This window comes from Thermaerobacter sp. PB12/4term, from assembly GCF_003403315.2.
Lineage (GTDB): Bacteria > Bacillota > Sulfobacillia > Thermaerobacterales > Thermaerobacteraceae > Thermaerobacter.
Map to the genome: position 1 here is coordinate 1900374 of NZ_CP048407.1, position 113785 is coordinate 2014158.

Here is a 113785-nt window from a genome sequence, read left to right on the forward strand (position 1 = left end):
CGTGGTATGCGAGGAGCGCCGGCCCGGAGATCCGTCACGTGCACGGGATGGCCATCGATCCCTTCGACCCCTCCAGGATATGGGTCGCCACCCACGACGGCCTGCTGGTTTGGCGCGAGCCCGGCGGCTGGGCAGGCCGGGTCGGCCCCGTGATGGACCTCATGGGCTTTGCCGTCGCGCCGGAGCGGGACGTGCTCTATGCCAGCGGCCACCCGGGCCCAGGCGTGCGCCTGCCCAACCCCGTGGGCCTGATGGCCAGCCGGGACGGTGACGCGTCCTGGGAGCCGGTCTCCCTGTCCGGCGAGGTGGACTTCCACGCGATGGCCGTGAGCCCCGCGGACAGGCGGCGCATCTACGGGTTCTACTACGGCGACGGCCTGTTCTACCGGAGCGACGATGGCGGCCGGACCTGGACGCGTACGCAGGTTCCCGCCCTCGCCGGCCCCCTGGGCCGGGGACCGCTGCAGCTGGTGGCCCACCCCAAGGACCCCGACACGCTCCTCGCCGCAGGGGAAGAGGGGCTGCTGCGCAGCGAGGACGGCGGCCGCACGTGGAAGACCATCCTGGCGGGGGCGGTCAGCGCCGCGGCCTTCGTCCCGCGGGACCCGGAGCAGCTCCTGGCCTACGAGGCAGGAACCGGTCTGGTACGGAGTGCGGACGGGGGGCGCACGTGGCAGCCCCTGGGCCTGCGGGTCGGCGACCGCGACCTGGTCGCTGCCGTCGCCGTCCACCCTGCGGACCCGCAGGTCGTCTACGTGGCCACGTTCGCCGGCACCCTGATGCAATCGCGGGACGGCGGCAGCACGTGGCAGGCGCTGTGGCCGGGCCCCTGAGCCGGCGACACCGCGGGACCCGGGGCGCCGGGGAGGTGGCGCGATGCACGAAGGGGACCATCCCATCCGCATTTTCCGTCTCGGCGACCAGGGACTGAGGCGCGTGCTGGGCGAGCTCGAGGCCACGGTCATGGAGGTGGTGTGGGCCGGCCCGGGAGCGGTCACCATCCGGGAGGTCACCGAGCGGCTCTCGTCCTCCCGGCAGCCCCTCGCCTTCAACACGGTGATGACGGTCATGAACCGGCTCGTGGCCAAGGGGCTGCTCAGGCGCAGCGGGCGCAAGGGATCGTACACGTACCGGCCCGCGATGGACCGCGAGGCCTTCCTGCGCGAGGTGACCCGCCGGGTCGCAGCGGGCCTGGTCCAGGACTTCGGCAGCCTCGCCGTCAGCCAGTTCGTCGACGTCCTCGCCGAGGAGGCTCCGGATGCCCTGGCGGAACTGGAGCGCGAGTTGCGGCGGAGGCAGGTGCACGATGAGGCCCCTTGAGGTCCGGCCGTCCAGCGGCACTGCGAACGGGGTCTTCTGGGGACTGGTGATTGTCTGGGCGTTGGTGAGCTTATCCTTTGCGGTGCTGGTCCTGTTTTCGGGTTTGGCGCCCGCCGTCTGGATCCGGGCGTGTACGATGTGGGTCCGTGCTCTGCCCAATGTTGCTCGCGCGGTCGTCACCCCGCTGGCGCTCCTCGGTCTGGTGAGCGGCGTCCTCGCGGTCAGCACACTGGTGGCGCAAATCGTGCGCACGCGCCGCTTTATCCGGGACCTCAGCCGCCACCACGGCGAAGTGCCGCGGAACCTGGCCATCTTGGCCGAGGCACTGGGCATGCACGGACGGGTTGACGTGGTGGACGATGATCGCCCCTACGCCTTCACCTATGGCTGGCAATACCCCCGCATCGCGGTGTCCCGCGCCCTCTTGGAGACCCTCGAGCCGTCCGAGTTGCAGGCGGTTTTGCTGCACGAACTCTACCACGTCCGGCAGCACGGGCCCGCGCGACTGGCCCTCGTGCGGGCCATGGCCAGGGGGCTGTTTTTCCTCCCCGTCATTACAGACCTGGCGCGGGGCTACGCCGCGCTGGAAGAGTTGGCCGCAGACGAGTTCGCCATGCGCCGCCTGGGTGACCGCTGGGCGCTGGCGTCCGCACTGGTGAAGGTAGGGCGTGGGCAGCGGCCGCCGACCGGCCTGGTTCTGGCACAAGCAGCCGATTCCGTTACGCCGCTCTCGCTACGTGCCCGCCAGATCCTGATGCACCCGCGGCCCGTGCGCGTTCCCTTAGCGCGGTCGGCGCCCGCTGCCCTCTGGAGCCTCGTGGTCGCGGTCCTTCTCGTCAGCAGTGCCGTGGTGCTCGCCGGTCAGAGCGTGGACGCCGCCCGTATGGGGGCTTGCCCGCTGTTGACCTGCTACCTGTAAGAGCATCAACTTCCACGAAGGGATGGTGGACAGCGTCTGCCAACTTCTCAGCCCATGTGCGTCATGCCCCAGGTGCCCGCGGGTGCCGCATGGGGGGCGTGGTGCGTCTGGCGCATGCGCTGGACCGCAAACTGGCACTCGGTGATGCAAAGCTCCAGGTGATGTGCTCCTTCGTGGAGCATGTCACGCGCCTTCGGGATCCGGTGGACTTGGTTGGCCAGATCGTGCAAGCGGTTGATGACCTGCTGGCAATCCTGAATGCACTGCTCCACCGATTGCGGGTGCATGCCTACCCTCCTTCCTGGCGGTGCTCCCGTGCTCGCGGGCAGCCTGCTGTTGGGCTCAGCGCGCAAAGGCGGCGGTGCCGGCCGGGTGATAAAGGTGCATCTTCGCCTGCTCGCAGCCGCTGATGCACTCTTCGACGTGCCGGGCCGCTTCCGTTAACATGTAGCGGGCGCGTTGATCGTGGGTCTGGTTGGCCGCCTCGCGAAGATGGTTCGCGATGTGCTGGCAGTGCTGGATGCACTGCTGGATTTCCGACTCTACGTGGCCGTGCCCTGGGTTGTGATGCATCCCGTGCACCGGCCCGTGGTCGTGCATGTGATGGTTCTGCACGCCCTTTCCGTCCTTCCGTCAGAGTTCCCGCCGGACAGGTTCCCCTATCACGGTTTTCCGTATTCGGGTATGGGCGCCCGGAGTTCGGATTGATGTCATCGTAAGCAGGCGCTCGGCGTACGGGATGAGTGACGCCGTCGGCAACGGGAGCCGCGAGGGAGGCCGCCGCCAGGCGCCGCCACACGCAAGGATATCCATGGATCCGTTGCCGGTGGTCATTTATTGCGGTGATCGGGTATTGCAGTGATCGGGCAGGAGGTGGCACGTTGCTCGGGTCCGTCCTCTTTCAGCGCTCGGCCTGGGCCGGGTTGATCGGCGGCTTCCTCGATCACTGGCTGTCGCTCCACGGGGTGCTGGCGGGGCAGGTCGCCTTGCTGGTACCGTTGACGGTGCGGCCGCCGGTCGAAGACGAGCACTCGGCCATGACCTTCTGCGGCCTGGGTGCCCTCGTTGGCAGCACTTTGGTGGTGGCGACGCCGGTCTTCATGGAGCCGGCACCGGTATGTTGCAACACGCCTTGACCGCGGGCGCAATGATCACCATGGGCGCCTCCATGGGCGGCATGCTCGGCGGTGGCTGGCAGGCCTGGCGCTGGCGGCGCGGTCGGCCGGCCTGACCTGGTTCAGAGGTTCAGCGCAAGGGCAGCCGGACAATAAACGTTGCCCCTTTCCCGGGTTCGCTGTCGGCGCCCACCCGGCCGCCGTGCAGCTCGACGATGCGCTTGACGATGGCGAGCCCGAGCCCCGCGCCCCCGCGGGCTCGCGAGCGCGATTTGTCAACGCGGTAGAGGCGGTCCCAGATGCGCGGTAAGTCTTCCGACGGAATGCCCTCCCCCGTATCGCGCACAGTCACGACCGCTTCGCCGTCCTCCCCCCGCAGAAGAACGGTGACCCGCCCCCCGGGCGGCGTGTGCCGGAGCGCGTTGTCCAGCAGGTTGATCCACACTTGTTCCAGCCGTTCCCCGTCACCGTCCGCCCAAAGATCCTCCGACGCATCCACCCGGAGGTTCACACCCTTTTCCTCAAAGGCCGGCAGCAGGCGCGCTACCACCGCTTTGACGGTTTGGCCCACTTCCACCGGTTGGCGACGGAGGGAGAAGGTCGGCTCCTCCAGCCGCACCAGGGTGAACAGGTCCTGAAGGAGGCGGGTCAACCGGCCTGCCTCCTGGTGAATGGTGGCCGCCATCACCCGGCGCTGGGCTTCGTCCCCGTAACCTTTGACGAGGGCCTCGCTGTAACCCTGGATGTACGTCAGCGGAGTCCGCAGTTCGTGCGATACGTCGGCCAGGAACGCCGACTGCTGGGCGCGGTACGTTTGCAGGCTTTCGGCCATCCGGTTGATGGAAGCGGCCAGGCGAGCGATCTCGTCGTTGCCCCGAATCGCCACGCGCTGCGTGTAGTCCCCTGCGGCAATGGCGGACGTGACGGCCGTCATCTGCCGCAACGGTCGGGTCAATCGTCTCGACAACACGACCGTCACCGCCGTGGCAAGGACCGCCATGATGCCGAGGGCGAACCAGCTGGCGACCGTGAACGCCTCCAGGTCGCGGCGGAAGGGTTCCGTGGGTTCGAAGAGGACCACCGTGGCCACCCACTCACCGTTTCTGAACACGGGCGACCATGCAACGAGGTAGGATTCCTCTCGCCAGTCGCCACTGACGACGACCCCTTCCGGCGTGGCGAGGGCACGGCCGTCTACCTGGAGGTAGCGCATCTGCTCGGGGCCCAGCGGTTCCGAGGACGCCAGGACCGTTCCCCCACGATCCACGACGGCTGCGATCAGGGGGGTCTGTCGCTCCATGGCGACGACGTGGTTCAGGGCCTCCGGCCCCCACCGGCCGCTGAGCGCTTCGGCATGCCCGTGGCCGCGGTGCAATAGATCCGCCGCCGCCTGGGCCACCAGGGAGCGGCTGAGGACCACGTAGAGGACGGCGAGCAGGATCAGGCAGAGCGAGCTGAACAGGGCGAACAACAATAGCCCCAGTTTGGTCGACAGTTGCAGACGACTCATGGGATGGTCCCACCACGTCCGTCGTGGTGCGGGTTCAAACGGTACCCGATGCTGCGCACGGTCTCGATCAGGTGCCGGGAACAGCCGGCTTCGACCAATTTGGCGCGCAACGTCTTGACGTGGGTGTCGACGGTGCGCACATCGCCGTCGTAATCCCAGCCCCATACCCGCTCGATGATCCGCGTGCGGTCCAGCACCTGCCCCGGATGCCGTGCCAACAAGGCCAGGAGATCGAACTCCTTAGGCGTCAGGTTCAACCGGCGTCCATGGCAGTATGCCTCCCGGGCCGGCACGTCGATGAGCAGGGGCCCGGCGATCACCCGGTCGGCCGGTCGCCCCTCGACCCTTGGGGTGCGGCGCAGGACCGCTCGAATGCGGGCCAACAGTTCTTCTTCTGCAAAAGGTTTGACGAGGTAGTCGTCCGCCCCGGCTTCGAGACCGGAGACCCGGTCCCGGACGTCGTCCCGGGCCGTCAGCATGATGACCGGGACATCGCTCTCCCTCCGGAGGATCCGGCACACCGCCCAGCCGTCGATGCCCGGCAGCATGATGTCCAGCAGAACCAGATCCGGTCGCTCGGTTCGGACGCGCTCCAATGCCTCATACCCGTCTTCCGCCTCGGAGACCGCAAACCCGTGCTGCTCGAGGAACAGCCGGAGCAAGGCGCGCATAGGAGCCTCGTCGTCGACCACCAAGATGCGCATGGTCTGCCCTCCCCGCCGCCTGGAGGATGCAGCGGCCCCGTTCCCCGGAACGCACCACCGGCCGCTGATCCCCGACCCGCTCCCCTTCAGCTTGACAACGGCGGCATGGACGGACAACCCGGCCTCGGCCGGCGCGCATCGTTTCCGTCCCAACAACAAACGGAAGACCAGAAGGGAGGCACCCCTTCTGGTCTTCCGCGTCCCGCAACGGCCGGCGTCATTCCGGCCTGGCGTCGGGTTCCGGCTGCACGTTGCTGACGTACCCGTCGTAGAGCACCTGTGTCACCATGCCGCCCGCGGCGTGATGCAGTTCGTGGCAATGGAACACCCAGTTGCCCGGGTTGTCCGCACGGAACGCAATCACGTATTCTTCGCCCGGCTTGACATTCAGCGTGTCCTTGATCACCGGGGCACCCGTCAAGGGCTTTCCGTTCCTGCTCAGAACCTGGAAGAAGTGTCCATGGAGGTGCATCGGGTGCTCATCCGTCGGGGAGCGGTTCACGATGCGTACCTGTACCAGATCGCCCTCCTTGACGCGGATGGGCGGCGTGTCCGGGAACGTCTTGCCGTTGATGGTGTAGATGACCCCGTTCTCGCCCATGCCCGTGCCCAGCTCCATCGTGTACTGGACGTCATATTCCTGGTCCAGGGTGAAGGGCCCCTGCTCATCCTGCCCATAATTCAGCAAATCGACCACCGGGAGCTGCGCCGTCTCGTTGGGCTGGTCCGTCTGCTGCGAGGCGCCCTCGTAGGCGATGGCCACCTTCATCCCCGAAGCGGCCGCAGCGCCCGCGTCGTGGGCCTCGAGGTACCACGTACCCGGATTGTCCGCCGTAAAGGCGATGTCGACACGCTCACCGGGCGCGATCGAGATCAGTTGATCCTTCAGCGGTCGGCCCCCGGCCACGGGCTGACCGTCGCGGGCCACCACGGTGAAGGAATGCCCGTGGAGATGCAGGTCATGCCGGAGGTAGCCCATGTTGATCAGGCGGATCCGAACCCGTTCCCCTTCCTTCACCGTCAGGGGCTGCACCAGGGAACCCGACTTGCCGTTGATGGTGAAGATGTCGTACTGCATCGTGTGCATGAGCATCGACATATCCTGCGGGCTACCCATCCCGTCGTTCTTCGTGTCCCCGGACATGCCCGGCATGTCGCCCATGCCCTGCATTCCCTGCATTCCCTGCATTCCTTGCATGCCCTGCATGCCCTGCGATCCCGTTCCCTGGCTCGATGGGCCCGACATGCCCCCCATGCTCCCGTGATCCATCCCGGTCCCGGCCGGTTCTGCGTCGCTTTCTCCCGCCTTGGTCCACTCGTCGAGAATCAGCGTGAAATCACGATCGTACGCGGATTCGGGTTCCTCCACCACCAGCGCACCGTACAGTCCCATGTCGACCTGTTCGGCGCTCTCCTGGTGGGAATGGTACATGTACGTCCCCGCAACGGTCGCCTTGAACTCGTATACGAACTCCTCGCCCGGCTTGACCAGGTTTTGCGTCACACCCGGTACGCCGTCCATTTCATTGGGGGCCCTGCTTGACCCGGATTTCCGGCCCCGGGACGCTGCCGTTGTAGGCCCAGACTTCCTTCTCGACGCCCGGGGCGACTTCCAGCCTCGCCGGCTTGGCCACCAGGCGGATCTCACCGTTTGCATCGGGGCGCAAGATCGCCGGCGCCGTCGCCATCTCGCTGCCGGCGGTGTCGACCGGTGCCGCGCCGTCGCCGCCGCCCGCGGCGGGGCCGGGCGGTCCGACGCTCGAGCAGCCGGCCAGCAAGGCCAGCCCCGCGGCAAGCAACGCCGCGGTCCATCTCCTCCGCAACACGCGCATCGCTCGCTCCTCCTCGATGAGAGTGGAACTCTGAACCCGCCTCGACGGGTTCGACCACCCCGCTTGGCCGCACCCCGCTCGGCCGCGCGGGCCGCCACGGCACGCCTCGATGCGGCCCGCGCCGACGATTTTAGGCCCGTCGGGTGAAAAGCGTGTGAAGAACGATTGGGAGCGTGCGCCCCACGGCGGCAGGGCGCCCGGCCTCTCCGCGGCGCGGCGCTGAACGCCACCTGGCCGTCCGCCGTGTCGGGCAGCTTGCTTGTTGAGGAGGGTCACGGTTCCTTGACGACGGGATGCTGCGGTTCCCCGCACCCCGCTCTCCCCCGGGCCCGTGCGATGGCTACGGCGGCCCCATAGGCCAGCAGGCCGGTGATAGCGGCCATGACCTGGAAACGGCTGATGCCGCCAGGCAGGACCGCTGCTGGGCGGAAGAAATCCGCTCCGACAGCCGCCACGCTGGCCAGAACGACGCCAGCCAAAGCGCTATGGCCCGGGAATGAAGCCAGTGGACGCAAGCGGGCGAGGATCCCTGCCGCCAGCACGAGACCCGCCGCCAGGGGAAATGCGCGCGCGTCGCGCAGCCCCAGCGCGACGACGCCCAGGCCCAGAAGCAACGGCGTCGCGACCACGTCAAGAACAGCCGGGATCTCGCGCCACCGCCGCGCCAAGGGACCGGCCAACAGCAAGGCTCCGATCAAGGCCCCGATCGCGGCGGTGGAACCGCCGGGCCAGGCGATCAGCAGGCGGGGGTTGTGGATGTAACTGGACGGCGAGCCCAGGATGTCGGCTGCCTTGGCGCCCAGCAAGAGACCGATCGCCACCCGTGTGAACAGCCGGTCGACGAGGGCCGGATCGGCAACCGGGGAAGGGGCCTGCGGGGAATGCGGCACCGTGGCCGGGGACGGTGCGGGCGCCGCCGGTCCCGCCGAGCCGGCGCGCGCGTCCGCTCGCTCGGCGAGCTTGACCGCGAGGACGTACGCCACCACCGTACCGGCCACCGTGGCCAGGGGCCCGGTCGGGAAAGCCAGCGGGCCGAGGCCGATCACGTCAGGTAGAACCGGCAGCGACAAGCACCGTCCCTCCCTTGTCGACCATGCAGCGCGGGGCACCCGCCGGGGTTCACCCTCCCTGGCGCGCCCGTTCTACGTAGCTTTCCATGACCGGCAGGCTCATCGGTCCAATGTACTTTGCCCAGACGATGCCATCCGGCCCGATGAAGTAGCTGGTAGGCAGGTAGACCACCCTGTAGATGCGGGCCACACGGCTGCCCGCATCGTAAGGAACGCGCCAGGTGAAGCCGTTCCGCTCCATGAAGGCCTTGACCTCGGCGGGCGTGGCCGGATCGCTGGTGTTCACACCCAGCACCACCAGGTCCGGGACGCCCTTGTCGACCAGCCGCTGGATCTCCGGCATCTCCTCGCGGCAGGGCGGGCACCAGGTGGCCCAGAAGTTCAGGAAGACCACCTTGCCGCGGTAATCCGAAAGCCGCACCGTGCGACCCGTGACGTCCTGCAGTTCGAAGTCGGGTGCGGGCATGCCAACGGCGATCACCGACGGGGGCGGTTCCTGCGCCGTCCCGCCCTGCCCGGCGGGCGGCGGCGTCCCTTCTGGCGCCGGTGCCGAGCGCAAGTCCCCCGGCGGAGGCGCCGCAGGTGCCTCCGGCCGCAGGCTTCCGCCGGCAAGCAACATGGCCACGAGCAGCAGGACAGCTCCCCCTAGAATCCGGTTCATCGAGACCCTCCCAGTACCGGCGTGGCCGCGGCCCGAGGGGGCGCAGCGGCGGATTTACTATGAACGCCCACCTCCCGGAACGCGAAACAGACGCAACGCACCGTCCCCGGATGTCACCATGCATGCACCCTTCCTCGTGTCCTACGCCGGGCGCCGCGCCACACCGAAAGCCTGCGGTCTGACGGGACCGCCGACCGGCAGGTCGAACCGTTCCAGTTCCTCCAGGACGAAGCCCGCGGCCTGGATTACCTCCGTCGTCCGCCGGTTGGGGTGGCATCCGGCGGCAACGAGGCGCCATACCGGCGTCAGCCGATCCTGCCAGCGGGCCGCCCGTTCATCCTGGGCCCGAACGTGTTCGAGGAACCGGAAGGTCCCGCCCGGCCGGAGCACCCGGAAGACCTCGCGCAAGGCCTGCTCCAGGTCGCTGACGCTGCAGAATACATGGGTGGCCACCGCGGTATCGAAGGATTGATCCGCAAAGGGCATGTTCTCCGCGGGTGCGGCGACCAGTTCCATGGGGATGCCGAGGTGCCCGGCCCGCGCCGCCGCCCGCCGGCGCATGTGGGGGTCGGGCTCAAGCCCGATCAGGCGCGTGATCCGCTCCATCCGGTAAAACGGCAGGTTGAGGCCCGTGCCGACACCGATCTCCAGCACGCGGCCGGTCGCCCCACCCGCCACGCGCCGGCGCCAGGGATCGATCACGGGCGCCGCCGGGCGCTGGAACAGGTCGTACACGGCCGCGAAGAATGGGTGGCCTGCCAAGGTGCCTCCTCCCGTCGTCGTGGTCGTACCGGGTTCGGGAGTTCCCGGCCGCGATGCCGAAGGCCCGACCGCAACCCGCAACCGTACCGGCGGCCCGGCGTCGGGGTAGGGTTCGCGCTCCGGCCCGACCCCTCCTATCTTCCTCCGGACACCGTTCATTTCATTGTACCCTCCGGTGCGACGGTCCCTGGGGACGCCGGGTTGCCGCTTCGGAGCCCCCCGGGAGACCGTTGGACGGAGACCACGGGATGTGATCGAAAGCCCCTGCCGCGCATACGGCATGAGTGACGGCCCGGAGCGGAAGGCCGCCCGCAGAACGACCGCCCTTCTCCGCGCCTGACAGTGGCCGGTGCAGCCGCTCACGGACAGCCGCACCTCGGCATCACGGGGAGGTGGCGCGGTGCTCGGTGACGCCCTGTTCCAGCGTTCGGCCTGGGCCGGGTTGATCGGGAGCTTCCTCGACCACGGCTTGTCGCTGCACGGGTTGCTGTCGACCCTGCTCACCTTGGTCGCACCGCTGACGGTGCGGCCCGCGGCGGAGGAGGAGCATGCGGCCATGACCCTGGCCGGGCTTGGCGCTCTCGCCGGCAGCGCCCTGGCGGCGGCATCGACGACGTTCATGGACCTCTGGTCCGGAATGCCGGCGCACGGGCTCTCCGCGGCCCTGATGATCACCATGGGCGCCTCCATGGGCGGCATGCTGGGTGGCGGCTGGCACCTCTGGCGGTGGCGACGTCACCGCTGATCCCAGGCTCCGGGCAAGAGGTCTCAAGCGGCCGGCAACCGCCCGGCAAACCCGGGTTCCACCCAGACAAGCCATGCCCGCCCGCTTTCCAGCCAGGACTGCACCCGCCGCCGCGGCCGCCAGCACGTCCTGGTTGAGAATTTCCTGCGCCGGGTAACGCGCCAGGTGGCCGAAGCCCGGGCCATGAAGCCGGGGATCCTGCGCCTGGTGGACCGGGTGTTCCTGGTCTACGTACCCGGTGATCTTCGCGCCTTCCGTCCCGCTAGGGTACAGAGGACTTCCTGAGGCCGGGTAGAAGGACGGTCGCCTAACTCCCAAAGTAACGCCGGTAGAGCTCAAGAACCTCTTCAGGCGTCAAATCGGGGAGCTCCCGCGACTGGCTCCTCGGTTGACGCCACCGCCGGTGCTGCTCGCGGCGGTAGGCCGGGTCGAGCAGGGTGTACATGACCGGCACCACCACCAGGGTGAGCAGTGTCGAGGTGAAGAGCCCGCCCACCACCGTAACGCCCAGCGGCGCCATCAGCTTCACCCCGCTGCCGCCGATGCCGAGGGCGATGGGCAGCATCCCGACTGCCGCCGCGATGGCAGTCATCAAGACCGGTCGCACCCTCACGGCGGCACCGGTGAGCACGGCCTCCCCTACGGGCATCCCCTGCTCGCGTAGTTGCTTGATGTAGTCGATCATGATGATGCCGTTGCGCACCACGATGCCCACCAGCAGGATCGCGCCGAGGAACGCCGTGATCCCGAAGTGGTGGCCGCTCACCCACAGGCCCGCCAGCACGCCGGCCGCGGCCAGGGGGAGGGAGAAGAGGATCACGAAGGGGTGCAGGTAGGACTCGAATTCCGCCGCCATGATCAGGATCACCATGGCCACGGCCAGAACCAAGGCGAGGCTCAGACCGGAAAAGCTGTCGTTCATCAGGTCCACGACCCCGCCGTACGAGACTTCCACGTCATCGGGAAGGTCCAAGTCGGCGATGGCGGCCCGGACGTCGGCGGCAACGCTGCCGAGATCGCGGCCTTCATAGAAACCGGTGACGGTCGCCGACGGGCGCTGGTCGAAGCGCACGATGCTGACGGGACCGTTGCCCCGCTTGATGGTGGCCACGTCGCCCAGCCGCACCGGTGAGCCGTCGGACGCCCGCGCGACCGGGATCGCCTCCAGCTTTTCGACGGTGTCGCGGTCCTCCTCGCGCAGCTGCAGCCAGATGTCGTAAGACTGGTCGCCCGCCTCCAGGCGCCCGACCGTGACCCCCTTGACGGCCGGTTCCAGCAAGATGCCGATCTGGGCCGGGGTCAGCCCGTAGACCATGGCCCGGTCCCGGTCCACGGTGAGCTGCAGCTCCGGCTGGCTGAGGGAGAGGTTGTCTTCCACGCCCGTGATGCCGTCCACGCCAGCCACGGCGTCCCGGATGCGCGGCACCCAGCGCTCGAGCTCTTCACGATGGGCGGCGCTGACGTTGACCTGGATGCCGGTGCCCTGGGCGCCGACGGTGTGCACGATGGTCGAGAGGACACTGACGGTGACGTCGGCTGGGGCGGCCGCCCTCTCGATCGGTTCCCGCAACTCCTGGATGACTTCCTCGGTGTCCCGGTCGCCGTCATGGGTGACGATGAAGGTCGCCGTCCGCGGGCCGCCGTTCACCTCACCCAAGATGGCGAGCCCCTGGTTGCCACCTACCTGAACGGTATACCCTTCGATGTGTTTGTCCTCGCGCAAAACCTCTTCCACAGCGCGCGCGGCCTGACTCGTCTCCTCCAGCGAACTTCCCGCCGGCATACGCAGCTGGATCTGGAACTGTCCCTCGTCGGTGGTGGGGATGAACTCGGTGCCGATGTGCGGCACCAGGAACAAGGAACCACCGAGGATGGCGGCGGCGACCAGCAGGGCGACCCAGCGGTAGCCCAGCACAGCCGACATGAAGCTGTAATAACGCCGGGCCAGCCAGCTGTCCGGCATGACGTCGCCGGACGTAACCGGCCCCCTGCGCGGACTCGCTTCCTGCGGATCCTCCTCGCCTTCGCGCTGGCGCCGGCCGTGCCGGCCGGGCTTGAGCAGGCGCGCGGCCAGCATGGGCACCACGGTCAATGACACCGCCAGCGACACCAGCACCGCGGCGCTGACCGTGGCCGCCAGCTCGCGAAAGATCTCGCCGGCCACGCCCGGCACGAAGATGATCGGCAGGAACACGGCCACAATGGTCGCCGTGGCGGCCAGGACAGGGACGGCCACCTCCATGGTGCCGTCCAGGGCGGCTTGCGCCGGCGTCTTCCCCCGTTCCAGGTGCCGGTGGACCGCCTCGATGACCACGATGGCATCGTCGATGATCAGGCCCACGGCCAGGGAGAGACCGCCCAGGGTCAGGATGTTCAGGCTGAGCCCGGAAACATACAACACGACGAACGTGGCCAGGATCGAAACGGGGATGGAGATGGCGCTGATCAGCGATGTGCGCAACTGCCGGAGGAACAGCAGGATCACCAGCACGGCCAGCACGCCGCCGATGACCAAGTCCCGGCCCAGGTCTTCGATGGAACCGCGCACGATCTCGGCGGCATCGATGACCTCGCGGAAGGTCAGGTCCAGGTCGTCCTCAATGGACGCGATCTCCGCCTCCACCCGATCGGCGACCTCGACGGTGTTGGCGTCGGCCTGCTTGAAGATCAGCAGACTCAGGGTGCGGCGGCCATCGGACCGGACGATGGACGTCGCCTCGGCCGGGGCGATGCGCACATCGGCCACCTCGGACAGGCGGACGGGGCGCGGCCGGGACGGCTCGCCTCCGGTTGCGACGGGAGCTTGCCCCACGACGAGATTCTTCAGGCGATCGACAGCATCAAGCCGCCCCGTCAGGCGAAAGCTGACCCGGCCGCCGTTTTCCGGTACCTCTCCGAGAGGATAGTTGAGGTTCGCGGCGGTGATGGCCTGGCGGACCTGCAACGCGCTGATTCCGTAACGAGCCAGATCTCCCTGCCGCAGGTGAACCTGCACCTGGTCCGCGGCGGCGCCCACCAGTTCCACGTCCGCCACGCCGTCCAGGGCGCGCAGGCGCGGCAGGACCTCCTGTTCCACCCGTTTCGTAATCTCGTTGAGATCGGCCTCGGATTCGACCGCATACTGAAGAATCGGCATCGAGGCCGGGTCGAACTTGCTGATGACCGGCCGTTCCGCCCCTTCGGGGAGCTCCACCTGGTCGATGTGGGTGCGCAGTTCCTCGATGTCGCGGTTGACGTTGGAACCCCACGCGAATTGCACGACCAGGATCGAAACGTTTTCCTGGGAAAACGCCTGGAGGTTCTCGACGCCCGGGGTGACGGCCGCCGCTTCCTCGAGGGGCTCGGAAACCAAGTCCGCCACCTCGGCGGCGGAGGCCCCCGGCAAGGGCGTGATCACGGTGACCAGGGGCGGGTTGATGTCCGGCAGCAGTTCGTTGGGCAGCCGGGTCACGGAGATGGTACCCAGGAGCGCCACGATCAGGACGAGGACCGTCACGAAAACCGGGCGCTTGATGGACTCCTGAACCAAGCGGTACAACAGGGTTCCCTCCCAAACGGTGCCGGGGGGCGTCGCCGCCCATGGGCCAACGGGCATCCTGTCACCCAAAAGACCAATTTAACGCAAAACACCAAATGACAGGTTAGCATAGCCAGCGCCGTGTGGCAACCGGCAGAACATGTGAAGGGTGCAGTTAGCAGAGGGGCCAGCGGTCCGCGTTTCAAGGAGCGCCGCCCGATCTGCGGAGATGCCGGACGACTCCCCAGACCCCGGCCACCAAGGAGAATGCCACCAGGGCGGCGGCACCCGGCACCAGCCACTCACCGGCGCCGGGAACTGTCCTCACCAGCCCCGCCGCCACGTACGTCCAGATCAGAGCCCATAACCAGTCGTTGAGGAACAACAAGCCCAACCAGGCCGGCCGGCCAATGCCCGCCGTCGCCAGGAGCCAGAACACCTGGGTATAGCCGAGGCCGACCCACCGCAGCGCCAGCAATGGCAGCAACGGTCGATCCTGGGCCAGCAACAGCCGCAAGCGGTGCACGGCCACACCCACGTGGGGAATCTTCGTACTCAACGCCGACAGCACCGGCTGACCAAGGTGGGCGAAGAACAGATAGCTCGCGCCGTGACCCATCACCGTGGCGGCTCCGGCCATGGCACCTGCCACCCACCAGGGGACTCCTTTCTGCTCCGCCACGTCCGCCAGCAGGCCGAAGAGGCCTAATGAAGACCCAGGGACGCCGGCGGCTAGAAGAGCGAATCCCATGGCGAGGGCAGACCAGGTCCACAGGCACGTATCGGTTCCCGAGTCAGGCGGCGCCACAGCGGTTCACCTCCTGGCCACCGGGGGAAAGGCCAACGACCCGGCCGTACAACGCGACGATCTGGGCAAGGACCCGGCCCGCCTCGTGCTCCGTGGCGACGGCGCGGGCACCCTCTCCCAATCGACGGCGCAGCTCGGGATCCCGTGCCAGGCGTAACACGGCGCCTGCCAGGGCTTCCGCCTCAACGGCCGGGACCGTGATCCCGCTCTCGCCGTCGCGGACGAGTTCGGGCAGGGCGCCGGCCCGGACGGCCACCACGGGGAGTCCCGTCGCCATGGCTTCCAGCACCACCAGCCCCTGCGTCTCCGCAGGGGACGGAAAGAGGAACAAGTCCGCCCGGTGGTACTCCCCGGGCATGGCATCCCACGGCACGTGCCCGAGGAGGCGCACGCGACCGACGGCGATGTGGGGGGCCAGGACCCGCCGCAGAACACCGGCCAGCGGGCCGTCGCCAGCAATGCGAGCCCGTAGCCGCGGTTCCTCGGGCAGGACCGCGGCCAGCGCCTCCGCGAGGACTTCCACGCCCTTCTCCGGGCTGAGGCGGCCCGCGAAAAGGACGGTGACGGGGCGGTCCTGCCCGCCGGATCCCGTGGCTCCACCGGCCGGCGGGGACACCCCGGCTTCCTCTCGAACTGAGCGGTCGAGCGGAACAAAGCGGTCGAGATCGACGCCGTTCGAGATCACCACGACGGGCTGCCTCACACCCATCGCCTGCAGTTCCCTGGCCGCGAACCGGCTGGGGGCGATCACGGCATCGCAACGGTTGTACATGGCGCGGATGAGAAAGCTCGCGGCGGCGGACACGGCCTTGCCACCGGGAAGGAGCACCGCCGCCGACCGCACATTCGCATGGTAAGTCGCCACCACCGGGATCCCGGGGGATCGCGCCGCCCATAGACCGAGCCAGCTCACGGGAAAGACGGTGTGGAGATGTACGATGTCCGGCCGCCAAGCCGCCAATTCGTGCCGGATCTCCCGGTAGTCCCAAGCCAGATGCGAATCCGGCGGTATGCCGGGCACGGGCCGCAGGGAGATGGAGCGTACGGGGCGGACATCCCCCGGATGGAGGGGACCACCCGTTTGGGGCAACGTGAACACCCGCACCGTGTGGCCCGCCGCCACGAGCCGATCGTGGAGCGTGATGACGGCCCGGGTGAGTCCACCCGTATTTTCCCGAAACGAGTCGGTGAAGAATGCCACCTTCATCCCGCCACCCTCCTTCCGCCGCGGGTCACGACGCGAACGCCTTTCCCGGCGATGACACCGAACCGGAGGCGGGAGCCGGACCGGTGAGCCAGGGCAGGGCCTTCCTCGCAGCGGCTCGCCCGGCGGCAATGATCTCCGCGGCCCGGTCGAACTGGTGCCCGTGGAATCGGCGGACGTCCGGGCAGATCACCACATCGGCCGGGATCTCGTCGGTATGCCGCTGCAGGCGGGCTTCCGTGATGTCGAAGGCGGTGAGCACCGTCCGTACCAGCCCCCACCCCCGGTCACGCGACCGGTCCTGGCGGGTTCGTGCCGCCGGCAACCGCACCAGTAAACGATCGGCCCCTGCCGCGCCCAGACGGCGCCAGTGGGCGCGCACGCCGTTGACGGACCACCGCGCGCGGTTGACGGCCCGGGTCCAGACATCGTAGGGACTGGAGACGTCCACGGCCACGACGCGAGGTGGCCGGAGTTCTCGCAGGACGTTCACCGGCACCAGTTCCACAAGGCCGCCATCCACCAGGGCTCTACCGTCCACAACGGCGGGCGCGAACAACCCGGGGATCGAGATGCTGGCCCGTACTGCCTCGGCAATGGGCCCCCTGCGGATGACGACCGGGGCGCCCGTCTCCAGGTCTGTCGCCAGCACCGCGAAGGACACCGACAGTTCCTCGAAATGGATCCCGCGGGTCAGGCAACGGAGTTCGTCGAGGAGGGCATCACCGCGGAGTACGCCGCCGGCAAAGACCGTATCCGCATAGCGGACGAGGTGGGCACGACTGAGATTTCGAACGCGCTCTTCCAGCAAGTCCAGGGTGCCGCACACGTAAGCCGCGCCCACGATGGACCCGAAGCTGCACCCCGCCACGTGGGTTACAACCACTCCTGCCTCCTGTAATTCCCGCAGGACACCGATGTGCGCCAGACCGCGGGCTGCTCCACCACCCAGAGCTAGGCCCACTTCCGTCCTTCCGTGCATGGAATCAACACCCCGCTCTCACGGCGCCGACCGCCCCACCTTCGGGCGCCAGCCCCCCGTCACTCCGTTCGTGCCCCCACCTCGCGGCGGGGACAGGGTGCGGCTACGGCGCAAGGAACACGAAAGACCATAAAGACCAAAAAAGTTCATGTAAAATTAGGATAGGAAGTGGCCGGTGTACGGGCCCGTGACACGCAACGGCCGGGTCAACTTGGCTCGCGCAAGGCGCTCTCGAGGAGCTGGCCCAACATCTCTTGCTCGCGCGGCTCAAGGTCCTGAAAGTACTTAAGGAAGCGGCCCACAAGATCCACCAATTCAAGGCTCAGGTTCTGGCTCAGCGTTTGGATTACGGTGCCCGTCACAACCCCAATGAAGATGGATAACCGTTTCTCGGCGTCCGGGGCGGCGGCGGTCACCAGCCGTGTCACCAACCGCCGTGTCCGCTCTCCCAATTGCCGGGCGTAAACGATGAATAGGCCGAGGAGATGCGCGCAGAACCCGACCCTCGACTCCAGCCGAGGCAGCTTCTGAAGCAGCGCCTCCACGGCCTCACCCGGCCGCATTTCCTTCAGTCGTGTAATCAGTTCCCCAACCTGAGCCCGTACCAAGTCCCACTCGTCGGGTTCGGTTGGGCGGCGTACGGTGGCCGCCAGCAACCTTTCCGCTTCGGGTGTGGGGCTGAAGACGATAAGCGAACGCCCGCCCTCACCGCGTTGCAAGGCATAGTCTCGCCGCAGGTAGCCCATCTGTTCCAGGGTTTTCAACATGTCGTATGCCGTCCATTTGCTGACCCCGAGGGCGCGGGCGACGCTCTCATAATGAACGGGCAGGTTCGTTCGCCGGTACAGGTCGACCAGTTTTTCGAGGAACTGCTTGCGACGGCCAGTCAAACCGACCTTACCCACCGCAAACCACCCCAAAAAACCAAAATTCTCGGGCCCAATATACCGAATGCGGCCTGGCCATGTCAAATGACCGCCGTCACCCAGGCAAAATGTACCCGAAGGAGGCCCGGGTCACTCATGGAGCAATCTTACCGAAGGGACGGGCTGTGCCAATATCGCTCCCCAGCCGCCGCGAGTATATCGCCACCATGCGAGAACGGTATGGGCGGCCCGAACCCGTGGGGAACGCTCCCAGATCCTCGACGAGGTCCAGCAAGCCTGCGGGTATCACCGCAAGTACACGATTCGGCTCCTCCGCCAGGCCACGCCCCCGGCCCCGGCCCAGCGCGTCGCAAGCGGGCCCTGCGCTACCTGGAGGCCTTGCCGGTGATCGCGCGGGCCCAGACCACGGGCGCGGGACCAGGCCCTACGGCGGTAACAGGAAGCGGGGTGGCCGCCACTGCCGCGCCGTCGCCCAACGTGGCGACCCCGCCCCCACACCTCAACCACGGCCGCCCGGTTGCGCGCCGCGGGCGAAGGCATAGGACGCCTGCAGGATGGTCCACACGACCTCCAGCTCATCGTCGTCCCGGGGACCGTAGACCATCATCGCCGTGGGCGGCAGCCAGCCCCGGCGGGCGACCGGATGCAACTCGCCCCAACCCTTGGCGACCACCACGCGGGCCGTGGCTTCGGGCAGCATGAGATGCAGGCTCCCGTCGTAGGGCGGGTGCAGGTGGGCGAACTCCCGGCCGATCATGAACGCCTCCGGCGGCCCCGCCGCCAGCTCCTCATCGAGGATGAAGGCCCGGGCTCCCGGAACGGAGATCCCGCTAGGCCCCACGCGCACCCCGGGCAGAGCCCGGGCCCGCTCAAACAATGCCTCCTGCAGCCGGGGGGGAGCGTTCTGGTCCAGCTGCTGGTGGGGGTTCGCCGGGGTCGTCCGGGGCCTTGGACCCCGGCGTTCGGGCAAAGAATCAGTCGCCGGCATGGATACCACCATTACCAGGCCCCCTTGTCCATGCCTACTCCACCTCGATGCAGGTGACCAGAGAGGGCAAGCCCGCGATCCGGCTACAGCCCTCTCCGGTGGCCGCGGGTTCGGCCCCTACAGGCCGATCCAGCGGCAGGGCGAGGCCCTGCCGGCAGGTTACTGCCCCGGCCCGGTCGGTTCTTCCGTGCCGCCCGGCTGCCCGGGGTGCAGGTCCAGCGCCCGCCAGATGGCCGACCAGAGATAGTCCTCCGGCACCGCGCCCTCGAATGAGACACGGTCGTTGATCACCGTCTTGGGCACGGCGAATACCTGGTACTGCTGGGCCAGCTGCGGGTAGGAGGTGGCCTCCACGGCCTCGGCGGTCACCAGCGGGCTCTGCATGGCCAGGTTGATCGCGGAGCGCACGGCCCGCGGGCAATGCGGTCAGGTGGGGGTGAAGAAGACCCGCAGGTGAACGGGCCGGCCCGCCTCGCCAAGCAGGGCCAGAGCTTCGGCCTGGTGACCGGCCTGGCTCCCCTCCCCGCCGGCAGCGGGTGCGTCGCCCCCGGCGCCTTCACCGCCGGCGGGGACTGGCGCCGAGGCCTCGATCAGCGCTTCGACCAGCGTCGCGAACTCGTAGCCGAGGGGCGGTCCGACGAACCGCACCCGGCCGCCGGCCCGGCCGTGGAGCACCACCGTGGGCGGCCGCTCGACACCCAGTTCCCTCGCCCGCTGGCTCTCCCGGTCGATGTCCCTGACCTGGAGGCGGACCGAAGGATGAAGCTGGGCCAGCTCCTTCATCAGCTCGACCGTTTCCTCGCAGCCGGGACACTCGCGGCCGGGAACGAACAGCCGCATGTCACGGGTGAATACCTCCACGTCGACGGGGCCAGCCAGGTCCTGGAGCCGTTCCTGCAGCACCTTCCGGTCTTGCTCGCGAATCAGCGCCATACCATCGCCTCCACTGCGGGGGCCAGCCCGAGCCCCGTCCCCGTCGGCGACGGGGTTCGTAGCCGGGTGTTTGCTTCCCCGGCACGGCCCACCTTTCCGCCAAGGGCACCGGCGCTTGCGGGCGCCGTCGTGGCCGCGGCCGCCCGCACCTTCTTGTGACGGCCGCGCGTGACTTCCAGCCCCAGCATAGCCTGGGCGCGGAGGCGGCTCAAGCCACGACTGGCACCGGGGCCGGCCACGCCCTGGCCAGCGGCCGGGACGGTACGCCGGATACGGGTCCGGACCTGACGGGTTTCCTGTGCGCAGGACAGGGGGGCATGCGGGCGCCCCCCTGGTGCACCGTCCCCCGTCACTTCGTAGCTGCCGCAGCGCCGCTCGTCATGGCGGTGTGGTGGGCCTGGCAGAGGCGGATCATCTCGTCAGACGACATGTTCATCATGGTCTGGTGCATCGCGTCCATGCCGGCCCCGGCCGTGGGTCCCCGGGACGAACCGGCCCTCGCGGCCGCCATGGCCGGATGGTGAACGGCGCGCATGCCCGCCGGCACTGCAGCCCCGTTGGGCCCCCGCGGTCCGGCATTGCCGGACGCGGCCAAGGCGGCGGAGTACACGCCCAGCACGAGAACCAGCCCCAACAGCAGCGTCCAACCTCTCCTCACCACGCGCTTCATCCCCTGCACCTCCTGTCACTGGCGCCGGCCGTTCCGCGGCGGGCCAGCCGTTCCGGAGCAGCCTGGCCTTCCCGGCGCGGAAGGCCGGGACGGGTTGGCAGGGCCCTGCTGTGCCGGCCCCGGCCCACCGTCACCGTAACACGCCCCTGTGGAAGTCGCGTGCCGGCGGCGGGGAGAATCGGTGGAGGGGTGAAGGGCTCTCTTCATGCTTTCTGCACAGATTCTGCACCCGGGTCGCACACGCGGGCGGTACACTGACCCTGGGAGGCGGGCCGGATCGCGGCGGGGGTATCTGGCGTGCCCGGCCGGTTCGCTGGGCAGGCGGGTCACGCCGGAACCCTGGCGAGCCGCAACGGCGAAGGATCCCCGGCGACCTGGAACGGAAGGTCGGATCGACCGGTGCGTCCGAAGCCGCTGTTCCTCAGCCTGTGGGCCTTCGGCGCGGGCTTGAGCCTGTTGACCGCCCTGGTCCTCGGCTTCGTCTTCATCCCCCTGGCCGCCCAGGCCGGTCCGGCCGGTCGCGGCGGGGAGGCGGTGCTGCGGACCGTCATGGTGGTCATGGTCCTGGCTTCGGCCGGTGCCCTGTCCGTGGCCACCGGCCTCGCCTGGTTGATCTCCCGCCGTCTGGCCCGGCCCCTGGAACGGCTGGGCCAGACCGCCCGAACTATTGCCCGGCAGCCCCTGGGCTACGTGGTCCAGCTTCCGCCGGCCCCATACCGGGAGGCCGCGGATCTGGCCCGGGCCCTGGAGACCCTGTCGGCCGAACTGGCCCGGGAACAGGCCCAGAAGGACGCCTTCCTGGCAGCGGTGGCCCACGAGTTGCGCACGCCGCTGACCTACCTCCAGGGTTACGCCCGGTCGTTGCTTGACGGCATGGTGGCCGACCCGGAGGCCGTGCGCGACCACCTGACGGTCATCGACCGGGAGGCCCGGCGGTTGGGGCGGATGGTCGGGGATCTGCTGGATCGGGAAGCCCTGGCCTCGGGGCGCGTCTCCCTGCGTACCGGGCCGGTCGACCTGGCCGTCCTGGCGGGCGAGGCCGTTGAGGATGCGGCCCCGGCCGCCCGGGAAAAGGGCGTGGGCCTCGAGCTGGAGGTGCACCCGCCCGTCCCCGCCGTGCAGGCGGACGCCGACCGGCTGCGCCAGGTGCTGTGGAACCTGCTCGACAACGCGCTGGCCCACACCCCACCGGGCGGCCGGATCTGGGTGGAGGTCTGCCGCGCCGGGCAAACGGTCGAGGTGACGGTCCACGACACGGGCACCGGTTTCGACCCCGCGGAGAGCGAGAACATCTGGCGCCCGTTCTACCGCGTGGACAGGGCTTCCGGAGGCCCCCGGCCCCCGGGGCGGCGGGGTTACGGCCTCGGGCTGGCCACGGTGCGGCAGGTCATTGAAGCCCATGGCGGTACGGTCCATGCCGACGGCCGGCCCGGGCAGGGTGCCTCGGTGGGCTTTCGCCTGCCGGTGATGCTGCCGGCCGGCGGTCCCGCCACGACGGCGCCGGCCGCCCGGCCAGCGAGGGCGATCCCCGGTGCTGCGGGCGATGGCGGTGATGGGGTCCTCCCAGCGGACGAACCCGGCCGCCGGGCGGCGTCCGGTCTCGGGCCGCCCGCCGCCGTGCAGCAGCCGTCCCCTCGGCCGCTGCCACGGGCCGGGGACCGTGCCTGGGCCAGCGGCGAGTCCCTGGTCGCCGTGCTCCTGGTGGTCGTGGGCGTTCTGGCGCTGGCGACGGCCTCGCTCCTGCCCCGGCTGGTATCCCCGGCGGGTGCCAGAGGCTTTGCGGACCTGTTGATCATCGCCCTGACGGGAGCCGTCAGCACCGTTTTGCTGGCAGGCATCATCGCCCTTTTATACAGGGCCTGGATGGGAGGCCGGTCGACATGATGATGCATCCGGGGTGGAGCAACGGTTGGGGCCTGTGGGGGATGTGGCTGGCCATGGTGGCCTTCTGGCTCGTGCCGCTGTTGCTGGTGGCCGGCATCTTCTGGCTCTTCCTGGGGCGGGACCGCCATCGTGGGGACCGGGGGTCCGAGCCAGCGGTTTTCGACGAGAACCGCCGGGCCCTTGCCGTCCTCAAGGAGCGGTACGCCCGGGGCGAGATCAGCCGCGAGGAGTTCGAGCGGATCAAGGACGACATCATGAAATCGTAGGGGGCACCGGTCGCTCAGGTTGCGCAGGTCCATCGCCCTTCGGCTGGCGCCTTCGCGATACGCCCGCGCCGCCGTCCCGGCGGGTGGCGGCCACCGGGACCGTCCCCGCCGGGGTACCGGCGTGGGCGTCCTGGGGAGGTCACCCGGGAGATGGAGACGGGAGAGTACGGCCACAATTCCGGTGATGCACCGTCACCGGACCGCCATCCCGGCCCGCACGCCCCGGCCGTCCTGGTGGTGGACGACGAGGCGGAAATCCGGCGCCTGCTCCGGCTGTACCTGGAACGGGCCGGGTTCGTCGTGATGGAAGCCGGCGATGGTACGTCCGCCCTGGCGGCTTTCGATGCGGCCGGGCGACAAGGCCGCCCCGTAGCGGCGGTGGTGCTCGACCTGATGCTTCCCGGCATGGACGGGTGGGAGGTCTGCGAACGGCTCCGGGAACGCAGCCCGGTGCCCATCCTCATGCTTACCGCCCGCGGTGACATCCACGAGCGGCTGCACGGCTTTCAACTGGGGGCCGACGACTATGTGGTCAAACCTTTCGACCCGCGGGAGATCGTGGCCCGCGTCCGGGCCCTCCTCCGCCGCGGGATGCCCGCTGCCGGGGCGACCCGGCCTCCGGGGGCCGAACCGGCCCTTGAACTCGGCCGGCTGGTCATCGACCCAGGCGCCCGCACGGTGACGGTCGACGGGCAACCCGTCCCGCTGACCCGCACCGAGTTCGACCTTCTCTACATCCTGGCCCGCCACCGCGGCCAGACGCTGGGCCGCCAGCAGATCCTGGACCGCCTGCGGGGCGGCGACTATTTCGGCGACGAGCGGGTCGTCGACAGCCACGTTCGCAACCTGAGGGAAAAGCTCGAGGCTTTCGGGCTGCGCCACCTCATCGCCACCGTCTGGGGCGTGGGGTACCGTTTTGATGGTTAGGGCGGCTGCAGCGACCGGGCCTTCAGGATCCTACCCCGAGCCGAGCCGCTGTCGCAGCCCATGCCGTTGCAGCTTGCCGCTGGCGGTGCGCGGCAGGGGTTCGGAGGTGAAGAAGACCCTGCGGGGCACCTTGTACCGCGCCAGCCGCTCGGCACAGAAGCGCAGGAGGGCCTCTTCCGTCACCGGAGACGGGTGCGGGGCCGGGTCAGGGGCCGGGGACCCGTACCGGCTCGGTTGCGCTGCCAGCACGGGGGCTGAGGCGCGGCTCCGCTCCGGGTCCCGGGCAGGGGCCGGCGTGCGACCCGCTTCCGGGACCGCGTGCCTCCCGGAGCCAAGGCCCGCATCCGGTGCGGTGTCTAGGTGGGGGTCACGCAGCCGCACCACCGCCACCGGCACCTGCCCCCACTCCGGATCCGGCACCCCGACCACCCCGGCCTCCTCCACCGCCGGGTGGGCCAGCAGCACCGCCTCCACCTCCGCCGGGTAGATGTTCTCACCGCCGGAGATGATCAGGTCGTCCCGGCGATCGGCCACGTAGAGGTAGCCCTCCTCATCCAGGTAGCCCAGGTCGCCGGTGTGGAACCAGCCGTCTCGCCAGGCGCGGGCGGTGGCGTCGGGCCGGTGGTGGTACCCCGGGCTGACCGTGGGACCCTGCACCGCGATCTCCCCCACCTGGCCGGGCGGCAGGTCGCGGCCGCGTTCGTCCACGATGCGCAGCCGGTTGAAGAACAGCGGCTTGCCGGCCGAGCCCAGCTTGCGCAGGGCGTCGACGGGGGCCAGGGTCGCAAACTGGGAGGCCGTCTCCGTCATGCCGTAGGTCTGCACCACCGGGATGCCGCGGGCGGCGCAGGCCTCCAGCAGCGGCCGCGGGGCCGGCCCGCCCCCCAGGAGCACGCAGCGCAGGTGCTCGGGGTAGGGCCGGGGGCCGCGTTCGTCCAGCATGCGCTGGAGCATGGTGGCCACCACCGAGATCACCGTCACCCGGTGCCGCTCGATGGACGCGTTGACCGCCGCCGGGTCGAACCGCCGGTGCAGCACCATGGGGATCCCGTAGATCACCGACCGGAAGACGATGGACAGCCCGCTGACGTGGAAGAGGGGCACGCAGCAGAGCCAGCGGTCGTCCCGGTGAAGGCCCAGGTTGAGGGCCGACTGGACGGCGCTCCAGAAGTGGTTGCCGTAGGTCAGGACGGCGCCCTTGGGCCGGCCCGTGGTCCCCGAGGTGTAGATGATGCAGTGGGGCGCCGCCAGGTCGATGGCGGCTGAAAGGCCCGAGGTCGTGACAGTGGAATCCGCGGCGGCGGAGACCGAGGCGGCGACCCCGGTGGAAGCCATGGCGGCGGGACCGGCGGAAGCCGCCGCAGCGGGCCCGACACCGGCCAGATCGGCCAGGGAGAGAAGGCAAGGCCGCCCCTTCGAGCGGGACGGTGCCCGGGTGGCTTGCGCCGGCTCGGAAGAAGGGTGGGCCGCCACTGCCGCTGCGGTCTCCCCGAACCCCTGGCCGTAGATCAGCCAGTCGGCGCCGCTGTCGGCCACCTGCCAGGCCAGTTCGGCCGGCGTCAGGCGCACGTTGAGGGGAACCAGTACAGCGCCCGCCCGAATCAGGGCGTGGATCAGCACCACGTACCCGGGCTCGTTGGCCGCCAGCGCCGCGACGGTCTGGCCCGGCTGGACACCGGCTGCCCGGAGCCGCTCGGCCAGTGCCGTCGCCGCGGCGTCCAGCGCCGCGAAGGTCCAGCAGCGTTCGTCACGGCTCGCGGCCGGATCGCCGGCCACCAGCAAGGCCAGCCCGCCGGGTTGCAGTTCCGCCTGCCGGTGAAGCCAGTCGGGCATCGGCACGGTCCATCCCCAGGTAGCCGGCCCCCCGGCCGTCCCGGGTCGACCCGGCCCACCGTGCTCCGGCCGTCCCGCCTGATCGGGAAGGGGGGATTGGGGCGTGGTCACGTTTCGACCTCCACCTGGCCTCGTCGGCGTCGTCGCAGGGCAGACGTCACGGCCGCCCTGCGCACCATCACCATCATAGGACTCGTCGCCGAACCAAGACAGGCCTTTTCCCGGTCGCCACCGAAATGGCATCCAGGGACACCAGGCCGTTTGCAAGGAGGGAACCCCATGGCCCACACCATCCATTCCCGTCACGTCCACTACGGCTGGGACAACGGCCTCGAGCCGGTGCTGGAAGTCGAACCCGGCGAGACGGTTGAGTTCGAGGTGGTCGATGCCTCGGGCGGCCAGCTGAACCCCGGTTCGACCGCCGCGGACGTGGCACGGCTTGACTTCGAGCGGGTCAATCCCGTCACCGGACCGGTGTTCATCAAGGGGGCGAAGCCGGGGGACGTGCTGGAGGTCGAGATCCTAGAGTTCGGTCCCGCCCGCTGGGGCTGGACGGCCATCATCCCCGGGTTTGGCCTTCTGGCCGACGAGTTCCCGGAACCCTACCTCAAGATCTGGGACCTGTCGGGGACCGGTGACCGCGCCTGGTTCAACGAGCGCATCGCCGTACCCCTCAACCCCTTCCCGGGCACCATCGGCGTCGCTCTGCCCGAGCCCGGGCGGCACAGCATCGTCCCGCCGCGGAAGAACGGCGGCAATCTGGACATCCGCCACCTGACCACCGGCACCCGGCTGCTCCTGCCGGTGTGGGTCGAGGGGGCGCTCTTCTCCATCGGCGACACCCACGCTGCGCAGGGCGACGGGGAGGTGTGCGGCACGGCCATCGAGGCGGCCATGCAGGTGGCCTGCCGCTTCCGCGTCCGCCGCGACCTGCGCCTGGACGAACCGGCCTTCATCGTGCCGGGCCCGCTGGCGTCGGGCCAGGACCCGCGGGGCTACTTCGTCACCACCGGGATCAGCGACCACCTGATGGAGGCCACCCGCAAGGCCGTGCGGGCGATGATCCGCTATCTGGGGGAGACCTACCACCTGGAGCCTGCGGAGGCCTACGCCCTGGCCAGCGTGGCCGTGGACCTCAAGATCAGCGAGGTCGTCGACGCGCCCAACTGGGTGATCTCGGCGTTCCTCCCCCAGTCCCTGTTCGTCCGGTGAGGAAGGTGCAGGCGGCGGGATATCGACCGCGACGTGCGGCCGGCAGCAAGGGGCGGTGCGGGCGGGACTCGCGCCGCCCCTATACGTTGGCCGATAAGGGGCGCTCGGTCCATGGTCACGACAACTTCGTCTGACCGTCTCGTCTCCTGACCCACCGCTCCACCCATCGTGCCAGTTCCCGCTCATCCATGTCACCAACCGCTACCCGTTCCATGACCTCAACCGCCTCCGCTGGTGGCGGATCGAAGACGAGACCTTCGGACGCAAGCCAGAGGCCGAGTGCCAAGAAAGCCGTCCGCTTGTTTCCATCCACAAACGGGTGGTCGCGCACAAGGGCATGCGCACACGCCGCTGCCTGTGCAACAGGCGTCAGGTAAGCAGGTTGTCCACCGACAGTCTGGAGCGCCCTCGCAACAGCCGCCTCAACGCGACCTACGTCAAGAACCCCTGGCGCGCCACCGCCGAACTCGAGGGCCAGGTCGTGTAGGTAGAGGATCTGAGCGGGGGTGAGACTCATCGCCGGGCGAGCTCTTCGAGGATGACCCGATGCCGTTCGGCGAATCGCCGGGCCTCCTCGACAAACGACGGGTCAACGCCTGTCGCGGAGTCCAAGGGCCGGATGACCACCCGCCGCAGGACACGATCCACCTCGACCTCGACCGGAGCACCCTCCTTCAGCCCCAGCTCATGAAGCTCCCGGGCGGGCAGGGTAACACCAAGGCTCTGGCCGATTCGTAAGATTCGCCGGATCCCCATGGCCATCCCCCCACACAGATCCTGATGAAATCCATTCTAACCTTTCCAACCTCCCGCGCGGCACCGCTGGCTCGTGGCGCGCACGCGGCCGAACACCCTCGGCGGTGCGTGCGGTGCGTGCGGGACGCGCACCGCCTTGTGCTATCATCGTGCCGGTCGAAGACCGCGGCGCGGTCGCAGGGACCCGGAAGGAGCCCAATCCACCGCGGAGGTCGCATGGACGCGGGCGATCGCCATCGAGGTCCCAGGGGGCAGTCCAAGGGGGGCCGGCGGTGACGGGGCGGGCGACCATCCTCATCGTGGATGACGAGCCGGATCTGACCCGGCTTCTGGCCGAGCACCTGACGCGGGAGGGCTTCGCGACCCGGGCGGCGCCGGATGCGGAGACCGCCCTCCGGCTGCTGGACGAGGAGCCGTGCGACCTGGTCATCCTGGACATCATGCTGCCGGGGGTGGACGGGATCGACCTGTTGCGCCGGATCCGCGACCCCCGGCGGGGATGGCCCGACCTGCCGGTGATCATGCTCTCCGCCCGTGGCAGCGTGGTGGACAAGACGGTGGGCCTCTCCTTGGGCGCCGACGACTACGTCGCCAAGCCCTTCAGCCTGCTGGAGCTGACCGCCCGCGTGCACGCGGTGCTGCGCCGGTCCCGGACCCGAGCCACGCAGCCGGCTACGGTGGACCCGGCGCCGCTGGCGACCGCTGGCGCGCCGGGCCCCTCGGCCCCGCCGCCGTCACCCGGCCGGGAGGCGGCGCCCCCCGCGGCCGCGTTCGTCCGGGAACCGCAGGGGACCGGCGGCGAGGTGGTCCGGTGCGGGCCCCTCACCATGGACCTGGCGGCAGCCCGGGTCTGGGTGGACGGGAAGCAGGTCCACCTCACCGCCAGGGAGTACCAGCTGCTGGCATGGTGGATCCGCCACCCCGAGCGGGTCTTCACCAAGCAGCAGATCTACGAAGCCGTTTGGGGCGAGCCCTACGTGACCGACGACAACACGGTCGCCGTCCACATCCACCGGCTGCGGGCGAAGATCGAGCGCAACCCGGAGCGGCCGGAGATCATCCAGACCGTCCGCGGGCTGGGATACCGGCTGGTCTGCGGGCCATGAGCAGCCATGGATTCGGGCTGGCGGCGGGGCCGTGGCCGGTGGCGGCCCTCCTGGCGCTGGCCGTGGCGCTGCTGGCGCTGGCCGCCTGCTGGGGCCTGCGCCGGGAGCTCGGGCGCCTGGCCCGGGCGGTGGACGAGGCCCGGAGCGGCGACGTCCTGACCCGCTTCCACTCCCGGGCCCCCGGGCTGAAGGCGCTCGCGGCCGCGTTCAACCAGATCCTGCGCCGCCTGCACGACCTGGAGGCCGAGCGCAGGCGCGACGAGCAGCGCCGCCGTCAACTCCTGGCGGCCCTCTCCCATGACCTGCGCACGCCGCTGACGGCGGTGCTGGGCTACCTGGAGGCCGTCGCCGGCGGCCACCTCGATCCCGTAACCGAACAGCAATACCTCGCCACGGCTTGCCGGAAGGGCCGGGAGCTGTGGGAGACCCTGGACCGGATCTTCGAGTGGGCGCGCCTCGACCTGGAGGTCGCGGACCTGCCCTCCCCCCGCATCAACCTGGCGGAGCGGCTGCGCCAGGTCCTGATCGAGTTCTACCCTGCGTTCCACCAGCAGGGCGTCGCACTGCGGCCGGAGCTCCCCGAAGAGGCCTGGGTGCGGTGTCACCCCGACCTGGTGGACCGCGTCACCCGGAACCTGGTCGACAACGCGCTCCGCCACGCGCGCGGGATCACGTGCCTGGCGGTGACCCTGCGTCCCGCGGGTCGCACCTGGGAGCTGGTGGTGGCGGACGACGGCGAGCCCGTCGCCGCCGACGTGCTGGCGAACCTGTTCGTCCCCTTCCACCGGCGCCCGGGATCGCCCGGAGCAGGGCTGGGTCTGGCGATCAGCCGCCAGCTGGCCCGTGCCTGGGGCGGGGACCTGCGCGCCTGCCCGCGGCGGCCGCGGGGACTCGCGTTCATCGTCTCCTGGCCGCGATCCGAGCCCGTGGCGGCGTCCCGGGCTGCGCAGGCGGCGGCCACCCCGGTGGGAGGTCGCCCCGGCGAGGGCGAAACGCGCCGGTAGCGGCCGGCCACGGGCCACGGGCTCCGTGCCGGCCCCCACGTCAGGGTGCCGGGGTGTCAGAGCGCCAGGGCGTCCGTGCCGCGGCTGGCTCCGCCCCGACCCGTTGCATCTCCCCTGCTTCCCGCAAGCCACTGGTTGACCGCTTTGTAATCCAGCCTTAATCCAGCCGACGGGTCCCGTTCAACCTCGTCCGGTATGCTGCGGCCGGGAGGTGACACGATGGACAGCACGACGCCCGCCGTGCAGTTGCGCGGGGTGGGCAAGCGGTACGGCCACCGCTGGGCGGTGCGCGACCTGGACATGGCGGTGCGCAGCGGCGAGGTCTATGCCCTGCTCGGCCGCAACGGCGCCGGCAAGACCACGACGCTGCGGATGATCCTGGGCTTGGCGCGGCGATCGACCGGGGAGATCGAGCTGTTCGGGCGCCGCCTCGAAGAATGGAGTGCCGAAGTCTACCGGCGCGTCGGCGCGACGGTGGAGACCCCGGGCTTCTACGGCAACCTGACGGCGCGGGAGAACCTCCTGCACAACCTGATGATCCTCGGCGTCCCGGAACCCCGCCGCATCGACGAGGTCCTCGAACTGGTGGGACTGCGCCAGGCCGCCGACCGGCGGGTGCGGGAGTTCTCCCTGGGCATGCGCCAGCGGCTGGGCATCGCCCGCGCCCTGCTGCACGAACCCCGGCTCCTCATCCTGGATGAACCGACCAACGGGCTCGACCCCGCCGGCATCCGCGAGGTACGCGAGCTGATCCGGGAGCTGGCCGCGGAGAGGCGGATGGCGGTGCTCCTTTCCAGCCACATCCTGGCCGAGGTGGAACAGGTCGCCGACCGGGTCGGCATCCTCCATAAGGGCCGGCTGGTGGAGGAGGTCAGCATGGGCGAGCTGCGGGACCGCGGTCGCACGTATCTGGTGATCGAGACCCGCGAGCCCGAGGCAGCCGTGCGCCTGCTGGAGGAACGCCTCGCGGTGCGCCGCTACACGGTGCTGCCCGGCGGCACGCTGCGGGTCTACGAGCACGTGGACCGGCCGGAGGAGGTCGTCCGCGCACTGGTCGAACAGGGCCTGCAGGTTGCCCACGTGTCGGTGCAGCGGGAGAGCCTGGAGGACCACTTCCTGCGCGCCACCGCGGAGACGACGACGCACCCGCCAGCCGGCTCGAACTGACCACGGGGTCGGCGGCAAGCCAGGGTGGCAACCCGTTGCGCCGTCGATCGCCCCTTGACTGGGAACCGTGACGAGAGCACGTGGAACAGGTGCGCGAAGGCCAGCGGGCCGGCGGCCGCGACGTCCGGGACGACGGCCGGGCACGCGTCTCGGCCGCGCGCACCCGCAACACGCCGCGAGGAGCGCAGAACGGGAGGCGAGGCATATGGCGATCCTGCACGCTGAACTACTGAAGTGGAAGCGGTCGTGGGTCCTCTGGGCCGCCCTGCTGGCGGCGGCGGCCGCGCCGGCCTTGAACGGCCTGATTTTCTGGTCGACCAAGCGCCTGCGGGCCGCCGCCGGCCAGGTCATCGACATCCCCTGGGACGGGTTCTTCGCCCAGGCGGCCTCGTTCGCTCACCTCCTTGTCTACCCCTTGCTGTTCGGCTTCGTGGTGACCTACGCCGTCGCCCGCGAGTTCCAGGAGGGCGCGGCGACCAATCTCTTCGCCCTGCCCGCCAGCCGCACCGCCCTCCTGCTGGCGAAGCTGGGCGCCGCGGCGCTCATCCTAGCGGTGCCCGTGGTGGCGGCGGTGCCGATGGCGGTGGTGGCAGGAACGCCCGTGATCGGCCGCCCGCCGTCGTGGGCCGAGGTGGCCGACGGCCTCCAGGTCCACCTGATCGCAGGGCTCGCCCAATTCCTCCTGACGCCTCTCATCCTCTGGCTGGCGACCCTGACCCGCGGTTACGTGGTGCCAGTGGCGGCGGCGGGTTCCTTCGTCGTCGCCAACGTGGTCTTCAGCATGGCGCCCGGCGATCGATTCCTGTGGTGGCCTACGGCTCTGCCCGCCTGGACGGCGCAGGCCACGTGGCTACCGGACCTCTTCGTTCACCTCCCCGCTTGGTGGGTCGAGCTGCCGCCCCTGTTCGTCGTATTCGTGGCCCTGGCCGCAGTGACGGTGGCCCGCCGGGACGTGATGTGACCACGGGGCCGACGGTCGCCTCGGCTCGGGTGCTGCGCGCCGCCTCGGGTTGCCACGGACGCGGCGGCCGGTCCGGGACATCCTACGGAAAGGAGCGGAAGGAAGGCGCCGCGCCGCAAGCCCGCCGGTCCGGAGAACGCGGCCGGGTAGCGGCGCGGCGCCGGGGAGGAGGCGACGGCCATGCCGACCCTCTGGCCTTGGGTGATCACCTGGGGACTGATCCTGGCCAGCGGGCTCGCCCTGTGGGCCTTCGTGCGCCGGGCCCACTACCAGCGGAACCGGCGCGACAAGATCTAACCGCCCACCATCCACCGGGTCGATGCGGTTCCGCACTCCACTTTGGCCCGCGCCACGACGATCCCGAAGGGACCCAGGGCGTCCACGGTGGCGCGGTACGGCGCCAGACCGGGCACGTCGTCGCAGGCCGGAGCGGGATCCGACAGCGGCTGCACGTCGCGCACCGCAACGCGCCAGATGAGCGGACGAGCCAGCGGGGCGTCAAAGGCCGCGGGCGCCATCTGCAGGGCATGTTCGGCGAAGCGGGCCTGGTCGGGTGCCAGGACCGGGGGAACTTGCGGCACGGAGAGCGGCATCCACACAGCTCCCAGAAGGAGCAGGACGGTGACTGCGGCGGCGGCCGTCGCGAGCCGCCGGTTCTTCCACCAGTCCACGGGGTTCACGCTCCTCTCCTTGGCGCCTCGAGGACTTGACCACGGTATTCGTTGGCGATCGTGGAGCCCAGGCCGGTGCGGGCGCCGAGGTCCGCGTGGGCGTGGACGGGTTTCCGTTCTCGTCCCTGTTGCGGTCCTGGATCGTCGACGCCGGGTGCCCTGGCGGCCGGCCCTTGTGGACCGGGCCGGTTTGTCGTCCTCGGTGCTACCCCATCGCGCGGGTCGTTCGCGCTCATGGGCGTCCTGTGCGACGATGGGCCCGCCCCATCGGGAGGAACACGCCCGGATCCAGCCGCCACGATGTTCAACCGGCGGGGAAGAACACGCCCGGATTCAGCACCCCCGCCGGGTCGAGGTGCGCCTTGAGGGCCCGCAACGCGGCCACGTGACCCGGACCGTGCTCCCGTGCGAAGAACGGCGCGAAGTCGCGGCCGGTACCGTGGTGATGGCTCAGGGTGGCACCGGCCCCCTGAAGCCGGCAAGGACAGGCAGGCCGCCGCTCGGGCCCCCTTAGCCGCAGGCCGGGGGCGGGGCCGCGGGCTGTGACTCGGGCCCGGGACGGGGGCCGCCGACCAGGAGCCGGGGCGCCCTCGCCCATCCGTCCGCGGTTCCTTTCGTCCTCGGCCTGCCCGGCCCCTGGCGGGAACGGCACGGCGGCCGCAGGTTCCTGACGGGAACCTGCGGCCGCCGGCCGGATGCGTCCTGGTCCTACTTGGATGCTCATGGTTCCGTCCCCGCGCGGGTCGACGGCAACCCGGGAGGACCAGTTGACCACGGATCGGAGACCGCGGGCCGGGGATCACGGACCGGCGACCGCGGGCCGGGGACCGCGGACCGCCGCCCCGGACGCCGGACACCGAACCGCGAACCCTTATCGCGACACCGGATCGCACCCCCACCCCGGCGCATCCCGCAACCGGTATGCGAGTGGCCGCTCAGGCGCCGACCTGGACCCCCGCCTCCTCGCCGGTGCCTGCACCCGCGCCCGTGGCCCCGCGCCCCCGGTACACGTCGACGTCCAGGCGTCCCGCCATGCGGCTGGTCAGGATCCCCGCCGTCATGGCGCCGCTGACGTTGAGAGCCGTGCGGCCCATGTCGATCAAGGGCTCCACCGAGATCAGCAGGCCCGCCAGCCCCACGGGCAGGTTCAGCATGGACAGCACCAGCAGCGACGCAAACGTGGCGCCGCCGCCCACGCCCGCCACGCCGAAGGAGCTGATGGCCACCACGCCGACCACGCTGAGCAGGAACCCGGGCGTCCAGGGGTCGATCCCCACCAGGGGCGCCGCCATCACCGCCAGCATGGCCGGATACACGCCGGCGCAGCCGTTTTGGCCGATGGAGAGCCCCAGGGACCCGGCCAGGTTGGCGATGCCCTGGGGCACGCCCAGTTCCTCCACCTGGGTGCGGACGTTGAGCGGCAGGGTCGCCGCGCTCGACCGGGACGAGAAGGCGAAGGTGAGCACGGGCAACGCCTTGCGCACGTAGGCCGCCGGGCTCAGGCCGGCCGCTCCCAGGAAGAGGAGGTGCAGCAGGAACATGGCCGCCAGCGCCGCGTAGGAGGCGACGACGAACTTGCCCAGCTGCCAGATGGCCGTGTAGTCGCTGGTGGCGGCCACCCGGGTCATGATGGCCAGGATGCCGTAGGGCGTGAGCCGGATCACCTGCCGCACCATGCCCATGACCACGCCCTCCAGCGCCCGGACGATCCCGGCGAAGGTCTCGGCCGCCTGGGGGTCCCGGTGCCGCAGGCCCAGGTACGCCGAGCCGACGAAGGCCGCAAAGATCACCACGGCGATGGTCGAAGCGCGCCGCTGCCCGGTGAAGTCAAGGAAGGGGTTGGCGGGCAGCAGCTCCAGCAGCCGCTCGGGCGCCGACATCTGCTGCAGCTCGCCGAAGGTCTGCTCCAGCTGCTGGATGCGCTGGGCCTCCGCCTGGCCCTGGTGGAACTGGCTGGCGTCAAGGCCAAACAGGCCGACGGATCCGATGCCCAGGACGGCCGCGATGGCCGTGGTGGCCACCAGGATCGCGACCACGGTCAGGGCCAGCCGGCCGGTGTTGTCGGCCAGTTCCATGCGGGTGAAGGCGGAGACGATGGCGACGAACACCAGCGGGATGGTCACCATCTGGAGCAGCTTGACGTAGCCCGTCCCCACCAGGTTGAACCACTCCACCGAGGCAGGGATCACCCCGGGCTGCGCCTGGTAGGCGGTGTGAAGAACGAGTCCGTAGGCCACGCCGAGCCCAAGGCCGGCGAACACCCGGCTGGAAAAGCTGAGGCCGCGGCCCTTCAGCCCGTAGAGCACCGCGATCAGGACGAACAGGCCGGCGACGTTCAGCGCCACGGGAAGCCATGCCATTGCGGCATCCTCCTCACCTACCCGGTTTCCCCTGCTGCGGCCGCCGCGGCGGTCCCGAAGCATCCCTCCTAATCCGCTCGGCATACTCATTAAATCCCAGGGCGCTCCCGGGCGCAAGGGACACCGGTCACGGTAACCCGGCCTGCACCGAACCCACCGCAGCCGTGCCTACTTGAAGCAACACAACGGCCCCGCGGCAACAGCGGGGCCTCCGGTCGACATCGGTGGGCGGACCGAACCTATGCGCGGAACCGCGGTGTGCCCATCAGGGAAACCGCGGGAACTTGCTCCAGTCGGGCTTGCGCTTCTCCAGAAAGGCCCGCTGGCCTTCCTTGGCCTCGTCGGTGAGGTAGTAGATCAAGGTGGCGTCGCCCGCCAGCTGCTGCAGGCCCGCCAGGCCGTCGGTGTCGGCGTTGAAGGCCGCCTTGAGCATGCGGATGGCGATGGGGCTCTTGTCTAGGATCTCCCGGGCCCACTTGACGCCCTCCGCCTCCAGCTGGTCGGCGGGCACGACGGCGTTGACCAGCCCCATCTCCAGGGCTTCCTGGGCGGTGTACTGGCGGCAGAGGTACCAGATCTCGCGAGCCTTCTTGTGCCCCACGATGCGTGCCAGCAGGCCGGCGCCGTAGCCGCCGTCGAAGCTGCCGACCCGAGGCCCCGCCTGGCCGAAGCGGGCGTTGTCCGCGGCGATGGTCAGGTCGCAAACCACGTGCAGCACGTGGCCGCCGCCGATGGCGTAACCGGCCACCAGGGCGATGACCGGCTTGGGCAGCGTGCGGATCTGGCGCTGCAGGTCCAGCACGTTGAGCCGCGCCATGCCCCCTTCGTCCACGTAGCCGCCGTGGCCCCGCACCTTCTGGTCGCCACCGCTGCAGAAGTTGCCTCCCGCCCCCGTCAGCAGGACCACGCCGATGCGCGGGTCGTTCCGGGCGTCGGTGAAGGCGTCCTGCATCTCCATGACCGTTTCGGGCCGGAAGGCATTGAGCACGTGCGGCCGGTTGATGGTGATCTTGGCGATGCCCTCGCCGTCGGCCTTCTCGTAGATGATGTCCTCGTAATCCTTGACCTTGATCCAGCGCGGAAGCTGGACGTCCGTCGCCATCCCCTTCCCTCCCCGGTGATCTTGCCCAGTGGGGCTGCCTGTCCATCGTACCACGCCATCGTACCACGCCCGGCGCCCGGCGGGCCCGGGACGGACGCGGGCGGGCCGCGCCGCGCCGCCGGCTGGGCGACGCCGGTGCCACGCGGCTGTTCAGGGCCCGTGAGGGCTTTCGTTGCGCGCAGGACCTGCCTGGCTTAAAACCGGTGCTCCCGCCAGAAGGCTCTCACCTCCCGGACGAACGCGGCCGGTTCTTCCAGGTGGACGGTGTGCCCTGCCCCCGGGACGATCACCGCCCGCCCGCGCGGAATCCGCCCGGCCATGGTGCGGGCCAGGGCGGCGTACTTGGCATCGGCCGCACCCGCCAGGCACAGCACCGGCATGGGGAGATCCGCCAGGCGGTCCCAGAGGGGCGTCTGAACCCCGGCCCCCATGCCTCGCAGGCTGCCGGCCAGCCCCCGCGGTCGCTGGGCCAGGCGGGTGGCCCGGACCGACGCCCGGGCGGCGGGGTCGAGGTCCTTAAGCCCGGCAAAGAGGGGAAGCTCTTCCCAGGCCCGGGTGAAGGCCCCGACCCCCTCCTCCTCGATCCGGCGGGCCAGGGCCTCGTCGGACCGGCGGCGGGCCTCCCGCTCGCCGGGGCCGGCCAGCCCGGGCGACGACGACTCCAGCACCACCGAAGCCACCCGCTCCGGCGCCGCGGCCGCCAGGCTCAGGGCCACCCGCCCGCCCATGGAGTAGCCCACCAGGTGCACTCGCCCGATGCCCAGCCGGTCCAGCAGGGCCACCAGGTCGGCGACCTGCTCCTCCATGTGGTAGCGGTCCGGGCCGGCCGGCGCCGCCGACCGGCCGTGGCCCAGAAGGTCGACGGCCAGCAGTGGCCCCGCGGCGGCCAGCTGGGACCAGACCCCCGCCCAGGTGGCGGTGCTGCCGGTGAAACCGTGGAGCAGCAGCGCCGGTTCCGGGAGCATGGAGGTGTCGCCGCCCAGCAGAAGCGGCGCCGGTTCCAGATGCCTTGAGGCGCCGCCGGACCGTGGCGCCAGCTCCGAGAGCCTGGGGGCGCCGCCGGCCCGTAGTGCCGCTTCAGGAAGTCCCGACGGGCCCCCGGCTGAGCCGGGAGCCCCGACTGGCCCGCCCCCCGCGGCCAGCCCGGCCACGGCCGGCGTCGCGGGCCCGCCGGAGCCGGAGGGCGAGGGCCGCCGGGGATCACCGGGGCGCGAGGGCGCGGCGTCCCCATCCAGTGGCAGGGTCGCCGTCTCTCTCCCCGGCTCCCGGGTCGCGGGCTCCCCGCCCGGCCGGGAGGCCGCGGCCGCGAGCGCACCGCTCTGGTGGAGCGGCCAGCCCTCGGCTTCGACGTAATAGCGGGCCCCGCGGACCCGGACGAACCCGGCCCGGGCACCCCCGGCCGGAGGCGCAGCCCCAGGCTCCTGACCGGTCCTGCCGGCCCCAGGACCCCGAGCCTGCCCGCCGGCCCCATGTTCCCCAGCCCTCCCGCCGGCGCCGGGCTCACCAGCCTTCCCGCCGGCGCTGTGCTCGCCAGCCTTCCCGCCGTCCGACTCCCCCGCCTGCCCGGTGCCCGGCCCCGCGGCCTGTCCGGTGCTCGACTCCGCGGCCTGCGCTGCCAGCAAGTCCGGCGGCCGGGGTACCGGGGCCTCCTGGTCCGGACGCCCCCTGCCCTCCGCTGCCGGGCGGGCTGAAATCGCCGCAGCCCCATGGCCGTCGGGCTCCAGGGCCCGGGCGGTGGCCGCCTCCGCCGGCTCACCTGCCAGCCCGGCCTCTGCCAGCGCGGCCGCCACCGCCTGCCAGATCTGCCGGTGGTGGTCCACATTGCGCTGCCGGTTCGTCCGGATCTCGACGATGGACGGGCCAGGGGTGTTGCCGTCCGCAGGGCCGGTGCGCTCCCCGGGGGCGCCCGCAGCGCCCGGGAGGCCGGTTCCACCGCCGCCCGGCGCCCGGCCGAGCGCCTCCTGCACGGCCGCCCGGAAGGCGTCCCAGGTGTCCACCCGGCGGTAGGGGATCCCGTACAGGGCCGCGGCGTGGCGAAAGTCCAGCCCGTGGGGCGTGCCCCAGAGGGGCTCAAACTCCGCCGGATCCAGCCGGCTCTGGGCCAGGAAGGAGAAGATCCCCCCGCCGTCGTTGTTCACCACCACCGTGACCAGGGGCAGGCCGTAGCGGGCGGCCGCCCAGAGACCGTTAAGGTCGTGATAAAAGGAAAGGTCGCCGATCAGCAGCACCACGGGCCCCTCGCCGGCCGCCGCCACCCCTGCGGCGGTGGAGACCACCCCGTCGATGCCGGCGGCTCCGCGGTTGGCCAGGATGCGGACGGGGCGCGGGCCCGCCGGGAAAAAGGTGTCCACGTCCCGGATGGGCATGCTGTTGCCGGCAAAGAGCAGGCTGCCCGCAGGCAGGAGCCGGGCCAGCTCCGCCACCACCCGGGGCTCGGCCGGTTCGTCCCACCGGGCCAGCTGGCGGGCCATGGCCTGGCGGGCGATGTGGTTGAGGCGCTGCCAGAGGCCCAGCCAGGAACCGGCGCCCGGAGGCCTTGACGCATCGCCGGGCGCCGGGACGGGATCCACCGGACCGCCGGCGCCTACCGAACCGGCCGGGACGCTCCCGCTGGAGAAACCGGTGGAGGAACCGGCCGTCCCTTGGCCGGGCAGTGCGCCTTCATCCTGGTGCGCCGGTGGGCCGCCCGCCCGGGATGCCACCCCCGTCCCGGCGGTTTGCCGGGTCTCCGACCCCGGGGCACCTTCGCGTTGCGTATCGGCCACGGCGCCGGGCCCGCCCTGCCCGCCGCCGGGCTGTGCCTCGCCAGCCGGGGCCGGTTCGTCCCCGCAATAGGCCGCCGCCAGCTGCGCCAGCTGCCAGCAGGCCTGCACGGGGTCCGCCCGCACCACCAGCGCCGCCCCGTGGCTGGGGTCGGGCCAGCCGCCCTCGTCGATCACCACCTGCACGGCCCGGGGGTGCCGCTCCAGGAACTGGGCCAGGGGCTTGGACACCGGCATGCCGCCCAGGCGCAGGACCACGTCGGGGGCCAGGGCCGACGCCAGGGCGGGGACCCGCAGGAACGCATCGTAGGCATCGATGATGGGGCCCGGGATGGGGCCCTGCATCCCGCCCTGGGCGGAACCCTGAACGGAACCCGCCACGGGCCCCTCGGCGGGGTCCTGGGCGACGCCCTCCCCGGTCGCCTGCGCCTCCCGGGCCAGCCCGGGGGCCGTCCCGGCGGCCTCGTTCCCGGCCGCGCCTCCGGCCACCCCGCCGCCCGGGCCGGCGGCCGCCGCGGCATCCGGCCCCGCAGCCACCGCCTCACCCTGCTGGGCCGCGGGTGCCGCCCCACCCTGCTGACCCCAAGCCGCAGGTCCACCCTGCCGCGTCCCGGCCGCCGGCCCGGCCTGCCGAGCCGCCTGCTGCGCCCCGTACGCCTCCGCGGACGCATGGGGGCCGCACCGCACCCCGGACAGGGGATCGGCCAGCACCGGCAAGCCAAGGCGCCGGGCCAGCCGGGTCACCGCCACGGCCAGGGGCGGTCCCTCCGCCGAGAAGGCCGGTGCGCCGCCGGGACCGCCCGCCGCCGGCCCCACACCGGGGGCCACCGCCAGTACGGGAGAAAGGGGCCCGCAGACGATGAGCCCCCGCCGCGCACCGGCCAGCAAGCCGAAGAGCTCGTGGGCCTGGGCCTCCGTCAGGGCAGCGGCCCCGAGCCTTGGCTCGACGGGCTGCCGCCGGGCAGGCCGCGGCTGAGCGGACGTCAGCGGGGCCTGCCACGGCCCTCCGGACACCGGCTGGGCAGGGCCACCAGCCAGCCGCCCCTCGCCGGCGAGGTGCGCCTCGACGGCCTCCCGATCCGGCGGGCCCTGTCCAACCGGCTCCCCCCCGGCGAGCCCGCGTTCAACGGCCGCCAGGCCTTGCACCATGCCAACGGCATCAGCGGCTGCGGCCGCCCCCACCGCAGCGGGATGGGACGAGGCGCCGGCTCCGGCCGGCCGGGATGCTGCCGGCGCCTCCGGCACCAGGGGCTCCCGGAAGGGCACGTTCAGGTGGACGGGCCCGGCCGGGGCCGCCAGGGCCTCGGTCACCGCCCGCACCGCCGCCCGGGTCACGTAGGCCCGGGCAGCGGGGTCGTCTTCCGGCAGGGGCAGGTCGGCAAACCACTTGGCGTGCCGGCCGTAGAGGTGGATCTGGTCCACGGTCTGGGAGGCGCCGAACTCCCGCAGCTCGTGGGGCCGGTCGGCGGAAAGGACCACCAGCGGAACCCGGCCGTAGCGCGCTTCGATCACCGCCGGGTAGAAGTTGGCCGGCGCCGTCCCCGACGTGGCCACCACCGCCGCCGGGCGGCCCGTAGCGCGCCCGAGCCCCAGGGCGAAAAAGGCCGCCGAGCGCTCGTCCAGCTGCACCCAGAGCCGCACCCCAGGGTGCCGGGCCGCCGCCAGGGCCAGAGGCGTGGACCGCGACCCCGGGCAGACCACCACGTGCTCGACCCCCGCGCTCACCAGGCCGTCCATCAGGGCCAGAGCCCAGGCCAGGTTGGTCCGGCCCAGGTCCGGTCCCGGCGGCGCCGCAGGTCCGGCCACCACAGCAGGTGCGATGGTCCCAGGGAGGCCGGAAGGCCCGGCGGATCCACCAGGACCGGCAGGCGCGTCAGCCCCCGCAAGGCCCGCAGGCCCGGCAGCTCCAGCGGGACCCGCAGGGCCGGCGGACCCGTTGCCGGCGTCTTCCGTCACGGAGGAAGCGCCGGCCACCGCACCCCCCGCTGCGGGCCCGCCGGCGGCGCCGGCCCTTCCCGCGCCGGGCTCCTCCCGCTTCCCTTGGGGGCCTGCTCCGACCGGCTCAGCCACCGTGGTCCACCTCCGTGGCGCCGGGTTCCACCCCCAGGGCGGCTGCCAGCGGCTGCAGCTTCAGGGCCGTCTCCTGCCACTCGCGCCCCGGATCCGACCCCGCCACCACGCCGCAGCCGGCAAAGAGCCACGCCTCGGTCCCCCGCACCACCCCCGAACGGATGGCCACCGCCATCTCCCCCTCGCCCCGGTGGTCGAACCAGCCCAGGGGAGCCGCGTACCAGCCCCGGGTTCGGCCCTCCCAGCGGCGGATGAACTCCAGGGCCCGCTCCCGCGGCCAGCCGCCCAAAGCCGGCGTGGGATGGAGCCGCGCCACCAGCTCCGGCACCGTGGCGCCGTCGACCACCCCGGTGATGGGCGTGTACAGGTGCTGCACGTTCTGCAGCTGGAGCAGGCGGGGCTCCGCCGGGACGTCCAGCACCCGGCAGACCGGCCCCAGGGTGTCGCGCAGCATCCGCACCACCAACGCGTGTTCTTCCCTTTCCTTGGGGCTGGCCAGCAGTTCCCGGGCCAGGGCGGCGTCGGCTTCGGGGGTCGCCCCCCGGGCGGTCGAACCGGCCACCGCGGCCGTCTCCACGCGCCGGTCCCGGAGCCGCACCAGCCGCTCGGGCGTGGCCCCCAGGAAGACGGTGCGGTCCCGGGCCACGGCGAAGACGAAGCATTCGGGGTAACCGGCCTGCAGCCGGCGCAGGGCCGCCCCGGGATCGAAGGCCGCCCCGGCGCGCAGGTGCAGCCGGCGCGCCAGGACCACCTTGGCCAGCTCGCCCCGGCCGATGGCATCCAGCGCCGCACGTACCATGGCCTCCCAGGCCTCCCGGCCGGGCACGGCCCGGGCCCCGATGAGGGACGGGGCTCCGCCGGCACCGGACGGCCGGGCGGACGAACCGGGCCCGCCCCGCCCGCCAGCCTCACAGCGCGGGCCCGGCGCACCGGGTTCGGCACCGAGCCCTCCGGCCCCGGCCGGCCGGGAACCGGCCGGGCCGCCTGCTGCAGCCGCCGCCTTGCCCGGCCCGCCGGCTCCCGGGGCACCGGCAGGCTCGCGGGGGTCCGTCCCGCGGCTTCCCGGGCGTCGCCCGGCCGTTGAAGCCACGGCCAGCAGCGAGAGCCAGCGGCGGCCGCGCTCTCCCGCGGCGGTGGTGGCCGCCGCGGGCACGTGCAGCCGGATGCCCCCCGGGAAGATCCAGCCGGCCCCTTCGCCGGCACCGTCCGCGGCCGAGGTCCCGGCCGCCGTCCCCGCCTCCGTCCCCACCCCGGGCACCACCACCCGGTTGAAGGTGAGCCAGGTCTCGCCGCCTGTCCGGGTGACCAGCAGCTCCGGCAGAACGAAGCGGGCCGCAGGGAAGCCGGCCCACAGCAAATCCGCCGGCTCCTGGGGGTCGAAGGCAAAGCCCCCCACCACCACCGGTCCCGTGCCCCACACGCCGTGGGGCGCATCGATGAGCGCTCCCTCACACAGGGCCTGCCAGGCGGAAGCCAGCGCCGGGGCGATGGCGGCCAGGGGCCCGGCGGGACCGGCGCCGGCCGCTTCAGACTCGGCAGCCACGCCCGGACCGGCTTCCAGGACGGCTGCCGCCCCCAGGGCGACCATGGCCATGGTGCCGCCGGGAGCGGACCAGAGAGCCCGCTCCCGGGTCAGGATGGCGGCGCCCTCAAACAGGGCGATGGGGTCCAGGTCCTCGGCGGCGACGGTAAAGCTCACCACGGAAGGTCGCCGCCCGCGCCGGGCCTGGTCCCGCGCGCGGGCATGGAGCCGGTCCAGATCGCGACTTACGGGTCCCGTGAGGGACGCAAGGTGGGGCACTTCCCTGGCCAAGGATGTCATCCCTCTATCCTGAGGATCGTTCGTTCGTTGAACCCGGCGGATTGTTGGTTCCTTGAATCGGCAACGGCTGGCGTCCCCGGTGAACTCTGGGTGAACGTTCATTCACCGGCGACCCAAAGCAGGGATGTTCGTGAGCCAGGCCCAAATCCCTTCCTCACCACCGCCCGCCTCGGCTGGGCCGCCCAAGCCGGCGGGTCCCGCAAGACCGACGGCCCGCGGGATGTGCTCGGCGCACCGCTGGCGGCAGATCCGCCCAGGCCGGCGGGTCCCGCAAAACCCCGGTCCTGTCAGGACCAAAGGGCCGATCGCAGCCACCACCAGCCGTATCCCGCCACCAGCGAGACCCCCGCCGCCTTGTATAGCCCCAGGGCCAGCCGTCCCAGGCGGTAAAGGTCCTGGTGCCGGTAAGGCCGGGCCAGGAAGAGCGGGGCCTGCCGCAGGCAGCGGGCCGCGGGCACCAGCGTGGCCAGCACCAGGGCGGGCAGCCGCCCGGCCGCCACCCCCGCCACCACCAGCACCGCCGTGGCCGCCACCCACCCGAAGTACAGGCGCAGGGCGCGCGTCTCTCCCAGCCGCGCCGCCACGGTCATCTTGCCGGTGGCCCGGTCTTCTTCGATGTCGTGGATCGACTCGGCATAGAGGATCAGGGCCACCAGGGACACCAGGGGCAAGGAGGCCACCAGCGCCTCCAGGGAAAGGGTGCGGGCCTGGACGTAGTACGAACCCAGCACCAGCACCGCGCCCATGTTGAGTCCCACCATGACCTCGCCGAACCCGCGGTAGCCGTAGCGGATGGGCGGAGCCGTGTAGAAGAGCCCGCTGGCAATGCCCAGCAGGCCGAAGGCCAGGGCGGGCCAGCCCGTGCGTGCCGCCAGGTAGCCGCCCACCAGAGCGCCGAAGCCGAAGGTGGCCCAAGCTCCCCGGCGCAGGCTGTCCGGGCTGAGCCATCCCGCCTGGATCACGCCGCTGCCGCCGGTGAAGGGTGCATCGCCCTCGTACATGATGTAGTCGAAGTAGTCGTTGGCCATGTCGGTGCCGGCGTGGATGGCCAGGCTGCCCAGCATGGTGAGCAGCGCCAGCCAGGGGTCGAAGTGGCCCTCCCCGCCGGCCACCAGGATCCCCACCAGCACGGGGATGATGGTGACCGGCTTGAGGTGGGGGCGGCTGGCCTGGAACCAGGCCCGGGCCAGCAGGCGCCAGGAGCGGGCGGTGGGTGCCTCGGCCCCTGCGGCCGCCGCGGCCGTCCCTGCCCCACCGGACCGGAGCCGTCCCGCGCCGCCGTCCCGCCCGATCTTCGGAGGCCTTGCCCCCGGGCTGCCGGCGCGCAGGCCGGTAGCCGGCTCGCCCCCGTCCGACCGCTCGCTACCGGCAGCCGCAGGGGTCGCCGCAGCCTCCGCACGCCCCCCTGAACCCGCGGCCGGCGCCGGCGCGCTCGCGGCCGCCGCCCGTGCCATGGCCGGGCCGTGTTCGTCCGCCTGGTGCACCGGATATCTCCCCCATCGCGCGCCCCGTTGACCGGGTCACGCACCCGTCCGGGTGGCCAGTGTACCGTTCCAGGTGCCCTGTTGCACGTCTCTTATTGTAACGAAGGAAACGGGTTCCGGCCTGTTGCCGGGATGGCGGAACCCGGCTATACTGTCCCTAATCTCCATTGACAACGCATGCGGCCGGCCGAGCCGGCCGACCCCTCTCTTATCCAGAGCGGTCGAGGGACGGGCCCGATGACGCCGCGGCAACCGGCGACCTTGGTCGTGCGGTGCCAACTCCCGCGGCTCCCTCCGGGAGCCGAGAGATGAGAGAAGGGGGACGGGGACCCTGCTGTGATCACCAAGCCCCTTCCTCCTTCGGAAGGGGCTTCTTCTTTGGCCGCTAGGGCCTCAGGGACCGGAGGCGCCCCAGGGACCCAGGGGGTCCCGGAGCCCGGCGGGCCAGGGGGCCGGTGGGGCCAGGAAGGGCCCGTTCCCCCACATCGTGCAGCGCCGAGCGCCGTGCGGAAGCCTCAGGCACCCTGTGCCGGGGCGCTGTCACCGGCGCCGGGAACTGGAGGTGACGACCAGGGTGACCCAGCCCTTCCGGCCGGCCGCCGGACCGCGACCTGCCCACCCGGCCACGGCCAACCCACAGCCAGACGACCCGGGCCCGCCCCGGGCGGCCTTCCCTGCCGCGGGACACCCGCCAGGGGGCTCCGGCCCCGCTGGCCGTGCCGGTCCCCCTCCGGCACGACCGGTTTCAGGGGGTGGGGGCGGAGGAACCTTCGTGCCCTTCGCCCCGGATCCGGCTCCCCGAACCCTGGCGGCGGTGAGCCCTGGGCCCGTCCTGCCCGCCCTGGCCGATGGCGACCCTTCCTGGACCCTGGCCGCCCGCCCGGTCCAGCCCTCCCCCGCGGGCAACAGCCCGTCCGGCGGAGGACCCGCACCTTCCCAACCTGGCACGGGGCCGCACGGGTGGCCCCGTGCCGCGGCCCGGGAGGAGGAAGAACCGGCTCCGGGCACCGCCCTCCTGCCCCTCACCGAACCCGCCGCGGTGGAAGGCGTCCACCTGGCGGCCATCCGGGCCGGGGCCCGCCTGGTCCGCACCGCCACCCGCTGGGCCAGCCCCTGGTGGCTTCCGTCCACGTCCCCGGAGCGGATCGAGGAGGTCAATCTCTGGGCCGCCAAGCTGGCGCGGTCCGCCCGGGAGCTGGCCGGACGGCCCTGCCTGGTGGCGGGGTTTTTGGGACCGCTGCCCGCCACCGCCGCTGCCGGCGGCAGCGCCCCGCCGGAGGCCGTCCTTGAAGGCTACCGCCGCCAGGTAGCCGGGCTGCTCGCAGGGGGCGTCGACCTGTTCTGGGTTGAAGCCCGCCACCCCCAGGAGGCCGGCCTTGCCCTGAAGGCCGTGCGGGAGGCGGCCCGGTTGCCGGTGGGTGTCCTGCTGGTGGGGGAGGGGGAGCCGCCGGTTGCCCTCCCCTCCCCCTGGCTGGAGGCGTTCCACGCGGCCGGCTGGCCCGACGCCCTCGGTGTGGCCGCGGGCGGCGGGCCGGCTTGGGCGGCCCGCTGGCTGGCGGCGGTGCGGCGGGCCGGGTGGAGCGGTCCCCTGTGGGTCACCCTGGGGCAGCTGGAGAACAAGCCCGGACCGGCCGCCCGTGGGCTGGCCGCCCACAAGCCGGCCACCCAGGACACCGGCGGGTGGGATGCGTGGGATGCCCTGCGCCTTCTGGGGGCCGGCTGGGTAGGTGGAACCGGCCCCTGGCAGCCCGCGGACCTGGAGGCTCTGGCCGCCCGCATCCAAGCGGTCCACCTGGAGCCGGAGGGCCCGGCCCCGGCCCTGCCGGTCCTAGGCCCTCTGAACCGGACGGGTTCGGGCAGCGGCCCCGGCGAGCCGGACGCCGGCGAGCTGAACGCCGGCGGTCCGGCCGCCTCCCGGCCCGCCGCTGCCCTTTGGACCAGGAGCCGGCCTGCCGGTGCAGGCTCCCTCCCAGGCGACACCGCCAGCGGCAAGGGCGGGGCCGCCGGGCACTGCAGTCCCGACCCGCTGCGGGAGAAGCTGGGGCGCCGGTTCGTCATCAGCGTCGAGCTGGACCCGCCGCGGGGTCCGGTGGCCAACAAGTTCCTGGCCGATGCCCGCACCGTGGCGGCGGCCGGAGCCGATGCCGTCAACGTGGGCGACAGCCCCATGGCCCGGCCGCGCATGGCGGCTTGGGCCGGTGCCTTGCTGGCCCGCAGCGCCGGCATCGATGCCATCATGCACTGCACCACCCGGGACCGGAACCTGATGGCCCTGCAGGCCGACCTGCTGGCCGCCCATGCCCTGGGCGTCCGCAACGTCCTGGCCCTGACGGGCGACCATCCCCGCCTGGGTTCCAGCGGCGCCTCCCCGGTGTACGACGTGGACTCCATCGGCCTGCTGGAGGTGCTGGCGGCCCTGCGGCGGGGCGAGGATCCCCGGGGCAACGCCCTGGGGGCGCCGGCCGACTTCACCGTGGCCTGCGCCCTGAGCCCGTCGGCGGACGACCTGGACCGGGAGCTGGAGCGCTTTCGCCGCAAGCTGGCGGTGGGTGTGGTGGACTTCGTCATGACCCAGCCCCTCTACGAGCTGGAGCCGCTAGAGCGGGTCCTGGATCGCCTGGGCGGGTGCCCGGTGCCCATCGTCATGGGCGTGATGCCCCTGCACAGCGGCCGCCACGCCCACTACCTGCACCACCAGGTGCCCGGCATCTCCATCCCCGCCCGGATCCGCGAGGCCCTGGACCGGGCCGGCGAGCGGGGCCTGGAGGTGGGCCTCCAGCTGGCCGAAGAAGTGGTGGAGGCCGCCCGGCCCTACATTGCCGGGGTCTACGTGGTGGTCTCCTACGGGAAGGCGGAGCCGGTGGCCGAGTTCGTCCGCCGCTTGCGGGCCCGGCTGGACGGCCCCCTGCCCGCGGCTGCAGCCCGGAGCCCGGAGGAGGTGCGCCACCATGCCGGTTGAACCGGTTCCCGCCCCAAAACAGGGCGGGGCGGTCCCGCCCACCGGGGGGGCCCGCCCCGCCGCCTCGCTGCACCCGGCCACCCGGGTGGTTCACGCCGGGGTGCGCCGCGACCCCCGCACCGGGTCCGTGGCCGTGCCGATCTACCAGACGGCCACCTACGAGCACCCGGGACCCGGCCAGACCACCGGCTGGGATTACAGCCGGCTGCACAACCCCACCCGGGAAGCCTTCGAAGAGGCGGTCAACGGGCTGGAAGACGGCTTCGCCGCCCTGGCCTTCGCCTCGGGCATGGCCGCCGTCACGGCGGTGCTGCACCTCTTCCGGCCCGGCGACCACCTGGTGGTGACCGAGGACCTGTACGGCCATACCTGGCGGGTACTGGACGAGCTGTTCCGCCACCTGGGCATCGGCTACAGCCTGGCCGACACCACCGACGCCGCGGCCGTGGCGGAGGCCCTGACGCCGGCGACCCGGGCCGTGCTGGTGGAGAGCCCGACCAACCCCCTCATGCGGGTGGCCGACCTGGACGGGCTGGCCGCCCTGTGCCGGCGCCAGCGCCTGTGGCTCCTGGTGGACTCGACCCTGTTCACGCCCCTCTTCCAGCGGCCCCTTACCCGGGGCGCCGACGTGGTGATCCACAGCGCCAGCAAGTACCTGGCCGGCCACAACGACCTGGTGGCGGGCGTGGCCGTGGCGGGGACCCCGGCCCTGGCGGACGAACTAGCCTCCCTGCGCACCATCACCGGAGGTATCCTGGGCCCCCACGACGCCTGGCTGGCGGTGCGGGGCCTCAAGACCCTGGCGCTGCGGATGGCCCAGGCACAACAGAACGCCCTGACCCTGGCCCACTGGCTGGAGGCCCACCCGGCGGTGGCGGCGGTGTACTATCCGGGGCTGCCGTCAAGCCCCTTCTTCCGGCGCTGCCGGCAGCAGGCGGAGGGCTTCGGGGCGATGCTCAGCTTCCGCTTGCGGGATACCGGCCGGGCCGGCGACGTGCTGCGGCGGCTCCAGCTCATTCTCTTCGCGGAAAGCTTCGGCGGCGTGGAGAGCCTGATCACCCACCCCGCCAGCACCACCCACAGGGAGATGCCTGCCGCCCTGCGGGAGCGGCTGGGTATCGACGCGGGACTGCTGCGGCTTTCGGTGGGCATCGAGGCGGCGGACGACCTGGCCGCCGACCTGGAGCAGGCGCTGCAGGGGCCGTCGGCCCTGTCCCTGGCGGAGGCCCGGGCCCGGGCCGAAGCCATCCTGGCCGGCCGGGCGCGGCAGGAGGCGTGAGACCGGAGCCCCCCGGTGCTCCCGGGTGGCCGGAGGCCTGTGCCGGCGGCTCGCCCGCATGGCGGCCCGGCCCCTGGGCTCGAGGCCCCGGGCCTCGAGCCCAGGGGCCTCGAGCCTCGCCTCGGCCTCACCCTCAGCCCAAGGACGATCCTTACGGCGTAACGCCGGTCAGTTCGGCATACACCACCAGCCGCTGCCGGGACGAACCCGGCGGGTGGCAGGTGGTGAGGATGAGCCCCGGTCGGGGCCCCTCCAGCACCGCCCGCCAGTCGTTGCGGTGGGTGGCGAAGACGCGGCGGGCAGTGTACCGGTACCAGCGGCCCTGATACCACAGGGCGAGGGCATCGCCGGGCTGCAGCCGGTCGATGTGACGGAACCAGGCGCCATAGGTGGTCCGGTGGGCGGCGATGGCCACCCGGGCCTGGGGCCCGGGCAGCTCGGCCTCCTGGTAGATGCCGGGTCCCCGCGCCAGGACGACCCGGCTCGTACCGTAAAGGACCACGGCGTCCACGCCGGCCCGGGGGATCACCAGCCGCGCGACGGGCTGCCCCGCCTCCCGGGAGGCCGCTTCTCGGCCGCCCGCCGCGCCCCCGCGGGCGCCCCCGGCGCCCCGCCCGGCTGCTGCCTGGAGCCGCTCCCCGCCGCGGAGCTCCCCGGGTTCAGGGACGGTCGCCGTCGCGGCCAGGCCGGGGTCTTCCCACCACCAGGCCAGCCACCCTTCAGGGACTCCCGCCTCGGTCAGGAGCTCCCGCAACCAGCCGAGAAGCCTTTCGAGCCCGCCCAACCAGCGGCCGAGGAGCTCGAGGAGCCGGTCCGCGGCAGGGGACGCCCAGATCCGGCCGGCAGGCCCCACGCCCGGCGGCGCGGGCTCCCCCGGGTCCCCGCCCGGCCCATCCGGACCCGGCCGGGCCAGCTGCGCCTGCAGGTGGGCCTGCCAGCCGGCGCCGTACACCCACTGCAAGGCGGGCGCCGTGGCCAGGGCGACCCCCACCAGGACGAGGACCCAGCCAACCAGGGTTCCCCACCACCGGCGCGTGAACCGCACTGCCACGGCGCCTGCGCCTCCCATCAGGCTGGGATCCGTCCGCTGTGTCAGCAGGATGGGGCGGGCTCACCGGCCTTTGGCGGTGCGGGCGCGCCGGCCGCCGTGCCGGCGGGGGATGGGCCGGCGGCACCCGCATCCGTCACCGTCCCGAAGGCTGCCCGCACTCCCCGGGCTCCACCTTTCAGCGCCCACCGCCGGACCGCCAGGCCGGCACCGGCCGCCAAGGAGCCGGCGAGCAGAAAGGCCAGGCCGTTGCCGCCGGTGAACGGCAGGCTGCCCCAGCCCGCCCGCTCGTCACCGGTACCGCCGCTGCCGCCGGGGTCGCTGCCGGTGGACCCACCACCTGACCCGCCCGTGCCCGGTTCCGTACCAGGGCCGGGAGTGCCACCGCCCGGGCCGCCGGGCGGCGATCCCCCGTCACCGTCCTCACCGGGCTGATCGCCGGGCGGGTTTTGGGGGCCGGTACTGGCGCGCTCCAGGCAGACCTTCACCGTGGCCGTGCCGTCGGGCCCCAGGGTGATGGGGCCGGAAGTGGTCACGGCATATCCCCCGGCGCTGGCGGTAATGGTCAACCGGCCGCTGGAGGTGCGTCCGATGTCCAGGCTGAAGTTCCCGCCCAGGTCGGTCCGGGCGATGCCCAGGGCGGCGCCCCGTTCCTCACCCACCGACACGGTCGCTCCGGGGATGGGAAGACCACTCAGGGCGTCGCACACCAGGCCGGTGATGGTGCCCGTGGGCAGGTCGACCCGCACCGGCCCATCCCCTTCCTCGCCGGCGGGGCCGCCGCCGGATCCGCCGCTGCCGCCCTGGTCCCCATTGCCGCCGCCCGAACCTGATAGGAGCCCGCCCGTCGGGTCCGGGCTGATGCGCAGGCCGCCGTCCAGGCTGACCTCCACGTTCTGGTCGCCGATCTGCAGGTTCAAGGAGGGCCCGCTACCCGTATTGCCGTCCTGGTTCCCGCCTCCCCCCGTGGACAGGAGGTCGCCGGCCGTGTCCAAGATGGCGCCGGTCAGGGTGCCGGCGGCGCCTTCCACGGTTCCGGCCACCCCCTCCACCAGGGAGCCGAGCTGGTCTCCCGCGAGGACCCCGGCCACCCCACCGGCCGTCTGGCCCACCTGGTCCACCGTGCCCTCGACGGCCTCACCGCCTGCCCCTCCGGTCAGGGCGCCCGCCAGCTGACCGGCGGCCTCGCCGGCGGTGGCGGCGATGGTGCCGGCGGTTCCTGCGGCGGTACCGGTCACAACGCCGAGGCTACCGGACAGCATGCCCGTCGTTGCCGTCACCAGCCTGGCGGCTGCCGCTGACGCGTCCCGCGACGTGCCCCCGCCGGTGGCCAGTACCCCCTGGGTCGCCTCCTGCACCTTCTCCGAGCCGGGCAGGCGCGGGCCGCCTGCCTCGGCCGCCGGCCCCCCTCCCAACAGGACGCCGCCCCCGGTGGCCACCACCAGGGCGAGGCTGGTGACCCAGGCCACCGGGCGCCGCCAGCGGGAGGCCTGTTCCGCTTGCCGCATGCTCCCCCTCCCCCATACCGACTGAATGGACGTTTAGTATTAAGGGAATTCGTTGGGATTGGCCTTTTTATGGTATGGAGGCGTTTTAAACAGCAATGGTTGGATTCGCGGCGGGATCGAGGCGCGGTAGCGGTACGAAACGAATCATCATTCGACATGACCACCCATGGTGCTTTTGCGGTACTTGCCAAAAGCGCACGGGACGGCCTCCCCTCCCCGGGGAAGCCGTCCCCATGCCCCTGCCGGCCCTTTGCCGATTGTCGAATCCCGTCGCAATCCTTCGCTGCGGGCTGCAGGTGCCGGCCTACCGGCCGCCGGCCGCAGGAGCCGGTGCCCACTCCTCCCGCAGTTCCCGGGCCGCCTGGACCATGTGCCGCAGGGCCGGTTCGACCTCCTCGTAACGCCGGGTCTTGAGGCCGCAGTCCGGGTTCACCCAGAGCTGGGCCGGGTCGAGCACCGCGGCCGCCTTGCGCAGCAGCGCCTTGATCTCGTCCACCGGCGGCACCCGGGGCGAGTGGATGTCGTACACCCCCGGGCCGATGTCGCTGGGGTAGCGGTGCTGTACGAAGGCGTCCAGCAGCTCCATGCCCGAGCGCGAGGCCTCGATCAGGATCACGTCGGCGTCCAGGGCGGCGATGGCGTCCAGGATGTCGTTGAACTCCGAGTAGCACATGTGGGTGTGGATCTGGGTCTCCTCTCGCACCCCGCCGGTGACCAGGCGGAAGCACTCGGTGGCCCAGGCCAGGTAGGCGGGCCGGTCCGCCTGCCGCAGGGGCATGGCCTCCCGGAAGGCCGGCTCGTCGATCTGGATGACCCGGATGCCCGCCGCCTCCAGGTCCTGGACCTCGTCGCGGATGGCCAGGGCGATCTGCCGGCAGGTCACCTCCCGGGGCTGGTCGTCCCGGACGAAGGACCACTGCAGGATGGTGACGGGCCCGGTCAGCATGCCCTTGACCGGCCGTTCCGTCAGGGACTGGGCGTAGGTGATCCACCGGACGGTCATGGGGCCGGGCCGGGCCACGTCGCCGTAGAGGATGGGCGGCTTGACGCAGCGGCTGCCGTAGCTTTGCACCCAGCCGTGGCGGGTGAAGGCGAAGCCCTCCAGCTGCTCGGCGAAGTACTCCACCATGTCGTTGCGCTCGGCCTCGCCGTGGACCAGCACGTCCAGGCCCAGCTCCTCCTGCAGCCGGATCACCCGGCGGATCTCGGCGCGGATGCCCTCTTCGTAGGTGGCGGTGTCGATCTCCCCGCGCCGCCAGCGCGCCCGCAGCCGGCGCACCTCCGGCGTCTGGGGGAAGGAGCCGATGGTGGTGGTGGGCAGGAGCGGAAGACCCAGCCGTTCCCGCTGCAACGGCCGCCGCTGGGGCGCCCGGGAGGGCCTGCGGGTCTCGTCCGGGTTGAGCCGCGCCAGCCGCTCCTGCACCTCCGGCCGGGTGCGCCGGGGCGAGCGGCGCCGGGCCTCCACCGCCGCCCGGCTGGCCGCCAGGGCACCGGCCACGGCCTGCCGGCCCTGGTTCAAGGCGCGGGTCAGGACCGCCACTTCCTCCAACTTCTGCTTCGCGAAGGCAAGCCAGCCCTTGATCTCCGGGTCCAGGTCCGTCTCCAGGTTCAGGTCGATGGGCACGTGCAGCAGCGAGCAGGAGGGGGCGACGAAGAGCCGCCCGGCCCCCAGGGCGTCCCGGGCCCGCTCCAGAAGGGCCAGGGCCGCCTCCAGGTCCGCCCGCCAGACGTTGCGGCCGTCCACCACCCCCAGGGAGAGGTGCAGGGTGGGCGGAACCCCGGCGGCCAGCACCTGCTCCAGCTGGCCGGGGTCCCGCACCAGATCCAGGTGCAGGGCCTGCACCGGCAGGCTCAAGGCCAGCTCCAGGTTGTCCCGCAACCCCTCGAAGTAGGTGGCCAGGAAGAGCCGGAGCCCCGGGGCCGCCTGGGCTAAGGTGGCGTAGGCGCGGCGGAAGGCGGCCCGGGCCGGTTCGTCCAGGTCCAGGGCCAGGAACGGCTCATCCAGCTGAACCCAGGTGGCGCCGGCGGCCGCCAGCTCCCGCAGCACCTGCCCGTACACGGGCAGCAGGCCGTCCAGCAAGGCAAGGCGCGGGCCGGCGGCCCCTTCCCCGCCGGAGGAACCGGCCGTCCGGCTGCCCAGGCCTTCGGCCTCGCTGCGGCTCGCCTCCGGGGACCGGCCGGCGGCGCCGGCCTCCGCCGGGCTGCGGAGCTTGGCCAGCAGCAGGAAGCTGACCGGGCCCAGCAGCACGGGGCGGGGCTCGAAACCCAGGGTGCGGGCCTCGCGGAACTCCTCCACCACCTTGCGGGACGCCAGGTGGAAGGCCTGTCCCGGTTCCAGCTCGGGCACGATGTAATGGTAGTTGGTGTCGAACCACTTGGTCATCTCCAGGGCGGGGACGCCCCGGCCGGGGGTGCCCCGGGCCATGGCGAAGTAGACGTCCAGGGGGACCTCCGCGGCAGCCGCGGTGCCCGGACCCGCCTCCGCCCCCAGGCCCGCCGCCGGGGTGGACCGGCCCGCGCCGGCGGCATCGCCACAAGGAGCCAGGGGGGTGGAGGCGCCGGCTCCCGGTGAAGGGGCCCACCCGTAACGGGCGGGCACGGCCCCCACCATGCAGGCGGTGTCCAGCACGTGGTCGTAGAGGGAGAAATCCCCCACGGGCACCACGTCGATGCCCGCCGCCCGCTGCAGCTCCCAGTGCCGCCGCCGCAGGGCCGCCGCCGTCGCCAGCAGGGAGTCCGCGGAAATCTTGCCGTCCCAGTAAGCCTCCAGGGCCTGTTTCAACTCCCGGCCGGCGCCGATGCGGGGGAAGCCCAGGTTGGTTGCCACGGCCATGGGTCCTCGCCTCCTTCGTGGGATGGGGCTGAAAATGAAAAACCCCTCCGGGAAAGGAGAGGTTCCTCGCCTTTCCCTATCTCCCGGGAACGCCTCCCGCGGGAATTGGCACCGTGCCGCCTGGGTGGAGCCGGCGGCCGGTTGCCGTGGCGTCATCGGGCCCGTCCCTCGGCCACTCTCGATAGGGCTTTGTCCGGTCATTCCCTTGTAAGCGACCGCGGGGTTGCAGGCGGTGCGGCCTGCAAGGCCCCCCGGGTTTCCGCATCGCCGCAGCCAAGGAAGGGGCCCATGGCCTCGCGGCCTGAGGCGCGGCACCGCGGTCCGCGGCCCTCCGGGTCTCGTTCGGCTGGCGTGAGCCCGGTGGGCTTGCAGGGCACGTTGCCCAGGTACGGCCTGGCGCCCCGGCGCCGCAGCGGGCCGGAACCCTCGCGCGGGATGCGGGCATTGGGGACTGCTATTCGGGGCCGGCGACGAAAGTCCTGCTGCCCCAACATCCAGGGTGGGGTGAAACCGCGCCATCCCCGGCGGTCGCCCGCTGCGGGCCCTGCCGGCCGCCGGCGCGCCGCTGCGGCCCGGGCTCTGCCGGCCCGAGGTGGCCCGCATCCTGCCGGCGGCAGCCTATAAGCTTATAATTGAAGGGAAAACGGCGCAAGGAGGCAGCCCAGCCATGGACCGCCTGCAGCCCGGCGGCGCCGCGACGGGGGGCGGGGCGGCACCGGCCCCCGCCGGCGCCGTGACCCCTGAGGCAGCCGCCCAGGATCCTGAAGCCGCCCTGGTGGTGGTGGACGTCCAGAACGACTTCTGTCCCGGCGGTGCCCTGGCCGTGCCCCAGGGCGACCAGGTGGTGCCCGTCCTCAACCGGTGGATCGCGGCCTTCCACGCGGCCGGCCGGCCCGTCGTCTTCACCCAGGACTGGCATCCCGCCGGCCATGTGAGCTTCCGCGAGAAGGGCGGGCCCTGGCCGGTCCACTGCGTGCAGGGCAGCCCGGGCGCCGCCTTCCACCCGGAACTGGAGGTCCGGGGCACCGTCTTCCGCAAGGGGTTCGACCCCGACCGGGAGGCCTACAGCGGCTTCGACGGCGCCCTGGCCGCCGGTGAGGCGGGGGTCCGCCCCGAGGTCACCCTGGCCGGCTGGCTGCGGCAGCAGGGGGTCCGGCACCTGTACGTGGGCGGCCTGGCCACCGACTACTGCGTGCGGGCCACGGTGCTGGACGGCCTGCGGGAGGGTTTTCGGGTCACGGTGCTGGTTCCGGCCGTGCGGGCCGTCGATGTGACCCCGGGGGACGGGGAGCGCGCCCTGGCGGAGATGGAGGCCCGCGGGGCCGTGCTGGCCGCCGGGGAGGCCCGGTGACCGTGCTCTTCCGGGACGAACGCGGCCGCGGCGGGCCACCGGCGCCGGCGGCCGCCTCCACCCGACACGCCCGCCCGGCGCCGGCTTCCGCCGGCGGCAAGCCCTCCGCTCTGGCGCCGGCAGCCCCCGCCGCCCGGCCCGGCCCCGGTCCGGACAGGCCGGCACCGGCCGGTCCCACCGTGCTGGTGGTGGACGACGAAGAGTCCCTGCTGGAACTGGTGGCGTACAACCTACAGCGCAACGGCATGGCACCGGTGCTGGCCCGGGACGGTGCCGAGGCCCTGCGCCGCCTGGAGGAGCGCCGGCCCCAGGTGATCATCCTGGACGTCATGCTGCCCGATACCGACGGCTTCACCCTCTGCCGCCACCTGCGGGAGCGGGGCATTCAGACGCCCATCCTCATGCTCACCGCCCGGGACAGCGAGATCGACAAGGTGCTGGGGCTGGAGCTGGGCGCCGACGACTACGTGACCAAGCCCTTCAGCCCCCGGGAGCTGGTGGCGCGGATCAAGGCGCTGCTGCGCCGCACCGAGGGCCGGCGCCAGCAGATCGGCCCCATCGTGATCGACTACGCCGGCCATGAGGTCTACCGGGACGGCCAGCGGGTGGCCCTGACCCCCACGGAGTTCAAGCTGCTGGCCACCCTGGCCGCCGAGCCGGGCCGGGCCTTCACCCGGCAGGAGCTGCTGGACAGGGTCTGGGGCGAAGAGGCCTTCGGCGACCCGCGCACCGTGGACGTCCACGTGCGCCACCTGCGGGAGAAGCTGGAGCGCAACCCCAGCCAGCCGGAGTGGATCCTCACCGTGCGGGGACACGGCTACAAGCTGAACTCCCCGGTGGCCGGGCTGTGAGCCGGGGGGCCGGCCCCGGTCCGGTTCAGCGCTGGCGGGAGGCCTGGCTCCGCCGGCGCATGCCCCGGCCGGGCCAGGAAGCGCCGGACTTCACCCTGCCCCTCGCCGGAACCGGCGATGAATCCTTGCGGCTGCGCGATCTCAGGGGCCGCCCGCTGGTCCTGCTCTTCTTCCCCTTTGCCTTCAGTCCGGGCTGCTGCAACGAGATCGAGGACTTCACCGCCCGCTGCCCGGACTTCGCCTCCCGGGGCGCCCAGGTGGTGGGCATCAGCACCGACAGTCCCTACGCCCTCCGGGCGTGGGCCGATCGCTACCAGGTGCCCTTCCCCCTGGCCAGCGATTACAACCGGCGGGTGATCCGGCGCTACGGTGTGGCCATCAGCCGCTGGGGCCTGGGCGATTTTGCCGACCGGGCCGTGTTCGTCCTGGATGAACGCGGCGTCGTGCGCTGGGTCTGGCGGGCGCCGGACCTGGGCTACCTGCCCGATCCGGACCAGGTGCTGGCCCACCTGCCGGACCCGCCCGGTGGCCGGCCGGGCCCGGCCGGTACCGGCAGGGGCCGGTGCTGAGCAGCGGCCGGGAGGGGAGAGTAACTGCTGGGAATCCATGAAGCCGAGGGGGACGCCGGGGTGATGGGCCCGGCACAGCAGCGGGGCCGCTGCGGCGGCCCCGCTGCCGGCTCGTTATCGCCACCGTGCAACGACCCGTCCCACGGGCCGGACCGTCAGAAGCTTTCGCGCCAGGCGTGCATGGCCTGCACCTGGCTGAGGTACGCGGCCACCTCGCCGTCCCGCCGCTCCTCGTCCCAGCCCAGGATCTCGCCCATGGCCGCCGCCGCGTCGGCCGCCACCCCGCGCCCGTTGTCGGTGCTCCAGAGGGCCTCGGGCACCCGGCGCCAGAGGGCGTCGGCCAGGGTCTGGGCCATCTCCTCCGCGGCAGCGTACCGGGCCGCCGCCCGGACCCGGGCCGCCCGCGGCCCCGCCTGCAGGTCTTCGGGGCGCAGGTAGCCCAGGACCCGGACGATCTCATCCCCGTAGTGGCGGGCCAGCCACTGCAGTTCTTCCACGGGCAAGCCCGTCTGGGCCGCCTTCTGCCGCAATTCGGCCTCCGCCGGCACGGCTGCGCCGCCGGGCAGGGGCTCCTCGTCCACCGGTGCCCCTTGGGTCTCGGGAAACACCTGATCGACGATGTTGCGGGCCATGGCCTTGTAGGCCGTCAGCTTCCCGCCGGCCACCGTCACCAGGCCCGAAGGGCTGGTGTAGAGCTTGTAGTCCCGGGAGATGGCGCTGGGATCCCGCGTATCCCCCGGGTCGATGAGCGGCCGCAGGCCCGCCCAGGCGCTGATCACGTCGTCCGGTCCCAGGCGGGTGGCGGGGAAGGTGCGGTTGAGGGCGTCCAGCACGTAGCGGACGTCAGCGGCCTCGGGCCGGGGACGGGCCGGATCGTCCTGGTATACGGTGTCGGTGGTACCGGCATAGGCGAAGGCTCCCCGGGGCACGGCGAACATGATGCGCCCGTCCGGGCCGCGCATGGTCACCGCGTGGCGGATGGGCAACCGGTCGCGGGTGAAGGCGATGTGGATGCCCTTGGTCAGCCGCAGGAGGCGCGGTGAGCCGGGGTCGTCCAGCTGGCGCACCCGGTCGGCCCAGGGACCCGTGGCGTTGAGGATCCGGCGGGCCCGGATGACGAACTCGTCGCCGCCGGCGCCCGCCTGGCCGGCCGCACCACCGGCATCCGCCTGACCGGCCGCCTGCACCGCCGGGCCAGCGGCCGCCGTCCCCTGCCCCGGCGTGGCCCCCTGGCCCGCCGCGGGCGCAACCTCCGCGCCGGCCGCCTCCGGCGTGCCGGCCGCCGCCGTCCCTGCCCCGGGCCCGCCACCCGCCAGCAGGTCCCGGACCCGCACGCCCACCACCTGCCCGCCCGCGTCCTTGACGAACCCGGTCACCTCGGCGTAGTTGACCACCACCGCCCCTGCGGCCACGGCCTGGCGCGCCACCGTCGCCGTCAGGCGCGCGTCGTCAGTGACGGCGTCGACGTACATGCCGGCCCCCACCAGCCCTTCCTGGCGCAGCAGGGGCTCCTCCTGCTGCACGCGGGCCGGGCTGAGGATCCGGTGCCGCAGGGTGCCCAGGCTCCGGCCGGCGTACCGGTCATAAAGCCAGAGGCCGATGCGCAGTTGCCACAGCGGGTCGGGGTCACCCCGGTACACGGGAAAGACGAACCACTCCGGCCGCACCAGGTGGGGTGCCAGGCGCAGGAGGCGCATGCGCTCCACCACCGCCTCGTGGACCAGGCGGAAGTCCCGCTCCTTGAGATAGCGCAGCCCGCCGTGGATCAGCTTGGTCGAGCGGCTGCTGGTCCCGGCGGCGAAGTCCCGCGCCTCCACCACCGCGACCCGCAGCCCCCGGTGCGCTGCCTCCCGGGCCACGCCGCTACCCGTGATGCCGCCCCCGATGATGAGCAGGTCGAAGGTCTCCCGCTGCAGTTGGGCCAGCGCCTGCTGGCGATTCACTGCCACCGCCTCCTACGTGCAGAATGCCCGCGGCTGCTGCCTGCCGGCGGGGGGTCCCGGCGCCAAGGTTTGCTCGACCCGGCGGGCATGTTGAGGCCGGCGGGTCTCCGGCCGGCGCGTCGCCCGCACGGGTCCGTCGTCCGGACGAGTCGCCGGGCAAGGCGTGCCGGGCAGCCTGCGCCGGGAAAGGCGGGGCGGCCGTGTGACCGGCCGCCCCGCCGCCCCCTCACTGGGCCGGTTCTTCCCAGGCCCTGGCCCGCTCCACCGCCCGCTTCCAGCCGGCGTAGAGCTTCTCCCGCACGTCCTCCGGCATGGCCGGCTCGAACCGCCGGTCACGCTGCCAGAACTGCTCGATCTCCTCGCGATTCCGCCAGAAGCCCACCGCCAGGCCGGCCAGGTAGGCGGCGCCCAGGGCCGTGGTCTCGTTGACCACCGGCCGGTCCACCGGCACCCCCAGCAGATCGGCCTGGAACTGCATGAGGAAGTTGTTGACCACGGCGCCCCCGTCGACCCGCAGGGCGCTGAGGGCCAGGCCCGAGTCGGCCTCCATGGCGCCCAGCACGTCGCGGGTCTGGTAGGCGATGGACTCCAGGGCGGCCCGGGCCAGATGGGCGCGGCCGGTGCCGCGGGTGATGCCGACGATGGTGCCGCGGGCGTAGGGATCCCAGTAGGGCGCGCCCAGCCCGGCGAAGGCCGGCACCAGGTAGACGCCGCCCGTGTCGTCCACCGACCGGGCCAGGGGCTCGGTGTCGGCCGCCTTCTCGATGATCTTGAGCTCGTCCCGCAGCCACTGGACCACGGCGCCGGCGATGAAGATCGAGCCCTCCAGGGCGTACTCCACCTTGCCGTCCACGCCCCAGGCCACGGTGGTGATCAGGCCGTGCTCCGAGCGGGCGGGCCGGTCGCCGGTGTTCATCAGCACGAAGGCGCCGGTGCCGTAGGTGTTCTTGGCCATGCCGGGCCGGAAGCAGGCCTGGCCGAAGAGGGCGGCCTGCTGGTCACCGGCGATCCCGGCGATGGGGATGGCACCGCCGAGCAAGGCCGGGTCCGTCTCGCCGTAGACCTGGCTGGACGGCCGGGCCTCGGGCAGCATGGCCCGCGGGATGTTGAGCTCCTGCAGCAGCTCGTCGTCCCAGTCCAGGGTGTGGATGTTGAAGATCAGGGTCCGGGAGGCGTTGGAGTAGTCGGTGACGTGGACCCGGCCGCCCGTCAGCTTCCAGACCAGCCAGGTGTCCACGGTGCCGAAGATCACCTCGCCGCGCTCGGCCCGCTCCCGCACCCCCGGCACGTTGTCCAGGATCCACGCGATCTTGGTTCCGGAGAAATAGGGGTCGACCACCAGGCCGGTCTTCTCCCGAAACAGGGCCTCCCGCCCGCGGCGCTTGAGGTCGGTGCACAGGTCGGCGGTCCGCCGGTCCTGCCACACGATGGCGTTGTAGACGGGGTCGCCGGTCGCCTTGTCCCACACGATGGTGGTCTCCCGCTGGTTCGTCACGCCGATGGCCGCGATGTCATCCGGGGAGGCGCCGGCCTCCTTCAGCACCGCCTTGGCCACGGCGAGCTGCGAGTCCCAGATGTCCAGGGGGTCGTGCTCGACCCAGCCCGGCCTGGGGTAGATCTGCCGGAACTCCTGGTTGCGCACCGCCACCACGCTGCCCTGGCGGTCGAACAGGATGGCTCGCGAACTGGTCGTGCCCTGGTCCAGGGCGAGGACGTAACGCGCCATGTCCCAATCCCTCCTGGGCTTCTCCGCCCCGCGGGGGCCGATCCCCCGGCCACCCGGTGTTGGGTAGTTCAGCAACGCCTCCTCAAGAGCCGCCGGTCGCCGGAGGAACCGGCTCCTCAGCCACCTTGCGCATGCCCCGGGCTTCCTCGGCCCGCTCCCGGACGGTCGCCGCACCCTCGCCCACCGAGGCCGCCACCGCGGCGATCACCGCGCCCTCCACCAGGGGGGCGTCGGCCAGCACCACGCGCCGGCGCTTCTCCTCGGGCAGCAGGTCGAGGGCGGTGGTGGTGTTGAGGTAGGCGCTGCCCAGGTCGAACAGCACCACCGCCTCCTGGGCCCGTTCCAAGGCCGCCTCGACGGCGGCCAGGATGGCGGTGGCGTCGGTCCCCAGGCTGCCGTCGTCGAGCCCTGCGGCGGTGACGATGGGGACGCCGGGCCCGGCCATCTGGGCCGCTAGTTCCCGGACCCCTTCTGCCAGGGTGCGGCTGTGGGACACCAGCACCAGGGCGGTGCCGGCGGCCGGCGCCGTCACGACGCCGGGCCCCCCGCCAGGGTCTCGGCCGCCGCCTCCATCATCAGGGTGGCGCTCAGAGAGCCGGGATCCCGGTGCCCCCGAGAACGCTCGCCCAGATAACTGGCACGCCCCTTGGTCGCCACCAGGGGAATGGTGGCGTCGGAGCCTTCCCGGGCGGCCCGGGCGGCTTCCGCCAGGGCCTCACCCAGGGCGGCCCCCCGCCCCAGGGCGGCCTCCAGGGCCTCGACGGCCGGCGCCAGGGCGTCGACCATCGTCTTCTCGCCCCGGGTCGCCTTGCCCCGCTCCTGGATCCCCGCCAGGGCGGCCTTGAAGAGGGCGGCCACGTCCCCAGGCTCCAGGGCCGCCTTGCCCGCCACCGCGCCGGCGGCCCGCAAGAAGGCCGTTCCGTACAGCGGGCCCGAGGCCCCGCCGACCTTGGAGATCAGGGCCATGGCGACGGCCTTGAGCAGATCGGCGGGGGCCGCTCCCTCGGCGGGCAGCCGCTCCAGCGCAGCCTGCAGGCCACGGTCCATGTTGGTGCCGTGGTCGGCGTCGCCGATGGCCGCGTCCAGGGCGGTCAGCTCGTCCTTGTGGGCGGCCACCTTCTCGGCGAACCGGCGGATGAAGGCCCGGATCCGCTCCCCGTCCACGGTCGCTGCCGCGTCCCCTGCCATCACCGTCACCTCACACGCCCCACCGCAGGGCCGGCGTGTGCACAGGCGCATCCCACAGGCGCAGAAGCTCGTCGTCGGCCCGCAGCAGGGTGATGGAACAGCCCTGCATCTCCAGGCTCGTGATGTAGTTCCCCACCAGGTTGCGGGCGATGGCGACGCCCCGCTGCTGCAGGATCTGGGCCAGCTTCCGGTACACGATGTAGAGCTCCATCAGCGGCGTACCGCCCATGCCGTTGACCATGGCGATGACCTGCTCGCCCTGCTTGAGGCCCAGGTCCTCGATCACGGGACCCGCCAGCATCTCCGTGATCTCGTCGGCCGGCCGCAGCTTCATCCGCTCCCGGCCGGGCTCGCCGTGGATGCCGATGCCGATCTCCATCTCGTCCTCGCCCAGCTCGAAGGTGGGCGAGCCCTTGGCCGGCACCGTGCAGGAGGTCAGGGCCATGCCCATGGAGCGCACGTTGTCGCTGACCTGGCGGGCGATGCGCTCCACCTCCTCCAGGGAGGCCCCTGCCTCCGCCGCGGCCCCGGCGATCTTCTCGACGAACACGGTCCCGCCGACGCCGCGCCGGCCAGCGGTATACAGGGAGTTCTCTACCGCCACGTCGTCCGCCACCAGCACGGACCGCACGGCGATGCCCTCGGCCTGCAGGAGTTCCGCGGCCAGCTCGAAGTTCATCACGTCGCCGGTGTAGTTCTTGACGATGAACAGGACCCCGGCGCCGCCGTGGACGGCCTTGGCGGCCTCGACCATCTGGTCGGGGACGGGGCTGGTGAACACCTCGCCGGGGCAGGCCGCATCCAGCATGCCGCGGCCGACGAAGCCCCCGTGCAGAGGCTCGTGGCCGGAACCGCCGCCGGAGACCAGGGACACCTTGCCCTGCACCGGGGCGTCCGCCCGGGCCACGAACCGCGGTTCGGCGTTGACCCGCACCAGGTGGGGATGGGCAAGGCCCAGGCCCTCCGTCGCCTCGTCCACGACCGCTTCGACCCGGTTGATCAGCTTCTTCACGGGGCGGTCCTCCTTCCCCCGGGCACCACGGGCGCCCGGATGTGGGGCCGCCCGCCCGCGGGACGGGCGGCCGCCGGTCTCACTGCGAGGGGCCGGTTCTTCCGGACCGATCAGCCGAACAGGCCCTGGAAGAGCACGGCACCCAAGACGCCGCCGATGATCGGCCCGACCACGGGGATCCAGGCATAGCCCCAGTCGGAGCTGCCCTTGCCGGGGATGGGCAGGACGGCGTGGGCGATGCGGGGCCCCAGGTCACGGGCCGGGTTGATGGCGTAGCCCGTGGGTCCACCCAGCGACAGGCCGATGGACCAGACCAGGAAGCCGACCAGAAGAGGGCTCAGGCCGCCTGCCAGGTTGTTGGCCGGATGGCCGATGCCCAGCACGCCCAGCACCAGCGCCGCCGTGCCGATGATCTCGGTCACCAGGTTGGCGGCGGGGTTGCGCACCGCCGGCCCCGTGGAGAAGACCGCCAGCTTGAGCTCGGGGTCGTCGGTGATACCCCAGTGGGGAAGGTAGGTCACGTAGACCAGCACGGCGCCGAGGAAGGCGCCGATCATCTGGGCGATGATGTAGGACGGCACCTGGGCCCAGTCGAACTGGCCGATGGCCGCCAGGCCGATGGTCACCGCCGGGTTGATGTGGGCGCCGCTGACGTGCCCCACCACGTAGACCGCCACGGTCACCGCCAGGGCCCAGCCGGTGGTGATGACGATCCAGCCGGAGTTCTGGCCCTTGGACCGGTTCAGCAGCACGTTGGCCACGACACCGTCGCCCAGGAGGATCAGGATCGCGGTGCCGAGGACCTCACCGAGAAAAGGACTCACGGATCAACCCCCCTGAATGTTGTGGGCGGTCGCTCCCCTTCTTATCCCTGCTCCGTGCTCCCGTCGCTCCGTGCTCCCGTCCGGATGAGAGACCGCCCCCGGGACGAAAGCCCGCCTCGGGGCGTCCCCTGCCGGGGCCTCCGCCCGCCGGTGCGGGTCCTGCTGGCCCCGCACCGCCACGGGCGCCGGCTCCGCCGTGGAAGCCGGCTCCCCCGCGGACGCCCGGTCCGTCCGGACGGGCGGCGCGGCCCGGCCTCCTGCCGCCGCCGCGCCTCCACCATCCCCCCTTCCATGCCCCCGCGGCCCCCAGGGTCCCCTCCACCGGGAGAGGGACACCGGTCGCCGCCCCGACCGCTTGCCCGCCCCCGGTTTGCATGCCGAAGCCTGCGGGGCCCCGGCCTGCCAAACACGACCCAGGCCTTTCAAAACAGGAAAGCCCTGCGCGAAGCGTGGTTCGCCTCGCGCAGGGCCTTTCTCCCAGGTCTCCGGCCCGTGCTTGCAGGTGCCGCGCCTTAAGGCAGCGGATTTTGCATGATGATTGCCGTTCTGCAAGAAGGGCTTCGCGGAAGGGCGCCGTTCTCCTGCCGGTCCCCTGGGGATCACGAAGAGAATTCCGAAAGGCGGGGCCCCGGCCGTCGGAGCACACCGGCGCCTTGGGCGGGAGGCGGTGCCGGGGGACCGCCTCCGGCCGGCAAAGGGCAGTGCCATGGCCCCGGTCCGGCACGCCGGGGGTGCCTGCGGACCGCCGGCAGAGGATGGGGGGTGCGGTGGAGGCCCGCTGGGGGCTAACCGGACTCCACCCCGTCCCACAACGAAGGACTACTGGTGGAGACGGCCGTGGCACCGGCCGCCAGCACCTTCTTGATGTCCGGGAGGACTCGGACCAGTCCCCCCGCCACCAGGGGCCCCCCGTGCACGGTGCGGATCTCGGCGAAAACCCAGGCAGGCAGCGAAGCCGGCAGCACTTCCACGGCCCCGGGCTGGGTGCGCCGGATCACCTGGACCGCGGTGGCCACGGCCGCGCTGTCCAGGGCGAAGATGCGCAGGATGGTCTCCAGGCCCGCCTCCAGGCTGTAGCGGGCCACGGTGCTGCGGGTGGTGATGATCCCGTCGGGCCGGGCGTAGCGGGCCAGGAACTCGACCCCGCTGCGATCGCCCGCCAGCCCCTCCACCAGGTCGTAGTGGACGAACACAGCCTTGCCCGCAGCCCGGCAGCGCTCGATCACCCGCGGCAGGGTGAGCAAGCTGGCGCTGAGCAGGAACAAGGCTCCCGCCGGCGAGCCCAGGGCCGCGTCCAGGTCTTCTTCCCGCCGCACCGCCGGGATGATCGGGTACCGGTTCAGCGCCTGCCGCGACGACACCCGCGGCGCCCCATCCATCTCCGTGTCCCCCATGTCACTCCTCCTCGCCGCCGTCTCCCACGCCCGGAGCGAGACCGGGACGACCGGGCGGAAGCAACGCTTGCCGGATACGCCGGAGCAGCTCGTCGCGCACCCGGCGAAAGGCGGCCAGCCGTTGTTCTCCCGTCCCCTCGACGGCCGCCGGATCGGGCAGGGACCAGTGCAGCCGCCGCACGTGGGGTGGGGTCACCGGGCAGCGCTCGGCCGCATCGTCGCACAGGGTGACGATGAGGTCCATCTGGTCGAGCAGTGCGGGATCGATAGGCTTGGAGGACTGAGCGCGGATGTCGATGCCGATCTCTTCCATGGCGCGAACGGCCAGCGGGTGTACCCCCTTCGGATCCAGGCCTGCGCTGTACACCTCCCAGGTCCCTCCGAGCAAGGATCTGGCCAGTCCTTCCGCCATCTGGCTCCGCGCCGAATTGCCGGTGCACAGGAACATCAAGCGCTTCGCCACACGTCGAGCCCCCTTGTCGCGTTGGCGCCGCACCGGAAGTCCGGCTCAGTCATTGAGCTCCTGGCGGACGCCGGTCACCAGGTAGATCACCCACTCGGCCAGGTTGGTCGCGTGGTCGCCGATGCGCTCCAGGTGGGAGCCCACCATCAGCAGCTGGGTGGCCTGGTCCACCGTGCCCGGCTTTTCGCGCATGATCATCAAGAGCTCGCGGAAGATCTGGTTGAACAGGTGGTCCAGCTCATCGTCCCGGGCCACCATGGCCCGGGCCAGTTCCACGTCGCCTTCGACGAAGGCCTTCAGGCCATCCCGCACCATCTTCTCCGCGACCTCCGCCATGCGCGGAATGTCCACCAGCGGCTTGATCAGAGGCTCATCGCCCAGGCGCAACGTCACTTTGGCGATGTCGTGGGCGTGATCGGCCATGCGTTCCAGGTCGGTGATCACCTTTAGGGTCATGCCGATCTGCCGCAGGTCGCCTGCCATGGGCTGTTGCAGGGCGATCAGGTTCAGGCAGCGCCGTTCGATGTCCAGCTCCATGCGGTCGACCTCGTCCTCCAGCGCCAGGACCCTGTGGGCCTTCTCCGCATTCCGCTCCTTGAGGGATTCCACCGCCAGCCGGATCGCTTCCTCCACCTGGGTCCCCATGCGCAGCAAGTCCCGGCGCAGGGCATCCAGCTCGGCATGGTAAGAGACGCGCGCCATGATCCCATTCCTCCTCTCCGCGGCGGCCCCATGGCACCGGCCTCACGGCGCCCCACGGCCGCCCGGGTGCTCACCGGGCGCCCTGCGCAAGGATACGTCACTCACCCTGGCCCCGGAACGCCCGGGCCGCCTGCACCGCCACGCTCTCTCCGCCCGCCGGCCTCGCGGCAATGGCGGCGCCGGGAGCCCGACGTCAGCCAAAGCGACCCGTGATGTAATCCTCCGTTCGCTTGTCGCGGGGCCGGGTGAAGATCGCCGACGTCGGCCCGTACTCGATCAGCTCGCCGTTTAGGAAGAAGGCCGTCCGATCCGCGACGCGGGCCGCCTGCTGCATGTTGTGCGTAACGATGACGATGGTGTACCGCTGCTTGAGTTCCGTGACCAGGTCCTCAATCCGGGCTGTGGCCGCCGGATCCAGCGCGGAGGTGGGTTCGTCCAGGAGGAGCACGTCCGGGTCGACGGCCAGGGCCCGGGCGATGCACAGCCGCTGCTGCTGGCCGCCCGAGAGGGCGGTGGCCGGTGCGTTGAGACGGTCCTTCACCTCGTCCCACAACGCCGCCGCCCTGAGCGCCTGCTCGACCCGTTCCGCTATCTGCGGCTTCGGAAGACGCCCACCCAGACGCAACCCCGAGGCCACGTTGTCGAAGATGGACATGGTGGGGAACGGCGTCGGCCGCTGGAACACCATGCCGATTCGGCGCCGCACCATCACCGGGTCCACGCCCGGTGCGTAGATGTCGGCCCCGTCCACGTAGACGCTCCCTTCGACCCGCGCGCCCGGTACCACCTCGTGCATGCGGTTGAGGCACCGGATCAGGGTCGACTTACCGCAACCCGACGGACCGATGATGGCGGTGATGGCCTTTGCACCGACCTCGAGGCTCACCCCGTGCAGGACCTTGCGATCCCCGTACCAGGCCGACAAACCATGTACGGACAACTTGATCGAACTCTCCATGACACCCTTCCGTTCCCTGGTATTTACTTCGCCGGCGGACGCGGGCGTACTCGCAGCGTCCCTCTCCGCCACACGCAGCACTTCCATGGCTTAGTTCGTCCCTCCTCCCTGCCGCCGCGCCACCAGCGTCCGCGCCACGATGTTCAGGACCAGGACCAGTACGATCAGAATGAACGCGGCACCCCACGCCTTTTGTTGTGCGTTCTCAAAGGGGGTCAAGGCGAAGGTAAACACCTGGACCGAGAGGGTGGCAATGGGCTGGTCGAGACGCCAGGACCAGAAATTGTTGTTGAGCGCCGTAAAAAGCAACGGTGCCGTCTCGCCTGCGATGCGGGCCACGGCAAGCATCACGCCGGTCAGTACGCCACCCGCTGCCGCCGGGAGAACGATTCGCAACGTCACCTTCCAGGGTGAAATGCCGAGGGCCAGTCCCGCCTCGCGCACAGCCCCAGGGACGAGGCGCAGCATCTCCTCGGTGGTGCGCGTCACCAGCGGCAGCATGATCACGGCCAGGGCCATGCTCCCCGCCAGGGCCGAGAACGTGCCCGTCCGTACCACAACGAGCCCGTAGATGAACAGGCCGACCACGATGGACGGCACCCCGCTCAGAACCTCCGTCAAAAACCGGAGCATGGTGCCGAGGCGCCCGTCGCCGAACTCGGACAGGTAGATACCCGCTAGGATCCCCACCGGCACCGCCACCAAGGACGCGACCAGGACGACGATCAACGTGCCCACGATGCCGTTGCCCACGCCACCACCCTGGTCGGTCACCGCGCCCGGCAGCGAGGTGAGGAACTCCCAGCTGATCGCTGCCATCCCTTCGCGAACGACATACGCCATCACGATGACCAGGGGAACCAAGACAATGCCCGTGGCCAGGACCGGCAGCCACCGCAAGACCCTGTCGGCGACGACCCTCCGCCGCAGAACCGGATCCGGAGCAAACGGGTTGACGTTCTCCGCCCGTTGCATCATCGTGCACCCTCCACCACCTGCAGGCGTCGGAGCAACAAGCGCGCCAGGATATTGACCAACAAGCTGATCACCAGCAGCAACACACCGATTTCCATCAGCGCCGCCCGGTGAAGCTCGGTGGTGGCCTCGGCGAACTCGTTGGCGATGACGCTGGCCATGGTCGCCGCCGGCGCCAGCAGCGAGGTCGAGATCTCGGGAGCGTTCCCGATGACCATCGTCACCGCCATCGTCTCTCCCAGGGCGCGCCCCAGGGCCAGGATGACGGCGCCGGCGATGCCGGACCGGGCAAAGGGCAGTACCACGCGAAAGATCGTCTCCATGGGCGTGGCACCCAGCGCCAGGAAGGCCTCTCGCTGGCTGCGGGGCACGGCGCCGATGACGTCCCGGGAGATGGCGCTGATGGTGGGAACGATCATGATGGCCAGAACCAGTGCACCGGCCATCATGCTGATCCCGTACGGAGCTCCCTCAAACAGCGGGAGGAAGCCAAGGTGCTCGCCCAGCCACGGCTGGATCCTCTCCTGCAGCCACGGCACCATGACGTACAAGCCCCAAAGGCCGTAGACCACGCTGGGCACCGCGGCCAGCAATTCCACCAGAAAGGACAGCAACGCCCGCCAGCGCGGGGGCGCCAGTTCCGCCAGGTAGATGCCCGTCAAGATGCCCAATGGCGTCGCCAGGAGCAGCGCCAGCAGCGATGAGACCACCGTTCCGTAGATGAAGGGCAGAGCACCAAACTCGCCGGCCACCGGGTCCCACGCCCGCGAGCGGAGGAACCCCCAGCCAAAGGCCGCGCGTGCATCCTGGGAGTTCCGGTACAGCTCCACCGCCAGCCCCAACAGCACGAGACCCACGGCCGCGGCCGCAAGAAGCGTGATCAGCTGGAAACCGCTTAGCTCGAACCCACGTCTCCACCACGGTCCTGTTCGTTGCCGCACGACGGCGACACCTCTCATTCCAGGCGTTGTCAAACTGCGCCTGGCAGGCAACCCAAACGGGCGCGCGCCCGCGGAACGACCGGAACGCACGCCCGAACGGGAGGGGGGGTAACCCAAAACCTCTCTGGATCGATTCCTTACTGCAGAATGGGCTGGCCGTTGCAGGTGATGGTCTTCACCGCGTCCAGCGCCATCTGCTTGACGTTGTCCGGCAACGGCGCGTAGAGGAGGTCGGCCGCGTAGGATTCGCCCTCCGCCAGCGCCCACTGCAGGAACTCCACCAGCGCCTTGCCCTTCGTGCAATCCGTCTGATCCTTGTAGACCAGCAGCCAGGTGAAGCCGGAGATGGGATAGGCGTTCTCGCCGGGCTGGTCCACGATGAAGATCCGGAAGTCCTCGGGCATGTTCGCCGCAGCCCCGGCGGCCGCCGCCGTGACCGTGTCGATGGAGGGCTCGACGAAGTTGCCCGCCTTGTTCTTCACCAGGGCGTAGGGCATGTTGTTCTCGATGGCGTAGGCCAGTTCGACGTAACCGATGGAGTTCTTCAGCTTCTGCACCTGGGTAGCGACGCCCTCGTTGCCCTTGGCGCCGATGCCGGTGGGCCAGTCGACGGAAGTGCCGGCCCCCACCTGGCTCTTCCACTCCGAGCTCACGGCACTCAAGTACTCGGTGAAGATGTTCGTCGTACCGCTACCGTCGGAGCGGCGGACCACGACGATATCCGCGTCCGGCAGGTTGACGCCGGGGTTGACGCTGGCGATGGCCGGATCGTTCCACTTCTTGATCTTGCCCAGGTAGATCCCGGCGATCGCCTCCGGAGTGAGCTTCAGGCCGCTTTCCACGCCCGGCAGGTTGTAGGTCAGCACCACCGCGCCCATGACCGTGGGGATGTGCATCAACTCACCCTGGACCTTGGCCAGCTCCTCGTCGCTCATCGGGCCGTCCGAGGCGCCGAAGTCCACGGTCTTGGCCGTGATCTGCTGCTTGCCGCCGCCGCTACCGATGGACTGATAGTTGATCTGGACGTCGGGACGGAGCTTGTGATACTCGTCGAACCACTTGGAATAGAGCGGATACGGGAAGGTCGCGCCAGCCCCGTTCAGGACGACGGTCTGGGCAGAAGATCCGGAAGAAGAGCCCCCCTGGTCCGTACCTGGGGCCTGCCCGCCCTGATCCTGTCCTTGCCCGCCCGACGAGCCGCCGCCGCAGGCTGTCAAGACCAGTGCGCTGGCAAGCAAAACCGCCAGCCAGATCCGGCGCGTGAAACGTTTCGCCACGCCTGTCCCTCCCTGGGGATGAAGATTCGTTGCGCTTATCACGTTACCGGACCCTCCGCGGGGACAGGTTGGTGAACGGGGAACCTTTTGTGAAGCTTCTGTTAAGGTCTTCGCAGCCGGCCGTCAACGTCCACCCTCGCAGCCGCCGGGGAATTCCCCTACCCCCTTCGCGCCCGCCGCGACGTCGTCGGCAGCCAGCGGGATGCGGAAACGGATGACGGTGCCAGCACCCAGCTGGCTTTCGGCCCCGACCGCCCCGCCGTGAGCCTCGATGATGTGCTTGACGATGGCCAGGCCGAGACCGGTCCCACCGGCCGCCCGGCTGCGACCGGGGTCGACGCGGTAAAAGCGCTCGAAGATCCGCGGCAGGACATCGGGAGGAATGCCGCGCCCAGTGTCCCGCACCTCACCGACCGCCATGGCCTGGTGGCCCTGCCCCTCTCGACCGACCGCCACCGTCACCGTCCCGCCCGCCGGGGTGTACTGGCGCGCATTCTCCAGCAGGTTCGTCCACACCTGATCCAGCCGGTGCCGATCGGCCCAGACCGGCACAGGCTCGGGCGACAACTGCACCTCCAGACGCAAGCCGGTTGCCTCCAGCCGCGGCCGGAACCGCTCCGCCGCCTGCGCCGCGCTATCCCGCAGGTCGAACCGCTCCCGCTGTAACCCCGGTTCCGGCGACTCCAGGCGCGCCAGGTCCAGCAGGTCCTGGACCAGGCGAGCCATGCGCTCCGCCTCACGGTGGATAACCTGCGCAAAACGTTCGGCCGTGGCCGGATCTTCTCGGATGACTCCCTCAAGCAAGGTTTCCGCAAACCCTTGGATGGCCGCCACGGGTGTGCGCAGTTCATGGGAAACGTTGGCTACGAAATCGCGCCGGATCTGCTCCAGCCGCCGGATCTCGCTGATGTCGTGCAGGACCACGACCAGGCCACCGCCCTTCCCTCCCGCAGCCATGGCGCCGCGCCCGGCAAACTTGGAGCCGGCTTCGCCAGGGACATCCACACCACCCGGCACCGTCGCCCCCCCGGCATCGGTACCTAGAGGCACCACCGTGACCCGCACGTGTCGCGGCGCTGCACCGGGATCGGGTGGGATGGTCACGTCGTGCTCCACAACCTGCCCTCCGACAAGGCCTTCCTCAATCACGCGCGCCAGGCCGTAGTGGCGGGTCACGCTGATATAGTCGCGTCCCAGTGCCTGCTCAGGAATATCCAGCAACCGGCGGGCGGCCGGATTCGCCAGGCGCAACCGGCCATCACCGTCAATGAACAGCACCCCGCTGGTCATGGCACCTACCACGGTGGCAAGCCGCGCCTGCTCCGTCCGCAGCTCGCGCAAGGTCACCTGCAGCCGGGCGGCCATCTCGTTGAAGGCGCGGGCCAGGGTGACCAGCTCGTCGGGCCCGTCGACGTGCACCCGGCGCTCGAACTCGCCCGCGGCCAGCTGGCGCGCCCCCGCCACAAGTTCCCGCACCGGCCGGGTCACCCGCTCCGCCATGGCCCAGCCAAGGCCGGCACCGGTCAGGGCGGCCACCAGCAGGCCCAGGATCAGCGTCGGCAAAAAGTCCCGGGAAAAGAGCTGCGGCAGCTCCCCCAGCAACAGGGCCGTCACGGTCCCCACCACGGCCACACCCAGCGGGAAGTAAACCGCCAGTCGCCAGGCCAAGTACCGCCGCAGCCCCCCCGCCATGATGCCGCCTCCTCGCTCGTTCCGCGCCGCCGCCCGCCCCGGTGGCCCGCGGCGCCAGGTCTGCCCGGACCCCGGCCGGCGTAGATCTGGGATGAACCGGTCACGGGCTCACCACGGTCCGCCCGGGCCGGACGACCAGGGGGGAGTTCCGTGCCGGAAGCCGCCGCACGGGTCGCGCGCCCGCCCTACCGGCCACCCACACCGGACGAACCCGGTCCCCGGGAGCGGGGTACTGGCCGCCCGCCCGTCCCCCGGGGATGCCCTGCCGGTCGCCGTCCGAGCGCACCCGTTGGGGACACCGCCGCCGGGTCCAGGGGGAGCCGCCGGGGGCACCGGTTCCGGTTGCGGTTGCGGTCCCGACCCGGGTGGCGCATCCCCGGGGTGTGGGCGCCCCGGCACCTGGCCCCCGCGCTGGGCATCCTGTTGGTCGCCCTGCTGGCGGCCGGCTGCGGTGCGCGCCCCTGGGGTCCCCGGACCATCACCCTCACCCTCACTCCGGAGTTCACCATGGAACCCCGGGAGGTGGTGGTGCGCCCGGGGGAGACGGTGCGGCTCGTGGTGGTCAACGCCGACACCCGCCTGCCCCACCAGGTGCGCTCCGCCGCCAAGCTGGGGCCCGACCTGGAGCTTGAGCCGGGCCAGCGCCAGGTCCTGGAGTGGAAGGCACCCGCCGAGCCCGGCGCCTTCCCCATCTGGTGCGGCATGCCGGGCCACCGGAAAAACGGCATGGTGGCCCGGGTGGTGATCCGCGGGGAGCGCTAAGCACCGCGCGCCTCGGCCCCATTGCCCGCACCCGGCGCCTTCGCCGCGCCTCGCCACCCCCTGGCCGCCCTGCGTGCCCGTCCTCGCCTGCACGGCCCCTCCGCCGCCTCCGCCCGGCCCTCCGGCGCCGCCTCCGCCCCACCGGTGCTGTTGGGGCAGCAGCGAGGCCGGCGCCGGCGGGCCCGCCCGCCGCCTTGCCGGTCGTCAGCGCTGCCGGTTCTTCCGGTAGGCGACGATCTCCACGTCCTCGAGGACGACTAGGCCTTCCTGCACCGCCTCGTCCAGGAAGGCCAGAAGGGGCTGGAGGCGCTCCACATGGTCGATGATCTCGACGATGACCGGCAGGTCCGCCGACAGTTCCAGTACCCGGGCCGCGTGGACACGGCTGTTGGCACCGAACCCCTCGATGCCGCGGTACACGGTGGCCCCGGCCAGCCCCAGCTCCCGCGCCTTGAGCACGATGGTGTGGTAGAGGGGTTGCCCCTGCCAGCGGTCCGTCTCCCCGATGTAGACCGTCAAGCGCCGGGCCGGCGCCTGGATGCGCAAGGCCGCTTCCCCCTCTTCCGGCGATGTCCGCCACCGCTCCATCACGACCGCACCCCCAGAGCCTGGCTGGCACCCCAGCCCAACCAGGCGGCCGCCATCCCCAGGACCAGGCTCACCCCCAGGTAGGCGGCGGCTGCCCCGGGGCGCCCATCCCGCAGCAGGGTCAGCGCTTCCCAGGTCATGGTGGAAAAGGTGGTGTACGCGCCGACAAACCCGCTGGTCAACGCCAGGCGTACGGCCGGCGATGTCACGGTATTCAGCAGCAGTGGGTGCAGGAACGCCAAGATGAAGGCGCCCGTCAGGTTGATCACCAGCGTTCCCCAGGGGAACCCTCCAGGCGTCCGTTCGGCGATCCACTGGGTCAGCCCGTACCGCGCCAGCGCGCCGGCCGCTCCCCCCAGCGCGACTCCAAGCCAGACCAGGACCGATCACTCCATTTCCAATTGCCGTCCCTCCCCAGTATAATCGAGGAGAAGATCCGGTCGGGGGCCGCGTCAGGCCCCCAATCCCAAAACCAAGATCCCTGAAGGGGAGTAGCCGCCGCGGGACGAACCGGCCGGTGCCGCCCATCCGGGCGGCACCGGGGTGATCGCCGGGGTCTCGCGGTCCCGCGGGCCGTCAATACGGGGCGACCATGCGCCGCCCGGCCCGCGGTGCGCAGGTCCAGCGGGCAAGACCTTCGGGCGCTTGCGACCGTTCGATCGCAGCTGCCCGAAGGTTTTTTATTTAACGTCAGGGGTTCGGCAATGCTGTAGCCGACCTCGAGACCAACAGGAGGGACGGACGTTGGCCCTGGTCCTGTTCAATCTGCTGGTCGTCGCCCTGATCCTCTTCGACCTGGGTCTCGGCCGGCGCCAGGCCACCTTGACGGCTCGCCAGGCCGTCTTCCGGACGCTCTTTTACGTGGCCATCGCCGTCGGCTTCGGCATCTGGCTGGGGCAGGCCCGGGGCGGCACCACCATGGCGGAGTACTTCGCCGGCTACCTGGTGGAGTACGCGCTGAGCATGGACAACATCTTCGTCTTCATCGCGCTGTTCTCGTTCTTCTCCGTGCCGGAGGAGCTGCGCCCCCGGGTGCTGCTGTGGGGCGTGCTGGGTGCCCTCATCATGCGCGGGCTGATGATCTGGGGCGGTGCCGCCCTGCTGGAACGCTTCAACTGGTTGCTTTACGTCTTCGGGGTCATCCTGATCGCCACGGGCATCCGCTTCTTGCGGCACAAGGACGACGAGGCCGGCGACGTGGAACGCAACCCCGTGCTGCGGCTGGTGCGCAAGCTCTTGCCCGTCACGGAGGAGTACCACGGGGGCCGGTTCTTCGTCCGGAGGAACGGTCGGCTGTGGGCGACGCCGCTGTTCGTCGTCCTGGTGCTGATCGAGACCACGGACCTGATGTTCGCACTGGATTCCATCCCGGCCATCTTCGGCATCACCCGGGATCCCTTCGTGGTCTACACCGCCAACGTCTTCGCCATCATCGGGCTGCGGTCGCTGTTCTTTGTCTTCAGCGCCATCCTGCCCCTGATTCGCTACCTGAAGTACGGCCTGGCCGTCACCCTGGTGTTCATCGGGGTGAAGATGTTGCTGATCGACGTGATCCACCTGGCCCCCGCCACCTCGCTGGGCATCTTGGCTCTCATTCTGGGGGCGTCCGTCGTGGCCTCGGTCCTGTTCCCCCCGCGGGAGCCGGCGGAAGCTGCGGGCAACCCTCGCCACAAGTCCTGACAACCGGGGAGGCCGGCGACGGGCGCGGAGCGCTGGACCGGTCGCGCCGCCGGCACCGGCGCGCTCCGCACGCCGCTTGCCGGCCCCCGCGGCCCCGTACGCCGCCACCCGCCCATGGTATGATCAGGATGGCACAAGCCATCCTGGTGGAGGTGGCACCCCGTGGCAGAACAGGCCTATCGCATCGAGCGGGACTCCATGGGCGAGATGCGGGTCCCCGCCGATGCCCTCTACGGCGCCCAGACCCAGCGGGCCGTGGAGAACTTCCCCATCAGCGGCATCCGCTTTCCACGCCCCTTCATCCGCGCCCTGGGATTGATCAAGCGCGCTGCCGCCCAGACCAACGCCGAGCTGGGGCTCCTCGACTCCCGCCTGGCGGAGGCCATCGTCCAGGCGGCCGGCGAGGTCATCGAGGGCAAGCTGGACGGCCACTTCGTCCTGGACATCTTCCAGACCGGCTCGGGCACCTCGACCAACATGAACGCCAACGAGGTCATCGCCAACCGGGCCATCCAGATCCTGGGCGGCGAGCTGGGGACGCGCAGCGTTCATCCCAACGACCACGTCAACATGGGCCAGTCCAGCAACGACGTGATCCCCACCGCCATCCACATCGCCGCCCTGGAACAGATCGAACGCAAGCTGATCCCCGCTCTGGAAGCCTTGCGGGACGCCCTGGCCGAAAAGGCCCGTGCCTTCGATGACGTCATCAAGATCGGGCGCACCCACCTTCAGGACGCCACGCCCATTCGCCTGGGCCAGGAGTTCTCGGGCTACGCCAGCATGGTCGACCACGGCATCCGCCGCCTGCGGTCGCTGCGGGAGCACCTGGCCGAACTGGCCCTGGGCGGCACGGCGGTGGGGACGGGCATCAACACCCACCCCGAGTTCCCGCGGCGCACCATCGCCCGGATCGCCGAGGCGACGGGCCTGCCCTTCCGCGAGGCGGAGAACCACTTCGAGGCCCAGGGCTCAAGGGATGCGGTGGTGGAAGCCAGCGGCCAGCTGCGCACCGTGGCCACCAGCCTGATGAAGATCGCCAACGACATCCGCTGGCTGGGCTCCGGTCCCCGCTGCGGCATCGGCGAGATCCTGATCCCGCCGACCCAGCCGGGTTCGTCCATCATGCCGGGCAAGGTCAACCCCGTCATGTCCGAGATGCTGATGATGGTCTGCGCGCAGGTGATCGGCAACGACGCGGCCATCGCCGTCAGCAACACCCACGGCAACTTCGAGCTCAACGTGATGATGCCGGTGATGGCCCACAACCTGCTCCAGTCCATCGAGTTGCTGGCCAACGGGGCGGCCACCTTCACCGAGCGCTGCGTGCGCGGCATCGAGGCGAACCGGGAGCGCTGCGAGGCGCTGATCGAGGGGTCCCTGGCCATGGTCACCTCCCTGGTGCCCCGGCTGGGCTACGACACCGCCGCCGACATCGCCAAGGAGGCCTACGCCAGCGGCCGCACGGTGCGGCAGCTGATTTTGGAGAAGGGCCTGCTCTCGGAAGAGGAGACGGCCCGCCTGCTGGACCCGCGGCGGATGACGGAACCGGGCCGGGCCGAGTGAGGGGCCCGGCCCGGCGCAGGGCGGAGGCGGTCGCTGCAGGCCCGCGCCATCTGGTGCCTCCGCCGCGAGCCGGCTCAGCAGCGGGCAGCGGCCAGGGGGTGCGGGTCGTGCAAGCTCCTGCCCGAATTCGACGTTGCGGCTGTTGCCCGCTCCGACCCCGATCCCTAATGGCCCATGCGTGGAACACAAACATTTGTTTTGGAAGTAGTTGACAGACCCCTGCGTTGGATTTATTCTTTGTTGTGTGGCCTGCCTAATAGGGCAAGGCCCGGCTCGCAGGAAGGGTGTCGGGAGAGGGGGCGCGCCATGACCGTAGGCGAAACGGCCGCCAGCCAGGACCCTTCGGCGCCGCCGGAGCGCATCGACGCCCTCTCCCTCTGGCTCGTGATGCAGCGTTTGGACGACTTCAAGCGGGACCAGGAGCGGCTTTATGGCCAGGTGGACCTCCTCCACCGGGGGCTCACCGATGTGCGCCGAGAGATCGGTGACGTGCGCCACGAGATGACGGCTATACGCCAGGAGGTCGCCGGCCTGCGGCAGGACATGCACCAGGAAATCGCCGCCGTACGGAGGGAGCTCGGCCAGAAGACGGCCACGGTACGACAGGAGCTGCGGGAGGAGTTCGCTGGCCTGCGGCAGGAGGTGCATCGGGAGATCACCACCGTACGGCAGGAGTTGCGGGACGCGATCGCTGGCCTACGGCAGGATTTGCGAGATGAGATCGCTGGCTTACGGCAGGAGATGCGCAACGAAATGGCCACCGTACGCCACGACGCCGGCGGTCTCCAGCTTGCCATGGCGGAGTTACGGCGCGACCTCGACCAGCGGATCAGCCGGCTGACCGGGTGGCTCGTAGGCGGCCTGGTCACCCTTCTGGGCACGGTGGTGGGTTTACGGTTCCTGGGCTGAACCTGTCCCGGGTCCAACGCGAGTACCGGCCCCGGGGTTCAAGGCTGGTGCGTCGCGGGGAAAACCCTAGCGCGCCGGGCCGAGTTCTTCCTGAAAATCGTAGACGAGCTTGCTGATCCGGGCGATGTCTTCGAACCCCTGGTCGATGTTGTCCACGCCTTTTGAAAGGATGGCCAGGACGAACGGCCGGCGGCCGAAGACGATGCCCACATCGTCGGCCACGCCCTCGATGTCCCCTTCCTTGTGGGCGACAAACACATCCGGAGGCAACTCACCCGGCAGGCCAACATGGAAGATGGCGTGACCCATGTCGTCCAGCATGCGGCCGCCCAGCAAGGGGTGTTGGCGGGCAAAGTCCAGCACGGCCTCCACGTAGATCCCCATGTCCCGGGCGGTACTGACGCGGCGGCCGCCGGGGAAGATCACCTCGCCCCCCAGCCGGCGCATGAACTCGCCCACGTTGTCCTTGCCGAAGTGGCGGAACAGCATGTTCGTCGTCACGTTGTCGCTGATGGTGATGGACAGGTTGGTGAGGACGCGCAGGGAGTAACTCTTGCCCGGGAAGCCGTCCCGCTGCAGGATGCCGGCGCCGCCCGTCAGGTCCCGATCGGGCTCATAGACGATCCGGTCGTCCATGCGGGCGCGTCCGGCGGCCACCTGGTGATTCACATAGAGGACCAGCGGGACCTTGATGGTGCTGGCGGCGTGGATCGGCTCCCGCTCGTTGATCCCCCAGGTCGCGCCCGTTTGCAGGTCTTTGAAATAAATGCCGAAGGTCTGGGGCCGTGTCTCGATGAACTCCCGAACCCTGGCCACCAGGGGGCCGTAGTCGGGCTGCCGCGCCCCGGGTCGCAGCTCGGCGCGATCCAGAAGCTCGTCCAGCCGGGCCAGGGTGTCTCCGGAATCGGGATCGACCACGGGGATGCTGGAGGCACTCAGACCGGGCGCCCTGCCGGGCTTGGCTGCCCGGCCGCCGTCGGGAGCCTGGGCCAGGTTCATCCGGCATCCAGCCAGAAGCACGCTAAGGCTCACAAGGCCCGTTAGGGCCACCACAAGGCGCGCCCGAGGGCGAGACCGGCCGTTCCTTTGCTCCCCGCCCTGCCTTCCGGACCCCTCTTGCCGCCGGTTTTCAGGCCGGCCCGGCCCGGCTGCATGCCCGCGGCCCGTGTCCCCGCGGCGCCTTGCCCCGCCATCCATGTCGCTACGCCCCTCCTGCCTTGCCCGGCCCATGCCTGGCGGCCGATGGTCCCCTGGGCTGTCCGGGTTCACCACCGGCCCTGGTCTCCTGGGCTACCCCTCTTTCCCGGGGCCTCTCCGGGTCTCTCCCCGGTCCCCCGGCTCCCTGGCTGCGGCCCGCCGCCGCCCGGGGCAATAATTGGTCCCCCGTCCTGTCACCCACTGAATATGGCCAGCCACACCGGCTGTCCCCGCTGCTGGGAGCGGGCTGTCCCTGCAGCTGGGAGCGCTTGGAGGCGGGCCGCCGCCTCTCCCCAGTGCCGAACCTGCCCATCCCCTCGTCAGTAGGTGCCGATGTCTTCGATGAGGGTGGTCATCAGGGCCAGGGCGGTGATGGCTTCGCTCTTGTCCTGCAGCTCGATGGCTGCACGCAACGTCGCCAGCTGGGCCTCGAAGTCCCGGATGGCCGTGGCATCGCTGTTCACCGCCACGGGCACCCTCACCCTTTTCCATTCGGATTCCAGGCGCGCGGCCAGGGCGGCGGCCCGCTGCCAGTCCTCCGCCTGGACGGCCTCCCGCGTCGCCTTGATGCCCTGGCCGATGGAGCCGCCGGGGGTCAGGGGCTTGCGGAAGTACGTCGGCGCCACGCCCAGGGCGATCCCCATGATCACCAGGAGGGTGACGATGATGTAGCGCCGTGCCTTCATGGACCCGGCTACTCCTTACCGCCGCCGGCCGCCCCACCGCCGGCGGCGCCTCGGCCTGCCGCCACCGGTTCGGCCTTGCCCCGCCGCCGCCGGGGGCTCCCCTGGGCCCCCGCGAGCGGCTCGCCGGGTGCAACCTCGGCCGGAGGCTCGGGCCGCTCCCGGGCCGGGGGCCGGTGGTCGTTGTGCCCGTCGGCGCCGAACAGCTCGCCTCCGGGAGACTGGCGTGCGTATTCCGGTTCCTCCGCCGCAACCTTGCGAATGCGGCGTTCCAGTCCCTGTTCCATCACCCGCGCCTGCGCCGCCGCCCGGCGCAGGCGCTCCCGCTCTTCTTCGGACTGCGCGCTGGCGGCCAGAGAATCCAGCCCTGCCCGCACCCGCTTCAGGGTCGCCGCCGCCCGCAACAGCTTGGCGTAGGTCGTCATGCCACAGGCCCTCCTTGCAACGGCCGGTCGCGGCTTCCTGCGGAATCCATCCCATGGCGAAGGCCCGTCGCTTGCGAGTATCCCCCGCCGGCGGGGTGCGTATTTCGCGGCGGCGCCGCAGACACTGGGAGCGGACAGGCGTGACCGGCCGGCGGGCGGGCGTCACCGCCCGTTCGACCTGGCCTGATCAGTGCCGCTGCCGGGCCTTGCCGGCGGAGGGACCGCCGGTTGCGCGGTTTTGCGTCGACGTGATCCGGACGGTGGCTTGGGGGGACGTGCGGGTGCCGGAAACACTACTGGTGCTGATCCGGTCGATCATCGCGTTCGTCTGGCTCTTCTTTCTGACCCGGTTCGTGGGCCGCAAGCAGGTGTCCCAGTTGACCTTCACCGAGTACGTGGTGGGGATCACCATCGGGTCCATCGCCGCCCAGGCCTCCACCGATCCCCAGAACCGGTTCCTCGACGGTATCGTGGGAGTGGCCGTGTGGGCGCTGGCTGCGCTCGCACTGACCTACCTGCAGCAAAACAGCAACGCGGGGCGCAAGTTCATCGAAGGGGAGCCCGTGGTGGTGGTCGCCCGGGGCCAGGTGCAGGAGAAGGGCTTGCGGATGGCCCGGCTCTCGGTGGCGGAGCTCATGGAGCTGCTGCGCCAGAAGAACATCTTCGACCTGCGCCAGGTGGACTGGGCCCTCATGGAAACCGACGGGCAGCTCACGGTTCTCAAGAAGCCCGAGTATGAGCCGCTGACGGCAAAGACCGCGGGCATGCTGACCCCGTCCCGCCCTGAATTCCCGTATGTGGTCATTGCGGACGGGCAGGTTCTTCCCAACTCGCTGCGTGCGGCGGGCAAGGACGAGGCCTGGCTGCGCCAGGAGCTGTTGCGCAACGGAGTCGACGACCCGAGCCAGGTGATGGTGGGCCAGATCATCGGCAACCAGCTGTACGTGGACCTCAAGCAAGACACCCAGACCATCACCCAGCCCCCGCTCCGGGCAACCCTGGGCGCCGACCTGGAATCCCTCCAGGCGGACTTCGCCAGCTGGGCCCTGGAAACGGAGGACCCCGAGGCTCGTCAAATGTACGAGGAGTACGCCCGGAAGACGGGGGAGATCCTGAAGGATCTGGACGCCCTGGTGAGATAGCCCAGCGGTTTAGGGTTTGAATTAATCAATTCGCCCCCCGAAAGAAGCAGGGATACGAAACGAGGTGTCGAAAAACCCATAGCGACGAGGGGACATACAGCATGCCCCGCCCCTCGTCAACCGGCCAGGTTCCTCACCGCTGGCCCCAAAGCTTCCGGCCCTGCCGGGCGGTCGCCTGCCCCGCCCGCCCGGAGCCGGGCCGGAGGGTACCCATGCCCCCAGCAGAGGCGATGCGCCACCCGCGCAGCGCCTCTGCTTTTTGCTGTAGCGTTGCGGCCATGGCCACCCGCACGGCCATCGCCCCCCTCCCCCCACGCCCGGCAGCCACCGGCCCGTTGGCGTGCCCGTTCCAATGCGGGGGGCCGTTATGCGGGGGCCGGTCCCCCGGCACCGCCCGCCATGGGCTCCAGCGGGATCCCCGCCCGCTCCAGGAATTCCACCGCCCGCGGGTCGGGGTACCAGTCCCGGTAGACCACCCGCACCACCCCTGCGCCGATCAGCAGCTTGGCGCAGTGGAGACAAGGGGTGGCCGTGGTGTAGAGAGTGCTGCCCTTCACGGTGACCCCGTGCAGGGCCGCCTGGAGGATGGCATTGGCTTCGGCGTGGATGGTGCGGACGCAGTGCCCGTCTTGCATCAGGCAACCGGCCTCGGTACAGTGGGGGAACCCCGGTGGTGCCCCGTTGTAGCCGGTGGCCAGGATACGCCGGTCCCGCACCAGCACCGCCCCCACGTGGCGGCGCGGGCAGGTGGACCGCCTCGCCACCACCTCCGCCAGTTCCATGAAATAGGCATCCCAGGGGGGCCGCTGGTCGGCTTGATCCTCCTGGCGCGACCCGGCCGGAGGAGCCGGCTCCTGGTGCGGGTCGGGCCGGACGGCTTGATCCGGCCGGGCTGGTGGGTCCTGCGCGCTCTGCTGCTCGGCCATCGGTGCCTTCCTCCCCGCCTGATTGCCTGACTGCCTGACGACCTGTTGACCAGATTCCCTGGCGGCTTGCACGGCTTGGTGGATGGGCCAGCCGTTGCCGCCGCCTGCGGCGATGTTACAATAACACCAGTTTGAGTCGAGGTGACCGCGATGCCCGCCGCAGGCCGCAAGTTCTTCACCCCCGAAGAGGCCACCGCCCTGCTGCCCGTCATCCGGCAGCGGCTCCTGCGCCTGCGCCGCCTCTACCAGAAGGCGCGCCAGTCGTACCGGGAGATGGAGCAGATCAAGGCCGTCGGCTACAAGCCCGACGGCACCCTGATCATGTCCTACGACTACAAGCTGGCGCGGCAGGCGCTGCGGGCGGCCGTGGAAGAGGCCAACCAGCTGCTGGCGGAGATCCACAGCCTGGGCTGCCTGGTCAAGGACGTCGACCTGGGGCTGGTGGACTTTCCGGCGCGCCTGAACGGAGAGCCCGTGCTCCTCTGCTGGCGGCTGGGAGAGCCCCGGGTTGCCTACTACCACGGCGAGCATGAGGGCTTTCGCGGCCGCAAGCCGATCCCACCCGCACGGGACGGTGGCTCCGTTTCCTGCGGCCCCGCCGGCTGGGACGCGGCGTCGGAGGGCATCGGCCCGGGGGGATCCAGCGCGGGGTCCTCACCGCCGCGCTGGCGCCGCGCCGCCGGTCACAACGGATCCACGGGTCCCGGCACCGGTCCGGACGAACCGGCTGGCCCGGACCGGGAGGCCTGACCACCACCCGTCTCGCCATCAATCCAGGCCCCGACCGGCGGACCGTAACCGGAGGAAGGGGTTGGCCACGCGCTCGGTCCCGATCCGGGTTTCAGGCCCATGGCCCGGCAGCACCCGGGTGGCGTCGGGCAACACCATCAGTTCCCGGTGAATGCTCTGGAGCAACGTCTCCAGATCCCCGCCCGGCAGGTCGGTGCGGCCGATCCCGCCGGCGAAGAGGGTGTCGCCAGCCAGCACCAGCCCCTCGGCGGCACCGCGGCCCACGTACACCACGTGCCCGGGGCTGTGCCCGGGAGTAAAGCGCACCTCGAATTCCATGGACCCGAACGCCAGGCGCTCGCCGCCCTCCAGCAGGTGATCCGCCGGCGGCGCCACCACCGGCTCCAGCCAGACCGACAGGTTCAGCTGGGGATCCCCCAGCCAGCCCGCCTCGTTCCGGTGGATCCACACCGGCGCCCCCGTGGCTTCCTTGATCGCCTGGAGGCCGCCGATGTGGTCGAAGTGGGCGTGGGTGAGCATCACGGCCGCCACCCGGTGTCCCCGGACCGCTTCCAGCATGGGATCGGGGTCATGGGGAGCGTCGACCAGCACCGCCACCCCGCTGGCACCGTCCAGCAGCACGTACCCGTTGGCCTGGACGGGGCCCAGGGGAAAGGCCAGCACACGCAAGGCAGGTTCCATCACCCGGCCCCCTTCCCGGCGGCGGAGGCTGCCGCCGCGCCGTCCGCATCCTGGCGGGCCGGCCGGTATCCCCAGTCCTCGAGCCAGCCCGGGCCTCCGGCCCACTCCAGGCGACGCCCCAGGACCCGGGCCAGTTCCTCCGCGGCCACCTGCGCCACCGCCTCCAGCGCCGGCGCCCGGCCCAGCAAGCGGGCCATGGAGGTGACGCCCCGGTCGGTGATGCCGCAGGGGATGATGCCGCCGAAATAGGCCAGGTCGGGGTCCACGTTGAGGGCGAACCCGTGCCAGGTGATGCCCCGGCTCACGCGGATGCCGATGGCGGCGATCTTCTCGTGGCCGGCCCACACGCCCACCAGCCCGTCCTCCCGGTGGGCAACGATGCCGAAGCGGGCCAGGGTCGCCACCAGGGCTTCCTCCAGGCCGTGGACGTACCGCTTGAGGCCCCCGGGCAGGTTCTTCAGGTCGATGATGCCGTAACCCACCAGCTGCCCCGGGCCGTGGTAGGTCACCTTGCCCCCGCGGTCGATGTGGAACACCTCCACCCCCCGCTGCCGGCGCAGGGTGGGGCTGAGCAGGATCTCCTCCTCGCGACCGCTGCGGCCCACGGTGTACACCGGCGGGTGCTGGAGCAGGAGGAACAGGTCCGGCAGCCGCCCCTCCCCCCGGGCCCGGGCCAGTCGCTCCTGCAGCCGCCAGGCAGGCTCGTAGGGGGTGAGGCCGGGCAGCCAGGTGACCCGGAGGACGGGCGCGCCGTCCGGCAGAGCCTGGCCGGCAGCAGGGGCCGTTGGGACGGCCCGATGGAGCTCCGCCACAGCGCCCATTCCGGTGGCCGTGGCGGTTCCCACGATGCCATCGGCCCCTCCCCTGGTGTGGGGGCCGGTTGTGGAATTTGCACCCATGGCGGCATCCGCCCCCATGCTTGCATGGACCCCTCGGCCGGGATCGACCTCTCGCGCCGGACGCATCCCCATGGCGGAGCCATCCTGACCGGCCAGGAACCGGCTCGCCTGACCGGCCGGTGCCCCGCGCCCCGTGCTCCATGGTGCGCCCCCGTGCTCCATCATGCTCCCGCTGCGCCCCCCGCTGCCCGGGCGGCCTCCAGGCCATGAGGCGTTTCCAGGGGTGCCGCCTGGGCCGGAGCACCGCGGTTGGTCGCCAGGGACCCGACCTGGGCCGGTGCGGCTTCGTCCCCCGCTCCCTCCCGCCGGCGAGCCCGGTCGGCCTGCTCGTGGGCGTGGTACGAGCTCCGCACCAGGGGGCCGGATTCCACGTGGGAAAAGCCCATGGCCAGGCCGATCCGCTTGAGCTCCGCGAACTCGTCCGGATGGTAGTACTTCTCCACCGGGAGGTGGATGGGCTCCCGGGTCGGGCGCAGGTACTGGCCGATGGTGACGATGTCCACCTGGTGGGCCCGCAGGTCCCGCAGGGTCTCCAGGATCTCGTCCCACGTCTCGCCCAATCCCAGCATCAGGCCCGACTTGGTCTTGATGTGGGGTGCCCGCCGCTTGGCTTCGGCCAGAAGGGCCAGGGACCGGTCGTATCTGGCCCGCGAGCGCACCCGGTCGGAGAGGCGGCGCACCGTCTCCACGTTGTGGTTCAGGATGTCGGGTTCCGCGTCCAGGACCACCTGCAGGGCGTCCCAGTCGCCGTTGAAGTCGGGGATCAGCACCTCGACCGCCGTGTCCGGACAGCGGCGCCGTATGGCCCGGATGGTCTCGGCGAAGACGGCCGCACCCCCGTCGCGGAGGTCGTCCCGCGCCACCGACGTGACCACCACGTGTTGCAGGCCCAGGCGCTGGACGGCATCCGCCACCCGCTCCGGCTCCGCCCAATCCAGTTCGGTGGGCCGGCCCGTGGTGACGGCGCAGAACCGGCAGGCCCGGGTGCAGATGTTACCCAGGATCATGAAGGTGGCGGTCAGGTTCTCGAAGCACTCGTAGATGTTCGGGCAGCGGGCCTCTTCGCAGACGGTGTGCAGGCTCATGCCGCGCAGCAGCCGCTTGAGCCGGTTGTAATTGGGCCCCTGGGCCAGGCGCACCTTGAGCCAGTCGGGATGGCGGCGCCCGGCGTGACCGCCGGCCAGGGCATGGCCGTCCGCTGCCGGGAGGTCACGGAACCCTCGGGTAGGGGCATCGGAGCCGGATCCACCGGCCGCCGGCGGCGGTCCGGCCTCAGCGGGGGAGCGGCGGGGTAGCGCCGTTGCGGCGGCATCGGGCCCGGGAAGAGCCGGACCGGTTTCCTGGCCGGCACCTGCCTGGCCAGGGCGAGCCGCCGGGGAAGCGGGTACGGAGGCCCGGCCGGCGCCGGCCCCGGGCTCCTGTCGCCCCGCCGGCGCTTCCGTTTCGGGCGAGGTTCCAATGCGGTGAAGGGCTTCCATGGGGCGTGATCCCACCTTCATTGGGGTGGCAGCCGCAGGGCCGGCTGGCCCGGCGCGGCTGCCAAATGGGCCTTCGCCTTCGGGCGCCGGGTTCCTCCCGGGCGGGTTCCCGCGGGCAGGTTCCTGCGGGCGGGGGACTTTCGGCAGGGGCCTTCCGGCGGGGGCCTTGCGGCGAGGGCCTTGCGGCGCGTTGTGCCCACCAGCTCCCACCGCGGGCTCCCCCGGCTCGGGGAGCCGCGACGGCAGCACAGCACCGGCCGTCAACGCGACAAGGGGGCCGGGATGGAACCCGGCCCCCTGGACGGCCGTACCGGCGGCGGTCACGTCAACCCCGGAAAGCGCCGCCCGCCTGCTCGTTGGCCGTGGCCGACTGCCATTTGGCGGAGTAGTTCTCCGCCGGGTTGTAGCTCTGGGCCGTGGCGCCATACTGGGCATGGCCGCCCGGGCCGGCCTGGCCGTACTGGCCGGCCTGGTTCTGGAACTGCCCGTACTGTCCAGCCTGGCTCTGGAACTGCCCGTACGCGCCGGCCTGGCCCTGGAACTGGGCGGACGAACCCGCCTGGTTCTGGAACTGGCCATACTGGCCGCCGGCCTGGCCGTACTGGCCTACCTGGCTCTGGAACTGGCCCGCCGTGCTCTGGGTGTACTGGCCGCCGTACTGACCGTACGGGGCTCCCGCCTGGGCACCCGCCTGGCCATACTGGCCGTACTGGCCGAATTGCCCGGCTTGGTTCTGGAACTGGCCATACTGGCCGCCGGCTTGCCCGTACGGCTGGCCGTACTGGCCAGCCCCCGCGGCGCCATAGCCGGCGCCCCCGGCCTGGTTGCTCATGTTACCCGCACCGGCCTGGGACTGCCAGCGGCTGCTGTAGTTTTCCGCGGGGTCGTAGCTCTGGGCCGTGGCGCCGTACTGGGCATGGGCGCTCTGGCCGTACTGGCCGAATTGCCCGCCGGCCTGGCCGGCCTGGTTCTGGAACTGGCCGTACTGGCCGCCGGCTTGCCCGTACGGCTGGCCGTACTGGCCAGCCCCCGCGGCGCCATAGCCGGCGCCCCCGGCCTGGTTGCTCATGCTCCCCGCACCGGCCTGGGACTGCCAGCGGCTGCTGTAGTTTTCCGCGGGGTCATAGCTCTGGGCCGTGGCGCCGTACTGGGCATGGGCGCTCTGGCCGTACTGCCCGAACTGCCCGGCCTGGTTCTGGAACTGGCCGAACTGGCCGCCGGCTTGCCCGTACGGCTGGCCGTACTGGCCGGCCTGGCTCTGGAACTGCCCCGAAGCCTGGTTGCCCAGGCCCTGCCCGCCCGCCGGCGACTGCCACTGGGAAGTGTACTGCTCCTGCGGGTTGTACGATTGCGGCGTTGCGCCGTAACGCGCGTGGCTCGGGCCACCAAAGGCGCTGGGTTCGTCCACGATGATCCCCCCTGACGGCTAGCTGTTTCCAGCGGTTAGATTGCGGAACCCCCCGGCTGCTATACCTTCCAGTTGCCACCAGCTCCGGAGCCGCCGGGGGCCATCCGCCCGGCAGCCCGGCCGGTCCCGTCCGGCCGGTCAAGCCGGCCACTCTACCGGTCACGTCCAGTCAAGGCCGGGGGCTCCGCGGGTCAAGGCCGGCCGGTCCCCCGGTCACAGCCCGCCGGCTCGCCGTCACGGGCAAGCCACGGGCCACGAGGCAGCCAGATGGCGTACCGGAGAAGAGGTGGAGCCCCGCTCCTGCGATCGGGACGTGCAGGGAGGAGTCCCGCCGGCCGCCCCGCGTGGGACGGCTGCCCACGGGCGGCCATACAATGCCCTAGCCACTGGTTCCAGGGGTCCAGGTCCGGGCGGCGACCCCGGCCAGCGGCGGGCCCTCGAGCCCGGATCCGCCGCGGCTGCCGTGGTTCCCCCCGAGGGCCCAAGCCCCCGGCGCCGGGGCAGCCCGCAACCGGACCCGCGGGCTCCGCACGGAACCGGCGCGCCGCGCCCGCACCATGCGCCCGCGCCATCGGGAGGGAATGCCTGTGGTCGAGGTTCGGCCCATCCCCCTCAAGGGCGGAACGGCCGTCGGCGTGAAGGTGGAACTGCCCAAAACCCGGCTGGTGGCCATCGCGACACCCGCGGGGTACATCATGTGCGGCGCCCTGGACGTGCGCCTGCTGGACGACCTTCTCGGCGCCCGCCGCATCGTGGCGGGCCGCGCTCTCGGCGTCCGCGACTTCGGCGATCTCCTGGAGCGCCCGCTGGAGTCGGTCACCAGCGCGGCGCGGGAGTTGGGTATTCACCCGGGGATGACGGGGCGCGACGCCCTGGAACGCCTCCTGGCGGTGGAACCGGCCCCCGCCGCGGCGGCGGCCGGCGGCGACAGCCCGGGCCCGGCGGCCGGGTGAAGGGCTGGTGGGAACAGGCCGCGCGCTAGGGGCCGGGGGAAGGAGGCGCCGGAGAGCTGGCCGGAGGCCGGAAGCCCGGGTCAACGGCCAGCGAAAAGCCCGGGAGAGGCGGGCGGGGCGGACGGTCAAGTCCGCCTGTCCGGCGCCCGCAGAGGCCGCCGGCCCGCCGCCGCTAAGGAGGGCAGGGCGCCGAGAAGGCCAGGGGGCCGGTTCCTCCGCGGGAACCGGCCCCCTTTTCCTGGGCTGTGACGCCGGGGCCCTGCCAGCCCAGGGCCTGCCAGGTGCAGGCGCCCCCCGGGCCCGTGCCCAGCGCCCTGCGCGCATCGTGGACCGCAGCCTGCCTGGCGCTGCAGCCCGCCGGGGTCCCCCTACGGGCGCCGCGGCTCCCCGGCCGCCTGGCCCGCCCAGCCCTCGTTCACCGGTGTGGCGAAGACGGGGTCGTCCAGCACGCGGGCGATGCGCGGGTAGGCCACCAGCGCCAGCACCCCGGTGGCCAGGCCCTTGATCAGGTTGAAGGGTGTGATGGCGGTGACCACCGTGGCCCCCACCTGCTCGGCGGGCACCCCCCACAGCGGTAGGAAGACGAAGTAGTTGGCCACGGCCATCACGGCGCTGGTGCTGGCGGTCCCCACCAGCATAGCCAGGGCCAGGGCCCAGCGGCTGCCGATCTTCCGGTATAGCCACGCGGCCGGCACCACATAGGCCAGGCTGGCCAGCAGGTTGGCGGCGATCCCGACCCATCCTGCCGTGGACTTGCCCGAGAAGAGGAACAGCAGGTCCTTGACCAGCGCCACCGTGGCGCCGGCCGCGGGGCCGTAGGCGAAGCCGCCCATCAGCACCGGTAAATCGCCGGGATCGTACTTGAGGTACGCCGGAATGAAGGGGAGGAGAGGCGTCAGCTGGATCTCCCACAGCATGAGCAGGAACGCCATGGACGCCAGGAGCGCCAGGCGCACCATGCGACGAACCACCGGCATGCACCCCCTGCGCAGAGCGTGCGGGCGGGCATCAAAAAAGCCCGTCCCGCCCAGCCCTTCGGGGGAACGGACGCAGGTGGACCCGTAGGCTTGCGCGTGGGTCAACGATTTCCCGGTCGAGCGCGTGATCCCGCGCGGCCGCAGGCGTCCCGCACGGGCGACGGCGCCGCGGCCGCGAGCGCACGTCGCGGTCGAACACGGCACCCCCTGCCGGCATCCCCTGGCGCCCCGCCGTCGACCGGGCGCCGCACGCCCCGCGGTCGAACGCCGAACGCCCGCGTGCGGCACGCTCACGGCACCCCGCCGCGGCCACCGCGGCCCACCCCGTCACCGGCAGGGCACAACCGCCAGGTGCGCGCGGCACGGCCGCCCGGCGAGCACGGTAAGGCCGCGCCCGCCTCTTCCGGGAAATCCCGCGTCCCTTCCTTCTCCCATCCGGACTATCACCGTCGGCTCCGGCTTCTCACCGGAATCGGCCGCGCCCTTCACCGCACCGGCACCGGGGAGGCCTGCCTGCCTCGGCCCGGGCATGGGTGCTCCGGGCGCGGTTCGCGGGCTGGTGCGGTCGCGCCAGGACTGGCGCGCCGCCATCACCGCCGGTCGGGACTTCCACCCTGCCCCGAAGGAAGGTCATGGATTGTGGAGGTGAGGACCGTCCGGACGAAAACCCACCTCTAAGATGACTATAACAGATCCGGCAAGACCTGAGATCCGCCAACCCGGGAAATACGGCGGCACCTGGAACGGCCGCAGGTGTCGCCCGCCATGCCCTCGACCTGCCCGCGCTGTTACAAGGCTCCGGTCTGCGGCCCCGCCGTTCCGGGCAGGTTATTGCTGCTGAACCGGGTGAACCGGAACGGACGAACCGGTGGGGTGATCGGGATGGGCTGGGCATTGACGCTGGTGGTGGCCGGGCTGGCGCTCCTGCTGGTAGCGCGGCTGGGGATCTTCGCCCTTACCCTGGGGCTGGGCCTGCTGCCCTTCCTCCTGATCGCCGGCGGCGTCATCTGGGCCGTGTCCACCGTAATGGCCCGCCGGCGGAACGGCACCGGCGGGCCGGCTGACATGGGCTGATGGACATGGGCTGATGCGCCGTCGCGCCCTCGAGGATCGCCTCCCGCGGAGGGATCGCCCCGGCATGCCGGAGGAATCGCTCCCGGCATACCGGGCCGTCGAGGCATCGCCTCCCCGTTACCGTTTCCCCAGCACGTGGATGGCGTGGCCCAGCCCCGCCTCCGCCGCCTCCATCACCGCCTCGCTCAGGGTCGGGTGGGCGTGGACGGTGAGGGCCAGATCCTCCAGGGTGGCGCCCATCTCGATGGCCAGGCCCAGTTCGGCCACCAGGTCGGACGCCTCCGGCCCCACGATGCCCGCCCCCAGGACCACCTTGCTCTCCCGATCGGCCACCAGTTTGACGAACCCGTCCCGCTCGCCCAGGGTCAGGGCCCGGCCGTTGGCCGCGTAGGGGAACCGCCCGACCACCGGGTCGTAGCCCTGCTGGCGCGCCTGTTCCTCCGTCAGCCCCACCGTGGCGATCTCCGGGTCGGTGAAGACGGGCGCCGGCACCGCCACGTAATCGGCCGCCGCGGGCAACCCGGCGATGACCTCCGCCGCCACGATCCCCTCCCGGCTGGCCTTGTGGGCCAGCATGGGACCGGGCACGATGTCGCCGATGGCGAAGATGTTCCGCTGGCTGGTGCGCAGCTGGGCATCGACCTTCACCCGGCCCCGCTCGTCCAGCTCCACGCCCGCCAGCTCCAGTCCCAGGCCATCAGTGTTGGGCCGCCGGCCCACGCTGACCAGGACCGCGTCGGCCACCACGGCCTGTTCTTCCGATCCGGACGAACCCGCCGATCCCGGCGCCCCGGTTCCCGCCGCACCTCGCCCGCCGGGGCGGGCCGGCCCGGCATCGCCGGACACTGCCCCAGCCTTCCCGGCCGCTCCCGCACCGGCCGCTTCCCGCACCGCACCCGCAGCAGCCCCCGCGGCTGCTGCGGGGCTCTCCCCGCGGGGCTCGGGCCTGAACACCACCCGGACCCCCCCGCCGCCGGGCTCCTCCTCCCACCCCAGGACGCGGACGCCGGTGTGGACCTTGACCCCTAGCTGGCGGAGGCGCCGGGCCACCACCTGCACCAGCTCCGGATCGGTGCCGGGGAGCAGCTGGTCAGCCAGCTCCAGCACCGTTACCTCCGACCCTAGCTTGGCAAAGGCGGTGCCCAGCTCGAGGCCGATGTACCCGCCCCCGATCACCACCAGCCGCAGGGGCAGGTGGTCCAGCGCCAGGGCGTCGGAGGAATCCAGGATGCGGACTCCGTCGAAGGCGAAGCCCGGCAGCTCGACGGGCCGCGAGCCCGTGGCCAGGATGCAGTGCTTGAACCGGTAGACCTCGTTGCCCCCGCCGGGGTTCTCCACCAGCACCTGGTTGGGCCCGGTGAAGGTGGCCCGCCCCTTCACCACCGTCACGCCGTTGCCCCTGAGGAGCTGCTCCACGCCGCCCGTCAGCCGCTGGACGACCGACTGCTTCCAGCCCTGCAGCCGGGCAAAGTCCAGCCGCGCCCCCTCGACCACGATGCCCCGCTCCGCCTCCCGGGCCAGCCGGTGATAAGCCTTGGCGGCGTCGATCAGGGCCTTGGAGGGGATGCAGCCCACGTTCAGGCACACCCCGCCCAGGCGGTCTTTCTCCACCAGGGTGACGTCCTTGCCCAGCTGGGCGGCCCGGATGGCAGCCACGTAGCCGCCCGGGCCGCCCCCGATGACCAGGACCTCGGTCTCCGTTGCCACCTCGCCGACGACCATCCCATCCACTCCCGTTCCGCCGAACCTGCGGCCCACGCCCCGCCCACGCTCCGCCGCCCAGCGGGCTCGCCCCATCCTCGTGAACAGGTTCCCGCATAAGGGCGCCTGCGGGATGCGGGCGGGTGCCGTCAGGCCCGCCTCGCCGTCAGGCCATCTCCAGGAACAGCAGGCTCGGCTGCTCCAGGTACTCCTTGATCCGGTTGACGAACCGCACCGCATCGGCCCCGTCGGCCACCCGGTGGTCGAAGCTCAGGGCGAAGTTCGTGATGGTCCGCACCACGATTTCCCCATCCCGCACCACCGGCGTCTCGCGGAACTTGTGCACGCCCAGGATCGCCACCTCGGGGTGGTTGATGATGGGCGTGGACCACACGCCGCCGCCCAGGGCGCCCACGTTGGTGATGGTGAAGGTCGAACCCCGCACGTCGTCCAGGGCGATCCGCCGCGCACGGGCCGCTTCGGTCAAGGCCGCGATCTCCCGGGCCAGCTGGAAGATGCTCTTGCGGTCCACGTCCCGCACCACGGGGACGATGAGGCCCTCATCGGTGGCCGTGGCCACACCGATGTGGTAGTAACCCTTGAGCACGATCTCCTGGCGCTCGTCGTCCAGGCTGGCGTTGAAGACGGGGAACTGCTGCAGGGCCGCCACCACGGCCTTGGCGATGAAGGGCATGTAGGTGAGCTTGATCCCCCGCTGCTCCGCCAGGGGCAGGGCCTTGCGCCGCAGCTCCACCAGTTCGGTGACGTCGACCTCCTCCACGTGGGTCACGTGAGGGGCGGTGTACTTGGACTGGACCATCTTCTCGGCGATGCGCTTGCGCAGGCCCCGCAAGGGTACGCGCTGCTCGCCCCCCGCTGCAACGGCCCACCTGGCGGCCGAACCGGGCGCTGCCGCCGGGGCGGCCGCACCCGCCGTCGCCGCGGCCGCCACCCCCGGCACCCCGGCCGGGATGCCGGCGGCGACACCAGGGGGCGCGGCGGCCAGTCCTGTGGCTGGCACTGCACCTGCTGCCGCAGCCGGTGCTGCGACAGGCGCTGTACCCGCTGCCGCACCCGGGGCCACGGCCGGCGCTGCACCCGGGGCTGCGGGCGGTGCCGCCGCCGTCGCTCCGCCCGCCGTTGTACCAGCCCCAGCCGCAGTAACCGCCGGCGTCCCGGCCGCCCGGGCCGCGGCAAAGGCCCGCACGTCCTCGGCCGTCACCCGGCCCGCCGGGCCCGTCCCGGGGACCAGGCGGATGTCGACCCCCAGCTCGCGGGCCAGGCGGCGGGTTGCCGGGGTGGCCAGGACCCGCCGCGCCTCCGCTGCCGGCCCACCGCCCGGGGCCGCGGCCGCTGGCACCGCGGCCGCAGCCCCGGGCACCGCGGCCAGGCCGGGTGGGGCCGGCGGCGTGACCCCAGGCGAAGCGGCCGGCGCTCCTCCCGGTGCCGCGGCCGGGCCCGGGGCCGTCGTCGCCGGGGGCACCTGGTGCGGTACCACCGGGGACGCCGCCTGGGCCGCAGGGGCCGCGGCAGCAGCCGGCGCCGCCCCGGCCGGTTCGTCCGCCCGGGCTTCCGTGTCGATCACCACGATGACGCTGCCGACCTGGACCACGTCCCCCTCGTTGCCGCGCAGCTCCAGCACCACGCCGGCCACCGGGGACGGGATCTCCACCGTGGCCTTGTCGGTCTGTACCTCCACCAGGGGCTGGTCTTCACGCACCCGGTCCCCCGGCTTGACCAGCCAGCGGACGATCTCCCCTTGGTGGATGCCCTCGCCCACGTCGGGCAACCGGAATTCGTACGCCATCCGCCGCACCTCGCTTTTCCGGGGCCGCCCGTCGCCGTTCCCGGGTCAGGATCTCAGCACCCGCTCCACGGCCCGGATCAGGAGCTCTGCACCCGCTCCACGGCTCGGGTCAGAAGTCCGGGTCAGAAGTTCAGCACCCGCTCCACGCCCCGGATCACCCGTTCCTTGTTGGGCAGGTAGTAGTCTTCCAGGTGGAAGAGGGGCATCGGGGTGTCGAAGCCCGCCACCCGGTACACCGGCGCCTCCAGGTACAGGAGGGCCCGCTCGTTGATCAGGGCCACGATCTCTGCCCCGAAGCCGGCCGTCTTGGGCGCCTCGTGGACCACCAGGGCCCGGCCCGTCTTCTGCACCGCCGCCACGATGGCGTCCACGTCCACGGGGCTCAGGGTCCGCAGGTCGACGATCTCGCACTCAATGCCGCGGCCGGCCAGTTCCTCCGCCGCTTCCTCCACGATCCGCACCATGGCGCCCCAGGTGAAGATGGCGACGTCCCGCCCCTCGCGCACGGTGCGGGCGCGGCCGATGGGCACCGTGTAGGCCTCTTCCGGCACCTCCTGGCGGAAGGCACGGTAGATCCGCTTGGGCTCGAAGAAGATCACCGGGTCGGGGTCGCGGATGGCCGCGATCAAGAGACCCTTGGTGTCGTAGGGGGTGCTCGGGATCACCACCTTGAGCCCCGGCTGGTGGATGTACCAGGCCTCGGGGCTGTCGGAGTGGTGCTCCGGCGCCCGGATGCCGCCGCCCCAGGGCGCGCGGATCACCAGCGGGCAGGTGAACCGCCCGCGGGAGCGGGCGCGGATGCGGGCGGCGTGGTTGACGATCTGGTCAAAGGCCGGAGCCATGAACCCTTCGAACTGGATCTCCGCCACGGGCCGCAGGCCGTAGATGGCCATGCCGATGGCCGTGCCCACGATGCCCGACTCGGCCAGGGGCGTGTCGATCACCCGGTTCTCGCCGAACCGCTGGTAGAGGCCCTCGGTGGCGCGGAAGACGCCGCCGTTGACGCCCACGTCTTCGCCCAGGACCACCACCCGGTCGTCCAGCTCCATCTCGGTGCGCAGGGCGTCGGCCACCGCCTGGACGATGGTCAGCTTGGCCATCACCGCCCACCCCCTTGCTGGCCGTCCCGGCCTGGTGCGGCACCCGGGGCCCCGCCCGCTGCGGTAGCGCCCTGGCCACCGGCCGGGCCATCGGCCGTGCCGCTCCCGCCGGCCGCCGCTCCGCCCGGACCGCCCGCACCCTGACCGGCCGTGCCGCCCTCAGCGAAGCTGCCGCCCGCAGCCCCGGCCTCCCCCAGTTCCGCCAGCAGCTCCCGCCGCTGTTCTTCCAGGTGCCAGGGCAGCTGGGCGTACACGTAATCGAAGATGGCGGCCGGTGAAGCCTTCGGCATGGCCTCCACCGCCTGCACGGCCGCGGCCACCCGCTGCCGGGCTTCCTCGGTCAGGGCCTGATCCTGGGCCTCGTCCAGAAGGCCCCGGGCCATGAGGAAGCGCCGCATGCGGTTCAGGGGATCCCGGCGCCGGCGCCACTCCTCCACCTCTTCCCGCCCGCGGTAGCGGGTGGGGTCGTCGGCGGTGGTGTGGGGTCCGTAGCGGTAGGTCAGCGCCTCGATCAGGGTCGGCCCCTCGCCGGCCCGGGCCCGGTCCAGGGCCTCCTTCGTCACCTTGTACACGGCCAGCACGTCGTTGCCGTCGACCCGGACCCCGGGGAAGCCGTAGGCCACCGCCTTCTGGGCGATGGTCTCCGACGCCGTCTGCCGGTGCAGGGGCACGCTGATGGCGAACTGGTTGTTCTGGCAGAAGAAGACCACCGGCGCCTTGAAGACCCCGGCGAAGTTGCAGCCCTCGTGGAAGTCGCCCTCGGAGGTGGCGCCGTCGCCGAAGTAGACGATGAACGCGCGGCGGTCGCCGCGGATCTTTGCGGCCCAGGCGGCGCCGACGGCGTGGGGGATCTGGGTGGCGATGGGCACCGCCACGGTGAAGACGTTCACCTCCGGCGGAATCTGGTTACCCTCTTCCCGGCCCATCCAGTAGAGCAGCACCTTCTCCATGGGCAGGCCGTGGATCATGGTCACCGCGTGCTCGCGGTAGGATGGGAAGACCCAGTCTTCGGGCTGCAGGGCAAAGGCGCTGCCCACCTGGGCGGCCTCCTGCCCCGCAAGCGGGGCGTACGTCCCCATGCGCCCCTGGCGCTGCAGGTTGAGGCACCGTTCGTCGAAGACCCGGGCCAGGACCATCCACCGGTAGAACTCCACTAGCTTCTCATCGGTGAGATCCGGGGCCGGCTCCCCGACCAGGTTGCCGTCGGGGTCCAGCACCCGGACCAGCTCCAGGGTCTCCTCCCGGAGGTGGTGTAAGCTGCCCACGCCGCTCCCCCCTACTCTGCCTTCCCGGACTCACCGGCTCTTCCTGCGACTTGCAGAGGCTTACAAACGGTCGTTAGATCCGGTCCACCTGAATCAGTTCGTTTACCGGCAAGGGTTCCCTTCCGACGGGAGTTGAGGCCGGCAAAACGGCAATCCGAGCTTGACGAGAACGGCGTGGTTCGAAACACTGAAAGTTAGCGAAGCGAACCGTTAAACCGTATGGCGGGCTCCGGACCATGACTTGCCCCGTCCGGTGCCCGGTCAACGGGCAAGGATGCGCCACCGGGAGGGTGCTCCATGATGCCGCCTGTCACGCCCCAGGAGTGTGCCCGCCTAGTCACCGAAATGGTGCCGCGGGTCATGCGCCTGATCCGGGCGGAGATGCGCCGGCACCAGCCCGGCCGCCTGTCCGTCCCCCAATTCCGCACGTTGGTCTTCCTGGACCGCCACCCGGGGGCGTCCCTTTCCGCCGTGGCGGAGCATCTGGGGGTCTCCCGGCCGACCGCCTCGGCCCTGGTGGGCCGGCTGGTCCAGCGGGGCCTTGTCACCCGGGAAGTGGACCCGGCGGAACGCCGGCGGGTGGTGCTCCGCCTGACCCCGGCGGGCCGGGAGAACCTGGAGGTGGCGCGGCGCCGCACCCAGGCATCCCTCGCCAGCCACCTGGCGGGGTTCAGCCCCGGCGAACTGGCGGTGCTGGCCGAGGGCTTGCGGCTACTGGAACGGCTCTCCGGGGAGGTCGACCAGCCTTGACAGCCCACCACCCTCGTGAGGCCGAAGCCGCCGCCGCGGCCGCCGGGACCGCGGCGGGCGTCCCTGCCGGCGGGCCCCCTGCCGTGGAAACCCGCGGCTTGACCCGCGCCTTCGGCGAGTTCGTCGCCGTGGACCGGGTCGACCTCACCATCCCCGCCGGCTCCATCTTCGGCCTGCTGGGCCCCAACGGCGCCGGCAAGAGCACCACCATCAAGATGCTGACGACCCTGCTTCCCCCCACCGCCGGGACCGCCCGGGTGGCCGGGTTCGACGTGGTCCACCAGGCCGCCGCCGTGCGCCGGCGGGTGGGCTACGTGCCCCAGTTCCTCTCCGCCGACGGCGCCCTGACGGGGTACGAGAACCTGCTGATCTTCGCCAAGCTGTTCGGCATCCCGGCCCGGGAGCGGCAGCGGCGGATCATGGAACTCCTGGAGCTGGTGGGGCTGGAGGGTGCCGCCCACACCCCGGTGCGGCAGTACTCGGGCGGGATGATCCGGCGCCTGGAGATCGTCCAGTCCCTGCTCCACCGGCCGGCGGTGCTCTTCCTGGACGAGCCCACGGTGGGCCTTGACCCCACCGCCCGCCGCGGCGTCTGGGAGCAGGTGCGCCTCCTGCGGGACCGCTTCGGCACCACCGTGGTGCTGACCACCCACTATATGGAAGAGGCCGACGAGCTCTGCGACCTGGTGGCCATCCTCCACCGGGGCCGGGTCGCCGCCGTGGGATCGCCGGCCGAGCTCAAGGTCCAGGTGGGCACCGGCGCCACCCTGGAAGACGTGTTCGTCCAGTTCACCGGCAGCTCGCTGGACACGGGAGGGACCTACCGCGATGTCGCCCGCACCCGCCGCACCGCCCGGCGCCTCTCCTGACGCCCGGGGTGCCCTGGTCCCAAGTCCCGGGGATCCCGGGGGCACCGCCCGCCCCGGCGGCGCTCTCACCACCCCGGGTGGAACCGGCTCCGCCGCCGCCCTGGAGCCCGGGCCGCCGGCCGCGGCGGCCGCGTTCGTCCGGCAAACCCTGGCCATCGTGGAAGCCGAGGTGCGCAAGCTGCGCCACGACCCGGTGGAGCTCATGACCCGGGCCGTCCAGCCGGCCCTGTGGGTGCTGGTCTTCGGGCAGGTGATGGGGCGGCTGCGGGGGATCCCCACCGGCGGCCTGCCGTACCTGGATTTCATGGCCCCGGGCATCCTGGCCCAGAGCACCCTGTTCGTCGCCATCTTCTACGGGATCTCGCTGATCTGGGAGCGGGACCTGGGCATCCTGCACAAGTACATGGCCAGCCCGGCGCCCCGCACGGCCCTGGTGCTGGGCAAGGCCCTGTCGGCGGGGGTCCGGGGCCTGAGCCAGGCGGTGGTGATCTACCTCCTGGCCGCGGCCGCGGGAGTGGCGGTGCGGTACGATCCGGCCGCCCTGGCCGGCGTGCTGGCGGCGGTGGTGCTGGGGGCGGCGGTGTTCTCGACCTTCTCGCTGATCGTGGCCTGCCTGGTGCGGACGCGGGAGCGGTTCATGGGCATCGGGCAGGTGCTCACCATGCCCCTGTTCTTCGCCAGCAACGCCATCTACCCGCTGAGCCTGATGCCGGCCTGGCTGCACGGGGTGGCGCGGGTGAACCCGCTGACCTACCAGGTCGACGCCCTGCGGGCGCTGATGATCCGGGGCGGCGCGGCCCAGTTCGGCCTGGGGTGGGACCTGGGCGCCCTGGCGGTGAACCTGGTGGTCCTGGTGGCCGTGGCCTCCCGCCTCTACCCGCGGGCGGTGACCTGACGGCCGTGAACATGACCTGGTGATGGCCGTGAACATGACCTGGGGACCGTGAACATCCGGGACGGTGAATCGGGAACGTGGCAAGGGCGGAACGAAGCCGGCCGGAGGCCGCCCGCGGCCTTTTGCTGGCCGCCGTGGCCTTCGGCGCCCTTTTGAATCCCCTCAACTCGTCGATGATCGCCGTGGCGCTGCCCGCCATCGCCCGGGACTTCCGGGTGCCCATCGGGCGGCTCACCTGGGTCGTCGCCGCCTTCTACCTGGCCAGCGCGGTGGGCCAGCCGGTCCTGGGCAAGGTGGCCGACCGGCTGGGCCGGCGGCGGGTCTTCTTCACCGGGCTCGTCCTGGTGGCCGCCGCGTCGGCCCTGGCGCCCCACGCCCCGACCCTGGGGGCCCTGGTGGCCGCCCGGGTGCTGCAGGCGCTGGGGAGTTCGGCCCTCTACCCGGCCGGCATGGCTGCGGTCCGCGACGCCTTCACCGGACGAACGGGCCAGGCCCTGGGCATCCTGGCGGTGTTCGCCTCTACCTCGGCGGCCCTGGGCCCGTCCCTGGGCGGCTTCCTGGTCAAGACCGGCGGCTGGCAGGCGCTGTTCTACGTCAACTTCCTGCCCGTGGCCCTCAGCCTGGCGCTGGCGGGCCGGGCCTTTCCGCCCGGCGGAGCAGCCGGCGGCGATCCCGGCGGCACCGGCCCGGGCGGGGTCGCCGGTAGGAAACCCGGCAACGGGGACCCGGGCGGCGTCGCGGGTGGCGGGCCCGGCGCTGCAGGCGCCGGCGAAGCGGCCGGCGGCGGGCCCGGCGCCGCGGGCCTGGGCGGGGTCACCGCCGCCGGAGCCGGGCATGCCAGGCGGCCGCGTTCGTCCGCCGCCCGGGGGGCCCGGGCGGCGGAAGGGGCCGGTGGGCTCGACCTGCCGGGCATGATGCTCTTCGGTGGAACCGTCGTGGCCGGGCTGGTGGCGCTGCTCTCCCTGTCCGAGCCCCGCCCAGCCTGGTGGGCGGTGCCCGTGGCCGTGGCCCTGGGCCTAGCCCTGGCGCGCCGGGAGGGGCGCGTCAAGGCGGCGGGCGGAGAGCCCTTTCTGGACCTGGAGGTGCTGCGCCGCGACCGGGCCCGTAGCGCCGTCTACGGCGCGTGGATCCTCTCCAACCTCGCCTTCTACACCATCTTCTTCGGCATGCCGGCCTATTTCGAGGAGGTCCGCCACCTGGACCCCGGGCAGAGCGGCCTGATGATGCTCTCGGTGGCGGGGTTCAGCAGCGTCGCCTCGCCCCTGGTCGGCCGCTGGGTCGACCGGGCGGGCCACCGGCCGGCGCTGTGGGCGGCGGGACTGTCGCTGCTGGGCGGCGCCCTGGCGCTGCTGGCCCTGGGACCTGCCGCGCCCCTGCCGGCGCTCTTCGCCGTCCTGGCCTTCCTGGGCGCCAGCAACGGCGTGAACAACCTGGCGCTGCAGGCCGCCCTGTACCGGTTCGTCCCCCGGGAGGAAACGGGGGCCGCCTCGGGGCTCTACATGACCTGCCGCTACATCGGCAGCATCCTCTCCAGCAGCCTGCTGGGGATCCTGCTGGGCGGTCCGCTGGGGAGCGCCATGCTGCGGGAGCTGGCCCTGGCGCTGCTGGTGCCGGCCGCGGGCCTCCTGCTCTTCATCCGGTGGATCCCGGCCCGGGCCCGCGCCTACGAGCCCGCCCGCGGGTAGCGGGCGAGTTCCCTCTCCAGCCGGCGCACCACCGCCTTGCCCAGGCGCCGCTCGGCGGCGGCGCGGAATTCCTCCCAGCTGTCGAAGCCGAACTGGTGGGCCACCTGTTCCGCCATGGCCTCCCGGGTCGGGGTCCGGCCGGCGTGCATGGCGAGCTCCGGTTGCCCCTCCGCGCCCTGGAGGAACCGGCCGGGTGCCTGGGTGAACCCGTCGCCGCGAGGAACCAACCTGCCACCCCCCTTTGTCACGGTCCTGTGTCACGGTCCAGCCGCTGGCATGCCGCCCCGCGCCCCCCAATGGAGTGCCCCCGGCCGGCCGCATCTATGACGGGCCGGGGGCACAGGACGGGCCGTCGCACCGCCGCCCGCCGCTCGCATACCGCCGCGGTGCCGGTGACACCTTAGACATCGGCGAAGGGAGGAATCACCGGTGCCGGAATTCAGCGAGGTCTTCCGCCAGCAACTGACCGTCCTGGCCGACAAGGTCCGCACCATGGAGAACCTGGGGATGTCCAACGAGGGCATCACCGGCGTGGTGACGGAGGTCGGCGACTGGCTGGCGCGGGAAGCGGAGCCGCGCAGTGCCGAGCAGCGGCTTTTGAAGGAGATGTGGCAGAACGCCAGCAATCAGGAACAGGCGCAGATCGCCTCGGCTTTGATCAAGCTGGCCGACCACACCGTCGGCCGCAACGTGGCCAAGTAGCCCCCTCCCCTCACCCGCGGGGCCGGTGCCGCCAGGGGCACCGGCCCCGCTGCCGTTGCGACCCGGTGGGCATCATCGAATCGGGCGAGTATCCGGATCCCACGGTGGTGATCCAGAACCGCTGGCAGGGACCCGCCGGGGGCGGACATATGGCGGTCTTTGCCGGTGCCTACCGCGACCGGCCGGAGTGGGGCCTGGTGATCGTCCACTGGTACATTTCCTTGTGCAGTTCAGTGCGCCAGCGGAGTGCACCAGGGCAGCGCGCCCCCACCGGACCGAGGCCGCCCCGGTTCGGCCGTTGCTGCAGCGCCGCCGGCACGACTACACTCGTAGTGCCAGGCCCGTACGCGGGATGCCGGAGCCAGGCCCGGGGAGCGAACCGTCGTGCACCGGTTGCTTTATGTGGCCGTCATGGCCGCCTTCTTCGACCAGTTCTCCCAGATGCCCCTGATCGCCCCCTATACCCACCGGCTAGGGGTCCCGTCTTTCCTGGCGGGACTCATCGTGGGGGCCTATTCCCTAACCAATCTGGCCGGCAACCTGGCCGCCGGCCGCTGGCTGGATGGGGGGCGGCGCAAGGGCATGCTGGTGCTGGGTCTGGCGCTGGCGGCCCTGGGCGCCGGCGCCTACGCCCCGGCGGAAACGGCCGCCCAGCTGGCGCTGGCCCGGCTGGTGCACGGCTTTGGTGCAGGCCTGGTGACGCCGGCGGCCTTCGCTCTCCTGGGGGACCGCAGCGAGAGCACCCACCGGGGACAGGTCATGGCCGGTGCCGGTGCGGCCATCGGCCTGGCTGCGGTGGTGGGCCCGGCTTATGGGGGCCTGCTGGCTCAGCGCCTGGGTCCGGGCTGGGTGTTCGCCACCACCGCAGCGCTGCTGTTCCTGGTGGCCATGGTCGTGGCGCGTTGGGTCCGAGACGAGGAGGTAGCGGCCTTCCACGGGCCCGCCCCCCGGACCGGCCAGGCCGCCGGCGACGGTGACATGGCGGCGTACGGCAACCCGGCCCTGGCCGCCGCTCCGGCCCCGCAGGGTTCATCCCCTTTCCCGGCCCGCTCCCCGGCCCGGGGCAGGCGACCCGCTCCAGAGCCCGGCGTCGAGGCGGTCACCCGCACCACCCCCCTTTGGAGGAACGCAGCCCTGCGCCAAGCCTACCTGGGCGCCCTGGCCCTGATGTTTGCCATGGGCCTCCTGGTGTACACCCTCCCCGCCAAGGCGGCCGCCCTGAGCGCTGGCCCTGCCGCCACGGGGATGTTGCTCAGCCTGTTTGGGTTCACCGCCATCGCCCTCTTCCTCTCCCCCGCCAGCCGCCTGTCCGACCGCTGGGGGCGGGCTCGGCCGCTGCTGGCGGGCCTGATGGCCGTGGCGGCGGCCCTGGCGGGCCTGGCCGCCCTCCGTTCCCTGCCCGGCCTGGCGCTGGCCATGGTGGCCTTTGGCACCGGCTTCGCCCTGGTCTTCCCTGCGGCTGCGGCCCTGGTGGTCGATGCCACGGGCCGGGGGCAGCGGGGCCGGGCCTTTGGGTTGTTCTATGCGTGCTTTTCCGTCGCCGTCATGGGCGGTTCCGCCGCGGCGGGGGCGCTGGGCAACCCCACCTGGACCTTCCTGGCCGGGACCGCCGCGGTCGGCATCCTGGCGGTTCTTCTCGCTTGGACTGGACGGGCTTTGACGGGACGAGCCAGCCCGGCCGCCGCAGCCGGTCAAGACGGGCAAGGTCCGGCGGGCGCCGGTCACCCCCTGGAGTTGCGCTGAATCCCCCTGTTGTCGCCGGATCTGCTGCACCTGGGCTTCCCTGCAGGGGCTCGTTCAGCCCTGCAAGGCTCAGTTTATCTTTCGACTCAATAACGACTTACAGTGCCCCTCATCCGCCGGATTTCTCCCTTTTACCCACCCGATTTGCGGATTTCGTGTGATCTTCGTCACACGGCGCGTCCCGGTACCCTCCATAGCGTGGAACCTGGAAGCCCCGGCCAAGGGGCAAAGGAGCCCGCCCCAGGGGCGAAAGGGGGACGCGCCATGACGGGGAGTACCACGGACACCGCAGGCGCCCCGCCAGCAGCTGCCACGACGATGGCTCCGGTGCGGGCACCCAGGCCGGTTCCGGCTCCGGGCGCCACGCCGGCCGGCTCTTCTCCGCACCGGGCCCTTGCCCCAACGGGCAGGGTCCGGATGGTGCTCGACCTGGTGATCCTCACCAAGCCGCGTATCGTCCTGCTGCTGGTCCTGTCGGGGGTGCTGGCCGGCTACGCCGCGGCCGGTGGGCAGCCCGATCCGGCCCGTCTGGCCGGCTTTGCCCTGGCCGGCGGCATGGCCGCCGCCGGGGCGGCGGCGTTCAACCACTTTGTAGACCGGGACGTGGACGGGCACATGGACCGCACCGCCGCCCGGCCCCTGCCGGCGGGGCGCCTCGAGCCCCTGCGGGCGCTGGAAGTGGGGGCGGTCCTGTCCCTGGCGGGCGTCTCGGCCGCCGCGGTGCTGCTGGGCGGCGCCGTGGCCCTGGTGCTGCTGGCGGGCATCGCCGTCTATGCCGGGCTCTACAGCCTCTGGCTCAAGCGGCGCACGGCGTGGAACATCGTCCTGGGCGGCACCGCCGGCAGCCTCATGGTGCTGGCCGGCTGGGTGTCCCAGACCGGCACCCCGGGTCCCGGAGCGTGGCTCCTGTTCGCCTGGCTCTTCCTCTGGACGCCTTCCCATTTCTGGCCCCTGGCCATCGTGGTCCGGGACGAGTACGCCCGGGCCGGCATCCCCATGCTGCCCGTCGCCGCGGGTCCCCGCCTGGCGGCCTGGATCACCCTGGCCAACACCCTGGCGCTGGTGGCCCTGTCCCTGATCCCCGCCCTCTGGGGCTGGTACCGGGCCGGCCCTGCCCTGGCGGTGGCGGCGGCGGGGGCGGTCATGGTGGCGCTCAACCTGGCGGTCGCCCTGGCCGGCCCCGGCCGGCGGGAGCGCCTGGCCTGGCGGCTCTACAAGCTTTCTGGCCCCTACCTGGGCTGGATCCTGGCGGTCTTCGCGCTGGCCCTGGCAGGAAGGGGGTGAGGCCATGGACGGGGGACGCGCGGCGGCGCAGCCGGACCCGGCGCCGGAGCCGGTGCCGTGGATCCAGCGGCTGCTGGATGACGAGTTCTTCCTGCTCGGAGTGGGCCTGATGGTCCCGGTGCTGCTCTACATCGTGTGGGGCCTGATGGAACTGGCCCAGGTGCCCCTGTTCCCGCGGTGATCCCGCCCGGCCGGTGCCGGGACGGGGCGCCGCGGTGCCCCCGGCCGCGGCGGGACCGGCGAGGCCGGCAGCCTGATGACGGGGGCGGCGCCCGCCCCTCGCCCGCCAGGGAAGCGAAAGCCTCCCGCGGGGGCCGCATCCGGCGGGAACGCAGCACGTGCGCAGAGGAGGTCAAGGGGATGAACGGAGCGGAACGTGGCCCGGCTCTTCATGCCGTGGCCGGTCCGGGGGGCGCCTCGGCCCTGGAACCGCCGCCGCGGGTGTGGTGGGGTCCCCTGGGCCGGATCGAGCGGGTCTGGCTCATGGCAGGCCTGATCTGGGCCCTGGTGATGTTCGCCATGATGTGGATCTGGCCCCACGTGGGCCACCAGAACACGCCCATCGAGAGCTACCGCATGGCGCCGGCCGACTTCAAGGCCGCGGCCGAGGCCTTCATCAAGGAGCACCAGGTGGGCGAGGAGTTCGGCGTGCCGGTGGTGGAACCGGAGCCGGGGGGCGAGGTCTACTTGGAGGCCATGGCCTACCAGTGGCGGCCCATCCTGCGGCTCAAGCGCGGCGAGACGTACCGGCTCTACGTCTCCTCCACCGACCTGCAGCACGGCTTCTCCATCCAGCCGCTGAACCTGAACTTCCAGGTCCTGCCCGGCTACGTCTACGTGATCGAGCTGACGCCCCAGCAGACCGGCGAGTATGCCGTGGTCTGCAACGAGTACTGCGGCGTCGGACACCACCTGATGAGCGGCAGGCTCATCGTGGTCGACTAGGTGGGGGGATGTCTCATGGCGTCAAGCAGCGTGGTGGCGACCCGCACCCCGGCGCCGGCAGGGCCTGCCGCAGACTTCCGCACGTGCCCGGTCACCGGCCTGGCCGTCCACCGGCCGGCCGAGACCCTGATCATCACCAACGCGGTCACGGCGGTGGTCTTCCTGGCCTTCGGCGGCCTGCTGGCCCTGCTCATCGGCCTGACCCGCTGGCCGGCGGTGCACCTGCTCCCTGCGGAACTGTTCTACCGGTTCGTCACCGCCCACGGCACGACCATGCTGGTCTTCTGGATCCTGTTCTTCGAGGTGGCGGGCCTGTATTTCGGCAGTGCCGTCCTGCTCAATGCCCGGCTGGTGACGCCGCGGGCGGGCTGGATCGCCTACGCGCTCATGCTGGCGGGCGCCCTGGTCACCGAGGCGGCCATGCTCACCGGCGAAGCCAACGTGATGGTCACCGCCTACCCGCCCCTGAAGGGCCACCCGGCCTTCTACCTGGGGCTCATCGTCTTCACCGTGGGGGCGCTGGTGGCGGTGGGCGTGTTCTTCGCCACCGTCCTGCGGGCGCGGGCGGAAGGCCTGGTGAAGACCTCCCTGCCCCTGGTCACCTATGCCTTCCTCGCCGCGGCGGTGCTGGCGGTCTTCACCCTGGTCTCGGGCGCCCTGGCCCTGATCCCGACCTTCCTGTGGAGCATGGGCTGGCTGCCGTCGGTCGACCCGGCCGTCTACCGGCTCCTCTTCTGGGGCTTCGGCCACGGATCCCAGCAGGTCAACCTGGCCGCCATGGTGGGCGTCTGGTATGCTCTGGCCAGCCTGACGGTGGGCGCGCGGCCGCTGCATGAGGGGCTGAGCCGGCTGGCCTTCTTCCTCTACGTGGCCTTCATCCAGCTGGGCTCCATCCACCACCTGCTGGTCGACCCCGGCCTGGGCACCAGCAACCGCATCATGAACACCAGCTACTTCATGTACCTGGCCACGGTGGGCAGCATGATCCACGCCTTCTCCATCCCCAGCGCCGTGGAGGTCGCCCAGCGGGAGCGGGGCCATCACCGCGGCCTGTTCACCTGGCTGCGCAAGGCGCCCTGGAGCGAGCCCGGCTTCGCGGCGTTGGCCCTGTCCCTGCTCTGGTTCGGCTTCGTCGGCGGCGTGACGGGCGTGATAATGGGCCAGATGCAGCTCAACATGCTGGTGCACAACACCCTGTTCGTCCCGGGGCACTTCCACTCCACGGTGGTGGCCGGCACCACGGTGGCCTTCATGGGCATCGCCTACTACCTGCTGCCGCTGATCGGCCAGCGGCCCCTGGCCTTCCCGGGCCTGGCCCGGTGGCAGCCCTACATTTATTCCCTGGGCCTGGCCGTCCTGACCGGGAGCATGATGGCCGCCGGGAAGCTGGGCGTGCCGCGGCGCCTGTGGGACATCACCTACCAGCAGGCGGCCATCCCGGTGACGGTCTTTGAAGATCCCCGCGTCCAGCTGCTGCTCGCCGGGGTTGGCATCGGCGCCGTGGTGGCGGTGCTGGGCGGAGCGATGTTCGTGGCGGTCATGCTGGGCACCCTTTTCTCCCACCGCACCACCACCCGGGTCGGCGCGGGCCTGCGCATCGCCCTGCCGCCGGCCACCCCGCCCGTCACGACCCCGCCCATCACCGGCGGGTCGGACCCCGAGGAGCCGGGCAGCGAACAGGGGCGGAAGGCCCAGGGCCCGGCCGCCAGCATGGGCCCGGCGGGCCAGGCCGCGGGGGCCGGCCGTGCGGCGGCGCTGCAGCCTGGTGACCCCGGGGCCCGGGCGGAGGCGCCGGGCACCGTGGTGCTGGTCTTCGCCTTCCTGGCCTGGTTCGTCCTGATGTACGTGGTCGCCTGGTCGAACCTGCACAAGGCCTGGCCGGTGGGCTGAGCTCCCGGAACCCCGGGGCCGGCGGGCTGCCGGCCGCCGGCCCCGCCGGTTCCTCCCCCGGTGCGGCGGGTCCGCCCGAAAGTTGACTTGGCTGGCAAGCCCAGTGGTATACTCGCGTCGAGGGGCACGGGAGCCCCTGGGGAGGAAGATATGCCACTCGTAACCACCGAGAGCGGGAAGAAGCTCTTCGTCACCGAAGACGGCCGCAAACTCGTCACCGTCATTCCCGGCGACGGGATCGGCCCGGAGTGTATCGACGCGACCTTAAAGATTCTGGAGGCAGCCAAGGCCCCCCTGGTCTTCGAGATCCGAGAAGCGGGGGCCAGTGTATTTAAGAAGGGCCTTGCCTCCGGCGTGCCGCAGGAGACCATCGAGTCCATCCGCAAGTCGCGGATCGTCCTCAAGGGGCCCCTGGAGACCCCTGTCGGCTACGGCGAGAAGAGCGCCAACGTCACCCTGCGCAAGCTCTTCGAGACCTACGCCAACGTGCGGCCGGTGCGGGAGCTGCCCAACGTGCCCACTCCCTATTCGGGCCGGGGCATCGACCTGGTGGTCGTCCGCGAGAACGTGGAAGACCTCTACGCCGGCATCGAGCACCAGCAGACGCCGGGGGTCGCCCAGACCCTGAAGCTGATCTCCGACAAGGGGTCGGAGAAGATCGTCCGCTTCGCCTTCGAGCTGGCCCGGGCCGAGGGCCGCAAGCGGGTCCACTGCGCCACCAAGTCCAACATCATGAAGCTCAGCGAGGGGACCATGAAGCGGGTCTTCGAGCGGGTGGCGCAGGAGTATCCGGACATCGAGGCCCAGCACATCATCGTGGACAACGCCGCCCACCAGCTGGTCAAGCGACCCGAGCAGTTTGACGTCCTCGTCACCACCAACATGAACGGGGACATCCTTTCCGACCTCACCTCGGGCCTGGTCGGCGGGCTGGGCTTCGCCCCCTCGGCCAACATCGGCAACGAGGTGGCCATCTTCGAGGCGGTCCACGGCTCCGCTCCCAAGTACGCCGGCAAGAACGTGATCAACCCCACGGCGGTGCTCCTCTCGGCGGTGATGATGCTGCGCTACATCGAGGAGTTCGCCGTGGCCGAGCTGATCGAGAACGCCGTCCTCTACACGCTGGAGGAAGGCAAGGTCCTGACGGGCGACATCGTGGGCTACGACCGCGGCGCCAAGACCACGGAGTACACCGACGCCATCATCGCCAACCTGGGCCAGAAGCCGCGGAACGCCCAGGTCCGCTCCTACCGTGCCGTGAAGCTGCCCCAGATCAGCCCCGAACCGGCCTACGTGAAGGCCAGGAGCCGGCGCATCGTGGGCGCCGACGTGTTCGTCGAGAGCGACCTCTTGCCGGAGCAGCTGGGTCCCGCCCTGGAGGAACTGGCGGCGGGCAGCGCCTTCCGCCTGAAGATGATCTCCAACCGGGGGACCCAGGTGTACCCGCCCACGGGCGGCCTAACGGACCTAGTGGACCATTACCGCTGCCGCTTCCTTTACAAGGGCGACGGCGAGGCGCGCCAGGACGACATCGTCGACCTGGTCCAGCGGGTGGGCAGCCGCTTCCGCTGGATGCAGATCGAGGTGCTGCAGGAGTTCAACGGCGAGCCAGGCTTCACCAAGGCCCAGGGCGAAGCCTGAGGGCGCCGGAAGCGCGACGGCGCCGGGTGGCGAAAAGGCATCGATGGCGCTTGTGGGATTTGGGTTTCGGGGGGCTCGGCCGGCGGTTGCCGAGCCCCCCGCCTTGTGCGCCCCGGAATGGGACCGGCAGGTCCTGGCCGGATAGAAAAAGCGTTACAATGGCCCCAGAGAGGGGGACGACGGATGGCCGAGCGACGCGACCCGTTTGGCGTACGCACCACCCTGGAGACGCCGGGCGGCCCCGTGGTGATCTACAGCCTGCCCAGGCTGGCCGAGGCGGCCGGCGTCGACCTGGATCGCCTGCCATTCACCATCCGCATTCTGCTGGAGAACCTGCTGCGCAACCTGGACGGCGAGACCGTCACCGAGGACGACGTCCTGGCCCTGGCCCGCTGGCAGCCCAGGCCCGACGGGCGGGAGATCGGCTGGATGCCCTCCCGGGTGCTGCTCCAGGACTTCACCGGCGTGCCGGCGGTGGTCGACCTGGCCGCCATGCGCAGCGCCGTGGCCCGCATGGGGGGCGACCCCAGGCGGATCAACCCGCTGGTGCCGGCGGACCTGGTCATCGACCACTCGGTGATCGTCGACGCCTTCGGCACCCAGTACGCCTTCTTCTACAACGTGGAGAAGGAGTTCGAGCGCAACCGCGAGCGCTACACCCTGCTCCGCTGGGCGCAGAACGCCTTCGACAACTTCCGCGTGGTACCGCCGGGGACGGGCATCGTCCACCAGGTGAACCTGGAGTACCTGGCCAAGGTGGTCCACCGCCGGGAAGAACACGGCGAGGTGCGGGCCTACCCCGACACCCTGGTGGGCACCGACTCCCACACCACCATGGTCAACGGCATGGGGGTGCTGGGCTGGGGCGTGGGCGGCATCGAGGCCGAGGCGGTGATGCTGGGCCAGCCCTACTTCATGCAGGTGCCCGAAGTGGTGGGCTTCCGCCTGACGGGCCGGCTGCCCGAGGGCGCCACCGCCACCGACCTGGTGCTCACCGTCACCCAGATGCTGCGCAAGAAGGGCGTGGTGGGCAAGTTCGTCGAGTTCTTCGGGCCGGGCCTCTCCAACCTGCCCCTGGCGGACCGGGCCACCATCGGCAACATGGCGCCCGAGTACGGCGCCACCTGCGGGTTCTTCCCCGTGGACGGCGAGACCCTGGGCTATCTGCGCCTGACGGGCCGCGACGAGGACCACATCGCCCTGGTGGAGCGGTACTGCAAGGAGCAGGGCCTGTTCCGCACCGACCAGACGCCCGACCCCGTCTACAGCGACGTGCTGGAGCTGGACCTGGGCGACGTGGAGCCCAGCCTGGCCGGCCCGCGGCGGCCCCAGGACCGGGTGCCGCTGCGGGAGGCGGGCCGCGCCTTCCGGGAGGCCCTGGCCACCTTCGGCAAGAAGCCGGGCGATACCTCGGTGCCCTTCCGGCCGGGCGCCGAGCCGGGGCGCGAGGCCGCCCGGGCGGGTGCGGCCGCGGCCGGCGGGGACGGCGCGGGAGCCGGGGCGCGCGATGCCGGTTCGTCCGGCGAGGGCGGCGGCGTGGCGGTGCTGACCCGGCCCCGCACCACCACCGAGCTCACCCACGGGTCGGTGGTCATCGCCGCCATCACCAGCTGCACCAACACCTCCAACCCGTCGGTGATGCTGGCGGCGGGCCTGCTGGCCAAGAAGGCGGTGGAGCGCGGCCTGACGGTCAAGCCCTACGTCAAGACCAGCCTGGCGCCCGGCTCGCGGGTGGTGACCGACTACCTGCGGGAGGCCGGGCTCTTGCCGTACCTGGAGGCGCTGCGGTTCCACGTGGTGGGCTACGGCTGCACCACCTGCATCGGCAACAGCGGCGCCCTGCCGGAAGACGTGGCCCAGGCCATCACCGAGAACGACCTGGTGGCGGCGGCCGTGCTCAGCGGCAACCGCAACTTCGAGGGCCGGATCAACCCGCTGGTCAAGGCCAACTACCTGGCCTCGCCGCCGCTGGTGGTGGCCTACGCCCTGGCCGGCACGGTGGACATCGACCTGCTGGAAGACCCCCTGGGCTATGACCCCAACGGCCGGCCCGTCTACCTGCGGGACATCTGGCCCACCCAGGAGGAGATCCAGGAGACCATCCGCCAGGTGGTGCGGCCCGAGCTGTTCAAGAAGGAGTACGCCCGGGTCTTCGAGGGCCCCGAGCAGTGGCGCCAGCTGCCCGCGCCCGAGGGCGACCTGTACAACTGGGATCCGGCCTCGACCTACATCCAGGAGCCGCCCTTCTTCAAGGACATGGGGGACGAACCCGGCCGGCCGGAGGACATCGTCCGGGCCCGGGTGCTGGCCCTCCTGGGCGATTCCATCACCACCGACCACATCTCGCCGGCGGGCTCGATCCCCAAGAACAGCCCGGCGGGGCAGTACCTGCTGGAGCACGGCGTCAAGTGGGAGGAGTTCAACACCTACGGCTCGCGCCGCGGCAACCACGAGGTGATGATGCGGGGCACCTTCGCCAACATCCGGCTGCGCAACCAGCTGGTCCCCGGCACCGAGGGCGGCTGGACCCTGCACATCCCCAGCGGCGAGAAGATGACCATCTACGACGCCGCCATGCGCTACCAGCAGGAAGGCACGCCGCTGATCGTCATCGGCGGCAAGGAGTACGGCACCGGCAGCTCCCGCGACTGGGCGGCCAAGGGCACCTACCTGCTGGGCGTCAAGGCGGTGATCGCCGAGAGCTTCGAGCGCATCCACCGCAGCAACCTGGTGGGGATGGGCGTGCTGCCGCTGCAGTTCGTCGACGGGCAGAACGCGGCCGGCCTGGGCCTCACGGGGACCGAGGAGTACTTCATCACCGGCATCGGCGAGGGCCTGACGCCGCGCAAGCGTTTGCAGGTCACGGCCCGCCGCGATGACGGGAGCGAGGTCCGCTTCGAGGTCCTGTGCCGGCTGGACACCGCCATCGAGGTGGAGTATTACCGGCACGGCGGGATCCTGCAGAAGGTGCTGCGGCAGATCATGCAGGCGGCGTGACGGTGCCTGCGCAAGGCAACATGGTATGCGAGAGTGATCTGCGGGGCGGCTCCAGGGAGGGCCGCCCCGCGGCACATGCAGGCCGAACTCAAAGCCCATTTCGAGCGCGAACCGAACCAGCCTGACCAGCTCATGCCCAGTGCCTGGTTTTTCACCCACCTGGACGAGCCAACGGAGAGGCGCGTCGCGGCCATCGTGCGGCACGCCACGGCGGCTCGCCGGCCCTGAACAAAGGCCGGTCTCGAGTTCCGGGGAGCCGGCCCTCCGGCGGTCAGAGCCATGTTCGCCTGGACGGGGTGCGGTCTAAATACAACACGCGCCCCGGAGGCGGCTCCGGGGCGCTGCTGGCTGGCACGCTCGGTGATGGGAGCTGGGGCGGCCGAGGATCAGAGCTGGCCGCGTTCCTCGAAGAACTTGCGGGCCTTCTCCTTGTAGTGCTCCCACTGCTCGGGGACCTCATCCTCGTCGTAGATCGCCTCGACGGGGCAAACGGCCGCGCAGGCGCTGCAGCCGATGCACTCCTCCGGGTGGATGAAGAACTGGTCCTCGCCCTCGTAGATGCAGTCCACCGGGCAGACCTCGACGCAGGACTGGTCCTTGGTGCCGACGCACGGCTCGCAGATGACGTAGATCATCGGCCGGTGCTCCTTTCCTCGCCGGTTTACCCCTCTAAGTCTATGGCAACCCCGTCCACCGTGGCAAGGCGGCTGGCAGCGGTGGTTGACCCTGGCGGACCCCCGTGGACCGGCCCCGGCGTGCAAGTGCCTGTGGGCCGGAGCGCCCGGCACGCTCCCGCGGCCGGGAGGCGTTGCCGGGGCCCGGATCAGCGCCCGCCTCTCTTACTGTACCGCATGGCCGGGCGAGAATCCTGCCGTGAACCCGCAAAATCGCGCGATTTCGGCAGAAAAGAAGTGATATTCATTTTCACCCAGCCCAACGGCTTCTCCCAGCCCTTGCTTCTCCCGGCCCGGCTGCCTGCTGGCCGCCCGCGGCATGCCGTGGTTCCGGCCGGGGTCTAGAGCTCCGGCAACGGGCGCTGCAGCATGGCGACCAGCAGCCGCACGGCCCCCTCCAGGTCGCCGGCATCGACCATCTCCCCCGGCGTGTGGGCGTACCGGGTGGGAATGGAGAGGGTGCCCGCCGGCACGCCGGCCCGGGCCAGCTGCATCGCGCCGGCGTCGGTGCCGCCGAAGGGCAGCACCTCCAGCTGGTACGGGATCCCCTCCGCCTCCGCCGTGGCTTCCATCCAGCGGCGCACCAGCGGGTGGGCGATCTGGCTGTTGTCCTTCACCTTGACGGCCGGCCCCTTGCCCAGTTCCACCGCCACCCGGTGCTCAGGCTCCGGAGTGTCCCCGGCCAGGGTGATGTCCACCGCCACCGCCACGTCCGGCTCGATGCCGAAGGAGGCGGTGCGGGCGCCGCGCAGGCCCACCTCCTCCTGGACCGTGAAGACGAAGTACACCTCGTGGGGCGAGTCCTCCAGCCGCGCCATGGCCTCCATGACCACCGCGCAGCCCGAGCGGTCGTCCATGGCCTTGGCGACCAGGCGCCGGCCCGCCCGCTCCAGGGGCCGGTGGAACACGGCCATGTCGCCCACGCGCACGTGGCGCCGCGCGTCATCGCCCGAGGTGGCGCCGATGTCCACGAACAGCTTGCCCATCTTGAGGTCGCGGGCGCCGTCCAGTTTCTCGCTGGAGACCACGCCGATCACGCCGCCGGCAAACTCGACCCGCTGGCCCATGAGGATGATGGGATCCTGCCCGCCCACCGGTTCGACCCGGATGAAACCCTTCTCGTCGATGTGGGTGGCGATGAGGGCGATCTCGTCCATGTGGGCGGCCACCATGATCCGCCGTCCCGGGCCGCCGCTTCGGCCCGGGGCCGCCCCGCCCCGCGGCCCGCGCCGCGCCATCAGGTTGCCCAGGGCGTCCACGCGCACCTCGTCGGCCCAGGCCTCCACCCGCGCGCGAATGTACTCGCGCACGGCCTCTTCCCGGCCCGACGGGCCGTAGGTCTGGGTCAGGTCGCGGAGGAAGCCGATCAGGCGGGATTCGCCGGCCGGCTCCTCCCGCTCCCCGGCCGGTGCGGCAACGGGCTGCGGTTCGCGGCCCGCACCGGAGGGGCGCTGCGGCTCGCCGCCCGGCCCGGCCCGGCGGTCCGTCATGTCAGTCGCCATGGCGGGGCACGCCTCCTTCGCTCAAATCTTCAAGAAACCCGCGGACCAGCCTGGCCGCGTTGTGGTAGTCCTGCTGGCTCATCACCGCGCAGGGGGAGTGGATGTACCGGCAGGGCACCGAGACCACCGCCGACGGGATGCCGGCCCGCGCCTGGTGGATCCGGCCGGCGTCGGTGCCGCCAAAGGTGGTCCGCTTCCACTGGTAGGGGATGCCCCGCCGCTCGGCCGCCGCCACCAGCCGGTCCGTCAGCCAGCGGGGCGGGATCACCGTCCGGTCCATGGCGGTGATGGCCGGCCCGTGCCCCAGGCGGGTGGACTGGCCGTGTTCGTCCGCACCGGGGATGTCGGCGCAGGTGGTGCCCTCCAGCACCAGGGCCACGTCGGGCGCGATGGTATAGGCCGCCGTGGCCGCGCCCCGCAGGCCGATCTCCTCCTGGACCGTGAAGGCGGCATAAAAGGGGAAGTCGTACTCCTCCTCCAGAAGGGCGGCCAGCAGGGCACAACCCACCCGGTCGTCAAAAGCCTTGCCCTTCCAGCAGCCCTGGCCCAGCTCGCCGAAGGCCGTGTCGAAGGTGGCGTACTGCCCGGGACGAACCAGCTTCTCCGCCTCCTCGCAGGAGGTGGCGCCGATGTCGATGTAGAGCTCGTCCGCGGGGGTCACGCTGCTCGCCTTTCGGTCCAGGTGGATCGGCTTGCTGCCGATGACCCCAGGCACGCCGTCCGGCCCCAC

The 113785-nt window shown here is 71.5% G+C and carries 101 protein-coding genes, 1 pseudogene and 2 riboswitches (2 of these 104 only partly in view); of the genes and pseudogenes, 39 read left to right on the forward strand and 63 right to left on the reverse strand.

Features of this window, described 5'->3' with window-relative positions; translation table 11 throughout:
- The 3 genes in view from DYI95_RS07860 to DYI95_RS07870 are tightly spaced (at most 43 nt apart) and all read left to right on the forward strand, a layout consistent with a single transcriptional unit that may run on beyond the window.
- On the forward strand, nt 1-833 hold the 3' portion of the coding sequence (locus DYI95_RS07860; protein ID WP_243149687.1) for a F510_1955 family glycosylhydrolase. Its footprint begins 103 nt before the window's first position; only the last 833 of its 936 coding nucleotides appear in the window; the start codon falls outside the window, past its left edge; the stop codon is at nt 831-833.
- Between the two features lie 43 nt (nt 834-876).
- On the forward strand, nt 877-1320 hold the full coding sequence (locus tag DYI95_RS07865) for a BlaI/MecI/CopY family transcriptional regulator (RefSeq protein WP_116900325.1): 444 nt from the start codon (nt 877-879) through the stop codon (nt 1318-1320).
- The gene (locus DYI95_RS07870; protein ID WP_158556037.1) at nt 1307-2239 is read left to right on the forward strand and encodes a M56 family metallopeptidase; all 933 of its coding nucleotides are present in this window, start codon (nt 1307-1309) and stop codon (nt 2237-2239) included. Before DYI95_RS07865 ends, DYI95_RS07870 begins: the two co-directional genes overlap by 14 nt.
- A 47-nt stretch (nt 2240-2286) precedes the next feature.
- On the opposite strand, the gene DYI95_RS07875 is transcribed toward DYI95_RS07870, so the two are convergent.
- Together DYI95_RS07875 and DYI95_RS07880 are read right to left on the reverse strand one after the other, a co-directional pair.
- Entirely contained in the window at nt 2287-2526 is a 240-nt protein-coding gene (locus tag DYI95_RS07875; protein WP_116900323.1) for a hypothetical protein, read from the reverse strand.
- Nucleotides 2527-2581: 55 nt separating this feature from the next.
- Nucleotides 2582-2854, reverse strand: a complete 273-nt coding sequence (locus DYI95_RS07880) for a hypothetical protein (protein ID WP_116900322.1) — start codon at nt 2852-2854, stop codon at nt 2582-2584.
- 266 nt (nt 2855-3120) lie between these two features.
- Between DYI95_RS07880 and DYI95_RS07885 the strand changes: the two genes are divergently transcribed.
- Complete coding sequence (locus DYI95_RS07885) at nt 3121-3375, forward strand: hypothetical protein (protein ID WP_243149688.1); 255 nt, start codon at nt 3121-3123, stop codon at nt 3373-3375.
- 109 nt (nt 3376-3484) lie between these two features.
- Here DYI95_RS07885 and DYI95_RS07890 read toward each other — a convergent pair whose 3' ends face one another.
- From DYI95_RS07890 to DYI95_RS07915, 7 genes are all read right to left on the reverse strand, one after another.
- Entirely contained in the window at nt 3485-4864 is a 1380-nt protein-coding gene (locus DYI95_RS07890; RefSeq protein ID WP_116900321.1) for a cell wall metabolism sensor histidine kinase WalK, read from the reverse strand.
- A complete protein-coding gene (locus DYI95_RS07895; RefSeq protein ID WP_116900320.1) occupies nt 4861-5568 on the reverse strand; it encodes a response regulator transcription factor in 708 nt (235 codons plus the stop codon). The genes DYI95_RS07890 and DYI95_RS07895 overlap by 4 nt, the downstream gene beginning before the upstream one ends.
- A gap of 217 nt (nt 5569-5785) precedes the next feature.
- Nucleotides 5786-7090 carry a multicopper oxidase family protein gene (locus DYI95_RS07900; protein WP_243149689.1) on the reverse strand — a complete coding sequence of 435 codons (1305 nt, stop codon included), beginning with the start codon at nt 7088-7090 and terminating at the stop codon, nt 5786-5788.
- Nucleotide 7091: 1 nt separating this feature from the next.
- Complete coding sequence (locus tag DYI95_RS12645; protein WP_243149690.1) at nt 7092-7400, reverse strand: hypothetical protein; 309 nt, start codon at nt 7398-7400, stop codon at nt 7092-7094.
- A gap of 272 nt (nt 7401-7672) precedes the next feature.
- A complete protein-coding gene (locus DYI95_RS07905) occupies nt 7673-8470 on the reverse strand; it encodes a diacylglyceryl transferase (RefSeq protein WP_116900319.1) in 798 nt (265 codons plus the stop codon).
- A 49-nt stretch (nt 8471-8519) separates the two neighbouring features.
- The gene (locus DYI95_RS07910; protein ID WP_116900318.1) at nt 8520-9131 is read right to left on the reverse strand and encodes a TlpA disulfide reductase family protein; all 612 of its coding nucleotides are present in this window, start codon (nt 9129-9131) and stop codon (nt 8520-8522) included.
- Between the two features lie 141 nt (nt 9132-9272).
- Nucleotides 9273-9893 carry a class I SAM-dependent methyltransferase gene (locus DYI95_RS07915; protein ID WP_116900317.1) on the reverse strand — a complete coding sequence of 207 codons (621 nt, stop codon included), beginning with the start codon at nt 9891-9893 and terminating at the stop codon, nt 9273-9275.
- 400 nt (nt 9894-10293) lie between these two features.
- Between DYI95_RS07915 and DYI95_RS07920 the strand changes: the two genes are divergently transcribed.
- Nucleotides 10294-10638 carry a hypothetical protein gene (locus DYI95_RS07920; protein WP_116900316.1) on the forward strand — a complete coding sequence of 115 codons (345 nt, stop codon included), beginning with the start codon at nt 10294-10296 and terminating at the stop codon, nt 10636-10638.
- A 307-nt stretch (nt 10639-10945) separates the two neighbouring features.
- Here DYI95_RS07920 and DYI95_RS07925 read toward each other — a convergent pair whose 3' ends face one another.
- The 8 genes from DYI95_RS07925 to DYI95_RS07965 form a co-directional block, all read right to left on the reverse strand.
- The gene (locus DYI95_RS07925; protein WP_158556036.1) at nt 10946-14176 is read right to left on the reverse strand and encodes an efflux RND transporter permease subunit; all 3231 of its coding nucleotides are present in this window, start codon (nt 14174-14176) and stop codon (nt 10946-10948) included.
- Nucleotides 14177-14357: 181 nt separating this feature from the next.
- Nucleotides 14358-14963 (reverse strand): hypothetical protein, encoded by a 606-nt coding sequence (locus tag DYI95_RS07930; protein ID WP_116900314.1) that lies wholly within the window; start codon nt 14961-14963, stop codon nt 14358-14360.
- Nucleotides 14950-16170: a glycosyltransferase gene (locus DYI95_RS07935; RefSeq protein WP_116900313.1), complete on the reverse strand. Its 1221-nt coding sequence runs from the start codon at nt 16168-16170 to the stop codon at nt 14950-14952. The genes DYI95_RS07930 and DYI95_RS07935 overlap by 14 nt, the downstream gene beginning before the upstream one ends.
- 25 nt (nt 16171-16195) lie before the next feature.
- Nucleotides 16196-17149 carry a patatin-like phospholipase family protein gene (locus DYI95_RS07940; RefSeq protein WP_116900312.1) on the reverse strand — a complete coding sequence of 318 codons (954 nt, stop codon included), beginning with the start codon at nt 17147-17149 and terminating at the stop codon, nt 16196-16198.
- Between the two features lie 206 nt (nt 17150-17355).
- The gene (locus DYI95_RS07945) at nt 17356-18054 is read right to left on the reverse strand and encodes a helix-turn-helix domain-containing protein (RefSeq protein WP_158556035.1); all 699 of its coding nucleotides are present in this window, start codon (nt 18052-18054) and stop codon (nt 17356-17358) included.
- A 481-nt stretch (nt 18055-18535) separates the two neighbouring features.
- Entirely contained in the window at nt 18536-18913 is a 378-nt protein-coding gene (locus tag DYI95_RS07955) for a luciferase family protein (RefSeq protein WP_243149691.1), read from the reverse strand.
- 270 nt (nt 18914-19183) lie between these two features.
- Entirely contained in the window at nt 19184-19957 is a 774-nt protein-coding gene (locus DYI95_RS07960) for a thioredoxin family protein (RefSeq protein ID WP_116900309.1), read from the reverse strand.
- Nucleotides 19958-20306: 349 nt separating this feature from the next.
- The gene (locus tag DYI95_RS07965; protein ID WP_116900308.1) at nt 20307-20627 is read right to left on the reverse strand and encodes a hypothetical protein; all 321 of its coding nucleotides are present in this window, start codon (nt 20625-20627) and stop codon (nt 20307-20309) included.
- Between the two features lie 399 nt (nt 20628-21026).
- Between DYI95_RS07965 and DYI95_RS07970 the strand changes: the two genes are divergently transcribed.
- The 3 genes from DYI95_RS07970 to DYI95_RS07980 all read left to right on the forward strand — a co-directional run bounded on the left by DYI95_RS07970 (nt 21027) and on the right by DYI95_RS07980 (nt 23704).
- Nucleotides 21027-22511: a HAMP domain-containing sensor histidine kinase gene (locus DYI95_RS07970; protein WP_243149692.1), complete on the forward strand. Its 1485-nt coding sequence runs from the start codon at nt 21027-21029 to the stop codon at nt 22509-22511.
- Nucleotides 22508-22777 carry an SHOCT domain-containing protein gene (locus DYI95_RS07975; protein ID WP_006903521.1) on the forward strand — a complete coding sequence of 90 codons (270 nt, stop codon included), beginning with the start codon at nt 22508-22510 and terminating at the stop codon, nt 22775-22777. The genes DYI95_RS07970 and DYI95_RS07975 overlap by 4 nt, the downstream gene beginning before the upstream one ends.
- Before the next feature lie 150 nt (nt 22778-22927).
- Nucleotides 22928-23704 (forward strand): response regulator transcription factor, encoded by a 777-nt coding sequence (locus DYI95_RS07980; RefSeq protein ID WP_116900306.1) that lies wholly within the window; start codon nt 22928-22930, stop codon nt 23702-23704.
- A 30-nt stretch (nt 23705-23734) separates the two neighbouring features.
- Here DYI95_RS07980 and menE read toward each other — a convergent pair whose 3' ends face one another.
- Complete coding sequence (gene menE, locus DYI95_RS07985; protein WP_116900305.1) at nt 23735-25537, reverse strand: o-succinylbenzoate--CoA ligase; 1803 nt, start codon at nt 25535-25537, stop codon at nt 23735-23737.
- A gap of 279 nt (nt 25538-25816) precedes the next feature.
- On the opposite strand from menE, the gene DYI95_RS07990 reads away from it, so the two are divergent.
- Nucleotides 25817-26749, forward strand: a complete 933-nt coding sequence (locus DYI95_RS07990) for an acetamidase/formamidase family protein (protein ID WP_116900304.1) — start codon at nt 25817-25819, stop codon at nt 26747-26749.
- A 115-nt stretch (nt 26750-26864) separates the two neighbouring features.
- On the opposite strand, the gene DYI95_RS07995 is transcribed toward DYI95_RS07990, so the two are convergent.
- On the reverse strand, nt 26865-27266 hold the full coding sequence (locus DYI95_RS07995; protein WP_116900303.1) for a type II toxin-antitoxin system death-on-curing family toxin: 402 nt from the start codon (nt 27264-27266) through the stop codon (nt 26865-26867).
- On the reverse strand, nt 27263-27511 hold the full coding sequence (locus tag DYI95_RS08000) for an AbrB/MazE/SpoVT family DNA-binding domain-containing protein (protein WP_243149693.1): 249 nt from the start codon (nt 27509-27511) through the stop codon (nt 27263-27265). Before DYI95_RS08000 ends, DYI95_RS07995 begins: the two co-directional genes overlap by 4 nt.
- A gap of 266 nt (nt 27512-27777) precedes the next feature.
- On the opposite strand from DYI95_RS08000, the gene DYI95_RS08005 reads away from it, so the two are divergent.
- The 5 genes from DYI95_RS08005 (at nt 27778) to DYI95_RS08025 (ending at nt 32040) form a co-directional block, all read left to right on the forward strand.
- Nucleotides 27778-28611 (forward strand): response regulator transcription factor, encoded by an 834-nt coding sequence (locus DYI95_RS08005; RefSeq protein WP_116900302.1) that lies wholly within the window; start codon nt 27778-27780, stop codon nt 28609-28611.
- Nucleotides 28608-29615 carry a sensor histidine kinase KdpD gene (locus DYI95_RS08010; RefSeq protein ID WP_116900301.1) on the forward strand — a complete coding sequence of 336 codons (1008 nt, stop codon included), beginning with the start codon at nt 28608-28610 and terminating at the stop codon, nt 29613-29615. The genes DYI95_RS08005 and DYI95_RS08010 overlap by 4 nt, the downstream gene beginning before the upstream one ends.
- A 219-nt stretch (nt 29616-29834) precedes the next feature.
- Nucleotides 29835-30782 carry an ABC transporter ATP-binding protein gene (locus DYI95_RS08015; RefSeq protein WP_116900300.1) on the forward strand — a complete coding sequence of 316 codons (948 nt, stop codon included), beginning with the start codon at nt 29835-29837 and terminating at the stop codon, nt 30780-30782.
- A gap of 205 nt (nt 30783-30987) precedes the next feature.
- Nucleotides 30988-31743, forward strand: a complete 756-nt coding sequence (locus DYI95_RS08020; protein WP_116900299.1) for an ABC transporter permease — start codon at nt 30988-30990, stop codon at nt 31741-31743.
- Nucleotides 31744-31923: 180 nt separating this feature from the next.
- Nucleotides 31924-32040: a histidine kinase gene (locus tag DYI95_RS08025; RefSeq protein ID WP_116900298.1), complete on the forward strand. Its 117-nt coding sequence runs from the start codon at nt 31924-31926 to the stop codon at nt 32038-32040.
- On the opposite strand, the gene DYI95_RS08030 is transcribed toward DYI95_RS08025, so the two are convergent.
- The 7 genes from DYI95_RS08030 to menA form a co-directional block, all read right to left on the reverse strand.
- Nucleotides 32037-32423 carry a hypothetical protein gene (locus DYI95_RS08030; RefSeq protein ID WP_116900297.1) on the reverse strand — a complete coding sequence of 129 codons (387 nt, stop codon included), beginning with the start codon at nt 32421-32423 and terminating at the stop codon, nt 32037-32039. The two genes, DYI95_RS08025 and DYI95_RS08030, sit on opposite strands and share 4 nt — an antisense overlap.
- A gap of 295 nt (nt 32424-32718) precedes the next feature.
- Entirely contained in the window at nt 32719-33138 is a 420-nt protein-coding gene (locus DYI95_RS13285) for an FAD-binding oxidoreductase (protein ID WP_116900296.1), read from the reverse strand.
- Nucleotides 33139-33349: 211 nt separating this feature from the next.
- Nucleotides 33350-34774, reverse strand: coding sequence for an L-cystine transporter (locus DYI95_RS08040; RefSeq protein WP_116900295.1), 1425 nt, complete (start codon nt 34772-34774; stop codon nt 33350-33352).
- Nucleotides 34775-35039: 265 nt separating this feature from the next.
- Nucleotides 35040-35876 (reverse strand): 1,4-dihydroxy-2-naphthoyl-CoA synthase, encoded by an 837-nt coding sequence (gene menB, locus DYI95_RS08045; RefSeq protein ID WP_006903512.1) that lies wholly within the window; start codon nt 35874-35876, stop codon nt 35040-35042.
- A 194-nt stretch (nt 35877-36070) separates the two neighbouring features.
- On the reverse strand, nt 36071-40708 hold the full coding sequence (gene menD / locus DYI95_RS08050) for a 2-succinyl-5-enolpyruvyl-6-hydroxy-3-cyclohexene-1-carboxylic-acid synthase (protein ID WP_116900294.1): 4638 nt from the start codon (nt 40706-40708) through the stop codon (nt 36071-36073).
- Nucleotides 40701-42410, reverse strand: coding sequence for an isochorismate synthase MenF (locus tag DYI95_RS08055; RefSeq protein WP_243149694.1), 1710 nt, complete (start codon nt 42408-42410; stop codon nt 40701-40703). The genes menD and DYI95_RS08055 overlap by 8 nt, the downstream gene beginning before the upstream one ends.
- A 407-nt stretch (nt 42411-42817) precedes the next feature.
- Nucleotides 42818-44014 carry a 1,4-dihydroxy-2-naphthoate octaprenyltransferase gene (gene menA, locus DYI95_RS08060; RefSeq protein WP_116900292.1) on the reverse strand — a complete coding sequence of 399 codons (1197 nt, stop codon included), beginning with the start codon at nt 44012-44014 and terminating at the stop codon, nt 42818-42820.
- Nucleotides 44015-44219: 205 nt separating this feature from the next.
- A riboswitch (SAM riboswitch) is annotated at nt 44220-44329 on the forward strand.
- Between the two features lie 457 nt (nt 44330-44786).
- Here menA and DYI95_RS08065 point away from each other — a divergent pair.
- Together DYI95_RS08065 and DYI95_RS08070 are read left to right on the forward strand one after the other, a co-directional pair.
- Nucleotides 44787-46973, forward strand: coding sequence for a methylenetetrahydrofolate reductase (locus DYI95_RS08065; protein WP_116900291.1), 2187 nt, complete (start codon nt 44787-44789; stop codon nt 46971-46973).
- A complete protein-coding gene (locus DYI95_RS08070) occupies nt 46963-48252 on the forward strand; it encodes a PLP-dependent aspartate aminotransferase family protein (protein WP_116900290.1) in 1290 nt (429 codons plus the stop codon). The genes DYI95_RS08065 and DYI95_RS08070 overlap by 11 nt, the downstream gene beginning before the upstream one ends.
- A 151-nt stretch (nt 48253-48403) precedes the next feature.
- On the opposite strand, the gene DYI95_RS08075 is transcribed toward DYI95_RS08070, so the two are convergent.
- From DYI95_RS08075 to metE, 3 genes are all read right to left on the reverse strand, one after another.
- Complete coding sequence (locus DYI95_RS08075) at nt 48404-49303, reverse strand: class E sortase (protein WP_158556034.1); 900 nt, start codon at nt 49301-49303, stop codon at nt 48404-48406.
- 41 nt (nt 49304-49344) lie between these two features.
- Nucleotides 49345-50808 (reverse strand): carboxypeptidase-like regulatory domain-containing protein, encoded by a 1464-nt coding sequence (locus DYI95_RS08080; protein WP_116900288.1) that lies wholly within the window; start codon nt 50806-50808, stop codon nt 49345-49347.
- Between the two features lie 304 nt (nt 50809-51112).
- The gene (metE, locus tag DYI95_RS08085) at nt 51113-53641 is read right to left on the reverse strand and encodes a 5-methyltetrahydropteroyltriglutamate--homocysteine S-methyltransferase (protein ID WP_116900287.1); all 2529 of its coding nucleotides are present in this window, start codon (nt 53639-53641) and stop codon (nt 51113-51115) included.
- A gap of 73 nt (nt 53642-53714) precedes the next feature.
- A riboswitch (SAM riboswitch) is annotated at nt 53715-53829 on the reverse strand.
- Nucleotides 53830-54308: 479 nt separating this feature from the next.
- On the opposite strand from metE, the gene pncA reads away from it, so the two are divergent.
- From pncA to DYI95_RS08100, 3 genes are read left to right on the forward strand one after another with little or no spacing between them, the layout of a single operon-like run.
- The gene (gene pncA / locus DYI95_RS08090; RefSeq protein ID WP_203530597.1) at nt 54309-54992 is read left to right on the forward strand and encodes a bifunctional nicotinamidase/pyrazinamidase; all 684 of its coding nucleotides are present in this window, start codon (nt 54309-54311) and stop codon (nt 54990-54992) included.
- A gap of 2 nt (nt 54993-54994) precedes the next feature.
- A complete protein-coding gene (locus DYI95_RS08095) occupies nt 54995-55843 on the forward strand; it encodes a response regulator transcription factor (protein WP_371731906.1) in 849 nt (282 codons plus the stop codon).
- Nucleotides 55840-56412 carry a peroxiredoxin gene (locus tag DYI95_RS08100; protein ID WP_116900286.1) on the forward strand — a complete coding sequence of 191 codons (573 nt, stop codon included), beginning with the start codon at nt 55840-55842 and terminating at the stop codon, nt 56410-56412. The genes DYI95_RS08095 and DYI95_RS08100 overlap by 4 nt, the downstream gene beginning before the upstream one ends.
- A 155-nt stretch (nt 56413-56567) precedes the next feature.
- On the opposite strand, the gene DYI95_RS13110 is transcribed toward DYI95_RS08100, so the two are convergent.
- The 14 genes from DYI95_RS13110 to DYI95_RS08170 form a co-directional block, all read right to left on the reverse strand.
- On the reverse strand, nt 56568-58361 hold the full coding sequence (locus tag DYI95_RS13110; protein ID WP_305849856.1) for a glycerol-3-phosphate dehydrogenase/oxidase: 1794 nt from the start codon (nt 58359-58361) through the stop codon (nt 56568-56570).
- A gap of 220 nt (nt 58362-58581) precedes the next feature.
- Nucleotides 58582-60081, reverse strand: coding sequence for a glycerol kinase GlpK (glpK, locus tag DYI95_RS08110; protein WP_116900284.1), 1500 nt, complete (start codon nt 60079-60081; stop codon nt 58582-58584).
- A gap of 82 nt (nt 60082-60163) precedes the next feature.
- Nucleotides 60164-60613: a dihydroxyacetone kinase phosphoryl donor subunit DhaM gene (dhaM, locus tag DYI95_RS08115; protein ID WP_116900283.1), complete on the reverse strand. Its 450-nt coding sequence runs from the start codon at nt 60611-60613 to the stop codon at nt 60164-60166.
- Nucleotides 60610-61269: a dihydroxyacetone kinase subunit DhaL gene (gene dhaL, locus DYI95_RS08120; RefSeq protein ID WP_116900345.1), complete on the reverse strand. Its 660-nt coding sequence runs from the start codon at nt 61267-61269 to the stop codon at nt 60610-60612. Before dhaL ends, dhaM begins: the two co-directional genes overlap by 4 nt.
- Before the next feature lie 10 nt (nt 61270-61279).
- On the reverse strand, nt 61280-62281 hold the full coding sequence (gene dhaK, locus DYI95_RS08125) for a dihydroxyacetone kinase subunit DhaK (RefSeq protein WP_116900282.1): 1002 nt from the start codon (nt 62279-62281) through the stop codon (nt 61280-61282).
- A 110-nt stretch (nt 62282-62391) separates the two neighbouring features.
- A complete protein-coding gene (locus DYI95_RS08130) occupies nt 62392-63105 on the reverse strand; it encodes an MIP/aquaporin family protein (protein WP_116900281.1) in 714 nt (237 codons plus the stop codon).
- A 785-nt stretch (nt 63106-63890) separates the two neighbouring features.
- Nucleotides 63891-64499: a glycerol-3-phosphate responsive antiterminator gene (locus DYI95_RS08135; RefSeq protein WP_116900280.1), complete on the reverse strand. Its 609-nt coding sequence runs from the start codon at nt 64497-64499 to the stop codon at nt 63891-63893.
- A gap of 1 nt (nt 64500) precedes the next feature.
- A complete protein-coding gene (locus DYI95_RS08140; RefSeq protein ID WP_116900344.1) occupies nt 64501-64947 on the reverse strand; it encodes an arsenate reductase ArsC in 447 nt (148 codons plus the stop codon).
- Nucleotides 64948-65007: 60 nt separating this feature from the next.
- Entirely contained in the window at nt 65008-65664 is a 657-nt protein-coding gene (gene phoU / locus DYI95_RS08145) for a phosphate signaling complex protein PhoU (protein WP_116900279.1), read from the reverse strand.
- A gap of 193 nt (nt 65665-65857) precedes the next feature.
- Nucleotides 65858-66622: a phosphate ABC transporter ATP-binding protein PstB gene (gene pstB, locus DYI95_RS08150; RefSeq protein WP_040826881.1), complete on the reverse strand. Its 765-nt coding sequence runs from the start codon at nt 66620-66622 to the stop codon at nt 65858-65860.
- Nucleotides 66623-66712: 90 nt separating this feature from the next.
- Complete coding sequence (gene pstA, locus DYI95_RS08155) at nt 66713-67600, reverse strand: phosphate ABC transporter permease PstA (protein ID WP_116900277.1); 888 nt, start codon at nt 67598-67600, stop codon at nt 66713-66715.
- Nucleotides 67597-68538, reverse strand: a complete 942-nt coding sequence (gene pstC, locus DYI95_RS08160; protein ID WP_116900276.1) for a phosphate ABC transporter permease subunit PstC — start codon at nt 68536-68538, stop codon at nt 67597-67599. The genes pstA and pstC overlap by 4 nt, the downstream gene beginning before the upstream one ends.
- A 137-nt stretch (nt 68539-68675) precedes the next feature.
- Complete coding sequence (pstS, locus tag DYI95_RS08165; RefSeq protein ID WP_116900275.1) at nt 68676-69815, reverse strand: phosphate ABC transporter substrate-binding protein PstS; 1140 nt, start codon at nt 69813-69815, stop codon at nt 68676-68678.
- A gap of 123 nt (nt 69816-69938) precedes the next feature.
- Nucleotides 69939-71507: an ATP-binding protein gene (locus tag DYI95_RS08170; protein WP_116900274.1), complete on the reverse strand. Its 1569-nt coding sequence runs from the start codon at nt 71505-71507 to the stop codon at nt 69939-69941.
- A 381-nt stretch (nt 71508-71888) separates the two neighbouring features.
- On the opposite strand from DYI95_RS08170, the gene DYI95_RS08175 reads away from it, so the two are divergent.
- Complete coding sequence (locus DYI95_RS08175; protein ID WP_243149696.1) at nt 71889-72269, forward strand: cupredoxin domain-containing protein; 381 nt, start codon at nt 71889-71891, stop codon at nt 72267-72269.
- A gap of 204 nt (nt 72270-72473) precedes the next feature.
- Here DYI95_RS08175 and DYI95_RS08180 read toward each other — a convergent pair whose 3' ends face one another.
- Together DYI95_RS08180 and crcB are read right to left on the reverse strand one after the other, a co-directional pair.
- On the reverse strand, nt 72474-72857 hold the full coding sequence (locus DYI95_RS08180; RefSeq protein WP_243149969.1) for a DUF190 domain-containing protein: 384 nt from the start codon (nt 72855-72857) through the stop codon (nt 72474-72476).
- Nucleotides 72857-73237, reverse strand: a complete 381-nt coding sequence (gene crcB / locus DYI95_RS08185) for a fluoride efflux transporter CrcB (RefSeq protein ID WP_371731907.1) — start codon at nt 73235-73237, stop codon at nt 72857-72859. The genes DYI95_RS08180 and crcB overlap by 1 nt, the downstream gene beginning before the upstream one ends.
- Nucleotides 73238-73601: 364 nt before the next feature.
- Here crcB and DYI95_RS08190 point away from each other — a divergent pair, with 364 nt between their 5' ends.
- From DYI95_RS08190 to DYI95_RS08200, 3 genes are all read left to right on the forward strand, one after another.
- Entirely contained in the window at nt 73602-74537 is a 936-nt protein-coding gene (locus DYI95_RS08190) for a TerC family protein (RefSeq protein WP_116900271.1), read from the forward strand.
- A 162-nt stretch (nt 74538-74699) separates the two neighbouring features.
- Complete coding sequence (locus tag DYI95_RS08195; protein ID WP_116900270.1) at nt 74700-76103, forward strand: aspartate ammonia-lyase; 1404 nt, start codon at nt 74700-74702, stop codon at nt 76101-76103.
- A 306-nt stretch (nt 76104-76409) separates the two neighbouring features.
- Nucleotides 76410-77012 (forward strand): hypothetical protein, encoded by a 603-nt coding sequence (locus DYI95_RS08200; protein WP_116900269.1) that lies wholly within the window; start codon nt 76410-76412, stop codon nt 77010-77012.
- 66 nt (nt 77013-77078) lie between these two features.
- Here the strand turns inward: DYI95_RS08200 and DYI95_RS08205 are convergent, their stop codons facing one another.
- The 3 genes from DYI95_RS08205 to DYI95_RS08215 all read right to left on the reverse strand — a co-directional run bounded on the left by DYI95_RS08205 (nt 77079) and on the right by DYI95_RS08215 (nt 79317).
- Entirely contained in the window at nt 77079-78011 is a 933-nt protein-coding gene (locus tag DYI95_RS08205; RefSeq protein ID WP_243149697.1) for a serine hydrolase, read from the reverse strand.
- A gap of 518 nt (nt 78012-78529) precedes the next feature.
- Entirely contained in the window at nt 78530-78895 is a 366-nt protein-coding gene (locus DYI95_RS08210; RefSeq protein WP_116900267.1) for a DUF4363 family protein, read from the reverse strand.
- 8 nt (nt 78896-78903) lie between these two features.
- Complete coding sequence (locus DYI95_RS08215; protein WP_116900266.1) at nt 78904-79317, reverse strand: translation initiation factor IF-2; 414 nt, start codon at nt 79315-79317, stop codon at nt 78904-78906.
- A gap of 281 nt (nt 79318-79598) precedes the next feature.
- On the opposite strand from DYI95_RS08215, the gene DYI95_RS08220 reads away from it, so the two are divergent.
- The gene (locus DYI95_RS08220; RefSeq protein WP_243149698.1) at nt 79599-80459 is read left to right on the forward strand and encodes a DUF421 domain-containing protein; all 861 of its coding nucleotides are present in this window, start codon (nt 79599-79601) and stop codon (nt 80457-80459) included.
- A gap of 365 nt (nt 80460-80824) precedes the next feature.
- On the opposite strand, the gene DYI95_RS08225 is transcribed toward DYI95_RS08220, so the two are convergent.
- Nucleotides 80825-81385 (reverse strand): dCMP deaminase family protein, encoded by a 561-nt coding sequence (locus tag DYI95_RS08225; protein ID WP_116900264.1) that lies wholly within the window; start codon nt 81383-81385, stop codon nt 80825-80827.
- Between the two features lie 150 nt (nt 81386-81535).
- Between DYI95_RS08225 and DYI95_RS08230 the strand changes: the two genes are divergently transcribed.
- On the forward strand, nt 81536-82135 hold the full coding sequence (locus DYI95_RS08230) for a DUF2203 domain-containing protein (RefSeq protein WP_116900263.1): 600 nt from the start codon (nt 81536-81538) through the stop codon (nt 82133-82135).
- Between the two features lie 18 nt (nt 82136-82153).
- On the opposite strand, the gene DYI95_RS08235 is transcribed toward DYI95_RS08230, so the two are convergent.
- The 4 genes from DYI95_RS08235 to DYI95_RS08255 form a co-directional block, all read right to left on the reverse strand.
- On the reverse strand, nt 82154-82816 hold the full coding sequence (locus DYI95_RS08235) for an MBL fold metallo-hydrolase (protein ID WP_116900342.1): 663 nt from the start codon (nt 82814-82816) through the stop codon (nt 82154-82156).
- The gene (lipB, locus tag DYI95_RS08240; protein WP_243149699.1) at nt 82816-83661 is read right to left on the reverse strand and encodes a lipoyl(octanoyl) transferase LipB; all 846 of its coding nucleotides are present in this window, start codon (nt 83659-83661) and stop codon (nt 82816-82818) included. The genes DYI95_RS08235 and lipB overlap by 1 nt, the downstream gene beginning before the upstream one ends.
- 215 nt (nt 83662-83876) lie before the next feature.
- Entirely contained in the window at nt 83877-85193 is a 1317-nt protein-coding gene (gene lipA, locus DYI95_RS08245; protein ID WP_116900262.1) for a lipoyl synthase, read from the reverse strand.
- 325 nt (nt 85194-85518) lie between these two features.
- Nucleotides 85519-86601: a hypothetical protein gene (locus tag DYI95_RS08255; protein ID WP_243149700.1), complete on the reverse strand. Its 1083-nt coding sequence runs from the start codon at nt 86599-86601 to the stop codon at nt 85519-85521.
- Between the two features lie 587 nt (nt 86602-87188).
- On the opposite strand from DYI95_RS08255, the pseudogene DYI95_RS08260 reads away from it, so the two are divergent.
- Nucleotides 87189-87485, forward strand: a pseudogene (locus DYI95_RS08260) (YunC family protein); the annotation flags it as partial.
- 437 nt (nt 87486-87922) lie between these two features.
- Here DYI95_RS08260 and DYI95_RS08265 read toward each other — a convergent pair.
- Nucleotides 87923-88525, reverse strand: a complete 603-nt coding sequence (locus DYI95_RS08265; RefSeq protein WP_116900340.1) for an ECF transporter S component — start codon at nt 88523-88525, stop codon at nt 87923-87925.
- Nucleotides 88526-89413: 888 nt separating this feature from the next.
- Here DYI95_RS08265 and DYI95_RS08270 point away from each other — a divergent pair.
- The gene (locus tag DYI95_RS08270) at nt 89414-89605 is read left to right on the forward strand and encodes a hypothetical protein (protein WP_147308102.1); all 192 of its coding nucleotides are present in this window, start codon (nt 89414-89416) and stop codon (nt 89603-89605) included.
- Between the two features lie 117 nt (nt 89606-89722).
- Here the strand turns inward: DYI95_RS08270 and DYI95_RS08275 are convergent, their stop codons facing one another.
- From DYI95_RS08275 to pdhA, 4 genes are all read right to left on the reverse strand, one after another.
- Entirely contained in the window at nt 89723-91327 is a 1605-nt protein-coding gene (locus DYI95_RS08275) for a dihydrolipoyl dehydrogenase (RefSeq protein WP_116900259.1), read from the reverse strand.
- A 145-nt stretch (nt 91328-91472) separates the two neighbouring features.
- Nucleotides 91473-93113 (reverse strand): dihydrolipoamide acetyltransferase family protein, encoded by a 1641-nt coding sequence (locus DYI95_RS08280; protein WP_116900258.1) that lies wholly within the window; start codon nt 93111-93113, stop codon nt 91473-91475.
- A gap of 122 nt (nt 93114-93235) precedes the next feature.
- Nucleotides 93236-94213: an alpha-ketoacid dehydrogenase subunit beta gene (locus tag DYI95_RS08285; protein ID WP_116900257.1), complete on the reverse strand. Its 978-nt coding sequence runs from the start codon at nt 94211-94213 to the stop codon at nt 93236-93238.
- Nucleotides 94213-95478, reverse strand: coding sequence for a pyruvate dehydrogenase (acetyl-transferring) E1 component subunit alpha (gene pdhA, locus DYI95_RS08290; protein ID WP_116900256.1), 1266 nt, complete (start codon nt 95476-95478; stop codon nt 94213-94215). The genes DYI95_RS08285 and pdhA overlap by 1 nt, the downstream gene beginning before the upstream one ends.
- A gap of 297 nt (nt 95479-95775) precedes the next feature.
- Between pdhA and DYI95_RS08295 the strand changes: the two genes are divergently transcribed.
- From DYI95_RS08295 to DYI95_RS08310, 4 genes are all read left to right on the forward strand, one after another.
- Nucleotides 95776-96228, forward strand: a complete 453-nt coding sequence (locus tag DYI95_RS08295) for a MarR family winged helix-turn-helix transcriptional regulator (RefSeq protein WP_116900255.1) — start codon at nt 95776-95778, stop codon at nt 96226-96228.
- A complete protein-coding gene (locus tag DYI95_RS08300) occupies nt 96225-97097 on the forward strand; it encodes an ABC transporter ATP-binding protein (protein WP_203530598.1) in 873 nt (290 codons plus the stop codon). The genes DYI95_RS08295 and DYI95_RS08300 overlap by 4 nt, the downstream gene beginning before the upstream one ends.
- Nucleotides 97057-97992 (forward strand): ABC transporter permease, encoded by a 936-nt coding sequence (locus tag DYI95_RS08305; protein ID WP_203530599.1) that lies wholly within the window; start codon nt 97057-97059, stop codon nt 97990-97992. Before DYI95_RS08300 ends, DYI95_RS08305 begins: the two co-directional genes overlap by 41 nt.
- 77 nt (nt 97993-98069) lie before the next feature.
- The gene (locus DYI95_RS08310; protein WP_147308101.1) at nt 98070-99677 is read left to right on the forward strand and encodes an MFS transporter; all 1608 of its coding nucleotides are present in this window, start codon (nt 98070-98072) and stop codon (nt 99675-99677) included.
- Here the strand turns inward: DYI95_RS08310 and DYI95_RS08315 are convergent.
- Nucleotides 99656-99904 carry a hypothetical protein gene (locus tag DYI95_RS08315; protein WP_116900253.1) on the reverse strand — a complete coding sequence of 83 codons (249 nt, stop codon included), beginning with the start codon at nt 99902-99904 and terminating at the stop codon, nt 99656-99658. The two genes, DYI95_RS08310 and DYI95_RS08315, sit on opposite strands and share 22 nt — an antisense overlap.
- Nucleotides 99905-100106: 202 nt before the next feature.
- Here DYI95_RS08315 and DYI95_RS08320 point away from each other — a divergent pair, with 202 nt between their 5' ends.
- From DYI95_RS08320 to DYI95_RS08350, 8 genes are all read left to right on the forward strand, one after another.
- On the forward strand, nt 100107-100379 hold the full coding sequence (locus DYI95_RS08320) for a DUF3243 family protein (RefSeq protein WP_116900252.1): 273 nt from the start codon (nt 100107-100109) through the stop codon (nt 100377-100379).
- A 384-nt stretch (nt 100380-100763) separates the two neighbouring features.
- The gene (locus DYI95_RS08325; RefSeq protein ID WP_116900251.1) at nt 100764-102122 is read left to right on the forward strand and encodes an MFS transporter; all 1359 of its coding nucleotides are present in this window, start codon (nt 100764-100766) and stop codon (nt 102120-102122) included.
- Between the two features lie 417 nt (nt 102123-102539).
- A complete protein-coding gene (cyoE, locus tag DYI95_RS08330; protein ID WP_158556033.1) occupies nt 102540-103406 on the forward strand; it encodes a heme o synthase in 867 nt (288 codons plus the stop codon).
- A 4-nt stretch (nt 103407-103410) separates the two neighbouring features.
- Complete coding sequence (locus tag DYI95_RS11975) at nt 103411-103587, forward strand: hypothetical protein (protein ID WP_203530601.1); 177 nt, start codon at nt 103411-103413, stop codon at nt 103585-103587.
- A 179-nt stretch (nt 103588-103766) separates the two neighbouring features.
- Nucleotides 103767-104351 carry a cytochrome C oxidase subunit II gene (locus DYI95_RS08335; RefSeq protein ID WP_116900249.1) on the forward strand — a complete coding sequence of 195 codons (585 nt, stop codon included), beginning with the start codon at nt 103767-103769 and terminating at the stop codon, nt 104349-104351.
- 15 nt (nt 104352-104366) lie between these two features.
- The gene (locus DYI95_RS08340) at nt 104367-106241 is read left to right on the forward strand and encodes a cbb3-type cytochrome c oxidase subunit I (protein ID WP_116900248.1); all 1875 of its coding nucleotides are present in this window, start codon (nt 104367-104369) and stop codon (nt 106239-106241) included.
- 150 nt (nt 106242-106391) lie between these two features.
- Complete coding sequence (locus tag DYI95_RS08345) at nt 106392-107882, forward strand: NADP-dependent isocitrate dehydrogenase (protein ID WP_116900247.1); 1491 nt, start codon at nt 106392-106394, stop codon at nt 107880-107882.
- A gap of 183 nt (nt 107883-108065) precedes the next feature.
- On the forward strand, nt 108066-110879 hold the full coding sequence (locus tag DYI95_RS08350; protein ID WP_116900246.1) for an aconitate hydratase: 2814 nt from the start codon (nt 108066-108068) through the stop codon (nt 110877-110879).
- Between the two features lie 386 nt (nt 110880-111265).
- Here DYI95_RS08350 and DYI95_RS08355 read toward each other — a convergent pair whose 3' ends face one another.
- From DYI95_RS08355 to DYI95_RS08365, 3 genes are all read right to left on the reverse strand, one after another.
- Complete coding sequence (locus DYI95_RS08355; protein WP_013496099.1) at nt 111266-111514, reverse strand: ferredoxin; 249 nt, start codon at nt 111512-111514, stop codon at nt 111266-111268.
- 380 nt (nt 111515-111894) lie between these two features.
- Complete coding sequence (locus DYI95_RS08360) at nt 111895-113055, reverse strand: M42 family metallopeptidase (RefSeq protein WP_243149701.1); 1161 nt, start codon at nt 113053-113055, stop codon at nt 111895-111897.
- On the reverse strand, nt 113045-113785 hold the 3' portion of the coding sequence (locus tag DYI95_RS08365) for a M42 family metallopeptidase (protein WP_116900245.1). The gene runs 288 nt beyond the window's last position; the window shows 741 of its 1029 coding nt (coding positions 289-1029); its start codon lies beyond the right edge, outside the window; it ends in the stop codon at nt 113045-113047. The genes DYI95_RS08360 and DYI95_RS08365 overlap by 11 nt, the downstream gene beginning before the upstream one ends.

What these genes read in the sequence shown, in the direction of transcription:
- DYI95_RS07865 (WP_116900325.1), top strand. Translation starts at nt 877, where the DNA reads ATGCACGAAGGGGACCATCCCATCCGCATTTTCCGTCTCGGCGACCAG.
- DYI95_RS07870 (WP_158556037.1), top strand. Translation starts at nt 1,307, where the DNA reads ATGAGGCCCCTTGAGGTCCGGCCGTCCAGCGGCACTGCGAACGGGGTC.
- DYI95_RS07875 (WP_116900323.1), bottom strand. Translation starts at nt 2,526, where the DNA reads ATGCACCCGCAATCGGTGGAGCAGTGCATTCAGGATTGCCAGCAGGTC.
- DYI95_RS07890 (WP_116900321.1), bottom strand. Translation starts at nt 4,864, where the DNA reads ATGAGTCGTCTGCAACTGTCGACCAAACTGGGGCTATTGTTGTTCGCC.
- DYI95_RS07895 (WP_116900320.1), bottom strand. Translation starts at nt 5,568, where the DNA reads ATGCGCATCTTGGTGGTCGACGACGAGGCTCCTATGCGCGCCTTGCTC.
- DYI95_RS07900 (WP_243149689.1), bottom strand. Translation starts at nt 7,090, where the DNA reads ATGGACGGCGTACCGGGTGTGACGCAAAACCTGGTCAAGCCGGGCGAG.
- DYI95_RS12645 (WP_243149690.1), bottom strand. Translation starts at nt 7,400, where the DNA reads ATGCGCGTGTTGCGGAGGAGATGGACCGCGGCGTTGCTTGCCGCGGGG.
- DYI95_RS07910 (WP_116900318.1), bottom strand. Translation starts at nt 9,131, where the DNA reads ATGAACCGGATTCTAGGGGGAGCTGTCCTGCTGCTCGTGGCCATGTTG.
- DYI95_RS07935 (WP_116900313.1), bottom strand. Translation starts at nt 16,170, where the DNA reads ATGAAGGTGGCATTCTTCACCGACTCGTTTCGGGAAAATACGGGTGGA.
- DYI95_RS07940 (WP_116900312.1), bottom strand. Translation starts at nt 17,149, where the DNA reads ATGCACGGAAGGACGGAAGTGGGCCTAGCTCTGGGTGGTGGAGCAGCC.
- DYI95_RS07965 (WP_116900308.1), bottom strand. Translation starts at nt 20,627, where the DNA reads ATGAAGCGCGTGGTGAGGAGAGGTTGGACGCTGCTGTTGGGGCTGGTT.
- DYI95_RS07975 (WP_006903521.1), top strand. Translation starts at nt 22,508, where the DNA reads ATGATGATGCATCCGGGGTGGAGCAACGGTTGGGGCCTGTGGGGGATG.
- DYI95_RS07980 (WP_116900306.1), top strand. Translation starts at nt 22,928, where the DNA reads ATGGAGACGGGAGAGTACGGCCACAATTCCGGTGATGCACCGTCACCG.
- menE (WP_116900305.1), bottom strand. Translation starts at nt 25,537, where the DNA reads ATGCCCGACTGGCTTCACCGGCAGGCGGAACTGCAACCCGGCGGGCTG.
- DYI95_RS07990 (WP_116900304.1), top strand. Translation starts at nt 25,817, where the DNA reads ATGGCCCACACCATCCATTCCCGTCACGTCCACTACGGCTGGGACAAC.
- DYI95_RS07995 (WP_116900303.1), bottom strand. Translation starts at nt 27,266, where the DNA reads ATGAGTCTCACCCCCGCTCAGATCCTCTACCTACACGACCTGGCCCTC.
- DYI95_RS08000 (WP_243149693.1), bottom strand. Translation starts at nt 27,511, where the DNA reads ATGGCCATGGGGATCCGGCGAATCTTACGAATCGGCCAGAGCCTTGGT.
- DYI95_RS08010 (WP_116900301.1), top strand. Translation starts at nt 28,608, where the DNA reads ATGAGCAGCCATGGATTCGGGCTGGCGGCGGGGCCGTGGCCGGTGGCG.
- DYI95_RS08015 (WP_116900300.1), top strand. Translation starts at nt 29,835, where the DNA reads ATGGACAGCACGACGCCCGCCGTGCAGTTGCGCGGGGTGGGCAAGCGG.
- DYI95_RS08020 (WP_116900299.1), top strand. Translation starts at nt 30,988, where the DNA reads ATGGCGATCCTGCACGCTGAACTACTGAAGTGGAAGCGGTCGTGGGTC.
- DYI95_RS08025 (WP_116900298.1), top strand. Translation starts at nt 31,924, where the DNA reads ATGCCGACCCTCTGGCCTTGGGTGATCACCTGGGGACTGATCCTGGCC.
- DYI95_RS13285 (WP_116900296.1), bottom strand. Translation starts at nt 33,138, where the DNA reads ATGAGCATCCAAGTAGGACCAGGACGCATCCGGCCGGCGGCCGCAGGT.
- DYI95_RS08040 (WP_116900295.1), bottom strand. Translation starts at nt 34,774, where the DNA reads ATGGCATGGCTTCCCGTGGCGCTGAACGTCGCCGGCCTGTTCGTCCTG.
- menB (WP_006903512.1), bottom strand. Translation starts at nt 35,876, where the DNA reads ATGGCGACGGACGTCCAGCTTCCGCGCTGGATCAAGGTCAAGGATTAC.
- DYI95_RS08070 (WP_116900290.1), top strand. Translation starts at nt 46,963, where the DNA reads ATGCCGGTTGAACCGGTTCCCGCCCCAAAACAGGGCGGGGCGGTCCCG.
- DYI95_RS08080 (WP_116900288.1), bottom strand. Translation starts at nt 50,808, where the DNA reads ATGCGGCAAGCGGAACAGGCCTCCCGCTGGCGGCGCCCGGTGGCCTGG.
- metE (WP_116900287.1), bottom strand. Translation starts at nt 53,641, where the DNA reads ATGGCCGTGGCAACCAACCTGGGCTTCCCCCGCATCGGCGCCGGCCGG.
- pncA (WP_203530597.1), top strand. Translation starts at nt 54,309, where the DNA reads ATGGACCGCCTGCAGCCCGGCGGCGCCGCGACGGGGGGCGGGGCGGCA.
- glpK (WP_116900284.1), bottom strand. Translation starts at nt 60,081, where the DNA reads ATGGCGCGTTACGTCCTCGCCCTGGACCAGGGCACGACCAGTTCGCGA.
- dhaL (WP_116900345.1), bottom strand. Translation starts at nt 61,269, where the DNA reads ATGGCAGGGGACGCGGCAGCGACCGTGGACGGGGAGCGGATCCGGGCC.
- DYI95_RS08135 (WP_116900280.1), bottom strand. Translation starts at nt 64,499, where the DNA reads ATGGGGGACACGGAGATGGATGGGGCGCCGCGGGTGTCGTCGCGGCAG.
- DYI95_RS08140 (WP_116900344.1), bottom strand. Translation starts at nt 64,947, where the DNA reads ATGTTCCTGTGCACCGGCAATTCGGCGCGGAGCCAGATGGCGGAAGGA.
- phoU (WP_116900279.1), bottom strand. Translation starts at nt 65,664, where the DNA reads ATGGCGCGCGTCTCTTACCATGCCGAGCTGGATGCCCTGCGCCGGGAC.
- pstB (WP_040826881.1), bottom strand. Translation starts at nt 66,622, where the DNA reads ATGGAGAGTTCGATCAAGTTGTCCGTACATGGTTTGTCGGCCTGGTAC.
- pstA (WP_116900277.1), bottom strand. Translation starts at nt 67,600, where the DNA reads ATGATGCAACGGGCGGAGAACGTCAACCCGTTTGCTCCGGATCCGGTT.
- DYI95_RS08170 (WP_116900274.1), bottom strand. Translation starts at nt 71,507, where the DNA reads ATGGCGGGGGGGCTGCGGCGGTACTTGGCCTGGCGACTGGCGGTTTAC.
- DYI95_RS08180 (WP_243149969.1), bottom strand. Translation starts at nt 72,857, where the DNA reads ATGGAGCGGTGGCGGACATCGCCGGAAGAGGGGGAAGCGGCCTTGCGC.
- DYI95_RS08200 (WP_116900269.1), top strand. Translation starts at nt 76,410, where the DNA reads ATGACCGTAGGCGAAACGGCCGCCAGCCAGGACCCTTCGGCGCCGCCG.
- DYI95_RS08205 (WP_243149697.1), bottom strand. Translation starts at nt 78,011, where the DNA reads ATGAACCTGGCCCAGGCTCCCGACGGCGGCCGGGCAGCCAAGCCCGGC.
- DYI95_RS08210 (WP_116900267.1), bottom strand. Translation starts at nt 78,895, where the DNA reads ATGAAGGCACGGCGCTACATCATCGTCACCCTCCTGGTGATCATGGGG.
- DYI95_RS08215 (WP_116900266.1), bottom strand. Translation starts at nt 79,317, where the DNA reads ATGACGACCTACGCCAAGCTGTTGCGGGCGGCGGCGACCCTGAAGCGG.
- DYI95_RS08225 (WP_116900264.1), bottom strand. Translation starts at nt 81,385, where the DNA reads ATGGCCGAGCAGCAGAGCGCGCAGGACCCACCAGCCCGGCCGGATCAA.
- DYI95_RS08230 (WP_116900263.1), top strand. Translation starts at nt 81,536, where the DNA reads ATGCCCGCCGCAGGCCGCAAGTTCTTCACCCCCGAAGAGGCCACCGCC.
- DYI95_RS08235 (WP_116900342.1), bottom strand. Translation starts at nt 82,816, where the DNA reads ATGGAACCTGCCTTGCGTGTGCTGGCCTTTCCCCTGGGCCCCGTCCAG.
- lipA (WP_116900262.1), bottom strand. Translation starts at nt 85,193, where the DNA reads ATGGAAGCCCTTCACCGCATTGGAACCTCGCCCGAAACGGAAGCGCCG.
- DYI95_RS08270 (WP_147308102.1), top strand. Translation starts at nt 89,414, where the DNA reads ATGGGCTGGGCATTGACGCTGGTGGTGGCCGGGCTGGCGCTCCTGCTG.
- DYI95_RS08275 (WP_116900259.1), bottom strand. Translation starts at nt 91,327, where the DNA reads ATGGTCGTCGGCGAGGTGGCAACGGAGACCGAGGTCCTGGTCATCGGG.
- DYI95_RS08280 (WP_116900258.1), bottom strand. Translation starts at nt 93,113, where the DNA reads ATGGCGTACGAATTCCGGTTGCCCGACGTGGGCGAGGGCATCCACCAA.
- DYI95_RS08285 (WP_116900257.1), bottom strand. Translation starts at nt 94,213, where the DNA reads ATGGCCAAGCTGACCATCGTCCAGGCGGTGGCCGACGCCCTGCGCACC.
- DYI95_RS08295 (WP_116900255.1), top strand. Translation starts at nt 95,776, where the DNA reads ATGATGCCGCCTGTCACGCCCCAGGAGTGTGCCCGCCTAGTCACCGAA.
- DYI95_RS08305 (WP_203530599.1), top strand. Translation starts at nt 97,057, where the DNA reads ATGTCGCCCGCACCCGCCGCACCGCCCGGCGCCTCTCCTGACGCCCGG.
- cyoE (WP_158556033.1), top strand. Translation starts at nt 102,540, where the DNA reads ATGGTGCTCGACCTGGTGATCCTCACCAAGCCGCGTATCGTCCTGCTG.
- DYI95_RS11975 (WP_203530601.1), top strand. Translation starts at nt 103,411, where the DNA reads ATGGACGGGGGACGCGCGGCGGCGCAGCCGGACCCGGCGCCGGAGCCG.
- DYI95_RS08335 (WP_116900249.1), top strand. Translation starts at nt 103,767, where the DNA reads ATGAACGGAGCGGAACGTGGCCCGGCTCTTCATGCCGTGGCCGGTCCG.
- DYI95_RS08340 (WP_116900248.1), top strand. Translation starts at nt 104,367, where the DNA reads ATGGCGTCAAGCAGCGTGGTGGCGACCCGCACCCCGGCGCCGGCAGGG.
- DYI95_RS08345 (WP_116900247.1), top strand. Translation starts at nt 106,392, where the DNA reads ATGCCACTCGTAACCACCGAGAGCGGGAAGAAGCTCTTCGTCACCGAA.
- DYI95_RS08350 (WP_116900246.1), top strand. Translation starts at nt 108,066, where the DNA reads ATGGCCGAGCGACGCGACCCGTTTGGCGTACGCACCACCCTGGAGACG.
- DYI95_RS08355 (WP_013496099.1), bottom strand. Translation starts at nt 111,514, where the DNA reads ATGATCTACGTCATCTGCGAGCCGTGCGTCGGCACCAAGGACCAGTCC.
- DYI95_RS08360 (WP_243149701.1), bottom strand. Translation starts at nt 113,055, where the DNA reads ATGGCGACTGACATGACGGACCGCCGGGCCGGGCCGGGCGGCGAGCCG.